Source organism: Paenibacillus pedocola, assembly GCF_031599675.1.
Lineage (GTDB): Bacteria > Bacillota > Bacilli > Paenibacillales > Paenibacillaceae > Paenibacillus_AQ > Paenibacillus_AQ pedocola.
Map to the genome: position 1 here is coordinate 3,113,322 of NZ_CP134223.1, position 115,343 is coordinate 3,228,664.

Consider the following 115,343-nt stretch of genomic DNA (forward strand, 5'->3'; position numbering starts at 1 on the left):
GCAAACGCTGCGATTGCGGATTCCAGCTCCGCCAGTCCATGAAGATGATTGCCCAGCATGGCTCCGGGGCGCTGTTCTATCTGGCCAACCATGAAGGAAGAGGGATCGGCCTGTTCAGCAAAGCTATGGCCTATATTCTTCAAGAAGAAGGCTATGATACTGTGGAAGCTAATCTGGAGCTGGGTTTTGCCGATGATTCCAGAGACTATACGGATGCGATCAGCGTACTTCAGCATCTGCGCAGCAAACCTGTAACTCTGATCACCAACAATCCTAAGAAGATGGAAGCTCTGAAGGCTGCAGGGATGAACACCGGCAAGCGAATTCCGCTCTGGGGTGATGTCTCTGTCTTCAATGAAAAGTACCTGCGGACTAAAGTAACACGCTCCGGCCATCTGGAAGCTGTGAAGTCCCCGGAATTCTTTGAAGGCCGCGTCGCCAAATAAAGAGGGTAGTGCTTTTCCATTCCGTACATTATAATGGAGAACTGAACCATACTATTAGCTTAGCGAGGTACTCTATGAACGCAATTGAAGTGCAGGACTTGCGCAAAACCTTCAAAGTCCAAAAAAACCGCGAGGGCCTCAAAGGGGCCTTCGCTGATTTGTTTAAACGGCAATATTCTGAAGTTACAGCTGTGAAGGATATTTCTTTTACTATTCCCCAAGGGGAAATCTGCGGCTATATCGGCGAGAATGGAGCAGGCAAATCAACGACGATCAAAATGCTCTCGGGAATTTTGGTTCCTTCCTCAGGCAGTGTGTCTGTGGGCGGCTTTGTTCCTTATGAGGAACGCGAGAAATTCGTGCAGAATATCGGTGTTGTGTTTGGCCAGCGCAGCCAGCTCTGGTGGGATATCGGTGTTATTGAATCTTTTCAGCTGCTGCGTAAAGTGTACCGGGTATCCGAGCAGGATTTCAAAAAAAGGCTGGACGAGCTGGTCGAGCGGCTGGAGCTGCAGGAGCTGCTTAACCGTCCGGTCCGCAAGCTAAGTCTTGGCCAGCGGATGCGCTGTGAGCTTGTGGCTGCGCTCCTGCATAATCCGTCGATTATATTCCTGGACGAGCCGACCATTGGACTTGATATCGTCGTGAAGTCAGAGATCCGCGATTTTCTTAAAGACATGAACCGTGAGCATGGCACTACCATTCTGCTGACAACCCATGATCTGCAGGATATCGAAGCCCTGTGTTCACGGGTAATTATGCTGGATGACGGACGAATTATCTATGATGGCGGGCTTGAGGAGCTGAAGCAGCGCTGGGGAACCGGACGCGAGGTGCAGTTCCAGTTTGGGACAGCGACTAAGCTTGCGCAGCTGGTGCAGTGGACGGACGGGATGCCCGTGTCCTGGTCGGCTGAGAATGAGCTGGGAGCCAAGGTATGGATTCCGCTGGAGCTGAACGTATCCGATGTGCTGGCCCGGGTTGTCGGTCAAGCCGACATAACCGACATCAAAATTATCGAAACGAATACGGATGAGATTGTACGCAGCATTTATCAGTCCGGATCTGCCGAGAAGCCGGAAGAGATGATCGCGGGCCTGCAGGATGAGAAAGAGGCCACTCATGTCTAAAGCTTTAAAGACTGCTGTCTCCACCTCAGGTGGAGGCTCTTCGTCAGGCCATTCCCCGGAAAACGGGCGACGGCTGCTGCTTGGTGCTTACTTTGATTTTATCCGCATCCGCTTTCTGACTATGCTGGCTTACCGGATCAATTATTATTCTGGTATTCTGATTTATACCCTGAATATCGGGGTGAATTATTTCACCTGGAAGGCCATATATGGCGGCGGTGAATCTTTAGGCGGCTTTACAGGGGCACAAATGACAACTTATGTTGCTGTCTCCTGGATGGCGAGGGCCTTTTATTTCAACAATCTGGACCGTGAGATTTCTACGGATATCCGTGACGGCAGCATCGCGATCCAGTTCATCCGCCCCTATAATTACGTGCTGGTCAAAATGATGCAGGGACTCGGTGAAGGGCTGTTCCGGTTCATGATGCTGATGATTCCGGGGATGATTATAGCGGTACTACTGTTTCCTGTGCAGTTGCCTACGGAGCTTTCGGCCTGGATCGGTTTCCTGGTCATGCTCTTCTTCAGCTTCCTGATCAGCTCACAGATTAATGTAATCACAGGCCTGACTGCTTTTTTTGTCGAGAACAATGAAGGCGTAATGCGGATGAAGCGGGTAATCGTGGACCTGTTCTCCGGTCTGATTGTGCCGATCACCTTGTTTCCGGGCTGGCTGTCTTCTGTGCTTCACGTGTTGCCTTTTCAAGCCATTACTTACCTGCCGGGCTCCGTATTTACGGGCCGGGTACAAGGGGTAGGCATCTGGAATGTGCTCGGTGTCCAGGTCTTCTGGTTCCTGGCGCTGATCATTCCTATTGTCTGGCTATACCATGCGGCGCGTAAGCGGCTGTTCGTGCAGGGAGGTTGATGATATGTATTACTTGGGATTATTATTTGAATATTTGAAAAATTATATGAAAACCCGGTTAACCTACCGTGCCGATTTTTGGGTGGAGGTCATATCGGATCTGCTGTTTCAGGCGACCAACTTTATCTTTATTCTGGTTATCTTCATGCATACGGACAGTCTCGGCGGCTGGAATCAGAATGAAGTAGTGTTTGTCTACGGCTTCTTTATGGTGCCCTTTGGTGTCTTCAGCTGCTTTGTGAATATGTGGGGCTTCAGTGAGCGATACATTGTTAAAGGCGAGATGGACCGTGTCCTGACGCGGCCGGCGCATAATCTGTTTCAGATTTTCCTGGAAAATGTCGATCCGCCGTCTCTGGTCGGTTCGTTCATCGGACTGATTATTATGGCGATCAGCGGCGCAAATCTCGGCCTGCCTTTTGAATGGTGGACAATTCCGGCATTGCTTGTCCTGACGTTAAGTGCGGTTGCTATATACACCGGGATCTATACGACCCTTACTTCCTTGTCGTTCTATTCCGATGCGCCGACCGGCATTTTGCCGCTCATGTATAATATTCAGACTTATGGCCGTTATCCGGTGACGATCTACAACCGGGCGATTCAGGTATTGCTCACCTGGATTGTTCCGTTTGCTTTTGTCGGAATCTATCCGGCAGCACTGTTCCTGCACAGGGATGAGATGAGAAGCATGGCTTTACTAACGCCGGTAGTCGGCGCAGTGTTCCTGGGTATTGGACTTCTAAGCTGGAATTACGGAGTCAAACGGTATAAGGGAGCAGGCTCTTAACAAAGATAAGTTAGTTATTTGAGGCAGGCGGATGAGACATCTCCGTTTGCTTTTTTTTTTGCCTTGGGAAATCCCTAAGAAAATACTATAAATATGCGATAAAAATCCTAACCTCTCTTTGTCTGAAATCTCATAATAAGGATAGTAACAGGACGATCAAGCAATAGAAGGACGGGATATGATGAACAGCTACATCATAGGTGTCGATTTAGGCGGAACGAATATCAAGGCCGGGTTGTTCGATGCCGGATTCACCGCCGTAGAGGAATTATCTATTTTAACTGAGGCAGCGGAAGGGCCGGCACATGTACTCGAGCGGATCAGACTTGCTGTGAAGCAGCTGACGGAAGGGAACGGGATTGATCTTCAGCAGATTGAATGTATGGGGATGGGAATACCGGGCCTTTTGGACCCGGAAGAAGGGCTGTCTATCTTCTCCCCGAACTTTCCGGGGTGGGAGCAAATACATATTGTGAATGAAATGAAGCAGCATTACGATTTCCCTGTTTATATTGATAATGATGTGCGGGTCAACCTGTATGGAGAGTGGCTGCATGGTGCCGGTAAAAACTGCAGAAATCTGGTGCTGCTGACACTAGGTACAGGTCTGGGATCGGGAATTGTGCATGACGGTAAGGTGCTGTACGGGACGACCTATAGTGCAGGAGAAATCGGGCATATGAATATGTACAGAGACGGCAGGCCCTGCCGCTGCGGCAGCTCCGGCTGTCTCGGGCGGTATGTTTCTGCTGTAGGCATGGTCAATACCTTCATAGAAAAGCTGGCAGCAGGCAAATCCAGTGTCATTCAGTCCTGGACAAACGGCGACGACGGACAGATTACCGCGCTGATGATCTCAGAGGCTTATGACCATGGAGATGAACTGGCGCTAGAATTGATGCATGAGACAGGGAGACTGCTTGGTTTCGGGCTGGCGAATGTGATTAATCTGCTGAACCCTGAGCGGATCATAATCGGCGGGGGAATGGCGGCGGCAGGAGACAGGCTGCTGGGCGTTGTGCGCGAAACCGTGAACGGCCATGCCTTGAAGCTGTCCAGCGGCAGATGCAGCATCGTACAGGCCGAGCTGGGCAGCCGTGCGGGTACTTTGGGCGCTGCAGCATATGCCCATCAGAAATTTAAGGGATAAAGCTCTGCTGCTTTTTTGAAAGATCAGCTTAGCATGATATGCTGTAGTTATCGATTAAGCAGGAGGGTAATGATGAAACGAGACATTCAGCATGTGCCTTATGGTTATGAACCACCGGCCAAGGAACGTAAGGGAAGCTTAATTTTCTATGATTCATTTGAGCGTATCACGGATCAGGAGCTGGAAATAGCTGCGAGGACTGCGGTAGATCGCAAATTCACTAAGCTGGTGCTTTATCCGCTGCATGAGGAAACGGTGAGACGTATGACGAAAGAGCCCGTACAGGCTTACTACAAGCGGGAAGACCGTCTTCATGAGTGGAAAAGAGAGCAGGGACTCCCATTCGTCACCGTGGAGAGTCTGGAAGGAAAGCGGAAGAAATACACGCCGCTGGATTCGGCGCTTCGTCATATCAGCGATGTATATCCAGCGCCGTATTTTCTGTATCTGACTCCGGAAATGGCCAATTTGTTTGCATCCTATTCTTCTTTTGAAGAGTGGATTGTCAAGCTGCGGCTGCTCCTGTCAGAAGAACCTGCCCAGATTCACCCCCGCCTGGCAAAATTCCGCCACCGCTGGGATGTCGCCGGGGCAGACCGGGAGGAATAACACAGTAGAATAAGTAGGCGTGCTTCAACTATGGGGGAGGCAGGTTTGGATGAATGAAGTTTTTAGATTTGATATCAGTCTGCAGCCTGATGCAGCAATAACACTGGTGAGGAACGGTCTATCGGAACAATCGGAGCTGCTGCATCAGGAGCTGCATGATCTTGGAGACGGCCTGATGATTGGAACACTGGTGTATGAACGTTATTTCCTGCGCTCCGGCAATCAGGCTGCGCTAGTGATGATTGTGGATAATTTTCGGGGTGTTAGTAATGTCCGTCTCATTTCGGCGGGAAGCTCAAACAGTAAGGTCTTTAAATTCGATTGGGGAGCAGGCAAAAGCTTCGCCTCTTCTGTAGAGAAGATCCTGACTCCCTACATTTTGAAATGAACTCTATAGACTTTCACATGGCAGCATCGGCACGGTAATTATTTGCCCGATGCTGCCTGTTTGCGTCTGTAACTGTACATTTTCCATTGATAATGGATAAAGCAGCCGATGCAAAAGCCAAGGATGGCAACAGTTGCGGCAGCGGCTACCAGTGCAGTGAAAACATACCCAAGTGCCGTCCAGCCCGCTAAAAAGCTTACCAGTCCGACTGTAAGGCAAAAAACAGCAATGCTCTGATTGAACTGCTGCTGATCCCAGTCTTCCTGCAGGTAAGAGGAAGGCTCTTTCCTCAAGAAATTAGCAGCTAGCTTTATGACCGGATTATATCCAAACAGCAGACCGGACAGTCCGGCGGCCAGCGGGAGCGCAAGAAGCAAATCGATGCCTGTGATCCAGGCCAGCAGTACAGAGATGACGATAAAAGCCTGATTGATTTTGACTAGAGGTCTGGGAATCCCTTTGGTTGTACGGATTTCTCCCACTATAATACACACCTTTCGGATTGGAATAATAATATTATACTTTATCGGACATAAGATTAACAATTGGAATGTTACTTTCTATTCTTAAGAATGATTAAGACCGGGACAGAAATTAAATTTGAAACAATTAAATCTTGACATATAGTTAAAATTTATGGTTTTATTATATAGACCGATTGTTATAAAAGAAAAGGAAGTGTTGAGCTTGTCGAACAAGCACAATGCACGTGAGGCGATTGTGGACACCGCTTCAAGATTGTTTTTCACACAAGGTTATCACGCGACCGGCTTGAATCAGATCATTAAGGATAGTGAATCGCCGAAGGGATCGCTTTATTATTATTTTCCCCGGGGCAAAGAAGAACTGGCCTTAACCTGCATCAGCCGGACAAGTGAAATTGTTGCCCAGCTGCTCCGGTACTACGCAGAAAAACAACTGGGTACATCCGTAATGATACAGGATTTCATTCTGGAGGTAGCCAGGAAGGCTGAGGAGACTTCTTTTGAAGGGTTAGTTCCGTTCAGCTTCTGGGTTGCTGTTGAAACCTCCTGTGTCAGTGATGAGCTGCGCTCGGCTTGTCAATCGGTGTTCAACGACTGGCAGGATGTTATTATGCAGAGTCTGCTTCAGGAAGGCGTTGAGAGCACAACTGCTGCCAATAAGGCTTCAGTCGTCATCTCGCTGTACGAAGGTGCACTTCTCCAGGCGCTGACGCACAAGAGCACCCAGCCGCTGCTTGCTGCGGCACAGAGTATACCCGCCATACTGGGTTAACAAACAGAAAGCTAGAGAGAAAAAATTATCGATTATCAGGAGGATACAAGAGTGGAAGCAACCATGCAAGGCAAGCAACAACCCCAAGCAAAACAGTTCAAAACAATCCCGATTCTTGTTTCTTTACTGCTCGCCGGATTCATCGGGATGTTCAGTGAAACGGCACTGAATGTGGCACTTACCGATTTGATGACCGTACTGAACATTACTCCTACGACAGCGCAGTGGCTGACAACCGCTTATCTGCTAACACTGGGCATCCTCGTGCCTATTTCCGGATTGCTGCTCCAATGGTTCACGACCAGACAGCTATTTGTAGCTGCGTTAAGCTTCTCGATTGCAGGAACCTTTATTGCGGCCATGTCGCCGAGCTTCGAATTTTTGCTGCTGGCCCGTATTGTTCAGGCCATGGGAACAGCACTGCTCCTGCCGCTGATGTTCAATACGATTCTGGTTATTATTCCTCCTGAGAAAAGAGGAGCGGCAATGGGCCTCATCGGGCTGGTCATTATGGTCGCGCCTGCTGTAGGACCGACAATTGCCGGCCTGCTGATCTCAAATTTAAGCTGGCACTGGATTTTCTGGCTGTCGCTGCCTTTCCTGGTCATTGCACTGATCTGCGGAATCCTGTTCATGCAGAATGTATCTGAGGTCACCAAGCCGAAGATCGATGTTCTTTCCATTGTGCTATCATCGTTTGGCTTCGGCGGCATCGTGTACGGATTCAGCAGCGCGGGTGAAGAGAGCGGCTGGAGCAGTCCCAAAGTGATCATTGCGATTGCTATAGGCGTTGTAGCCCTTGTTCTATTCGCCATCCGCCAGCTGACGATGAAGCAGCCGATGATTAATCTGCGTGCCTTCAAGTTCCCTATGTTTACAGTAGGGGTGCTGATGATCTTCATCTGCATGATGGTTATTCTGTCTTCGATGCTGATTCTTCCAATGTATCTCCAGCAGGGTCAAGGCTATAGTGCATTCAAAGCGGGTCTGCTGCTCTTGCCCGGCGGGATTATCAACGGCTTGATGTCACCGCTGATGGGACGTTTGTTTGATAAATACGGTCCGAAATGGCTTGTTATTCCGGGTCTCGTGGTTGTGGCAGTATCACTCTGGTTCTTCTCCAGCATCACTGCTACGTCTACAGTCATTTTTGTTATCGTTCTGCACAGCGCCCTGATGATCGGAATTTCGATGATTATGATGCCTGCCCAGACGAACGGGATCAACCAGTTGCCACTGGAGTATTATCCTGACGGCACAGCGATCATGAACACGCTGCAGCAGGTAGCTGGTGCTATCGGCACTGCGCTGGCTGTAAGCATCATGACCTCTGGCACGAAGAATTATATGAAGACAGTAACTGACGCTGCAGATCCGTCGAATGTGCTGGCGGCATTTACCCATGGGGTGCAGAACGCGTTTATTTTCGGAATGATAATGGCTGTTATCGGTCTGATTGTTGCATTCTTCCTCAAACGGGTTATTATTCAACATAAATCACAAGCACCTATGCATTAATCCTTCTGTTAAGCAATCCTGGCTGTCCACTGCCGGAAAGGCATATCCGCACTTCGGGTATGCCTTTTTGTGCTGGACTTCCTAAGGGGGATAATGTAACTTATACAGCGTAAATATTTCCGGATACTAAGGCGAAGGAGGTTAAGGATGTCGCAGCGGGCTGAACAAGAAAATAACGATGATATGAAGAAGCGGTCTAGAGTGGCAAGAATGAGTTTAGTAATCCTTCTGCTTGCAGGGATGGGTGCATTGCATGCAGAGAACTACGGCTCAGCACAGGCAGCTGTAACAGGTCAGGATACACTCGGAATACCGGCGAAAAACAGCGTGGTCAAGAAAAATAATCTGCCGGTGGGATTTGTTTATCTTGATGAAGTTATTCCGGAAGCGCAGTATCAGATCTGCTACTACGGCAAAAATAATTTTACCGGAGCACCAGTCAACGGGTACAAGGCGCCACTGGCAATCTTCACCCGTACGGCGGCAACTGCCTTGAAGAAGGTCAGTACCGATTTGGCCGGCAAGGGTTATATTCTGAGAATCTATGATGCCTACCGTCCGCAGAAAGCGGTAACCCGGTTTGTGGCTTGGTCCCAGGATTCTTCGGATACCAAGAACAAACAGCTCTATTACCCGCAGCTCGATAAACGCAATCTGTTTAAGCTGGGCTTTATTGCCAAGAAATCCGGGCACTCCAGAGGCAGCACCATCGACTTAACACTGGCTGACAAGAAAACAGGAGCCCTGGTGGATATGGGCAGCCCGTATGATTTCTTCGGAGAGATCTCTTATTATAATACGGTGCTTGTGAGCAAGACCCAGCATCAGAACCGTAAGATCCTGAAAGATGCAATGGTCAAACAGGGCTTCAAGCCTTATACCAAAGAGTGGTGGCATTTTACGCTGAAGAGTGAGCCATACCCATCACTCTATTTTAATTTTGATGTAGAATAACAAATGTACTGAAATGATGTTAGGCAGATCTTTTTTACGAAAAACTGGTTATATTCTTGAGAAAATCGGTTATTGTTTAATGTAAGACTATTCCCTTCAGACTCTGTGTATACTAATTCTAATACAGGAGAGGTGGAATCGATTTGAAGAACAGAATCGCAGCCGTTATCCTTAGTATTCTGTTAGTGGCAGCCGGAACAGGGACTTTTACAGCACAAGAGGTTAAAGCCGCGCCGAACATGAGTGTTATTGTGAACGGACAAGCTCTTTCGCTCGCAGATTCGACGGTATACAAGAGCGGAGCTGCCGTGATGGTGCCCCTTCGTGAGGTTGCCGAGGCTCTGAAGTACAAGATTTCCTATCAAGGGAGTACCGGAAAAGTTCAATTAAGCAGGGTCAACGAAATCATTGAGTTCCAGGTTGGCGGTCATGAGATTGTAATGGGAGAAAAGGACAAGAAGAAGGTTTCTTTCAAAGGTGCAATTGAAACCAGAGATAAACGGCTTTATGTCCCGCTATCTTTTCTGAACTCGATTGGCTTAATCGCCGGATATAGCACGGATACGAATCAATTAGAGATATATACGCCTGAGGTGGCGGCTGGAGCGGTATCAATGTTGCTGGCAACAGGCCAATATCAGGAGCTGCAGACCCGGTATTTTAACGATAAATCCGGGCAGATGCCTGATTTACCGCTCATTCAAAAGAATTGGGAACAGATCGCAGTTCCGGCGGGGAAATATTTTGGAGTGAAATCTACAGCCAGTGATTGGGGCGGGGAGACGCTCACTATTCAAAGCATTTTGTCTTTTACAGAAGCCGAAGCTGTACTAACGCTGTCATTGGACAGTGCCGGCAAGATCACCGGTCTGAAGCTGGAACCCGTGGCTGCTGCAGACGAATCTCATAGCTAACAAGTAAGAAGGCGACCGGACTCCTGGATGGGGCGGATCGTCTTCTTTTTATGTATCTGTAATCATATAGGCTATTGACATCACGGGGAAAACAGTATAGATTAAATTTGGATTAAACAGTGTTTAAAACGGCGTTTAGAATTGCTTTCAAAGGGGTGATATTCATTTTATTATGACCAAAGCCACTAACTACGCAGATTCTTCAGAGAAGGATACGAAGCAGACGATTCTTGATGCTACAGTAGAACTGATCCGGGAAAATGGATTCGGCTGCGCCACACTCCGCAACATAGCCGCTAAGGCGGATATCAACCTTGCACTGGTGAATTATTATTTTGGTTCAAAGGATCATCTGCTTGGGGCTGCGGTAAGAGTACTCGTGTCCACTTTTAACGATGCCTTTCAAGTGCTGGAGGATGATCTATTGCCGCCGAGAGAGAGGCTTAAGGAGTTTTTTATCCGGTATATCACTAACCTTGAACGTTATCCGGGACTGGCGAAACAGATGCTTGATCAGCGGCATGTAATTCTCGGCTCCCATGATGAATATGCAAGGTATTGCAAGATGATGAGAATTGAAAAAATTCTTGCTGCGTTGCAGGAAATTACCGGAGAACAAGACAAAGATCAGCAGATGACGATGCTTTTTCAGCTTTATGGTGCGATGGTATTTCCAGTAGTCATGGCATCGAGTTTACCCCAAGATCAGGAAGGTGTACTCCCGGTCTTTCAGCTTCCTGCGATTGGAGATCAGATTGACGGATTGTTTGACCGTTTTTTTACCAAACCAAATCATAATTAGAGAAAAGAGTGGAGAAAAAAATGCCAACGATGACGAATGGGAATCCTGCTGCAGCTGAGCAGCCCTTCTCGCTAAAAGCCATACTGCCGCCATTGCTGGCAATTATAGTCGGGATGATTATGGTTATCCTGGACGGTACAGTTGTCAATGTGGCAGTACCTAAACTGGTTGAATATTTCAATACGGATCTGAAAACCGTCCAGTGGGCAATTACAGGCTACACCTTAGCCTTGGCTGCCGTGATTCCGCTGGCGGGTTACATGACGGACCGGTTCGGTTCCAAACAAGTGTTTGTTGCGACCGTAGCAATGTTCGTGCTGGGTTCGATGCTATGCTCTCTTGCGCAGACATCTACACAGCTGGTTGTTTTCCGCGTCATTCAAGGTCTTGGCGGGGGAATGGTTGCCCCAATCGGGATGGCAATGGTATTCAGGCTGGCCCCTCCGGAACGCAGAGGCTCCATTATGGGGATGCTGGGCATTCCGATGCTGCTAGCTCCTGCACTGGGTCCGGTGCTGTCGGGGTGGCTGGTGGAGTATGTAAGCTGGCATTGGATTTTTCTGATTAATGTGCCGATCGGCATTGTGGGCATCATTCTGGGCATCAAATATTTGCCGACCACGGAGAAGAAAGGCAAAGCACATCTTGATGTTCTCGGTATCATCCTGGCTCCGGTAGCCTTCTCGATGCTGGCTTACGGTGTCAATGAAGGCGGAAGCAACAGCTGGTCAGCTACCGGAACCATTGTTGGACTGTCTGTAGGCGGTGTGGCGCTAGTGCTCTTTGTTATCGTAGAACTGCTCCACAAGCATCCGCTGCTGGAACTGCGTGTATTCCGTTCATCGGACTTCTCCCGCGGAATTCTGCTCTCCTGGGTCACCCAGGCTGCATTATTTGGTTCCATGCTGTTCGTCCCTCTCTATCTGCAGCAAATCCGTAATTACACCCCACTGGAAACCGGTCTGATTCTGCTTCCGCAAGCTTTGGCTTCGGGTATCGGAATGCCGATCGGGGGACGGCTGTTTGACAAAATCGGCGCCCGGCCGCTATTGTTTGTGGGGCTAAGCATCATTTCAACAGCGCTGTTCATGTTATCTGGGATTACCACCGATACGGGACTTCCGCTAATTATGTTCTGGCTGTTTCTGATGGGCCTGGGAATGGGCTTATCGATGATGCCTGTGAACACACATGTACTGAATTCCGCACCCCGTGAATGGGTTGGCCGGGTTACTCCCCTCACAGCTGCTGCACAGCAGGTGGTAGTCTCCTTTGCCGTTGCGGGCATGACCGGTTATTTAACGAGTCAGATTTCGGTTCACACCAAAGAATTGAGCGAAGGCGGCAATCCGCTGACAGCTGCGGTTCTTGGATTTAATGATGTGTTCTTTCTCTCGGCATGTATCGCTGTAGCGGGAGTGGTGATCAGTCTAATCCTGCGCAAGCCTAAGCAGCTTCAGCAGAAGGCTTCTGCGGATGGGCAGAACCCTGACCCGGCCATGATGATGGGACATTAACGCTAAGCTTGGCAAAAAGCCGCTGCAGCCTGTGGTAGTACCACAGTGCTGCAGCGGCTTTTTGCGCTTGGGCTCTTTAGATATCCGCTCTGCGTTTCTTGAGATATCGGGGGAAATGGGAAGCTGGGGACATTTTGCCGAGCAGCTCGGAAGCGACAATGCCCAGCATCACCAGAGCAGCTCCCGCATAACCCTGCATCGACAGCTGTTCTCCGGCGAACCAGTAACCGAAGAAAGCGGCGAATACGGGCTCCAGTGAAAAAATCAGCCCGGTACGTGTCGGCGTGGTGAATTTCTGTGCAACCGGCTGCAGGATGAAACCGCAGGCGCTGCACAGAATGCCGAGTGCCAGAATCGCGATCCAGCCTGGCATGTTGGACGGGAGGCGGGGAGTTTCGAATATGGCAGACAGCACAAATGCATAGCCACTCACGAACCCGAGCTGGAGAATTCCGATGTTCAGCGAATCACAGCTTTTTACCGCCTTGCCGGTGACAAGGATTTGAACGGCATAAAACAGGGCTGACAGAATACAGAGGAAATCACCCGGTTGAATGTGTAATGTAGAATTTAGCGTAAGCAGTCCGATGCCGGCTATGGCCAGTATTGCACCAAATACTTGCGCAGCGGCGACTTTCTTACGGAAGACCAGGACATCGAGCATCGGGACAAAAATAACAGTCAAGGCGACCAGAAAACCTGCGTTGGAAGTCGTCGTTGTCTGCAGGCCAAACGTAATGCAGGTGAATACGCCGAGCAATAAAAACCCGAGCAATGCCCCGTATCTCAATGTTCTGAGATTGATGCTGCGCAGCCGTCTGTGAAACAGAATTGCTGCTAAAATAAAAGCAAGTCCGAAGCGGAGGGCAATCAGGTTGAATTCCCCGAGAGTGCCCAGCCCCATCTTCATAAATATATAAGAGGAACCCCAGAACATTGTTACAACCAGGAGCAGTAGCTCGGCCTTGAGCGGCTTCATCGTTGGTATCATCTTCCTTTTTCTTATCTTGTGTTTATAGTATAATACGGTCAATTACATAAGTTAACTGAATGTTTATCATAGCTTACATGAGAAAAATTCATGTTAAGAAAGGAGAAGGGAAGTTGAGTCTGAATAAGTATGAGGTCTTTCTGAAAGTGGTGGAGCTGGGCAGTTTAACGAAAGCAGCAGAAGTGCTGGGGTTCACGCAATCAGGAATCAGCCATACCATCAGCAGTCTGGAAATGGAGTTTGGATTTTCCCTGCTGCTGAGGAACCGCTCAGGAGTCAAGCTGACGGTCAACGGGGAACAGGTTGTGCCGGCGATGCGTGAGATTCTCAAGTGGAACGAGCAGCTGAAGCAGCAGGTTGCAGATATTCACGGGCTGGAGACGGGGACGATTACCATCGGAACCTTCACGAGTGTATCCGTGCATTGGCTCCCGGGGATGATTAAAGAGTTCCGCCGGGAGTATCCTTATATTGAATTCAAGCTGATGGAGGGCGGATATCTTGAAATTGAGCAGTGGATTGAATCCGGGGTGATTGACTGCGGCTTCATCTCCCTGCCTACACGGGATAAATTTGAAGTGTTCCCCTTGAAAAAGGACCGGATGCTTGCGATCCTCTCCCAGGATCATCCGCTCTCTCAGGCTCCTTATATGCCGCTGGCGCAAATTGCGCATGAGGATTTCATTATCCAGAAGGCGGGTTCGGACTATGATGCCCGGCGGGTACTGGAAAAGGCCGGAATCCATCCGAATATCAAATTTACTGCAGGGGATGACTCGGCGATTATCGCGATGGTTGAGAACGGTTTGGGGATCAGCATTCTTCCGGAAATGGTCATCACCCGCCAGAACCACAACGTAGCCATGCTGGAGCTGGAAGAACGCAGCTTCCGTTCGCTGGGTATAGCTGTGAATTCGCTAAAATATGCTTCACCGGCTGCCCGGCGGTTTCTGGCGCATGTGCAGGCCTGGCTGAAGGATTCTTCAGAATAAGACTCGGCAGTTGAATGTACGGTTGACGGGCGCCAGTCCCCATGAGAAAATGTACGCGATATATTAAGCGTTTACAAATTTGCTTCAGGCAGCTTAACTACAACGGATCTCAAGGAGGAGTAAGATGAAACAGCTTCGTATTGGAATGATCGGCTACAAATTTATGGGCAAGGCCCACAGCAATGCCTACCGCAGTCTTCCGATGTTCTTCCCGCAGGTTTTGAAGCCGGAGATGTCCGTTATCTGCGGCCGGAATGCTGAAGCGGTGGGAGCCGCAGCGGATCAGCTGGGCTGGGCGGAAAGTGTAACCGACTGGCAGGAGCTGATCAACCGTGATGATATCGATCTAATCGATATCAACGCTCCGAGCAATGCGCATAAAGAGATTGCCCTGGCGGCGGCTAAGGCTGGCAAGCATATTTTCTGTGAGAAGCCGCTGGCGCTGAATCTGGCAGATTCCCGCGAAATGCTGGATGCTGCCAATGCTGCAGGAATTAAGCATATGATTGGTTTCAATTACCGGTTTTCTCCTGCAGTGAGGCTGGCGAAGCGGCTGGTGGAGAGCGGCCGGCTCGGGAAGATTTATCATTTTCGCGCCTGGTTTCTTCAGGACTGGATTCTGGACCCTGAGTTTCCGCTCGTCTGGAGGCTGCAGAAGGAGGTCGCCGGCTCCGGTTCCCATGGGGATCTGGGAGCGCATTTAATTGATTTGGCTCATTTTCTGGTAGGGGATGTGCAGGAAGTAATCGGCATGAGTGAGACGTTCATCAAAGAGCGTCCTCTAGCAGCAGAAATGACCGGGCTAAGCGCCCGGGCGGGGAAAGACGCGCCAAGGGGAGCTGTTACGGTTGACGATGCCACTTTATTCCTGGCCCGTTTTGCGAACGGTGCACTCGGCAGCTTTGAAGCTACACGGTTTGCCGCCGGTCACCGTTCGACAAATTCCTTTGAAATCAACGGCAGTCTGGGCAGTGTGAAATTTGATTTTGAGCGGATGAATGAGCTGGAAGTGTATCTGACCTCTGACGCTGAGGATGTGCAGGGCTTTCGCCGTGTCCTGGCCACAGACCCTGCTCATGATTATGCCGAAGCCTGGTGGCCGCCGGGGCATACGATCGGCTTCGAGCATACGTTTATTCACGAAATGCTGGAGCTGTCCTCCGCAATCTCCGAAGGACGCCAGCCGGAACCGAACTTTAACGACGGTGTGAAATGCCAGGCAGTGCTGGAAGCGGTAGAACGCTCGATCACAGAGCGGCGATGGGTCGAAATATCGGAAATGTAATCTTGCTGCAACATTTACCCCGAATTTGCCGTTTGAGAGAGTAGAAATTTCGGGGGAGTGGCTGATGATGTTCAGGATCAAGGTTGCTTACATTTGGATCACCGCGGCAATTTTGCTGCTTGGCGGCTGTTCGGAAGCGCGGGATTCAGGGGATGGGCCCGAAGCAGCCCTGATCTCGGCTAACCCGTATGATGTCCGTCATTTTTTAGCTGATCAAGCTATCACAAATGGAGACATTTATCTGGAGGATAATAAAGTCCATATCAATATAGTCGGGCTAGGCAGAGAGGTGGCAGAACGTTTTGCCGGAAAGTTCACCCCAACCAGCTATGTTCTTCATAATGTAACCTACACTTCAGGTGAGCTGGAGTCGGCATATACTATGCTGTCCGATCCGGAACTCTTCAACCAGCTTAATTTATACGGTTCATGGATTGATGTTAAGCAGAATAAGATTTGGATTTCTGTACCGGATGATTATTTGGCATCTGCCCGAAAAATACTGGAACAGCAAATAGATCCCGGTATGCTATCTTATGAGATTCGTGAACTCGGGGAGCCGCATGTGACCGGCACCATTGTTCAGCTTGAAGCTGATCCGGTGAAGCGGATCCTGATCCTGGAGCCGGGCAAAGAGGACCCGACCTACTGGTTCTCTATAAATCAGCGTTCGGAGCTGTATAATGCTCAGGGCCAAAAGGCCGGGTGGACGGATCTGAAGCCCGGACAGCAGGTCCACCTTTGGAGCACCGGTATGGTTGAAGACTCTCTGCCTGCACAGGCGACGGTGCGACGGCTTGAGCTGATTACGAAATAGTGTCATAGATGAAGAAGAGCACCGCTCACATGCCGTGAAGGGTGCTCTTTTGCTGTAATTAACGCCTGGCTCCGGATGGTGTAAGCCCTTTATATTGTTTGTAGAGCTTTGTGAAATAATTAGGATTGTCACAACCCACCTTGCCGGCAATTTCAGTCACCGAATCATTTGTCTCCAGCAGCAGCCGCTCGGCTTCATTTACCCGGCACAAGTTCACATAGTCTATAAAGGTGCGGCCGGTCAGTTTTTTGAATGTTTTACAGAAGTGGTAGGGATTCAGATTCACAAACTTGGCAGCAAACTCAATGCTGATTTTCTCATCGATATGGCTTTCCAGATATTCCAGCAGCGGTTTGAAGCGTTCCCTGCTCTGGGAATACCGTTCGTTCTGGTGCCTATCACTCATCTGCTGCGGCGGGAAGGTGCGGGCCAGCAGGGTGAAGAATAAATGCAGCTGATTCTTTACTACAAGCTGAAAAGCCGGGCCTTGCTGCATCACTTCAGAAATAATGGATTCGAGCAGATGGAAGTATGCGGAACACCCGGAATGGTGATCTGCCGGCTTTACCGGGAACTGATACCGGTTATTTAAATAAGGAGCCACAAACTGCTCATGCTGTGAGTCCTGATTCCGGTCTTTAAACAGGGAGGCATGAAATACGATTGAGACGTAAGCGATATCTCCTTGTATCAGGCTATATCCGACGTGCAGCCCACCGGAAGGGACGATGATTACGTCTCCCGGTGCCGCGTAATAGGGCTTGCTGTCCACATGAAAGATAGCGCTTCCCTGCTGCATCACGATAATCTCGAAATGTTCATGCCAGTGCATGAACAGGATATTCTGTTCTGCTTTGGCCCCTTTGCATTCATTGAAAAAAAGCCGGAAGGGGTAAGTTTTCTCTTCAAGCTCGGGATATTCCATGAGCTCCTCCGGATAGGTCACTGCATCATCAACTCCCACAAGATTCTGCTATATTAGCACAAGATAAGAAGAGATTTCACTTAAGATCGGCTTTATACTTGGTTTATTGAACTTAATATAAACCAATATTGGAGTGGTGCACAAGATGGAAGAACATTTGAGAATCGGTACCCTGGTCGGCGGCGGAGATGCCGTAAGCGTCATTCCGCAAATCGTTAAACACGGCTTCGAATCCTTCAGCCTGACCTTCTGGCAGACTACGGGAGCTACCAATCTGGCGGAAACAGCTGCACGGGTGCGCGAACTGGCTGCTGAGCATCATTTTGTGATCTCTGCAGTTGGTGTATTCGGCAATCCGTTAACAGGTACCGGTGACAACGCCGACACCTTGGCCAGCTGGGAACGGCTGATCGATCACGCCCATCTCTTCGGCACTGATATCGTAAACGGTTTCACGGGACGTCTGACCGACTGCTCCATTGATGAATCCTTACCTAAGTTCGCGGAAGTATTCGGAGAGCTATCCAGAAGAGCCGCCGATAAAGGAGTCAAAATCGCCTTTGAAAACTGCTCGATGGGCGGGAACTGGCAGACCGGGGATTGGAATATCGCACACAATCCTACAGCCTGGGAAAAGATGTTCAATGCTGTCCCTGCGGACAATCTGGGGCTGGAGTGGGAACCGTGCCACCAGATGGTAGCGCTTATAGATCCTATTCCGCAGCTGCGGAAATGGACGGACAAAATATTCCATGTACATGGCAAGGATGCTACGATTGCCTGGGATATCGTCAAAGAGTACGGTATCCATGGTCCAAAAGAGTATGTATGGCATCGTACGCCAGGTTTCGGAGATACCAATTGGACAGATGTTATCAGCATTCTTCGTCAAGCCGGATACAAAGGCACAATCGACATTGAAGGTTGGCACGATCCGGTCTACCGTGATGAGCTTGAAATGACCGGCCAGGTCCATGCACTGAATTATTTAAAAACTTGCCGGGGCGGAAGCTTTGTGCCCAATCCGCGCTAAACCAGATGGGGGAGAATAAAGTATGACAGCAGAATACCGCATAGCTCTAGCCGGCTGCGGAGGGATGGCGAATGAGTGGCTTGGCTATGTCTTGAAGCGGCAGGATGCCGAGATTGTTGCACTGGTGGATATCCGCGTGGAATCGGCTGAAAATATGGCAGTTAAGCATGGGCTTACTGTTCCGGTTTTTACCGATATCAAACAAGCTATAGAACAGACCGGTGCGAATCTGGTATTTGATGTGACAGTTCCATCAAGCCATTTCAACATTGCCCGTACGTCACTTGAGCTGGGCTGCAATGTGTTCAGTGAAAAGCCGCTGGCTGAAACGCTGGAGCAGTGTACTGAGATCGTTGCAATTGCTGAACGTACCGGGCGCTCCCATACCGTAATGCAGAACCGCCGGTATGATCCTCGTATCCGCGCCCTGCGGGAACAGATTAAAACCGGGACGATCGGCCGGGTAGGCTATGTCGGGGCGAGCTTTTTCCTGGCACCGCATTTCGGAGGATTTCGCGATGTGATGGACAGTCCGCTGCTCCTGGATATGGCGATTCATACCTTCGACCAGGCCCGGTTCATCAGCGGAGCAGACCCGGTTACTGTGTACTGCCAGGAATTTAATCCACCGGGGTCGTGGTATGCCGGTAATGCGGCAGCTGTCTGCATTTTTGAAATGTCAGACGGTTCGGTATTCAGTTATCAGGGCTCATGGTGTGCCGAAGGTGCGCCTACCTCGTGGGAATCTTCCTGGCGGGTTCAGGGTGAGAAGGGCGCCATCATCTGGGATGGTCTAGGCATGCCATATGCCGAAGTATTGGACACAAATGAGCACGCAGGCAAGTTCATGAACGATTATGTACGGGTGGAAGGAGCAGCGGCTGATATGGAGGAGACGTTCCATCATGGCTGCCTCCGGGAAATGTTCCTGTCTCTAAGTGAACAGCGCCCCGCCGAAACGGATTGCCGGGATAATATCTACAGTATGGCTATGGTGTTTGGAGCTCTGGAAAGTGCCCGGACCGGCCGCAAGCTGGATATTGCCGAAATGATGAACCGTTCCGTACAACCGTTGAAGCAGGAGACTTAGCTCCGTGAATCTTATGAACCAAAAAAATCAGCCCCAATCCGCCACATTCTGCGGGTTGGGGCTGATTCTTTACGTATACATAATACTAGAAACCTTTATATTGCGGTTCCTCTTGTTCAAGCTGTGTAACGCGGCCTTCGACCTGTTGAACAATCTGCTGTGTCTGTTCAGCAGCGTTAGTAAACAGGGTTTTGGCTTCTTCATTTTGGGTTTCCATGGCGAACTGCTCCAGACTTGCTTGTGCGCTTTTTAAAGAAGACAGGCATGTCTTCACTTGTGAGGCAACAGTCATCTCTTATATCCTCCTAATCGTTGAGTAAATGATCGTTATCTAGTATCTGACTACATGCTTACAGTCATTCAGGTAACAGTTACCATTAATGGTTTAGGTTTCTTCAGCAGCGTGCTGCAAGAAATTATTGCTAGTCTAAGCCAGCCTTTTTTGACAAATAATGTTGGTACGTAATGTCCGCATGCATTAAAAATCAAATGGAGGGTTCAACATGCCGGAATGGCTTGAAGTGATCATAAGAACATTATTTGCTGTAGTTATGTTATTCTTATTGACAAAACTGCTTGGTAAAAGACAGGTTTCGCAGTTATCCTTTTTCGAGTATATAACAGGTATCACTCTGGGAAGCATCGCAGCTTACGTTTCATTGGATACCGATAAAACCTGGCATTTGGGCGTGATCGCGCTGGCTGTCTGGGTCGCATGCTCATTTAGTATTGAGTGGCTGCAGATCAAGAGTAAGAAAGCCAGGGACTTCATCGATTTCAAATCGACGGTGCTAATCAAGGACGGCAAAATTCTTGAAGAGAATATGAAAAAGGAAAAGTTGTCGACGGATGAGCTGCTAGAGGAGCTCCGGAAGAAGGATGTCTTCAAAGTGGCTGATGTCGAATTTGCCATAATGGAGTCGGATGGAGCGATTAATGTGCTGCTTACGCGTGAGAATCAACCGCTGACTCCGAAGCATCTGGGGATCAAGGTAGCACCGGAGCAGGAGACGCAGGCGGTTATCATGGACGGGAAAATCCTGGACGAGCCGCTCGATACCCTGAATCTATCCCGAGGATGGCTGAATGGTGAGCTTGAAAAGCAGGGGCTTACCGTAGAGAATGTCTTTCTCGGTCAGGTTGATTCATATGGGGAGCTGACGGTAGATTTATACGCCGATAGTGTGCAGCTTCAGCCGCCGCAGGATAAACCGCAGCTCTATGCGCTATTAAAAAAATGTGAAGCTGATCTTGAGTTGTTCAGTCTTTCCACCAAAAACCAGGACGCCAAGCAGTTGTACGAGGATTGCTCGGGCAAGCTCCAGAAGCTGCTGCAATCCTTAAAGCCTTTTATCCAGAATTGAGTGTGTACAAGCAGGCCAACAAAAGCCGAATGGTTTTTGTTGGCCTTACATTGTTCAGCAGAGCGGATGTGTTCTTAATGCTGTTGATTAGAGTAATGGCAAAACAATTCACATAAGTGTAATAAAAAGGAATAAATAATGCTGTACATTTTGAAATAAATAATTATAGTTGAAATTAGGCTGACTGCTGCAAAAGAGCAGTTCTGAGATTTTTTGACAGCCTTATCCTATGAACAGCGGAGGGATGCGATGCGGGAAATGCGGTTTTCAGATTCATGGCAGTGAAGCGGCAGATGAAATCGGTGATACAGTAACTTGCTCCGTAATAATACATTATACTGGAGGTTAATGTTAACGTGAAAATTAAAAAGCGTTTTGCTTACACCGCAATGATTGCGCTTTCGGCTGTGCTTGCTCTTGGCGGTCTGCAATTTGGGATTCCTACTGTACAGGCGGCCAGTCTGTTTAGTGATGATTTTGAGTCAGGCAGTGCCGGCAGCTGGAACAGTACAACCGGTACGTGGTCAGTGGTACAGGATGGCAGCTCCAAAGTGTTCTATCAGTCAAGCAGCAGCGAAGGCCGTACCTCCGCAGGCAGCAGTACGTGGAGTGATTATAGCGTCCAGGCTGATGTTAAAGTGGATAATTTCAACGGAAGCAACCGGACTTATCTCTGCGGCCGTTATACCGACGGCAATAACTATTATGCCGCTTCCATCTCTAACAGCAACGGAGGAACACTGGAAATCCGCAAAAAAGCAGCTGGATCCAGCAGCACACTCGCCACGAAGACAGACTTTCCGATCACCGCAGGAACCGTATATACGATAAAGCTTGAATTAAGCGGTAGTACGATCAACATGTACGTGAATAATGTGCTGCAGTTAAATGCACACGATAACATTTTGACCTCCGGCGGGATTGGTTTTGTTGCTTACAAGACTGCCGCAAAGTTTGATAATGTTGTGGTTTCCAGCGCCGGCACAGCTACTCCGGCACCGACGGCAACTGCTACAGCAACGGCTGCACCAACACCAGCAGCAACCGCAACGCCAACGGCAAGTCCGACTTCGGCACCAACGGCAACTGCTACTGCATCGCCTACTGCAACACCTACTGCTACAACGGCTCCTGTTACCGGAGCGCTTTACGTCTCGCCGAATGGCTCGGCTTCTAATAGCGGAGCGCTGGGAAGCCCAACCACTCTTGCCTCGGCTATCACCAAAATTGCCCCTGGAGGTACGATCTATATGCGCGGCGGGACATATACCTTCAGCGGTCCAGTCACAATTGAACGCGACAATAGCGGCAGCTCTGGACTACGCAAAAATATAGTAGCATACGGAAGTGAAAAACCGGTGCTGGATTTCTACTCCGAAACCTTTGCCTCATCAGAACGTGGACTCCAAATCTTTGGCCACTACTGGAATATTAACGGGCTTGAAGTGAAGGGCGCCGGGGATAACGGGATTTTCATCGGCGGCAACTATAATATTATCCAAAATGTCGAAACCCATCATAACCGGGATTCGGGGCTGCAAATCAGCCGTTACGCCTCTTCGGCAGCCAGTATGAGTGAATGGCCGAGCTACAACCAGATAATTGGAGTATACTCACATGACAACTTTGACCCGGACAACGGGGAGGATGCTGACGGTTTTGCAGCCAAGCTGACCATCGGACCGGGTAATGTGTTCGACAAATGCATCTCCGCCTGGAATACAGATGACGGCTGGGATTTATATACGAAATCGGATACCGGACCTATTGGGGTTGTAACAATAAAGAACAGCATTGCCTATAAGAATGGTCAAACATCAGATGGCACCAGCACCGCTAACAGTGATGGTAACGGCTTCAAGCTCGGCGGTGAAAGTATTCCAGTCAACCATATTGTTCAGAATAGTGTTGCCTTCCAGAATAAGAAGCACGGCTTCACCTACAATAGCAATCCCGGTTCGATCCAGATGACTAACAATACCTCCTGGAGCAACGGTGCCAGCAATTTCGCCTTTGATACAGGAACACATGTATTCACGAATAATCTGAGCTATTCTGGAGCCTCCAGCGACAAAACAAGCGGAACCGATGTTTCCGGCACCAATGTATGGTGGAAAAGCGGAGCCAGCACGAACGCCAAGGGACTTGTGGCCAGCAGCGCCGACTTTGTCAGCCTGACACCTTCGGTTGTGCGGAATGCGGACGGTTCGTTCTCCCTCGGCAACTTCCTGAAGCTGGCTGCCGGCAGCGACCTTATCGGATCGGGCACACCGAGCGGGACTAACATTGGAGCTTCGAATCAATAAACATTATAGATGGAGGGGACCGGCTGGAGAGCTGGTCCTCTTTGCTGTCTGTAAGCTGCGGTTCGGTGTATATTTCCAGTATATCTTGGCAAACTAAGTCAGATTCTCCAGCATTCCTGAAGGAGGTAAGACGGATGACTAAGAGCATACTTGACGGTATACAGGAGCAGCTTGCGGGCTGCAGCGATGCGGTATACCAATCTATCGATGTTTATGGTCATTCCTGCATGCTGATTTATATTCCTTCCATCGTGGACACGCTCAGTCTGCAGGAATTCGTCTCCACACCACTGAAATCGGAGGCGAATTCGGAGCCGGATTGGCCGCGTTTTCTGGAGCGTCTGGATCATGGCTCTGCCTTTGCTATTCCCTATATTAAAGTGTATGACACAGATAGAGCAGTTGAGCTTGCAGTCAGCGGCAATGCGGTGCTTTATATCGAAGGATTACCTTATCTATATTATTTTGAGATTACCCATTATCAGAAAAGAGCGGTATCGGAATCGCAGAATGAACTGGTTGTTATCGGGCCGCAGGAAGCTTTCATCGAAGATGTTGCCACGAATCTCTCGCTATTGCGCCATAAAATCAAACATGCGGATTTGAAGACAAAGCACTTCTCCATCGGAAAATATACGAAGACGGATGTATATCTGGTATACATTGAAGGACTTTACAAGCCGGAGATTCTGGCTGAAATAGAAGGCGTATTGCAAGGCCTCAGTATAGACGGTGCGCTAGGGATCAGTTATCTTACAGAACACATGAAGCAGGGTCATTTCTCACCGTTTCCCGTATTCCAATATACGGAACGTCCCGACTCCGTTGCCGCTTCCCTCATGGAAGGCCGCGTGGGGATACTTCAGGACGGAACTCCGTCCGCTTTGCTTACGCCGGTAACCTTTTTCTCGCTGCTGCAGTCTTCGGAGGACTATTATCAGAACTTTTATGCCGGCAGCTGGATCCGCATGGTCCGGTTCTTTTTTTCGCTGATTTCGATGCTGCTTCCGGCATTTTATGTGGCAATAACTACTTTTCATCCGCAGATTATTCCTTCGGACCTGCTGCTTACGATCGCCTCTGCCAGGGAGAATATCCCTTTTACCGCCTTGACGGAGGCGCTCATTATGGAGCTTACCTTTGAAGCGCTTAGAGAAGCCGGTACCCGTATTCCCAAACCTGTAGGGCAGACGGTCTCCATCATTGGCGGGATTGTCATTGGACAGGCAGCAGTTCAGGCGGGTATAGTTTCTGCACCTATGGTCATTGTCGTCTCCATCACCGGGATCGCCTCGTATATCATTCCGCATTTGGAGCTGGGTTTGACCTTCCGGCTGCTGCGCTTTGTCCTGCTTGTGCTTGGAGGCACAATGGGGCTGCTTGGAGTGATTGTCGCTGTTTTCGTTATCTATGGGCATCTGGCGCATCTTCGATCCTTTGGTACTCCATATCTGCAGCCTGTTGCGCCGCTTATATTAGAGGATTGGAAAGACACTTTACTGCGTGTCCCGAACCCGTTCATGACTAAGCGGAGCACCTCGTTTACCGATCAAAAGAATGACAGGAGGCAGAAAAAGCAATGAAACCGCTCAAGCTTGGGGTCGTTCTCCTGCTGCTCCTCAATCTGTCCGGCTGCTGGTCCAAGATCGAATTGGATCAATTAACGTTTATTTTCGGCATGTATATTGATGTCGGGAAGGAACCCGGAACTGTGGAGGTTTCCATCAATGCCCCGCTGCCCAATCGTCTGATGTCCAGCTCACAAGCCGGAAGCTCGCAGGGGAAAAACTACTCGCTGGTAACAAAAACCGCTTCAACCATTACAGATGCCATCATCCTGATTCAGAAAGATTTATCCAGACGCCTGGTCATTTCACATATTAAAGTCATAGTTATCGGAAAGGAATATGCCGCACGGGGTGTTTATGAATTGTTGGAATGGACCAAACGGCAGCCTGAACTCCCAATAGGAACCTATGTTATGGCCGCTCCCGGCAAAGCGAAGGAAATTGCCGGATTATCTGCGATCTTTGAACAATTGCCTGACCAGGTATTGAGGAATTTTTCAGAGCTTAATCTGACCTATGCCACAACAATCAGGAATTGTCTGCAGGCCGAAGCTAACAACATGGGTTATGCGATGAATTATCTGTCCTTTGGAGAGAACCCGGACGAGATGGCGCAGGGGAAACCGGTACAATGGGCAGGAGTGCAGGGCGTCATGTTGTTCAATAAAATGAAAATGAAGGATACACTGAGCGGTGCGGACAGCAGGGCGCTTTCGTGGGCAGCCGGAGATTTGGCCGGTCATATAGCGCTACCTATGTATACGGTAAAGTGGGAGGAACACGGTAAAGGGAGGGCCAGTGCGCTTTTCTATAACAATTCAGTGTCTCATTCCGTAAAGATGACAGGGGAAGGCCCTGTCTTTTACATCAAATTGAAGGGTAAAGCGAGCATCACATTATTTAGGGATAATGGCGCCGAGAATGCTATTGATTACAGTGGAACTATTAAAGGAAAACTGGAGGAAAGGGTCACAGCAGATGTAAGCAGGGCCATACATAAAACTCAGGAGGCGGGAGCGGATGTCCTGCAGCTTGGGATGCTGCTCGAATGGAATCATCCTAAAGAGTGGCGAAAGCTAAAGGATAAATGGGACGACTATTATGCCAAGGAAGCAGAGATTAGGGTAACTGCGGATTTCAGTATCGATGATTTTGGGGCGAGTAAATAGCGAAATTATGAAAGGAGACACTATGCGCACAACGAACTGGCAAATGTTCCGCTTCAGCCTGGTTTACTTCAACTCCCAGACATCGATTTTTATCATCCCTGTTATCGTTAGCAGCTCCGGTTATCAAGGTTGGATCTCGATTGTGCTGGGAAGCGTTGTGTCTATGATCTTGTTATTCGTAACCATTCAGGTTGGGAAGCTAAGCGCAAACCGGGCCTGGGTTGACTTCGGCAAGGAGGTTATGGGCAAATGGATGCATGGTGCAATTGTATTTATACTGCTCTGCTGGTGTGTGTACTATGCCTCCTTAGATATTGAGAATTTTGTTCTGTTCTTCGGATCCAATTATATGAGGGGAACTCCGCAGCTATTTATTCAGCTGGTACTAGGTGGGGTTATCATTTTTACGGCTTCGCGGGGACTCTCCACGCTGGTGTATATGTCGGACGGGATTTTTCTGCTGCTTATTGCGACTACTTTTTTTACATTTTATTTGTTTTTGCCAAACGCGGAGTTTGAGATGCTTCCGGCTTTCATCCACTATCATGAACCGTGTCTTATCTTCCACGAAACGGTCACAGCGACTTCCTGGTTTGCGGAGTGGGTTGTGTTTTTGTTTATGGCTCCGGAATTGAAGATTAACAACAAGCTGCTTAAAAAACTCCTGATCTCGGAAGTAGTGCTTACCTTTTTCGTGCTGGTCGGGTGGGTGATGACGCTGCTCAACTTCGGCCCGCATTTAGGAAAAGATCTGCAATATCCTTATCTGGAGATGGTCCGCAGCTCTTCACATGATGATATATTAGGCAATCTGGATCCGCTCCTGATCGGCATCTGGTCTGCCTCTATGTTCATGCACAGCTCATTTTTAATTTATGTCGCGTATAAATGCTCCTTGTACCTCACGAAGCAAAAAGTAAAGAAATATATCATCCCGTTTCTGGTATTCTGTTCCGTATTCATTGCCTATCTGTATTCACGCAGTATAACCCGGTATTACAGAGATTTCACCTCCTATATAACAATCCTTCTCTGGTTATGTGTCGAGTGTATCCCGGTGTATTACTATATTGCAGCCTTCATCCGATCCAAAATAAGTAAGCCCGCAGGCTGAGGCTGCGACTTATTTATTATAAAATGGATGCGCTTTCTGGTATGATTAAGCTTTGGAACTTACCTTATAAGCGATAGGATGGTGTTATTCTTTATGAATCTACAAGAGGCCAGCGTGCTAATCAGCTCGATCCGGATGAATCTCTCAAAAGTTATTGTCGGAAAAGAGACAGGGGTGGATCTGCTGCTGACAGCACTGCTCGCAAACGGCCATGTGCTGCTGGAGGATGTGCCCGGTACCGGGAAAACACTGCTGGCCAAAACACTGGCCCGCTCACTTGACTGTGCGTTCAAGCGTATACAGTTTACTCCGGACTTACTGCCCTCAGATTTAAGCGGGATCAATTACTATAATCAGAAGAGCGGAGAGTTCGAGTTCCGGCCGGGTCCTGTATTTGCCAGCATTCTGCTGGCGGATGAGATCAACCGGGCGACGCCGCGGACCCAGTCGAGCCTGCTGGAATGTATGGAGGAACGGCAAATTACGATAGACGGTGTAACCCATGAGCTGGAAGCACCGTTTCTTGTTATTGCTACACAGAACCCGGTGGACAGTCAAGGAACGTTCCCGCTGCCGGAAGCGCAGCTGGACCGTTTCTTAATGCGGATAACGACAGGTTATCCTTCCTTTGAAGAAGGAGTACATATCCTGAAGCGGTTCCGCCAGAGTAACCCGCTGGAAGATACGGCTGCGGTTGCTACCGCCCAGCAGATTCAAGCTGCGCAGCGGCTGACGGCGGCCGTGAATGTCAGTGATGACCTATTGGGCTATATGATCCGGATTGTCGAAGCTACCCGGAAGGCGGCTGTTGTCAAGCTTGGAGCCAGTCCGCGGGCAGGCTTTGCGCTGCTGCGTGCTTCTCAAGGATATGCGTTAATTCAAGGCAGGGATTATGTCATCCCGGATGATATCAAGGCCGTTGCTGTACCGGTCCTTGCCCATCGCCTGCTATTGCAGCGCGGCCCGGGCTCCAAGGAAGGCCTGGCTGCCGACGCATTGCTGCAGATTCTGCGCGAAGTGGAGGTTCCGGCCGAGCCGTCTCCGGCGGCAAGAGGCGGAAGGGTGGAGTAAGCCATGTCGCTTCCCTGGTTTATTCTCAGTACTCTTCTGCTGCTGCTGTTCATCTCAGTTATTTATCAGCGAAGTGCGCTTAAAAGTGTGAGCTACACCCGTTATTTCTCTGCGGCTGCAGCCTATGAAGGGGAGCAGGTGGAGATGGTCGAAGAGATCACCAACCGCAAGCTGCTGCCGCTGCCCTGGCTGCGTCTTGAATCCAGCATCGCCCGGGGCCTGGAATTCGGCAGGCAGGAGAATCTTGGTGTCAGCAGCGGTGAAATCTATCAGAATCATATCAGTTTGTTTTATCTGCGGTCCTACCGCCACATCAAACGCCGTCATCTGGTCCGCTGTGAAAAGAGGGGCATGTTCCGGCTCGAATCCGTTACAATGACGACCGGTGATCATTTTGGACTTAGCCGGAGGACCAAGACATTCCCGCTGCAGCTGGAATTGCTGGTGTACCCCGGTCTGGTAGACATTCATGAGCTTCCGCTGCCGGTTCACAGCTGGCTGGGCGAGCTGCCGGTGAAACGCTGGATTGTCGAAGATCCTTTTCTGACCGCGGGTACGCGTGAATACAGCCCGGGGGATTCACTTAACGCCATGAACTGGAAAGCTACGGCACGGACCGGCAGGATGCAGGTGCACCAAAAGGATCATACGGCCGACTCGCGGCTGGTCATCTGTCTGAATGTGGAGATCAGCGATTCAATGTGGAGAAACGTAACGGATGCTGCGCGGATCGAGCTGGGTATCCGTTATGCAGCTACGGCAGCTGATTACGCAGTAGGCCATGGTCTGGAGACGGGTCTCCTGTGCAACGGAAAGCTTGATGGTGGAGGGGAACGTGATCATGTGACATCCGGGCCGCTCGGAAACCTGGAAGAGGTACTCGGACTGCTGGCCCGTCTGCAGCTGGACCGGACAATACCGATGTCCCGGCTCCTGGAGCTTGAAGCGGAGAGATATCCTGAGGGCAATGATTATCTGATCATTACCTGTCACCGGGGGAAGGAACTGCAGCAGGCTGCTGAGGAACTGGGACTGCTGGGCAACGGCGTAGCCTGGCTGGATATTCCGGGAGAGGAGGGGGAACGCGCATGAGCAGCGGATCTGGGGACCACATGAAGGTTTCGGTTAGATTATGGTTAAGCTGTGTGTTGGAATGGCTGCTGTTTCTCCCTCTTTGGGTGCTGCTTGAAGTGTACTTACTGCCGGAGCAGGGAGTATTAATCCCATGGACTTTTACGCTGCCAGTCCTGTCATTAGCTGGTGTACTGCTGCGGCAGGTATGTAGCCGCAGATGGAAGCAGCTGCTGGCGGCGCTGCCAATCGGAGCCGCAGCGGGTTTATTATACGGAGGAATGAATATAAGCGTCCTTCCGCTGATTGCCGTTAGTGCCCTATTTGCCTATCTCGGAATGAATGCAGCTTCGCGCAATCACAGGCAGAAGACTTATGTTGCCGGAATCACGGTATATTTTACTTCGGCAATCATTTATGCCAGGGTACCTGAGCTTCTGCCTAATCTAAAGCTGTTGACCTGGAGCGGCAGCCTGTCTCTTATCCTCGCACTGCTTGATTCCAATATCAGTTTTCTGCGTTACAGCTCACTTGCAGCTGATACTGCAAGTTTGCCGTCAGGCATGCGGCGGCATAACCGCTTGTTTGTACTGATGTTTGTTATAGCGGCTGGACTTCTGGCTGCAGGTGCAGGTAAAGCACTCGGATTGCTAATATGGGATACAGCCCGTCAGATCATCGGCTGGTTGTCCCGTCTGCTGTCCGGTTCTGAGGAAGCCACGCCTATCGAGACAGTACCCCCGGCAGCGCCTCCGGAGCTTCCGCAGTCTGATGTTCACGAGCCCGGTCTCCTGTCGATGATTTTCGAAATCATCTTCTATGGCCTTGGAGCAGCTGTCCTGCTTGTACTGCTGTATCTGGCCTTGCGCTGGCTGTACCGAAATACGGGAGGTATATTCCGCAGAGCGATCGATGCCCTCCTGTCCATGCTGCGCAGAGAGACCCCTCAGGAGCATGCTGCTTTTCAGGATGAAGAGGAGAATATCTTCGCCTGGGAGAAGACGGTCCAGGGCGTCCGGGAATACTGGCTGAACCGGCTGAAGCCGGGTGGCCGCAGGGACCGCTGGGAGTCAATGAACGGCAGCCGTGAGCGCATTCGCTGGCTATACCGTCATTGGCTAGGCGCGAAACAAGCCGAGGGCTATGAGGTTAAAGGCTTCCTGACACCGTCGGAGACCGGAGAAGACGTAACGGAGTGGGCTGAGAAAAGGAAGCACATGCGTAAAAGTGGCGGGGGCAGCGAAGTCTCCCCGGACGAACTGCTTCAACTATATAATCAAGCCAGGTATGGTAACGATGAAGCTTCAGGTAAGGACCTGGAGCAGCTCAAGAAGCAGCTGAAGCTATGAATTCTGCAGACAGGTGAGAGGAGCAGAGACATGGGGCAATATTTAAGCGGTGAAATGGCCAAGGCGGCAAAGGTGAATATTGAGACGTTGAGATATTATGAGAAGCACGGACTGCTTCCCGAACCGCAGCGTTCAGAATCGGGTTACCGTCTGTATAACGAAGAGACCCTGCAGAGACTTTTGTTTGTCCAGAATGCCAAACGATGCGGATTTACACTGAAGGAAATCAAGAAGGCGCTGGTTAAATCTGCGGCTGGAAGCATCGGAATAGCTGATTTTGTGGCAGTCATTGAACGGAAAATGATTGCGATAGATGTAGAGATTGCGAAGCGGGAACAGACCAAGGCAATGCTTGGTCAGCTGAAAGGTGAACTTCAGGCTAAAGACAAACATCCGGGTGTCCGGGAGGTTCTGGGAATTCTTCAGATGGATTCGTAATCCATGAATTTTTAGCTTGGGGGCATGCTTGACTCCGTACTTAACTACAGGGTTTATGATGCAGGTATCAAACCTTGCAGGAGGAGATACCGACATGCCAACCCCAATTCATCAGCTTGAAGCAATCAAAACGTTTCTGCGTCAAAGCGGCAGCCCAATAGGAAAAACAGCAGAGCTAATCCGCAGCGAAATGGCGGAGGCGGCAAGACAGCTTCCAAGACGACCGGATATAAAGGCAGAACCTGTTAATATAGGGGAACTATATGGCGAGTGGGTCAGTATAGAAGGTATAACGGTTGCTGCAGAGAGTGCATTCCTCTACTTCCACGGAGGAGGGTTTATTGCAGGCACTTGCGAAATGTACCGCGATCTTGCAGCCCGGCTATCGGCAGCATGCGGTAGTAAAGTATTGACCGTTGAATACCGGCTGGCACCGGAGCACCGGTATCCCGCAGCTAACGAAGATTGCCTGTACGCCTTTTCCTGGCTGCGAGGGCAGGGTTTTTTGCCGGAGAATATCATTCTTGGCGGGGATTCGGTTGGCGCTACACTTGCGCTGATGACTATGATTTCGCTTAGAGATGCAGGTGAAACGCTGCCTGCTGCAGCCATTCTGCTCTCTCCGCACAGCGATCTTGTTCATTTGGACGGTGAGTCCTATACCAGCAGGGCCATGACGGACCCTACAGGTAGCCTTGAAGGGAACCAGAAGATTATAGAAGATTATTTAGGCGGGTATGAGGGAGAGTTACCGGCACTGCTCTCCCCGCTGCGTCTTGATCTGCATGGTCTGCCTCCCATCCTAATTCAGGCGGGAGACCAGGAGGTTCTGCTGAGCGATGCAGAACGTCTGGCCGTACAACTCCGGGCTGCGGGGTCTGAAGTGAAGCTGGAAATATGGGAGCAGATGTGGAGTGTCTTTCAATTCATGGCCGGCCTCCTGGTTGAGGGGGAGCAGGCCATTGTCAGCATCGGAGAATTTGTCAGAACAGCAAGCGCAGCAGCATCAGGGACAGCACGCCGGTAACTACCGTGCCAAGCAGGCTGCGCGTTTTAACCGCAACCCAGAAGGTAGGCAGCGCGGCGATCAGCTCCACATTAGTAGACAGAGCGGCAAACCGCCCTTCGTCGACGAACAGCTCTTGTGCAACCAAAGCAGACATGACGGCGATGGGCATATAATTTAACCAGCGCATTCCCCATTCAGGAATAGTGATCCGGCTTAGCAGCATCAGCGGGAGTACACGCGGAATGAAGGTGACCAGGGCGGCACCGAGAATAATCAGGAATATATCCGGTCTTACTTCCATTTTTCCATCACGGCTCCAATCGTTGAGGCTATAACTGCTGCGGCAATGACGCCAATACTGGGTGACCACAAAATAGACACGCTAACAGCAATGATCATGGCTACAAGGCCTGTAGCTATATCCAGTGCGTATTTGCTTCTGCTAATGAGGGTAAGCACCAGCAGGCCGATGAACATGGCCGGCAGGGCGAAGTCCAATCCCCATTCTTCCGGACTTGAGATCCATTGTCCGAGAACTGCGCCTGCGATGTTGGCAAGGAACCAATTCAAGTAGGCCGTGATGTTGAGGCCGTGCATCCATTTCTCACTGATTGCTTTTTTGGCGGCACTCTTCTGGATGGCGACACCAAACGTCTCATCCGTAAGCAACGTACCAATCAGAAGATTCCTAAGAGGTGTCAGATGTCGGAAGTAGGGCGATATGGCTGCACTAAGCAGCAGGTGCCGGAGATTAACGAGTAGGATCGTAATGATGATACTGGTGGCCGTACTCCCTGCGGCGATCATTCCCGCTGCTATAAACTGGGCAGAACCGGCATACAAAATAATCGATATTAATGATATTTCAGCCAGTGAGAGGCCTGCAGTTTTTTCGACAACCCCGGCAGCAAATCCGATACTTAAGTAGCCTAATAGTGTCGGTATGCAATCTTTAACCCCTAGCCAAAAGCTGTCTTCGCTGATCTGGGCTGCAGGGAAATCAGCCTGTACGGATTCTGTCTTCATGAATCGGACTCCTTTCAGCCTGTCTTTGTTTACCGCGCTGCAGTACATGCAGATTATCTTAATATCTAACAATTTTCGGCGGTTGGCAAGGGGGAAACTTCATACGAGTGTCAGAAAATGATTGGAATAACTCGATACGAAAGATCGATCACGAGGAGGAATGAATTTTTGCAAGTCATAACAGAACGTCTAATCATTACTGCTTTTAATCAAGAAAATTACAAGAAGGTATCTGAAACGTATTCTATTGGAAAACATATCGTCAATTATTTAGATAACCTTAAGGAAGATCCTGAATTGTTGGGCTGGGGAGTGTGGTTTGTATCTTTAATTGAAAATAACCAAGTTATTGGCGACATTGGATTTAAGGGAACGCCTGATAGTCAAGGAACTGTAGAAGTTGGGTTTGGAATCATTCCGGAAATGCATAACAAGGGGATAGCTACAGAGTCAGTTGGAGCAATTATTGAATGGGCATTATCTTCTAGAAAAGTAAAAAAAATTGTGGCAGAGTGTCTTATCGATAACCTTCCTTCTATTAAAGTTCTAGAGAAATTAAAGATGACGAGAACTGGAATAACGAATGGAATGATTAACTGGGAAATACTAAATGATCATAATTGTTAAACTATCGGCAAACATTAGTGTAATAAAACAGCGACAGCCAAGGACTTTGTACTAACATCCTTGATTGTCGCTGTTTCAATTTATTCAGAAAAAACACACCGTGAACGGAACAGAGTTCCATTAGCGTAGCGCTCCTCTTCTGATTTTATTCCAGCACTAAGACACCAAATCCTTCCATAGTGCACTTTCCATGCAATTCTTTACCTGTCAGCAAATCCGTCCGCGGTTCTTTGAGCACAATTTCCGCAGATGCTTCATTATAATTCAAGAGGAACGTCAGGCTGGTGGTATCGCTGCGGCGGATCTGCAGTTCAACCTCGGCGGGCAGCTCAAGCCACTCCGCAGCCGGAGAGCTAATATTCAAGCTGCCGATGATTCTTAGCGCAGCTTCCTCATTGAAGACCGCACCGTAATACCATACCTCGCCCCTGCCGCGTTTGTTCCGGGTAACCGCCGGTTTGCCGGCATAATAATCGGTAGCGTAACGGCCCATAACTTCCACGCTGTCCTGTTCCACCTGCAGGATATCATTAAAGGCATCTGCTCCGGTAAGCGCTTCGCCACCATGAGTCCATCTAATCGATGTAGGTGCACGATTACCTTTGACCATTGTAAATTCTTCGACGGTTATTCCGCAGAGTTCCTTGGCAGCTCCGGGAAATGCACGCATGTAGCATTGACCGCGCGAATCCTTATATCCTGTGCGGCAGCCGAAGATAAGCGTGCCTCCTTGCTGTACATACTCGTCAAGCACCGCTGCCGTGTCGTCCGTCATAATCGCCGGATGAGGATAGACCAGCACCTGATACCGTGCCAGTTCCTTAGCCGTTGTCTTGCTGCGCAAGTAGACAATATCTGTTGGAATATGCTGCCGCTGCAGGGCCTTGAACCATTCTTTATTGCTGGTCCACATAAACGGCCCGTGCCAAATATCGTACTCACCATCCCATTCATTATCATAATCGCGCAGAATAGCTACCGAAGCCTCTGCCCGGGTTCCGATAATCACTTTGCCCGCTGCCGCCAGCTCTTGGCCGATGCCCGCGGCTTCTCTGACTCTGCGGTTAGGCAGGTTATGGTAATCGTTAAGGCCATGCCAGTAAATTTCATTGCCCATTGTGGCTGTCCGCCAGCGGAAGTAGAGTACCATATCGGCACCGTGGGCAATGGACTGGTATGTCCAGAGCCGCATCTGTCCGGGTTTCGGAGAGGGCATATCCATCCGGTTGACCCAGCCGCCGGGACCTGATTGCTGCTCCATAATACAGTAGTTAGAGCTGATCGAGCGGACAACGGACAGGGACAGGCTCCAGCTCCGGTCGCCGAGCGGATTTTTTTCGTTCGGGTCATAATTAATACTGGAGAATTGCGGATAGGAATCATAGCTGAAGAAATCCAGCAGCTCATCCTGCAGTTCATGGCTGTCGAGATGCCCGAACAATCCGTTCGTCGTTACCCACTGATCCGGCGCCTGGGCACGAATAATATCCGCCTGTATTTTGGCGAAAGAGATGGTGTTGTCAGAGATGAAGCGTTTCTCATCCAGCGCCTGGTGGGGATTAGGCTGCTTCGGCACTGGAGTAGGTCGCGGCAAATACACCTGTGACCAGCTGGTATAGCTCTGGTTCCAGAAGACTGCTCCCCAGGCCTCATTTAACTTCTCCAAGGTTACATATTTGCGTTGAAGCCACTCACGGAAGGCGGTGTGATCGCTTTCAGAGTAGAATTCATTGATCTCACAATTTAGCTCATTATCAATCTGCCAGCCGGCCACACCGGGATGGCTGCCGTAATGTGATGCCATCTGCGATACGATCGCAGCACACAGCTCACGGTATTTAGGGCTGCTATAATTATAATGGCGGCGCATGCCATGCTGCAGGGTAACACCTTCATAAGTTACATTCAGAACCTCAGGATACTTCTCGGTGAGCCAGGCAGGGGGAGTTGCCGTAGGCGTACCGAGCACTACTTTGAGCCCATGGCGATGGGCCAAATCGATGGCGCGGTCAAACAGCCCGAATTGATAGCTGCCTTCCTCGGGTTCAAAAATGGACCAGGCAAATTCACCCATCCGGACAATGGTAAAGCCTGTCTCCACCATCCGGCGGTAATCGTCGTCCCACATGTCCTCCGGCCAATGCTCCGGGTAATAGCACACGCCAAGCTCAAACTGTTTATCTGCGACTGGTTTCTTCATCTTAACCTCCAAGTGTAAAAATATGCTTTGTGAACGCTACAAATCTATTGTAATATCAGCTCATAGGAATCTCATATAACATAATATTGCTTTTATATTATTATCTTGCGTGCTGGATATTTAGAATGATTAAGGAGGGGATTGTATGAAGCAGCAATGGGTATTACCAGCCCCCGCCTATGCCCATTATGTCTGTTATCCGGAATTTCTGGGACATTACAGCGATTTCCCGCAGCATGCGGAGCGAAGAAGTGAAGGGATGCTGAACAGCTATAATCTGCATTTGGTTTTTGGCGGTTCCGGCTATGTATTTCAGGAGGGCGAACGGATTCCAATGGGCAAAGGAAGCGGCTTTCTTTATCCTGGAGGAGCCTATCAGCAGTACGGTTCTGATCCGTCGCAGCCTTGGGAGGTGCGCTGGGTTCACTTTAATACGGCCATATCCCTGCCCCTTTTGGAGGAAGCAGACCAGTCACGCGGTTATTTCTTTACATTTGATCTAAACGCTGGCCTTGCGTCCAGATTCGAGGAGATTTACCGGCTTAGCGCTGCCTACGAGACACGCATTGAACCGCGGCTCTCATCAGTACTCTATGAAATTCTGGTTACACTGCTGCAAAACTCTGAACCGCTGCATGGCTCCGTGCCGCTGGAGATCAGACATTCTATCCGCCGCACGGCAGACCTCATACATCAGGAATGTGAGCGTCCCTGGACGCTTGAAAGCATGTCGAGGCTCGCAGGGTACAGCAGCTACCACTTTTTACGGCTGTTCCGCTCCATTATGGGGAAGACGCCGAACCGTTATTTAAGCGATTGCCGTCTGGCAAGAGCCAAGCTGCTACTTGTCTCAACAGAACTGCCTGTCGAACAGATCGCCCTTCAGACCGGCTTTCATCAGTCCAGTTACTTCATAAAGGTGTTCAAACTGGCCGAAGGATTGCCTCCAAGCCAGTACCGGCGGTCATTCAGTTCATAGATTTAGAGTCACTGTGGAACAAATATTAACAAAACCTTTTCTAAAAACAGCGCTAATGGTGCTGTTTTTTCACGTAAATGGGATAAAAAGTTACAAGCAGACTGGAAGAGTTACAAATTGGATACAATTCCCTGTGGGCTAGCAACTATAATAACTCTAGCAAATATTCCTGGGAGGAAATCCATGAGACCGATCAATAAAAAAACTATTGCACTGCTCCTAAGCAGCTTTGCTATAGCCCAGTTGGCAGGAAGTACGGCTGCTCCGGCCGTCCTGGCCGCAGGGACAACCGGGCCGGCAGCTTCAGTTACTGCAGCAGCCAAGGTGAATCCAATTACACTTGCGGCAGGTGTTACAGCAACGCTAGAAGACGTTAACATTTGGACACAGTCCGGAGGTAACATTTTGGCTTACACACTGAAGATTACAAATAATAGCGGTTCTAGTGCAAATCTGCAGCGCTACTTCTCTCGTGTGGTTACACCGGGCGGATCTGTGATACCCGGTAATCCTGTAACCGCAGACGTGACGAAGAAGAAGGTACCTGCAAAGGACAGTATGAGTATTACATATTACGTGAATGTAGGACAAACCACGTCACTGAAAGGCGTTAAGATCGCCATGTATGTGTGGGACACGAAGACTAAGGGCTACTTAAAGCATGCGGGATCTATTGCAGTGCCAGCTAATTATTCCACGACTGTGGAGCTGGGGAAGAGTCTTAATACGAAGATGAATGACATCCCGGTTACAGCAAGTGCAGACACACTTCAGCTGTATAAGTACGCCGGTAAGGTCTATGCCAAGGTGGGGATTAATCTTACCAATAAAGGCAACAAAGTGCTCAGTGATCCGGGTTATTCAGCCTACCTGGTTACAGCGAGCGGGACTTCGTTTGAACTTGCATTAAGCAGTTCCCAAACAGGCTATAAGATTCAGCCGCAGGAGAAAAAAAGCATTTATTATCTGACGGAAATTCCTGCTTATCTGAAAACGGCCAATATGAAGCTGCAATTCACCCAAAAGGATGAGGCGCTGAAGCTAGAGCTCCCGAAAACCTCCTATAAGCTTCCGGCAGCAACCACCCCGGATCTGATTGTAGCCAGCGGGGCCGTTAAAAAGCTTGTCATAAGCAGCAACACCGTTGATACGAAGCTTACCGGCGCCTCAGTGTATGCGGAGGACGCCAAAGCGGTATGGTCGTTCCAGCTGCAATTAAAAAACACCGGGAACAAGGCGGTCACGCTGCCTGTTTATGAGCTGGCGGTCAAATCGGCCAAAGGGACGGCTTTCCCGGTGAATTCCAAGGGGTTAAGTGGACTTATACTGAAGCCGCTGGAAACGAAGGTTGTCCCGCTGACGGTTGAAATTCCGCTTGAGGTGGAGCAGTCCAGCCTGCAGCTGCAAATGATCGAAGCTGTCACCGCAGCAGCCGGAACCGGGTCAGGACCGTCAGAACCGTCTGGAACAGCAGAGACGGCCGAGCCTTCTGCAAAGCTGATTTTTCCGGTAGCTTATTTTACAATTCCGTACACCTTGCGTGCCGATGTGCACAGCGGCCAGGAATATGGGGCTACTAACCAATACGGCTCTTTCTCATACAGTCTGCAATCTCTGCAGCGTTATCCCTGGAAGGATGATGATATTGTCATCGCCAAGCTGAGAATTACAAATACCCAGGCTGTAAACCTCACCATTCCTGAATTGAAGGGGGCTCTGAAGCTGGATACCGATAATCTGGCCTCAACTACCGATCTCCTGATGGACAAAGAGTCGTCGGTGCTTGCTCCCGGTAAGTCTGCTGAGCTTTCGCTGATGACCAAAATCCCTTATACGGACGAGTTCGAGAATGTCAGAATTAATTTATCCGTCAAATCGGATACAGAGAATATTCCGTTTCTCGATCTGAGCACGAACAGCTTCATAAGTGCCATAGACAATCTGAAGCGTGGTGATACCTATACAATTACCGGAAAAGGTAAAAACGCCACTATTCAGGAGAGCAGAACTACAGTTTATCCAGGCAGTAATGCCAACATCGTATACACCGAGCTGCTGATGAGCAGCGGTGAGAAGCGCCAGAGTAAAATGGCCCGGCTGCAAGCCTATTACAAGACAGCGGATGGACAGTTCTATGAAGCCAAAGTGAATCAGACAAATAATGCGGCGACACCCGGAGGCAAACAGCTGATTACGTTCTGGGCCAAGCTGCCCAAAACTGCTGCTACTGCAGATGTCTCCTTGTATTTAGGAACAGGGGTGACGGGCAGCAAGCTTAGCGAAAGCGGGGAAGAACCGACAGGGTTTATTCATGTAGCTTCACTTCTCCTTACCCCGCAGGCCGTTACTCCGGCAGCCAATCTGCAAAAAATTGCTCTATATCCGTACACCTTAACAGTGTTTGCCTCGGAAGGCAGACACTTGGAGGCCAGCGATACCGTAACCATGAATATGAGCTACAACTTGTCACGGGATAACAGTCTTGATTCCGGAGACTCCGAACACAAGCTTATCCTCAGAATGACGGACCCTTACGGACAATCCCAGGATAAAGTGGTAGTTTTCGGTACTGATCTGACCGAGGGGAATAACAATATGTACTCCATGTCCTTCAGCAAAAGCCTGTATAAGCAGATGACTGGCGGGACTTACAGACTAACGTTATACGATGAATTCCAAGGCGAGCGGCAGGAGCTGGGAAGCCAGGTATACACCATCCTCTTTGACATGCTGCCGAAACCGGAAAAAGAGGAGAAATAAACTTTCTACATCCTAAGTGCACAAAGGAGCAGCTTCCATGTTGCGAGTTGAAAATATTAAACATGCGTTCAAAACCGGCAATGATTGGACCACAGTATTGCACGATATTAGCTTCGCGGTGAAAGAAGGAGAGATGGTAGCGCTGCTCGGCAGCTCCGGCTCCGGTAAATCCACCCTGCTCAACCTGATGGCGGGCCTAATGAAGCCGACCGAAGGGCACATTTACATTGCTGACCACGATATTGTGCAGATGGGTGAGAACAAGCTGGCGGAATTCCGCCGGAAGCATATCGGCTTTATCTTTCAAGCCTATGAGCTGATTACCAGTCTTACAGTGCGTGAGAATGTCGAGCTACCGCTCGTATTCCAATCCGTCTCACCGTCTGTCCGCAAGGAAAAAGCGCTGGCACTGCTGGAGCAGGTCGGGATTCCCGATAAGGCGGATTTATTCCCTTCGCAGTTGTCAGGCGGCCAGCAGCAGCGGGTCAGTATCGCCCGTTCGCTGATTACAGAGCCGTCCGTGATCTTCGCAGATGAACCGACAGGGAATCTGGATTCCAAGACGGAGGAAGAGATCATCGCGATTCTGCTGAAACTGAACCAGACGATGAAGACAACCTTCATAGTAGTAACACACGAGCATGAGGTGGCTGAGCAAATGCAGCGAACGTTCTCGCTGCGCGACGGGTACTTAATTCATGATCTGAACTCTGAGGCGGATATAGTACCCGCACCGGGAGGTGCAGGATGAAGATAAGAGATATATCCAGAATGGCCTGGGATCAGGTCAAACGCCGTAAAGTGGTTACCGGTTTGTGTATGACAGGAATATCAATTGGCTGTGCGGCGATTATTGTGGCGCTAAGCATCGGCCAATCCGCCCAGGTCTATGTGACCGATGAAGTGAACCGCAATTTCAAAATGGATGAAATTATTGTATCTCCAGGCGGAGGGATTCCTTCTCAAGGGAACGGAAGCGGGGCACCTGCAGAGAGTAATGATAACCTGAATCCCGGCAAGCTGACTGCCCAAAAGCTGAAGATTATCCAGGGGCTCAATCATGTTGTTGCCGCTGCGCCCTTTGAAGATGCAGGCTATATGCAAATGCTGACCATTGACAATAAAATTGCCGATGTCCAGATCAAAGCCACGGATTTACGGATGCTGACCAAATTCGGCCATAAGTTCAAACAAGGCGGGGTTACGGATCTGCCGGGAATGGTCGTGCTGAACTATGGGGCGACGCTTGGCCTGATTGATAATGAGACCCGCCAGAAGCTGTACGAGCGGCTTGGCGCAGAACCGTTTAACCAGGAACTAATGGATCAGTATAACAGCATGGCAATCCTGCCTACAGAGATGTACCGGCAGCAGATCCAGATGCAGGCTACCGATTATTCCAATCCGGCGGGGAATATCAAACTCAGTTCACCGCTCCAGGTAGGCGGCATTCTGGCTAGCCCGGAAGGGACTGACGATCTGAGGGCTTCCTACGAGAAGATCGTCTATGTCTCCCTTGAAACGGCTGCACAGCTCGCGAAGGAATTGTCTTTCACGGATACCAGTATGACTGCAGAGCCGGAAGAGGACACCTACAAATCAGTAACGGTCAAAGTTGACAGTGTCGACCGTATTAAACAGGTGGAAGAAATGATTCAGAAGCTGAGTCTCTCAGCCAGTGACAATCTGTATCAGCAGGAACAGCTCAAACAAACCTTTGATATGATGAAAATGGCAGCACTGGGCATCGGGGTATTCATTCTGGTTATCGCCTCGATCTCTATTATCGTAGCGATGACGATGTCCACACATCAACGCAGGCGGCAGATCGGGATCATGAAGGTGCTTGGCGCGAACATGGGGCAGATCCGCAATATGTTCATCACAGAAGCTGCCTTGCTGGGGCTGCTTGGAGGAGTTTTAGGTGTTGTCTTCTCCTATCTGATTATTATGGGACTTAACAAACTGGTCGGCACAGCCGGTGACGGGTTAACCTTCTTTATCCCGCTGATGACGATTCCGGTCGGACTGGCGTTTGCCATTATGACCGGTGTGCTGTCCGGAATCTATCCGGCGATCAGTGCCTCCAGAACTGATGCGCTTACAGCCATCAAACGGGATTAGCGTGCCGCGCAACGTATATTAGCAATTCAAGCTGAAAGGAAGCCCGACAATGAAAAGGATGATTAAGCGCAGCCTTAAGTGGATTATTATCGCGGTTATTGTGATAGGTGCAGGTTATATGCTGTACGGGAAAGTATTTAAGGACGGTGAATCGGAAGTGGTCATGGAGCCTCCGCAGGTGATCAGCTTCCCGGTGACCCAAGAGACTGTAACCAGCTCTGTCCAGGTCAAGGGACGATCGCAATACCAGGAAGAAACGCTTGTCTATGCACCGTTCGCCTCCAAAGTAACCGGCTGGAAGGTAGAGAACGGCGGGCAGGTGAAGAAGGGGGATGTGCTGTTCACGCTGGACCAGTCATCCCTGAAGAATGAGATCGCGACGGCAGAAGCGGCCATCCGCAAAGCGGAGCTGGAGTCAGAGCTTAACGCTTTTGTCAGCCAGCAGGAGGACGAAAGTGCAGCGCCTATCGGTACGGAGGCCGAACGTCTGAAGGCCCTTGCTGCAGAAGAGGCAACGCGGCTGAATAATGAGCTGAATCAGGTTAATACGCAAATTCAGGAACAGGAGCTGGCTGATAAGAAGGCTAGGCTGAGAACAGCCGTATACCATGCCCCGGCTACCGGCATCTTCCTGTATGACAGCAGCAGCGAACGGCCGCAGACCGTTACGGACAATCAATACATCGGCAAAATCGTGGATCTGAACAAGCTTGAGTTCATTGCCTCTGTCGGGGAGCAGGATATATTCCGCATTAAGCAGGGGATGAAGGTGAAGGTCAAGATGACTGCGATGAAGGAACTGACGCTGAACGGGGAAGTGACTGAGGTCTCGAAGTTCGCTACCACAACGACCGGGCAAAACACAGCCGGGCAGATACCGCAATTTGAGGTCGTCATCTCCCTGCAGCCGGACGAGCATCTGATAGGGGGCTTAAGCCTTAGCGGGGATATAGAGACTATCCGTAAAGAAAATGCGGTTGTAGTCTCCAGCATGGCAGTTATGCATGAAGGGGAACAAACCTTTGTCATGCTGGATAAAGGAAACGGGCAATATGAGCGTCAGGAAATCAAAATCGGACTGGAGACTACGGAGAAAACTGAAGTTCTTTCCGGTCTTAAGCCAGGAGATACGGTAGTTCTTCAATAACAAACAGGAGTTCCGGCAAACTTAACCGGAACTCCTGTTTTTATTTCTTGATCGTTTGAAGCCAAGCCTTTATATCGTTGTTGAGTGCCGTCAAATTAGGAACAGACAGAGGCTTATCGCTAAGATGATACTTTTCCTTCAATGCAAGGATCCGGTAGACACTATCGTTGATCCTTGACTCGGATATTGTACCTTTCTTGACCGCTTCTAATAGTGCTTTCCGTACCAGCTGCTCGTTGGCGTATTCATGGGCTATGAGCAGTACGTCACTGCCTGCAAGTACCGTATCGACTGCTGCTGCCGGCAGGGTGTAATGCTCGGTAATTGCCCCCATAGTCAGATCGTCGGTGATGACAACCCCGTCAAAGCCCATCTGACCGCGGAGCAATCCGCCGATAATCGTTTTGGAGAGGGAGGCGGGCTTCTCAGGGTCAAGCTTGGGATACAGGATATGGGCGACCATCACCGCATCCGCATTCTCCTGAATGGCTGCCTGGAACGGCAGCCATTCCAGCTTAGCCAGCTGGGCGGCAGTTTTGTTCACGACCGGCAGCTCCAGATGGGAATCAACGGAGGTATCGCCGTGGCCGGGGAAATGCTTAATGACCGGAATGGCACCTTCTTCGGACATCCCTTTCATTTCGGCAATGCCCAGACGGGTAACGATATCAGCATTACTGCCGAAAGACCGCTCTCCGATGACCGGGTTATCGGGATTACTGTTAATATCGAGTACAGGGGCGAAGTCCATGTTGAAGCCCGCTGACAGTACTTCTCTGGCCAGCAGCCTGCCCATCGTTCCGGCTGTATCGGCATTGCCTGATCTTCCGACCTTGGCGTTAGAGGGAATAGCAGTATAGTCTGCAGGCATCCGGCTGACCTTGCCGCCTTCCTGGTCTACACTCATGAACAGGGGGACAGTATTTCCGCTGTTGCTCTTCTTGAGATCATTGATGAGAGTAAGCATGCTCTTCAAGTTATGAATGTTGTCTTTATAAAGGATGATCCCGCCAATTTCATCCTCGGAGATCATTCTCTTGGCGCTCTCCTCCAGCTTCGTGCCGTTAATCCCGACCAGCAGCATCTGGCCGATTTTGGCTTCCAGCGTCATTCCGGCGACCTCTCTAGCGAGCGGATCGTCATTAATGGCGGTGTCCGGAGATGCTGTGGGAGCAGCCGACGGTGAAACCGGGCTGTCTGGCGTTGGCTGTATGCCTGCTGTCTTGTCCGGCGCTGTGCTTGCTCCCGGCATTGCAGTTACCTCAGGAGAAGGCTGAACAACAGCTGTAGTATTACCTTCGCTGCAGCCTGCAATCAGGAGTACCGTAGCAAGGGCGGCGATAACCATTGAATTTCGATAGAATGTGCTGAGCTTGAAGCAGGGAAAGCAATGTCGGTTCATCAAAATTCGGTCGTCCTTTCGTTTGCGGATTCACTGGCACTGATGATAAGATGAAAAGGAACAGAAGGTATTACATATGGTTGAACTTATTTACAACTTATAAGGATGAGGTGACGTGCTAATGAAGGAAGAATTAATGAAGACACTCAATGAACAGATGAATTTTGAGTTTTATTCCGCCCATGTATACCTTGCAATGGCCGCTTATTGTTCCGGTGAAAGCTTAGACGGGTTTGCCAACTTTTTCCTGGTGCAGGCCGAAGAAGAACGTTTTCACGCGATGAAGATTTACAAGTTCCTAAATGACCGCGATTACCGCGTCACGCTTGCTGCATTGCCGGAGCCGAATAATAACTATACTTCCATGCTGGATGCGTTTGAGCATGCTTTTGCCCATGAGCAGCAGAACACCAAGAAGTTCTATCATCTGGCCGATCTGGCACTGGATGAACGTGAGCATGCAACAATCTATTTCCTCAAATGGTTTATTGATGAGCAGGTAGAGGAAGAGGCGCTGTTCAGCAATATTATTGCCAAGCTGAAACGCATTGAGACGGACAGCAACGCGTTCTACATGCTGGATGCGGAGTTTGCCGCCCGTTCATTCACACCGCCTGCTGAATAACCGCCTGCTGGCTAATCATGCAGTCAATCCATTGGAACAGACAGACACGGAGTTTATCCTGCGAGGATACTCTCCGTGTCTTTTATTTTGAACAGGAGTGCTGTTATTGAATTGAGGCCGGCAGTTTGATCCCCAGCAGTTTACCGCCATTACGTACAATTAGGATATTTCCGGTCTTCAGGGTGGACGCAAAATCACGCGAACCGGCATTTACTGTGAACAGAGGCTTGTAGCTGATCAGGTCATAGGCATGGAATAGGCCGTCAGACTGCCCTGTGTAAATGGTTGAGCCGAAGATATCGAACTGAACCGTGGGATTTTCTCCTGGTGAGAGACGCATTACCTGTCCATTGGCTAATTTGAGTGCAGCAAACGTCTGATCGCTATAGTTGAAGTATAACATCCGTTGTTGCAGCACTTTATCCAGCGGGTATTCACTCTCGAGAATAGACTGCTGCCACACCTGCTCAGGTTTACCGTCCGCCGTATAGTTCCAGAAGTCATAACGTGCGAATGTCTCCCCCCGGAGAACATAGAGATTGTTGCCATCCAGGAAAGCGGAGCCATAGGCGCCTCCTGACCGGAATCCGATATCCGGATCAGCCTTTTCGGTCCAGCGGTACAGCCGCTCACCCTTGATTTGCCCGGTTTTTAAGCTGATGACTGAGACATGGATTTTGCGGTTGACCGGATCATCATCCAGCATCGCCAAATTCTTCTCGGAGTACAGAACTCCGTCCTTGATAGCCAAAGGCATGTAATGGCGGTATTGTTCCCACAGCTTTTTACCGGTTTGGGCATCATAAGCAACAAGTGTGGAGAGAGAGATGACACTTTCTGCAGTATAAGCGCGCAATACCACGCCATCTGATTGAGCAAGTGAATCGGTGCCATAGTAACTGGAATTCTCATTAAGCTTCCATTTTAGCTTACCGCTCGCTGCATCGACCGCTGCAAGATAGATTCCCTGTGTAACGTATACGGTTTCGCCAATCCGCTGAATGCTGGAAGCATTAGGCAGTGCGAGATCCGCTGACCACAGCTTTTTACCGTTTTGATTGACGGCATAAAGTGCGCCTTTTTGCGTTAAACCGTAAATATTTCCGCTGCTGTAAGTGAAAAGTGGGGCCAGCGCATTGCCGTATTCCCATAATTTTTTGCCTGTGGCCGCCTTGAGTGCGATTAGCCTGTAGTTATTTTGGAGCGCAAATACGGTTCCATTCTCAGCCAGTGCGGTAACGGCTTGCTTCGCTTGCGGATCCTTTACTGTCGCTGTTGTAAAGCTCCAGAGCGGTTTAATGACCGGTGCGGAAACTTTTGTATAGTAGGGATTTCCTGTGCTTACCTCAGCCGTTTCAGCAGAAGCATTGGGTACAAGCCAGCTCCCGCCAAGCGGCAGCAAAATAGCGGCTGCGGCAGCAGCGGAGACTATTTTGCGGATTCGTGAATGTAACATTGGACATCTCTCCTTATAGAAAATGAATAAATAGACGCTGCGGATTATCATCACACTTTATAGACTCCTATTTTCGAAAAAAGTTACATAATTTTACTAAAATGCAGTAGCCTGCCGGAATACTTCTTGTGAAATGTTGTTCAGAGGCAAACAATGTTGCGTCCGGCAAAACACTTCCGGCCCGCCAACTCTATTTGGCAGGGTTAACTATTACGCCATCCGGCAACACTGTTTCTCTAGACCCACCCGTTTGTCAGCGTGTAGTATAGAACAATACTATTCTTTGGAGGTTCTTTTTGTTGGAAAACTACAGCGACATCAAACAAAGTGAAAAAGGGGCCTGGCTCAGTCTAATTGCATATATCCTTTTATCAGCAATCAAACTGTTCATCGGGAATGTCTCGGGATCCCAGGCACTTTTAGCCGATGGTCTTAATAATAGTACTGATATTATTGCTTCTATAGCTATTCTAATCGGACTTAAGATATCCAGAAGACCCCCTGATTCCAATCACAGCTACGGGCATTTCAGAGCGGAGACAGTGGCCGCACTGATTGCTTCTTTTATCATGATTGCTGTAGGTATTCAAGTTCTGTACCAAGGTGTGAACAAGTTTATTCAGCCGTCGCTGGAAACGCCAGATCTGCTTGCCGCCTGGACAGCCGCGGGCTGTGCAGTGGTGATGATCGCCGTATATCTGTATAACATCAGGCTGGCCCGTTCGCTAAACAGTAATGCTATGCAGGCAGTAGCCCAGGATAACCGCTCGGATGCCATGGTCAGCATGGGTGCATTCATAGGAATTATCGGTTCACAGTTCGGGCTGCCTTGGCTGGACCCGGTAACGGCAGTGATTGTCGGTCTGCTGATCTGTAAGACAGCCATTCAAATCTTCAGCAAGGCTACACATGATCTGACAGACGGCTTCGATGCCGGTGAGCTGGAGCTGATGAAGCAGACGGTGGCTGAAATTGAGGGCGTAGAATCGATTAAAGATATTAAAGCGAGAGTTCATGGCAACAATGTGCTGGTAGATACTACTGTGCTTGTGGATTCCAGGCTGAATGTTGTGCAGAGCCATGATATCACGGAAGAAATTGAGGATCAGCTGAAGGGCCGCCATCAGGTAGCTGATGTGTTGGTACATATTGAGCCGGTATGAAGCCGGTTCTGATACAGAAGCAAGCCTGAGCAATCAGGCTTTTTTTGTGTTTGCTTTTGAGCGGGAATCCACAATCATCCAATTCTTGCTTGACAGTTGTATGAACCATCGGTATATAATAACAATATGATATTAACAAAAGGATAATAATAAAAATATAAACATAAAAATGACCTTAAAAGGAGCAGTAAGATGAATAAACGAGCCTTAACCGATGCTCAGGGATTAACCGAAGAGCAGTTTCTCCAGACCTATGATGCCGGTGAGTATGAGCGTCCGTCCGTGACCGTGGACATGCTGATTTTTACTGTAATGGAACGGGAACAGGATAACTACCGTAAGCTGTCTGATAAATCGCTGCAGCTTTTGCTAATTCAGCGGGGACAGCATCCCTACCTGGGGCAATGGGCGCTGCCCGGAGGATTCGTGTCGGTCCATGAGAGCATTGAGGAGGCTGCACGCAGGGAGCTGTTCACAGAGACGAATATAGACAACATCTACATGGAGCAGCTGTATACCTGGGGAGAAGTGGAGCGTGATCCGCGGATGCGTGTCATCAGCTGCTCCTATATGGCTTTGGTTGACCGTACAACGCTTAATGTTCAGGCTGGGGATGATGCAGCTGATGCAGCCTGGTTCGAGGTATCACATCAGCTAATTGAGAGCAGCCGCAGGGAGCTGGAGCAGGGCTTTGAACTGGTGAAGCTGATCCGTATTACCTTGCAGAATGAGAGGACAACACTTTCAGGTGTAGTCAAACATGTGGAGACGGTTCAGGGCCATGTCCGAAAAACGCATAGCCAGATTATCGAAAGCGAAGGCTTAGCCTTTGATCACCTGCTGATGGTTCAATACGCAATTGAACGGCTGCGGGGAAAGGTGGAGTATACGGATATTATTTTTAATCTGATGCCTCCGCTGTTTACCTTATCTGAGCTCCAGCGGGTCTATGAGATCATTCTCGGCAAAGAGCTGCTGGCAGCGGCGTTCCGCCGGAAGATTGCCGATCGTGTAACGGAGACTGAGGAATATACGAAGGATGCCGGACACCGGCCATCCAAGCTGTACAGGTACAATATGAACAGGGAATAATGGTTAAGGGAGTAAAGGGGAGTAGAGAAATGGAGAAATTCACGTATTTTTACCGGAGCCATTCACCGTTTTCACAGTGGTATCCGTGCTGTTTTACGGTCGATGATATCCGCTTTAACTGTGCTGAGCAGTATATGATGTACGGGAAGGCGCTATTGTTCGGGGACGAGGAGATAAGCCGGAAGATTCTGCTGGCCCGGACACCGAGGGAGCAGAAGGAGCTCGGCAAGAGGGTACGGGGGTTCGTGCATACCGAATGGGAACGCCACTGCAAAACCATCGTCTATGAAGGAAATAAAGAAAAGTTTATTCAGAACCAGGAGCTGCTGCAGTTGCTGTTAGATACCAGAGGTACAACTCTTGTGGAAGCAAGTCCAACAGACCGGATCTGGGGTGTCGGATTAACCGAGGATGATCCGGCCATCCGCAGCAGAAGCACTTGGCGCGGTACAAACTGGCTGGGTGAGGTTCTGACAAAACTGCGGGATGATCTTATTGACGGATCGTAACCGGCATCATGATTAGAATGGAGTGAGAACTTATGAACGCTAAAAGCAATCCAAGAGATAAAAGAGCCGCAATTGCTCAAGAGACTTTGGATATAATTACAAATGGCAGCTATATGAACAGCTCTGGACAGGTGGTAGATATTGCAGAATTCGTCCGGTCGGCAATTGCCGGTTCCCAGCTGTACTCACCGGAGCAGCTGACAACGCTTAACGGGGACATTATTGAGCGTATCCATCATCAACCGCAGCATAAGACGGTTATTGAGGTCAGCGGTGAAACCACACTGCAGGCAGCGCAGCGGCTTGTAGAACAAGAGGGAATTAAGCACACAGTGTGTCTTAACTTTGCTTCCGCCAAGAACCCCGGCGGCGGCTTCCTTGGTGGAAGCCAAGCACAGGAGGAGAGCTTAGCCAGAGCTTCTGCCCTTTATCCCTGCATCTCACAAATGAAAGAAATGTATGACTATAACCGCAGCCGGAAAACCTGCCTGTATTCGCATTACATGATTCATTCACCAGGCGTTCCTGTGTTCAGAGACAGGCAGGACGTCCTGCTCGCCAAACCCTTTGCGGTTTCGATGATTACAGCACCTGCTGTGAACGCTGGGGTGGTTAAGGAGCGGGAACTCCATGAGTTACCGCGGATTGCCGAAGTGATGCTGGAACGGATCCGCTATATCCTGACAGTTGCTGCAGTGCATGGCCATTCTGCCGTTGTGCTGGGAGCTTACGGCTGTGGTGTATTCCGCAATGACCCTCTTGAGGTTGCCGGGTACTTCCGTCAGGTGCTGATGGAAGAGGGCTACCAGAACCTTTTTGACACAATCGTATTTGCTGTTCTGGACCTGTCGCCGCACCAAGGGGTAATCAGTGCCTTCCGGCGGACATTGCTATAATACGTTGAGCAACTTAACGGCTTAATAATAGGCTAATTAATGATCAGTTTAAAGACCGCCAGTATAAATAAAGCTCCCAGGACGATCCAGCCCAGCGGGTGCCGCGGGTTCAAGGTCCAGCCGAGACCTGATGATTTAGGGACAAGGATTGGGGTTTTTGATGGATTTTTACGAAACATATTTTATGCTCCTGTCATTGGGTGATATAGGTTAGAAATACGATGCTATTCTGAGTATTCACCAATTTCAATTAAACTGCAATAACTCTCAGACGCAAGAGATGATCTTGCGGTTTTTTTTTACGTTATAGCTAATTAAGCTGGTGCAGTTATTTGCTGAATATTGTCGTGTGATGTTGTTAACAGAACTTTCCTCCGCAAATGTGGAAAATAAAGTATATGTATTTTTGCATAAATTTTTGGAAAAGGGCAAGGTGAGTTATGATCGATTGGAAGGAATCCTATAACATCGGTGTAGAAAAGATCGATTGCCAGCACAGACAGCTGCTGCTGAAGCTGAATGAATTTTTTGATGCATGTACTAACCAGAAGGGCAAAGAGAAGATCGAAGAAACACTGAGGTTCCTTAAGGAATATACGATTGAGCATTTTGGCAGCGAAGAGCAGCTGATGGCAGATATCGACTTTCCTGAACTTGCCGAGCACCAGAAGACACATGCTGAATTTGTACAGACCGTTCTGGAACTTGAAGAGAGTGTGAAGACCAAGGGAGTATCCGTACTGTCGACGATTAAGCTGAACCGTACGCTGACAGACTGGCTCCTGAGCCACATCAGCAAATGCGATCAACTGATCGGGGATTGCATCGCCAGCAAAAATAAAGCGGTATAACTACATAATGTGAAGCGAAGATGCTGTAAGGTATCTTCTTTTTTTAACCCCATTTTTAGGGCGGACCTAGCTCTGTTGATGTTAAGCAGAGGCAGAATTTATACCTCGCAAATACTTTGTGCTATGATTTGAAGTAGAACGTATAGAAAAGCTTTAAGCTAAAGGAGTTGGATGATGAGAAATCTGCGCATGCTCATTTCAGGCACTGTAATGCTGCTGGTATTGGGACTTGTAAACTTCTACATTGGCTATCATCTCTGGGTTCTGCTGGAGAACCTGCTGCCGGGTATTTCAGAAGGTGTATACTGGACGGTATTCATGGTCATTGCGTTTGCTTATATGATCGGTATGGTGCCGTGGCCGAAGGCTGTAAAGCCAGCCGCCAGACTATTTAAGGTGGTTGGCTCTTACTATTTGGCCTGTATGGAGTTCGCCGTTATTATGCTGCCGCTGACCGATCTGCTTTACTGGGTGCTGGGTCTGGCGGGCTTTGAACGGACCGCGTTCACTGCTGAGGCGGGGGTCACACTTACGCTGCTGCTCGCGGTGTTCCTGCTGTGGGGTTCGCGGAATGCCTGGAGCACGATCGTGCGAACGCATCCTATCCGGATTGATAAATCCATCGGGACGAGCAGCCCGTTAACTGTTGCTGTTGCGTCGGATCTGCATTTGGGCAATATCGTCGGTAACCGTCATCTGCGCAAAATGGTAGCCGAAATCAACGGGATGAAGCCGGATATCATTCTTTTGGCCGGGGATGTACTAGATGACAGTATCGAGCCGTTTATCCGCAACGGAATGATTGAACATCTGAAGCAGCTCAAGGCCCGGCACGGTGTGTTTGCCGTTCTTGGCAACCATGAGTATTACGGAGGTTCTATCGGTCAATATACCGAGCTCATGGCCCGCAACGGCATCCGCGTGCTGCAGGACGAAGTGGTGGAAACTGCGGGTGTATATATTGTAGGCCGCAAAGACAAAACAGCGGAGTCCATGGAAGGCGGCAGATTAAGTGTATCTGCACTGCTGGAAGGTCTTGAACTTTCCCGCCCGATTATAATGATGGACCATCAGCCGACAGGATTCGATATCGCCGCCAAAGCCGGAGTTGATGTTCTGTTGTCCGGTCACACCCACCGCGGGCAGATTGCACCGAATCACTGGATTACAAAACGGCTGTTTGAACTGGACTGGGGTTATCTGCTCAAGGATAAATTGCATGTGGTCGTCTCCTCGGGGTACGGAACCTGGGGACCTCCAATCCGTCTCGCCAGCCGCTCCGAGCTGATCAAGCTGGAGGTGCTGCTGGAAGGCAGCAAGAGCTACAGTGAAGAACCGCTGTCTGCCAAGACGGTATTGGTCTGAAGTCAGCACAACCCCCTGCACTCCTTAGTTGAGAGCGGGGGGTTAACCCTGTTGAAGGAGTGGGAATTCTGAAATATATCGAGTTTGGCATCGGAAACCGCTGGTTTGTCCGGACCGAGACAGAATTGGCGGATGGAACTGAATTTGAGGTGAAAGGAATCGCCGGTCCGGTAAACCTGCATTCCTTATACATAAGATGTTGGGTAGGAAAAACAGTCTGGATATTTGACGTCAGATCGGGCTTTAAAAAAATCCGCAAAAACCGGAAAACATTCAAACTGATATTTGGTGTCAGCAGTTACTTGGATGAATAATCTTTGACAGCGGGTGAATAAGCGGGTACATTAAAGTAGTTAAGGTATTAACTAATTGGAGCTGAACCGGAATGATGGACGATTTACAGAAGCTTGTGCTGGAGCAGCCGTTGCCTACCGAGGCTTTTTTCACCCTGGTGGAGACGACGGCGAATGTTGTAGCTGTCTCGGAAAGATATTGGCAGGCACATGGACTGAATGGAGCGAGAATCCGGATTCTGGTGGAGATCGCCAAACATGGCGGCAGTATTCTGCCTTCGATTCTTGCAGAGAAAATCGGTGTAACCAAAGCTAATATAAGCTTGCTGCTCTCACCGCTAGAGAAGGAAGGTTACATCGTAAGAGCTGACCACGCCGAAGACGGCCGCAAGACGGTGATTTCTATCACCGGTGAGGGTCAATCCTTGCTGCTGGAGCATCTGCCCCACAACCGGCAGGCGGTAGCAGAGCGGATGAACAGACTGGACGAACAGGAGCTTGTTCAGCTGATGTCGCTGCTGCATAAGCTGAACCGCCCCTTATAGATAGGAGGGAGCGCACTAAGGGAACTGATGTTTTATGTTCATTTAGTTAATAACTTAACTAATATTGACTGAACTTAAAAAACATTTAGGGAAAAGTGGCGGAGGAGAATTTTGGAACTGTAGGAGCGGTAGCATCCGCCTTTGTCTTCGGATTTCTGCCGTGAAGGACGGTTAAAATCAAGAAATCTGAAGACAATAGCGGCCGTAAGTCCAAACATTCTCAGTAGCCACGACTAATCCCCTAAAAAAATACAAGTTAGAAGGGAATCCTCTTATGCAAATAATGATTACTGGAGCGACGGGACAGCTGGGAGGTTTGATTTTAGAGAATCTGCTGCAGAAGATGCCTGCCGGGCAGATCATCGCTGGTGTGCGTAATCCTGGTAAAACTTCAGAACTGCATCAACTTGGCCTTGAGACACGGATCGTGGATTACGATGCCCCGGAAACGCTGGATAAAGCTTTTGCTGGTGTTACTAAGCTGCTGTTAATCTCTAGTTCGAATTCCGATGATCAGGTCCGGCTTGCCCAGCATCTAAGGGTAATTGATGCAGCGCAGAGAGCTGGCGTTGATCATATTCTCTATACCAGCTTTGCTTTTTCCCAGAAAGGAAATTCTGATAATGTCCATTCCCTTACGGAGCAGGCGGTTCAGGATAGCGGGCTAAGGTATACTTTTTTGCGTAACGCCCTTTATATTGATTTCGTAAATGTGCTTGATTTGAAGGAAGCGATCCGCAGCGGCGTGCTAACAACACTTCCGGGGAATTGGCGGTTTAATGCGGTTTCACGCAGTGATCTGGCCCTGGCGACGGCGGCTATTCTTACACAAAGCGGACAAGAAAATCAAAGCTATGAGTTAACCGCTTCACAGACCTGGACCTTTGATGATCTTGCTGGAGCTCTGGCCGGTTTGGCGGGTAAACCTGTAATCCACCGCGAGGATCCCGAAATGCAGCATTGGTTCTATAACTTCCTGTCAACAATAGACACTGTTTCGACCACTACTGATCTGGAGAGATGGATGGGGCGGAAAGTTACCCCGCTTAAAGAGAGTATATTGCCTTTTATCGGACCACAGCAGACGCAGACGTTTTAGGATTAATTTGGACTTTTATGCGAAAAACAACGGAATGCAGTTACTTTATCAACACTATTTTGCCAAACGGTCTTTTCTTCACCAGTATCTTTACACTCAGTTGTCATCCGGAAGCAATGTTGCTACGATAGAGGACAGCTATATTGGATTATGGGAGTGAGATTCTGATGAAAAAAATTTTGGTTGCCGATGATGATGTCCATATTCGTACGCTGCTGCGGCATGTGTTGACGAGAGAGGGCTATCTTACGATTGAAGCAGGGGACGGGCGGGAAGCCGTAGCACTGATGAAGGAGAGCACGGTAGATCTGGCGGTTGTGGATGTAATGATGCCGCAAATGGACGGGCTGGAGCTGTGCCAATACATTAGGGAAACCTACGACATTCCGGTTATTCTGTTAACTGCGCGTCAGCAGCTCAGTGATAAGGAACAGGGTTATTTGAGCGGGACGGATGATTATGTGACCAAACCCTTTGAGCCGGAAGAGCTGCTGTTCCGCATCAAAGCTTTGTTCCGGCGTTATTCTGTAGCATCGGATGATAAAATCCGCCTCAACTCCCTCGTAATTGACCGTAAAAATTATGAGATCAGCGACGGAAATGATGTATTGCTGCTGCCGGTCAAAGAGTTCGAGCTTCTGGCACAGCTGGCACAGTATCCGGGACGCCTGTTTTCGCGCAGCGAACTGATTGAGCTGGTCTGGGGAGCAGATTATGAAGGGGATGAGCGGACGGTGGACGTGCACATTAAGCGTCTGCGTCAACGGTTCGCCGGATATCAGAATGATTTTATGATCCGGACCGTGCGCGGGATCGGCTATAAAGTGGAAATGGTGAACACATGAAATCATTGTATGTTAGAATGTGCCTGCTGTTTTGCTCCATGATCGTCATGAGCAGCTTTCTCGGCTTTCTTGTATCCAATCTGTATTATCAGGCCAAAATCAAGCCGCAAAACGATGCCAAGCTGACGAAAATGGCTATCGGCCTCCAGGGGTTCATCCAGGATCATCCCGATGGAGCGGGGGAATATCTGCTGAGCACAGCCTCACTCGGCTATAAGCTGTATCTGTCCGACGGTCAAGGTGATGAACGTTTCTACGGTCTGCCTTTCCGTAAAAATGATCTTCCGGAGGAGAAGCTACAGCAGGTACTAGCCGGCAGTATCTACCATGGGGTGGCGGAATTTCCGAGCAAGGCGTTTATTACCGGTTTTTTTGATAACCAGCTAAGCAATACGATCGGTGTTCCGGTGCAGATGAGCGGACATACGTACGCCCTGTTTATGCGTCCGGATGCAGAGGTGCAGTTCGGTGAGCTGCGGATCTTTTTTGCTGTGCTGCTCGGTGTCAGTGTCCTGTTCAGCTTATGGTTTGTTGTAGTTGCCGTACTGCATGTGGTCAAACCGATCACCCGGCTTACAGCGGCTACGCAGCGCATATCGAGCGGAAGATATGATATCCGGCTGAACACGAGGCGCCGCGATGAAATCGGACAGCTGGCCTCTCACTTTATGATTATGAGCCGGGAGCTGGAGCGGACCAACCGGGCACGGCAGGAGTTTGTCGCCAATGTCTCCCATGAGATCGAATCGCCGCTGACCTCCATTCAGGGCTTCGCCCATGCTCTTAAGGATCATGAGCTGCCGGAGGGCCAGCGGCTGGAATATCTCTCGATTATCGATCAGGAGAGCCGCCGGCTGTCGATGCTCAGCAAGCAGCTGCTGACGTTGTCTACCCTGGATTATGATGAGAATGCGCTGCATAAGCAAAAGGTGGACCTGCGGGCACAGCTGCGCCAGGTGGTGCAAATTATGGAATGGCGGCTGACAGAGAAAGAATTGGCTGTACGGCTGCATGTGGAGGATATTACACTGCATGCCGATTCAAATCTGCTCTATCAGGTGTGGATGAATCTCGTATCCAATGCGGTCAAATATACCCCGCCAGGCGGTACGATTACCCTGTCAGCGGCAGCTACGAATGGAATCTGCACGGTCAAGGTAGCTGACACCGGAGAAGGTATTTCCGCCGCAGAGCTGCCGATGATTTTTGACCGGTTCTATAAAGTCGACCGCGCACGTACCCGTGACAGCAACAGCAGCGGACTAGGCCTTTCGATTGCCCAAAAGATTGTACAGGCACATAATGGGACGATTGAAGTCTCCAGTACGACAGGTGAAGGCACGACCTTTACTGTTACGCTGCCGTATTTGTAATTGTTTATTCATACTCCGTTCATTTTCGCCCTCTACACTGTATCCATACAGAGATGAGGGAGTGGTAATATGTTTTTGGCTTTAAGGGAGATGAGGCACTCCAAGGCAAGATACAGCCTCATTATGGTGATCATGCTGCTGGTTTCCTTTTTGGTACTGTTCGTAACCGGCCTGGCCCGAGGACTGGCCTATGCCAATATTTCCGCAGTAGAGAATATGCCGGCGAACTATTTCGCTGTTCAAGCTGATGCCGATCATGCGTTTAGACGTTCCCAGTTAAGTGATAAAGAGCTTGCAGCAGCACAGTCTGTTGTCGGCGCAGCTAACGCCACCACATTAGCGGTACAGACAACCACGATAACAGCAGATGATGCTGATGTTAAAGCTGATATCACCATTTTTGCAGTGGATATGACAGGAATGCTTGCTCCTAAAGTGGTGCAGGGCGATTCCATTGCTAATGCTTCACAAGGAAGTGCGATCGTTGATTCTAAGCTGGAGCAGTCCGGTGTGACTATCGGCAGCTCGATCCGTGATCAGGCTTCCGGGATGAGGTGGAAAGTGACCGGTTTTGTGAACGATAGCTCATACAGTCACACGCCTGTCGTCTATATTACGCAAGCGGATTGGCAGACTATGAAGGGCGGATCTGTACAGGATAGTGCAGGGCAGCAGGCGGCTCCTTACAATGTAATAGCACTGAAGGCTTCTTCCGCTCAGGCTGCTGAAATCACTGGTAAATTAGATCATGTAGAAACCATTACGCAAAAGCAGGCGATTGCCAGCATCCCCGGCTATTCTGCGGAGCAAAATTCCCTGCTCATGATGATTGTGTTCCTGTTCGTCATAGCAGCATTTGTACTCGCAGTCTTCTTCTATGTGATCACGATCCAGAAGACGAGCCAGTTCGGCATCCTGAAAGCTATGGGTACCAAGATGTCTTATCTGGCCTGGAGTGTCGTTGGTCAAGTGATGATTCTGTCCGTGGGGAGTCTGGCGATCAGCCTGCTGCTGACCTTCGGGATGACAATGAGCCTGCCGGATACAATGCCGTTTCAGCTTGAAGGCTCGACGATGATTCTGACCAGCGTGCTGTTTATTGGGATGTCACTGCTTGGATCCCTGATTTCTGTAGCGAGAGTAGCGAAGGTAGATGCCTTAGAGGCGATTGGGAGGGCTGGAGCATGAGTGCTATGTTGATGATGAAGCAGGTAACCAAAACCTATGGGGATGGCGGCCAGACGATGTCTGTACTCAATAAACTTGATCTTACTGTGAATGAAGGTGAGTTCGTAGCTGTGCTGGGACCTTCCGGATCAGGCAAAAGTACCTTTCTCTCTGCGGCTGGGGCACTGCTGACACCGACCAGCGGCGAGATTTATATCGATGGCGAGCCGCTTAGCAACAAGGACAAAAGTGAGTTGACCGAGCTGCGACTGCAAAAAATCGGGTTTATGTTCCAGAGCGCACAGCTGCTGCCTTATCTGAAGGTGGAGGAACAGCTGCTCTATGTCGCCAAGCTGGCGAAGCTGGGGATGAAGGAGGCCAAAGTTCGGGCTACTTACTTAATGAAGCGGCTCGAAATATGGGAACGGCGCAATCACTATCCCGAACAGCTGTCCGGGGGAGAGAAGCAGCGTGTAGCGATTGCCAGAGCCTGGATGAACAAGCCGGCCATTCTGTTCGCGGACGAGCCGACAGCGAGTCTGGATTTCCAGCGCGGCAAAGAGGTCGTGCGGATGATCGCCGATGAAGTCAAAAGCGAAGGCAAAGCCGCGGTTATGGTCACCCATGATGAACGGATGCTGGAATGGTGCGACCGTGTACTGCATTTGGAAGACGGGATTTTGGTAGAACACAAATAATTCTGCTATATAGTAAGCCTGATCCCTGAAAAGTGAGGGATCAGGCTTTTTGGGCTGTAAGGCTTGATTTTATACTTCAACAGGAATTACTTATGTAAGGTCACAGCCGCTCAGACTAATTAGAGCGTCTCAACCAATTTCTGAATCTTTGAGTGGGAAATTAAATATACAGGACCCATTATTTCTATTTTGCCGTCCTTTACACGTATAGCGCTCTCCTGTTCTGCCGCATAAACATCAATCTCTTCAGACAAGGGGAACAGGTAGCCTTGAACAAACGTGGCGTAGTCGCGTTTAGAATGAGATTCATAGGCAAAATGATCAAAGCCAATACCATCATAAATAGTACTTGTTTCAACTTCATAGCCAGTGTTTATCAAGCTTAACCATTTTGTAGCCATGTTTAACGCACCGGCGCTTGCACCTATTATTACGGCATTGCTGTTCTTAATCACATCCGACAATTCATATTCCGCCAAAAATTCGTTCTGCAAAACAGGATATCCGCCGCATAAAAAAATGACAGAAGCGTTTTGAATGAACCGCTGGGCATCTTCCTTCTGCATGCGGTAATCAATGAAATGATATTCATTAAAAATAATGTTAGCCTGATTCAACCATGTCCATTCAGAAATATCATCAAAGTTAATTTGCTCATCTGTATAACCAGACGGGTCAGCGCTAATCATAACAAGCGATTTTCTGTCTTGTATATCCTCATGCAACCACTTAACCAGCTTCTCTGGAAAAAATTCATTAAACCAACTGAGATAGTAGTGAGTACTCAAACTTAATTACCTCCATATGTATAATTTACATTCATCCATTCTTAACAATAAAACGTATTATTTACTTCTTATAAATCCAGCTTATATTACCATAACATGGTATTTAAGTGTGTGAAAGGGGACAAATAAAGTTTGGAAAATTGTGGGTTAAAAATCGGGACATGTCTTAGTATAATAGGTTACAAGCGGAGAAAATTTATTTTCTAAGGAGATGCTTTTATGAGTTACAACCCCGAAATTCCAAGAAGCCGCTATGATAACTATGGTGACCGTGAATGGACACGTCTTGAAAAGGATGGGCATGGCGAACTTTTATATCAGGTACATCTTGATATTTTGAAGCGCTATATTAATCTAACCGATAAAGTTTTAGAGATTGGTGCGGGTTCAGGAAGATATACAAAGGATATTGTTGCAATGTGTGCTGAATTGACCGTTACAGATATATCTAGTCATCAAATGGAGTTCAATAAGTCCAAAATGCGCGAGCTATCACTGATTGACAGAATAAAGGCATACCATGTTTTAGATGTTCTTGATATGAGTATTTTTGAAGATTCTTCTTTCGATTGCGTTGTCTGTATCGGTGGTGTAATCAATTATCTTTTGGACAAAGAGAAAGATGGAATACAAGAAATGCTAAGAGTATTAAAACCTGATGGCGTATTGATTGTTGGGTCCATGAGCTTCATTGGCGCTTCGCTTTATTATCTTGATGGTATAAGGTATGAAAAAGACCAGTTCGGGCTTGAAGCGACAAGGTGGATCTTTGATACAGGTGTTCAAGACGAAGAGCATTATCCAGTTGAAAGCAAGCATTACGTCCATATGATGAGAAGCACCGAAATGGATGCTTTATTTGCTCAGTTTCCTGTAAGAGTTCGAGAGAGAAGCTCCGCTGGTTTATTTACGCAAGCAGGAGATTCTGCCTTGGAAAATGCCCGCAACGATAAAGAATTTTGGAAGCTAATTGTTGAAAAAGAGATTGCGTTTACCAAATTACAGGGCACTCTTGATTGTGGAATGAATATCATCTATGTTGTGCAAAAATTGTAATTCCCGCCACTATTGACGATACATAAGCGCGCTAAAAGGTGATATTTCCCATTACTTTTTAGCGCGTTTTTCTGTAGAGCGGAGAGTGACGGGGGCGGGGTTTAATCCTGTTCGCTATTAGTATAGGTGTATTTGAGAGCTTATCATTTGGTTGTATGTTTACTTTATTATCCCGCCTGTTAGCTTCATGAAGCATCGGCAGTCTAACACTTTATTGTTCACTCTGAAAATTTATTTTCTTTTGACAAAAGCAGCTTCTCCATAAATACACGGTTGGCCATCGCAACGGTATTCTCCTTGCGGCGGATGATCAGGAAATCTCTGTCTGGAAGCTTCTGCCGGACCCGCAGTTCTGCTATTTCTCCGCTGGCCAGTTCTTTGCGTACAATCCAGCGTGAGATCAGCGTAATTCCGAGACCGGCGGCAACGGCTTCTTTGATTCCCTGGCTGCTGTTAAATACGTAAGCACGTTTAGCTGAAAGGCTGCCTTCCTGCAGGAAATGATCGCTGTAAGCACGGGTCCCGGAGCCGGGCTCACGCAGCACCCAGATCTGATTCTGCAGCAGGTCATAATCAGTGGTGAGCGCTCCGGCGAGCGGATGTCCAGAAGCGGCAACGAGGATCATCTCATCCTTCATATAAGGAATAATATCCAGTTCAGCATCACCGGTTTCGCCTTCGATGAAGCCCATATCCAGCACATTAGCTTTTACGGCTGCAATAATCTCCTCCGTATTGCCGATTGTGACCTGAAGATTCACTTGCGGATATTGCTTGGCGAATTCAGCCAGCCTCCCCGGCAAGATATACTCCCCGATTGTAAAGCTGGCTCCCAGATGGAGGCTGCCAGTAACCTCATCCTGCAGCAGCTGTATCTCACGCCCGGCTTCCTCATAATGAGCCAGGATTTGTTTGGCATGTTTGTAGAGTATCGCACCAGCCTCTGTCAGCCGTACTTCCTTCGGGGAACGGTGCAGCAGCTTGCTGCCCAGCTCATTCTCCAGGTTGCGGATATGCAGGCTTACTCCCGGCTGGGAGAGATTGAGCAGTTCACCGGCCCGTGAGAAATGACGCTGTTCTGCGACCGTTACGAATACCCGCATTGCATCAGTAATCATTATAATCCCTCATTTATAATTAATTTATCTGCTGAATTCGGACCATATTCTTCATAATAGCATAGGTGATCCGATTAATCATAAGAAATACTAATGATTAATATAGCAAACCGGTATTTCACTTCTCTGATGCCTGACCGTATAGTGATAACAGAAGAGCCGGGGATAGAGCGGTAAGCAGGGAGTGGCAGTTATGCATATTCAATTATTTCAGCACATTAATAAATTCCAACAGCTCAACAATAACAAGCTTGAACGGAAGCTGGCCAGAGTCCGCGGATTCAGTGAAGGTCTGCTGCTTACCCTGTTGCTGGCGGTTGCCGCCAAATATATAGCCCAGCTTCCTTTTCTCAGCATTATGGGCCAGCTTGTACTGGCAATCCTGCTGGGAATTGTGCTCCGTGCAGTAGCTGGTGCGCCCAGCAGAGCGGTGGCAGGTATACAATTCTCCAGCAAAAAACTGCTCAGAGCCGGTATTATTCTGCTTGGCTTACGGCTGAATATATACGCCATCGTAGAGGCAGGTCCCAAAGTGCTTCTGATTGCCATAATCCATATTGTCTTTACACTTCTTGCTGTTTACGGGTTATGCAGATGGATGAAAATAGACCGGAGACTTGGCATTCTGACTGCGTGTGGAACTGCAATTTGCGGAGCGGCTGCTGTAGCGGCTATTTCCCCCCAGATCAAGGCAAGTGACAATGAAACGGCAGTGAGCGCTGCAACAGTGGCGATTCTGGGTACGATTTTCACACTGATCTATGTCGCGGCGTATCCGTGGCTTGGACTCAGCGAAGCGGGCTATGGCATATTTGCCGGGGCAACACTCCATGAAGTAGCGCATGTCATCGCCGCTTCCGCTCCAGTCGGGCAGCAGGCTGCAGATCTGGCGGTCATCGTCAAGCTGACCCGGGTAGCGCTGCTTGCACCGGTGGCGCTGGGGTTTGGAGTCTGGGAGGCCCGCAGAGAACGCAAACAAGCCGGTCAGCGTGGCGTGAGAACAGGAAGCGTGACAGGTGAGAAAGGGGCACACACGAAGCTGCCCGTTCCCTGGTTTATCGGCGGGTTTCTGCTGATGAGCGGAGTAAATACCCTTGGCTGGATTCCTGAGAAGGTTACAGCAGATTTGCTCGTACTGGCCTATCTGCTGCTGGCAATGGCGATGGCCGGACTCGGGCTTGGGATTGATCTCAAGACATTCGGCAGGATGGGACGGAAGCCGTTTATCGCCGGTCTCACCGGTTCGCTGCTGCTCTCAATGCTGGGATTTCTGCTCATACATGTTCTGGGGGTTGCTTAATGCTGAATGTTATCTGGTACTGCTGCGGTAAGCAGACGGAGAGACACCAGCGGTTTTCTTGAACACCTTGGAGAAGTGGGTCAATTCCATGCCTACCTGCTCAGCAATGCCGCCGATGCTGAACTTTGAACCTGAAAGCAGCCGTTTGGCCAGCTCCATCCGCTTGAGCTGAACATACTGCATCGGGGGCATACCCATGAATTTCTTGAAGTAGGGTATAAAGTAATTTGGGTGAAGATGCACAAGTTCAGCCAGCACCTCGACCTCCATCGGCTGACTCAGATGCTCATCTATGTATCCTAAGACATTGGCGAGTTTACCCTGGTCACCGGTATGCGCCAGATCATCGAGGAAATTGGCATAACCGCCGCCTTCCAGGCAGAGGGCAAGCAATTGAAGCAGACTCGCCTGTCTCCGCAGGGTTGAGAGAAAACTGTCATCCTCGAATAAAGCGATCAGCTCATTAAAAATAGCACGCACAGCATCCGGATCAGCAACCTCGCTGATATAAAGCTTGCCTGCACTGTGAAACAAAGGCCATTCTCCGATCTGAGCATCGAAATGACAGTAATAGCGGATATATGGATTGCGAGGAGAGGTCATGGTCGTTTGGGTTGTTCCCGCCGGCATAATCATCAAATGGCCGGCATGCGGATGATAGGTCTCCCCATTAATGATCACTTTGCCTTCTCCGCTGTCAATGAAATACAGCCGGTTGAAGGAGGGCGTCTCCTTGCTGCGGTCCCAACCGGGATATTTGCTGCTGAGCTGGGCATGGGTGACTCTAACCGTCAGATTCTGCAGCAGCCGTCCGGTCAGATTGCCGGGATGATTCATTTCCTGCTTCCTCCCCTTAATGGTTAAATTATTTTGCTGAAAAAATTTCTAGTCTAAAGGCAGAAGCAGCGGAGGGGAAGTTTGGAACTGTAGGAGCGATAGCGTCCGCCTTTAGGTTTGGATTTCTACTGCGAGAAGCGGTTAAATTCAAGAAATCCAAATCTAACAGCGGCCGGAAGTCCAAACATTCCCCGCAGCTGCGTACTGCGCCAGTTAGTTAACCTTTTTGTAAGCGTGTATTATTTTACCATTATATCGCTTTCATTTGTTCAATACATCTTAATTATATACAAAAACACCTTAATTCCGCTCATGGTCATCATCCGGGATTAGGGTTATTCTCATTTCATAAACATTTACAGGAGTGATCCGAATAATGAAGAAGGTCCGATTTGGAATTATCGGCGTTGGCAACATGGGCCGGGCCCATGCTCATAACCTGCTGAAAGAGGTGAAAGGAGCCGAATTGACAGCTGTCTGTGATATTAGTCCGGAGCGTCTGGATTGGGCTGCTGAGCAGCTGCCTGAGCATGTACAGCGGTTTAGCAGCAGTGAGGAGCTGTTCGAATCAGGGTGTATTGATGCGGTCTTAATCTCAACACCGCATTATGATCATCCGCCGCTGGCTATTCAGGCTTTTAAGCATGGTATACATGTGCTGATCGAAAAACCGGCGGGCGTATATACGAAGGCCGTGCAGGAAATGAACGATGCTGCCGCACAGAGTGACCGCATATTCGGCATTATGTACAACCAGCGGACGAATCCGCTCTATCAAAAACTGAGAGAGCTGATCGCTTCCGGTGAGCTTGGCGAGATCCGCCGTACCAACTGGATTATTACCAACTGGTACCGTTCGCAGAGCTATTATAACTCCGGCGGCTGGCGGGCAACTTGGGCCGGTGAAGGCGGCGGGGTACTGCTGAATCAGGACCCGCATCAGCTGGATCTCTGGCAGTGGACGACCGGGATGATGCCGAAGCGTGTACGGGCCTTTTGCCATTTCGGCAAATACCGCAACATTGAAGTCGAGGATGATGTAACCGCCTATGTCGAGTACGAGAATGGGGCAACCGGCCTGTTCATCACCACAACGGGGGAAGCGCCGGGAACGAATCGTTTTGAAATTACCGGTGACAACGGAAAAATCGTCGTTGAAGATGAAAAGCTGACCTTCTGGCGGCTGCGTACACCGGAGCCGGAGTTCAATGCCGCCTATACCGGAGGATTCGGACAACCGGAATGCTGGAAATGCGAAATACCGGTAGATAAAGGTAGCGGTGAACAGCATGTTGGCATTTTACGCAACTTCACCAATGCGATTCTCACAGGTGAGTCACTTATAGCACCAGGGGAAGAGGGGATACACGGCCTGACGCTTTCCAATGCCATGTATCTGTCGGCCTGGACGGACAACTGGGTAGATCTGCCGATTGATGCGGACTTATTCTATGAGCAGCTTATGGAGAAAGTACAGAACTCCACCTTCCGTAAAGAGGCTGCCGGCCCCCGCACCCTGGATGTATCAGGATCCCATTAGCAGCATTCAAGCTGATTTTAAAACCTATTAAGGAGTGACTTCGCTGCATGAAACAGACAACGATCGCTGCACAAATGTACACATTGCGAGAATTTACCCAAACCCCGGAAGGTTTACGGGCGGCTTTTCTGAAACTGAAAGATATCGGATATCAAGCGGTGCAGATTTCCGGGATTGGCAAGATTGATCCGCAGCTGGTCAAGCAGTATGCCGATGAGGCAGGGCTTACGATCTGTGCGACCCATGTGTCCTGGGACCGGCTGGTGAATGATCTGGAGGCTCTTGCTGCTGAACATAAGCTGTGGAATTGCAAATACATTGGTCTCGGCTCACTACCGGGCGAATATCAGGACAGTCAGGAGAGCTACCGCACATTCGCGCGGCTGGCTTCAGAAATCGCCCGTACCCTGCAAAAAGAGCATGGCTTGCAATTCATCTATCATAATCATGATTTTGAATTTGAGCGCGTAGACGGAGTTACTGGCATCGATGTGCTGGTGGAGGAAAGTGACGCTGATGCGCTCGGCTTTGAGCTGGATTTGTACTGGGTTCAGGCCGGCGGGGGAAGTCCGGTAGACTGGGTCCGCAAGGTACAGGACAGGATGCAGGTGGTGCATCTGAAGGATATGGCTGTTGTAGACCGAAAACAGGTGTTTGCCGAGATAGGCGAAGGGAACATGAACTATGAAGACATTATTAAAGCCTGCCGTGAGACCGGTGTGGAGTGGTACGTTGTGGAACAGGATGTCTGCCGCCGTGATCCGTTTGAGAGCCTGGCAATCAGCCTGAACTATTTGCAGAAGCTTTTATAGTCTGAGGAGGATAAGCATGAACCGGAAAAATGGGATGATGTACGCACCTACACATGAAGCTCGTCCGGTGGTAGGGCCGGGAGAATTCACTTTTGCAGCGATTGCATTGGATCACGGCCACATCTACGGGATGTGCAACGGGCTTGTGGAAGCTGGCGCAGTGCTGAAATGGGTCTACGATCCAGATGAGGCCAAGGTCAAAGCCTTCACCGCCGTCTATCCGGGGGTCAGAGCCGCCCGCAACGCCGAAGAGATTCTTGAGGATCCTGAAGTCCGGCTGGTTGCAGCTGCAGCTGTTCCCTCTGAACGGGCAGGTCTGGGACTTAGAGTCATGGCGCACGGGAAGGATTATTTTACGGACAAGACACCGTTTACTTCGCTTGCCCAGCTAGCGGATGTGCGGATTCAGGCGGCAGAGACCAAGCGCAAATACATGACTTATTTCAGCGAACGGCTGCATGTAGAAAGCGCTGTTTACGCCGGACATATGGTAGAGCAGGGCGCGATCGGCCGTGTCATTCAAGTGATTGGCATGGGCCCGCACCGCTTGAATGCGGCAAGCCGGCCGGAGTGGTTCTTCAAGCGTGAGAACTACGGCGGTATTCTCTGCGACATCGGCAGCCACCAGATCGAGCAGTTTCTCTTTTACGCGGGCTGCCGCGATGCTAAGGTGCTGCACAGTAAAGTTGCCAATTATAATAATGCTGCTTACCCTGAACTTGAAGATTTCGGCGATGCAACGCTTGTCGGGGACAATGGGGCTACACAGTATTTTCGCGTGGACTGGTTTACGCCGGAGGGACTCGGAACCTGGGGTGACGGCCGGACGATTATTATGGGGACCGAAGGTTATATCGAGCTGCGCAAGTACAGTGATATTGCCCGTTCCGATGCCAGAGATCATGTCTATTGGGTAGACGGTCAGGGCGAGCATTATGAGCATGTCGCAGGCAAGGTGGGCTATCCCTTCTTTGGGGAGCTGATTCTGGATTGTCTGCAGCGAAGCGAGCTTGCAATGACCCAGGAGCATGTCTTCAAAGCTGCAGAGCTGTGCCTGATCGCACAGGCTGAAGCAATGAATCTTACACCAGAAACACTGAAATAGCTTAGCGGAAGCACATTAGAAACGGATGGTGCTAACAATGACTACACTTGGAGCAGCCATTATCGGCTGCGGGGCTATTGCTCCCCTCCATGCGAAGGCGATTGCCTCTATGGAAGGTACACAACTGCTGGCCGCGGCAGATAGCGATGCTGATCAGGCAAAAGCCTTCGGAGAGCAGTACGGCTGCGGGGTTGTGCAGGACTACCGTGAGCTTCTGGGGAGAACAGATATTGACATCGTGCATTTGTGTACGCCCCATTACCTGCATGCGCAGATGGCCATTGATTTCCTGAATGCCGGCAAGCATGTCTTAACTGAAAAACCCTTGGCCATGGATGTACCTTCTGCACGGCGGATGCTGGAAGCCGCGGATCACAGCAAAGGTCAGCTTGGCGTCGTATTCCAGAACCGTTACAATGAGCCTTCCATGCAGATCAGGCAGACAATAGATGGCGGGACGCTTGGGCGTCTGCTCTGTATGAAGGGCATAGTCACTTGGAACCGCAGTGAGCAGTACTATACGGAGAGCGGCTGGAGGGGCAGATGGGCGACAGAAGGCGGCGGCGTACTGATTAATCAGACCATCCATACGCTGGATCTCCTGCAGTGGTTCGGCGGTGAAATATCGTCAGTCAGCGGAAGTGTGAGTAAGGATGTGCTGGACGGGATCATCGAGGTGGAAGACAGCGCCCATGCCTGCATCACTTTTAGTAACCAGGTGCGGGGGCTTTTCTATGGCACTAATGCTTACTCGGTTAATTCACCTGTAGAGCTGGAGCTGGTGTTTGAACATGGAACCCTGCTGCAGCGCCGGGACTGCCTTTATCTGTGGAAAGACGGCCGTGAGGAGCTATTGTGTGAGCCTAGTGCGGCAGCTAACGGTGGTAAATCGTACTGGGGGAGAGGACATCAGCGGTTAATCCATGATTTTTATGACCATATCCGGGAGAGACGAGAGTTCTGGCTGAACGGCCGCGAAGGAATAAAAGCACTGGAAGTCATCGCTGGTATCTACAGTTCCCCGGGAAGCCAGAGAATTATTCCCGCAACCGCCAAGGGGCTTCACTCAAATTGACTTTATAGACATTTAGCCTTATCTTCATATCATGCGCTTTAATCTTATACAATGATAGACAGAGAGAGGGAATTGAGTGATGGAACAGGCGATGTTTGCTGGAGGCTGCTTCTGGTGCATGGTCACTCCGTTTGAGGAGCTGCCGGGTATACACGGGATTGTGTCCGGCTATGCAGGAGGTACAATCGAGAATCCGACCTACGAACAGGTCAAGACTGGAACAACCGGACATTACGAAGTTGTACAGATCACTTTTGATCCGGAAGTATTTCCATATGAGAAGCTGCTGGAGCTGTTCTGGCCGCAGATTGATCCGACTGACGATGGAGGACAATTTCAGGACCGGGGAAGCCAGTACCGTACAGCGGTGTTTTATTATAACGACAATCAGCGTTTAGCGGCCTTAGCTTCCAAAGATCAGGTTGCGGCCAGCGGCCGATTCGAAGGACCGGTCGTGACGGAAATTCTGCCTGCGCCAGTATTCTACCGGGCTGAAGAATATCATCAGGATTACCATAAAAAGAATCCGAAGCATTACAAAGAGGACCGTGAACAGTCCGGCCGTGATACGTTTATTTCGAAGCACTGGTAAAATATAAAATAATCTTGAAAAGCCTTATATCTCTTGACTTCTGGAGAAATAAGGCTTTTTGGTTTTTTTGCAGCAAAGTTGCCTGGAAAGGTGATAATAAAAACGTTTCACCCCAAAAATGAGGACTGAAAACCGAAATTCTGCTCCTACTAAATGGGCTGAAGGAAGACTATAATCAATCCTGAAAACGCATACATTTATGGTGCGTGATTGATTTTAATACATTTAATGGAGGAGAATTGACATGAGAAAAAAATGGCTAATGCCCGTACTCGCGCTTTTGCTGCTGATCTCCTGCTTCCCCCTGTCTGGTTCCAAAGCCGCAGCAGCTGACTACACACAAGGTGTGAGTCTATCGGGTACCACAGCAACCATCTGGTTCAAATCGACCGTCAGTACTACATGGGTAGATGCGCATTACAAGATCAACAACGGGACCCAGCTTAATTACCGTATGACCTACAACAGCAGCACTGCCCGTTATGAGCAGGTGGTGACTGGCGTTGCCAGCGGCACGGTAATCAGTTATTCTTATACCTATAACAACGGAAATCCTGCATATGATACAGGCTGGTTTACTTACACCGCTGCCGGTGCTACACCTACGACACCACCGGGTTCATCCGGTTCGATCTATTCGATTGCCGCTTCTTCTATTCCAACGGCACCAAGCGGCTCACTGTCGCTTAAGGTAATGAACGGAACCGGAGGCGCTTATTCAGACAGCCAGGTCTATTGGGGCGTTCTAGGCATTAATCCGGCCAACGGCAAATGGAGTTATTTGGATCTGAACGGCAATCTCCTACCTATCTCCACTGCACTTAATGACGCTTCCGGGCATCTGACTAAAAACGGTATCAATTACGCCAATATCTATCATACCGTCAGCCAGGCCTCTTGGGTGAATATGCCTAAGATCACCTCCGGGCGGATGTTCCTCAGTGTCGGCACCCCTCTGTACATCAAGACCTATGACGACGGCTTCGCCGGTCCGGACATCAACAATGCATCCGATCCGAACCGTAATATCTATTTTGATTTTGTGGAATTTACTGTAGATGCAACAGGATACCATGGGAATACAACACGAGTAGATGCTTTTGGCTTCCCGATCCAGCACCGTCTGGTGAGCCTGTCCGGCTCCTATGATCAGACAGTGGGTGAACTGGAATCGGAGACCCGTGCGGGAATCTTCACTAAATATCAGAACGAAGTGCCAGCCGCTTTTAAATCGCTGGCTACGGATCAAGCCCCGTACCGCATTATTGCACCGATTCATGGTTCCTTTGCGGCTGGGGGGGCTAATGCCAATTATTTTGCCGGATATTCCAGCTACAACACCCAGGATATTCTGCGCTGTGACGGTGCACTCACCGATGCCGCAACTGCCGCTGCGATCAACCGACATGTCTACACTACCAGCAACTGGAACAATGTAGCGAATTATTATAATGCAGCACCTGCCAACTACTATGCGAAGTTCTGGCATGACCACAGCATCAGCGGCCTGGCTTACGGCTTCCCGTATGATGATGTCAATGGTCAGGCAGCTTATCTGGAGGTCGGTGACCCTAAAGGTCTGATCATCCGTGTTGCCTGGTAACTCAGTTCATGTTTTGAACTAGTAAACTTAACAGATCCGGGAGGCACATAGCCTTTCCGGGTCTGTTGTATTGAGTAAATATAGGGCTGATGGTAGGTTTAGCTTGATTCGTTCTATTAAGTTGCACTAATATGAAGTTCATATACCATTACAACTATGAGGTGAATCCATGCGGTTTCATGAATTTCATAACGGACAAGTGTTTATAACGAAGTCTTTATCCATAACAAAAGAGAATATTACAAGCTTCGCTGCCGAGTTTGATCCGCAATATATGCATTTGGATGAAGAGAAAGCCAAGCAGGGTAGATTTAACGGTATCATTGCCTCCGGAATTCAGACCCTTGCGGTTACATTCAAACTATGGGTGGAAACGGGCAGCTATGGTGACGATGTTATTGCCGGAACGGCGATGAATAACATTAGATTTATTAAGCCGGTGTTCCCGGGAGATGAATTACATACGATAGTTGAAGTCATAGATGTAATAGAGAAGAAGAATGAGAACGGGATCGTGACGGTTCGGCTCTCGACCTTCAATCAATCCGATGAAAAAGTATTTGAAGGGGAATTATCGGTTCTGGTAAGAAAGTAAAGCAGACTCTTTAAGCTCAATAAAACAGCAGCAGCTCAGGACCTGTTTATGGTCCGTGACTGCTGCTGTTTCATTTCAGGGATTAACTTACATCTGATGAAGATCAACCTGCCGCCGGTCTTCTGGTAATCTTCTCCAATACCTCTACGGAGCGTCCGTATTTGCACATTGCATCACAATCACAGCGCAAATCCGAGAAGAGAACATAAGAAAGGTTGCGTATCTTGTCCTGCTGCAGAGAAGGACGCAGTAACTGAGCCTGGACTTCCTTTTCACGGCTGTCAGGAGTAATCAGAAAGAGATGGCATTCGGGATGATTTAAAGATAAGGCCAGGTCGTGCAGCCTAAGAATCCCCGAATAGATAGAGGTGCTTTTCTCGACTTCAAAGGCGGAAATTATGCAGTCTTTTGCATCCAGCCAGAGAACATCTATAAATGAAATTGTATCGCTGGCAGCTTTAGGCACATTCAGCAGCGGCAGCGCAGGGAGTGACAATTCCCCGAGCGTCTTGTTGTTCCATTGTCTCTTATGATCATTTTGCGCTATCCAGACTTTATATCCTAGCGAGCGGCCAAGTTTCGCCAGATGATATTGCATTTCGCTATGTTCTGATTCCTCTCGGTAATCGCTCAAAACCTCCTGATGGCGTTTAAGGCTGCTTTTTTCCCGTTTAGCTGCATCGGTTTCAAGGACCCTTTCGGCATTCCCGCTGACAATCAGTCGTCCCGAACCTATTTCGAACATGAAGCCGCCTATGGCACCCAAATCCTTTGATAACAGTGACCGCTGGCATTCGTTCATATCTATCAGTCCTGCACGCATATCAAGATATTCACTCCATGATCCGAGTTTGATCTTCTGGCCAAGCAGATCATTATATCCCCGAACAATCGCAGTATTGAACGGAGGGAAGAGGGTTGGATGCAGGAAATACAGAATATTGGCAACTGCCGGTCCAAGGCCTTTAATTTGCAAGCTGTCCAGCCTATGAATTTCCCCAAGCAGTTGTTTTTCTTGGCTGGTATGCAGTACAGCTTTGAGAAAACGTCCAAATGCAAGCTGATTCGCCTCATTCTCATAAATATCAGGGATGCGAAGTTTAGGTTTCCAATAAAAGGCATGGGCAGCTCCGTCAAAAACCTGCTTTTGTTCACAGATAGCCGACATGATAAATTCCAGTGTGGAGCCTTTATAATCATTGCCGAAGGTCCGCTGCTCAATATGGTCAATTACATCTGTTAGTCCGTTCCTGATTGTGCGGAAAGCCTTCAAGCGATCATTATTATTGAGGAACCAGGTGTTGTACACCGATTCCGGGTCATCTTTAAATTCCTTGATCCGATCTGCAATAAACAGCTCATTCATCTTGTTTTTCCCCCAGACAGCATAATTAAGTCAATTGTACTTGAGGGCAATGCTAGCCGCAGTGCGTTTTGTTCCGTACGGATTAACAGCAAAAAGCAGAGCTTTTCCTGTAACCGGAGAGGCCCTGCTTTTTATATAAGATTCTTATAGAGTTATTAGTGGTTCATGCCTGCCATTCCGTTAATAATCTCCGGGTTGACCATACCAAAAATCATTGCGATATGTGCGACTACCAGGAAACCGCTGATCAACATAAAGTGCAGCTTCAGCTTGCTCTCCTCCGAACGTTTACGGGCGATCAGACCCAGGTCGAGCAGGGCTAACGGCAGCAGGAAAAGCACCCCGCTCAAGTAAAAGCCTACCGCGACAACATCGACCCAGGTGTGCCATTCGCCGTTCACCGTGAGTGGTACAAATGCAGTCGGGAACAGGTAAAGAAACACTCCGGTAAAATAAAGACCGGCCAGGATACTGCATACCCGGTTGAATGCTCTCAGCGGTCCGTTTAGTTTTTTGGTGAACAAAATAATAAACTCAGTGACTGTAATCGTCTCTGCAAAAATAACGGGAATCGCCATAAATAAAATCAGATTCCATGGCTGGTTGTCCGCAAGCAGGGACATATAGTGTGTCATATTCATGTTACATCCTCCAATAGCAAAATAGCTTACAATCAGATCTTAGTAGATAACTATGTGGAAAGTATGTAGAAACGGGGGTATGATTGAACAAGCTGTGAAGTGAAGCAGGATGGAGTTCAAAGTTATGAATTTTGAGGGGAGCTAGGGGAAATGAACGGAAGGCTGAAGAGTATTTTATTTGATTTGGACGGTACCTTAACCGACCCTAAAGAGGGAATTACCAGATGTGTCGAATATGCACTGAACAAGTTTGGTATTGCGGTAGATCATCTGGATCTGCTGCTCCCGTATATCGGGCCGCCGCTGTATGATTCGTTTGTACAAATTCAGGGATTGTCCGAGGAACAGGCGGCTCAGGCGGTAGTTTATTACCGTGAACGTTACAGCACCATAGGGATGTTCGAAAATAGTGTCATTCCTGGTATTCCACAGCTGCTGGAAGCACTTCAGGGAATGGGATATACGTTATACGTTGCTACTTCGAAACCAACAGTATTCGCCGAAGAAATTCTCCGGCATTACAGGCTGGACGGTTATTTTAAGCTTGTCGCAGGCAGCAATCTCGATGGTACACGCTCCAAGAAGCGTGAGGTGATCCAGTATGTACTGGACCAGAACGCCATCCCTCCCGAAGAGGCTCTGATGATCGGCGACCGGGAGCATGATATTATCGGGGCAAAAGGCTGCGGCGTAGCCTCTGTCGGTGTATTATTCGGCTATGGTTCGGAGGAGGAATTGTCCAGTAGCGGCGCGGATTACATTGCTTCCACCGTAGAGGAGATTAACGAGATCATTTCACGTATTGGTGCATTGGCTGGCGGATGACATGAAGATGCTTAGAATCTGTGTTGTTATGCTGTTACTTACGCTTTTTACTGTCGCCTGCTCTAAGTCTATGAGTTCTAATGAAGCTGCCAAAAAAGGTTATGTTGTCTATGGTCAAAGGGATATATTAAACTACGATTTATTCGAAGGATTCCTGGATAAAGTAACCAGTAATGAAAATGCAGCGGTTAAATTTGCAATTTATACCATAGAAGGGGACCCCATATTCCACTACCTTGAATATAACAATAAAAAGGCTACTATTACGTATACCTACGACAGCAGACAAGATGAGAATGGGGAAAAGGAAAAGGTAAGCACTTCCTGTAAAACTATAAACCTAGTAGATGGAGTTTACGCTTTAGCAGATTGTGACGACGTTGAAACTGGTAAGCGATTTTATGCCACACAAAAATCTGAATGAAGCCTATTTTTTACATTTGCCCTTGACTTTTTGGATGGCGGTTCAGTATTATGTAACCAGCAACACCATATCCAAGGCATTGACCAAAGACATGATATCCTTCAAGGACTGACCAGAGAGAGAAGTGATTGGTGAGAGCTTCTTACAGAGACCGGCCGGATGTTACCCCTTTGCAGCCGTGGCACTGAACCCTCCCTGCTGTTAGGGCGGCTGTAAATGCCACCGTCTTATCCCCGATACCGGATACCATGAGGATTATGCGACTTTACTTCCGTCTAACAGCAGGGGGTTGTAACAGCGCAGGTCAAATTAGGGTGGAACCACGAGCTGAACGCACTCGTCCCTTTACGGGAGAGATGCGTTTTTTTGCGTTCAATTACACTTGAAGAGATGGAGGCCACAATCATGGAGATCAATGTAACACTGCCGGATGGAAACGTTAAGAGGTATTCGCATAACATCGATATTAGTGCAATAGCTGAATCGATAAGTCCCAGTCTGAAGAAAAATGCGGTTGCAGGTAAAATAAACGGCAAACTAGAGGACCTTCATTATCCGGTTGCACAGGACAGCCGGCTTGAAATTGTGCTTCTGGATAGCAAAGAGGGCCAGGATATTCACAGACACAGTACAGCCCATCTGATGGCTCAGGCTATTAAACGCATATATGGCGGAAAGAATGTTAAGCTTGGCATCGGCCCGGTGATTGAGGACGGGTTCTACTACGATGTGGATATCGAGCAACCATTGTCGAGCGAGGATTTGGCAGCTATAGAACTGGAGATGCACCGGATCATTCATGAGAATCTGCCGATTGTCCGCCGGGAAGTGCGCCGGGAAGAGGCGGTTGCCCTATTCGAAGACCTTGAGGAGCCGCTTAAGCTGGAGCTGATTCGCGATCTGCCCGATGATGCTGTTATCAGTATTTATGACCAGGGTGAATTCTCGGATCTGTGCCGGGGACCGCATCTGGCTTCAACTGGCCAAATTAAAGTTTTTAAGCTCATGAGCGTAGCCGGAGCCTACTGGCGCGGGGATTCGAATAACAAGATGCTTCAGCGGATTTATGGCGTCTCGTTCCTGAAAAAAGCGCAGCTCGAAGAGCATTTGCATATGCTCGAAGAAGCGAAGAAACGCGATCACCGCAAGCTGGGTAAAGAGCTGGAGCTGTTCATGTTTTCCGAAGAATCCCCGGGAATGCCGTTCTACCTGCCAAAAGGGATGATCATCCGCACAGAGCTGGAGGATTTCAGCCGCGGACTCCAGCGGGAACGGGCCTACAGCGAAGTCCGCACACCGCTGATGATGAACAACCGGCTGTGGGAGCAGTCCGGACACTACGATCATTACAAGGACGATATGTATTTCACACATGTGGATGAGGCAAAGTTTGCGCTGAAGCCGATGAACTGTCCCGGACATATGCTGATCTTCAAAAACAGCCGCCACTCCTACCGGGAGCTGCCGATCCGCCTTGCCGAATTCGGGCAGGTGCACCGCAATGAATCTTCCGGCTCTTTGAACGGGATGATGCGGGTCCGCACTTTCTGTCAGGATGATGCCCATTTATTCGTCCTGCCGGAGCAGATTGAAGCTGAAATCGGTCAGGTGCTGGATTTAATCGACCATATCTACAACGTATTCGGTTTTGAATACAAGGTCGAGTTATCCACTCGTCCGGAGGATTATATGGGAGAAGAGACTCTCTGGGATCAGGCGGAAGCGGCACTGGAAATGGTGCTTCAGAACCGTGGCATCCCTTACCGGATTAATCCGGGAGACGGCGCCTTCTACGGGCCGAAGATTGATTTTCATATTCTGGATGCGTTAAAGAGAAGCTGGCAGTGCGGAACGGTACAGCTGGATTTCCAGATGCCGGAGAAATTTGACCTGACTTACATCGGTGAAGACGGCCAGAAACACCGGCCAGTCGTTATTCACCGGGCGGTGTACGGTTCGATCGACCGGTTCATCGGAATTCTCACAGAGCATTTCAGCGGGGCTTTTCCGGTATGGTTGTCTCCGGTGCAAGCCAAGCTGCTGCCCGTTTCCGGGAATCATGCAGACTATGCCTTTCAAGTGAAGCAGGCACTGGCGTCCGCAGGAATCAGGGCTGAGGTGGATGACCGCAACGAGAAGCTTGGTCTGAAGATCCGTGAAGCCCAGCTTGAAAAGGTTCCTTATATGCTCGTCCTCGGTGAAAATGAGCAGAAATCCGCTACAGTTTCCGTGAGAAAACGTGCTTCGGGGGATGCCGGAGCAATGAGTATCGAAGAGATTGTACGGCTAATCTCTGCTGAGATTGCGGATAGAAGTTAAACGTTTCTTCATTAAAGGGTATCCAGCTGAACAGCTCCGTTTTTACATAAACGGGGCTGTTTTTTTATAGAAATATGGCAGACAGAGAGGGCGGGGTATCTTATAATCTATTAGGAAGTACACTTAAACAGCAGCTGGAGCTAATAATTACAGCGCGGTTAATCAGTATATATGAAGATGAACTAAAGAATGATTGTTAACATTCTTAAAGCTCACGTTCTATAAGGAGGCAGCTTCGTGATCTCGGACAACATCAGACAGCTCAACGGCACTTTTATTAAAATGGTTCCTATGGAAGCAGTACATAAGGCAGAGTTGACCGCCATACTGAACAATCCGCGAATTTGGGAGTTCACCTGGAGGAAAATATCCTCCGCCGGAGAAGTAGAGCAGCTGATTGAGACGGCACTTACAGACAAAGAGAAGGGGCATGACCTGCCTTTTGTGATGATCGATCTGTCGACAGGCAGAATCGCCGGCACCTCACGGATAATGCATATCGACCGGACTCACCGGAATGCGGAAATCGGCTGTACTTGGATCTCTCCAGACTACTGGAGAACGCCTGTTAATACGGAGGCTAAAGCGCTGCTGCTGCAGTACTGCTTCGAGCACCTGGAGCTGATCCGGGTCAACTTCACGATCGTCGGAGACAACCTGAGATCCCAGAGAGCCATCGAGCGGATTGGTGCGGTGAAAGAAGGCGTCCTGCGCAAACACCGGATCACTTCGGGAGGGGCTATGCTGGATAATGTGCTGTACAGCATCATTGATGAAGACTGGCCCGCGGTTAAGGCGAATTTGCATTTTCTGCTGCATGAGAAATACAACAACCAGTAATTTAGGCTGCATTTTATAATAGAAGCAAGAGCCGTAGATCGGCTCTTTTTTATTGTGACTGTATGTAATCAATCTATTATTACAAATAGCCAGAATTCTATTTGATTGATATAATAGAAACATATATTCCCCGATAACTTTAACTTATCAGTATCACCTAGCCCATATTTCACCCTGCATGGGGCAAATATGGGTTTATGTTATTTACTTGGGATTCCTGAGATGAAGCTAGACTACGAAGTGATGGCGAGGTAGGCATTAGACATGAACTGGACGGATTTTGGTGAACGGAATAAACGGCTCAATCCCCTATGGAGCCTTGGTGCAGGCATGAATCTCGGTGAACTGCAGCCCTATAAGGAGATGATTGCGCTCAGCGTGCTGCTGCAGGTCTACTACCTGGAGCTGGAATCAAACGAGCAGCGGTCTAAAGAAGATATTATCGCTCTTGCATGGAGTTCATTGGAACGCTTCAATATTACCAGACTAGGTACGACTGAATCCGTGGAACGGCTGGTCGACGGGCTGCTGTGGAGCGGTAGCGGTGGTGATTTTGAAGCGGTATATTATGATGATCACACTAGGCAGATGACGGTGCAGAAATACAAGTATTTCACGGTAGATGAGGATGCAACCCGCAGCAGCTGGGAAGAGAATGGTACTACCATTTACAGGCTCTCCGAATACGCGATGGAGCTGATCTTCATGAGCCATGAGATCATCGATGAATTTCAGATCAGCATTAAGCTGCTGGAAATACAGATGCATATTAAGCATGGACGTGTAACCCGGGCGATGCAGGATGTGAATGAACTCATTTCGCGTGTACGGAAGATGACCCAGCAGCAGCAGGAATACCGCAGCGCTTTACGCCGCAATCCGAAGCATATCTTCAGCGAATACGGCGTGATGCGGCATCAGCGGCTGGAGGAGATTCACCAGCAGTTTGACGAGGAACGTAAGCACTTCGATAATATTCACCGCTCCCTGGCCCGGCTGGCTAATGACGAGAAGGATGTCATCGACTTTAACGAGCTGCGTCTGCTGTCAGAACGGGTGGAGCTGTCGCGTAAAGTGCATGATGAGCTGGCTGAGGTCGTCCTGAGTATTTTTGAAGCCGAGACGAACTTAAGACTGAATTTCCCGGAGCTGTTCTGGGGAGCTGCAGGCTTTAATTTCCGGACGAATGTCTGGGAGGAATGGGTTAAGAGTGAGGGCCTTCCCGGAGGGGACAGCCTGGAACTTCTGGTCAGCGGACTGTTTGCACCGAATCAGGACTTCATCTATCCTCTCGCCTGGGCTTGGGAGGAGCAGGATGTCGGCTTTTTGCCGGAAGATTTGTTTGATGAGCCGGAGGATGAGGGAGAAGAACCGGAGGCTCCTTATGTTCCGAAGTCGATCCCATGGCCTGAGGTCGCGGAGCTGTGGCTTCCTGTATTTACGAAGCTGGCTGAAGCGGGGCGGTTTACGTTTGCAGCAGACGCCTTTCCAGAGGATGTAAAGCTAAAATGGGCCCGGACGCCGGATGCCGTTGACCTCTGGGTGCAATTTTTTCACACGGAGATTAGGGTTCAGGAACCTGCCGCAGATAGCCCGGGCGGGACGGACGAGTGCCAGCGGTTAATCCAGCTGCTGCTCGCAGAACATCCTGAGCTGGAGATACTGCGTGGTCAAACACTACGAACAACAATTGCCGGAGAACAGCGGAATGAAACCATCAGATGGCCGGGGCTGGAAATGAGCCCTTATACCATTACTATAGTACAGAGATGAGAGGTTAGAGCATGAGCTATTCATTGGAACAATTACAGATGGCCTCGCGGCTGTTTTTTGATCTGCTTCGCCGGAAAGTAATTTCACTTGATGATCCCGCCGCAGCAGAATGCCTGCAAGATACCGGGGCGTACGATGCCCTGCAGTACCTGGCTAAGGAGGGAGGCTGCCGGATCATGAATTCCGGACACCGCCTGCATCTGCTGGTGAATCCGCTCGGCTCGGGATTTGCCACCAACTTCACCCAGCTGCGGAACAAATACTCCAGGGTTGAGCGTAAAACCCATCTACATATAATTAACGTTATTATTCTGGTATTTCTGGCAGAAATGGATCAGGATGAGCAGCATTTCAAGCCCGGGCAGGACAGCATGTCCTATATACAGATTGCTGACCAGGTATCTTCCTTGTTTCAGTCGTGGAATGACATGGATGAAGAAGGGACATTCAGCAAACAGTGGCGTCTGGATATACAGGCGATGTACAAGGTATGGACCAGTCTTTATATGCAGACCAAGAGCCAGGAGGACGGAGACTCTTTATCCAGAGGGTACGGCTCGCGGATCGGTCTGATCCATGAAGGGATGAAGCTGCTGGAGGATGAGCATCTGGTGTTCATTTCCGAGAATGAGAAGCGGATTTTCCCGCGCGAAGAATTATATGAACGAATGCGGTACCTGTATCACGATGTTGACCGTTATAAGGAACTGAAAGCTTTGATCGGCCGGACCTTGACGGAGAAAGAAGGGGAAGCCCATGCCACGCATTGAGCGTATCCGTATCGCCGGACTGAAGTATGAGAAGATGCTGAAGAAGTATGATGATATGGTCCTTGACCTCTGCAACGAGGAAGGACCGGCCAACACCCTGATCACCCTGATGAACGGCGGCGGAAAGGGCGTACTGCTGCAGTCTATTTTTCAATTGCTGATTCCCAAAGCCGCTTGGGGTAAAGATAACGAGAACCAGGTAGAGGCTTTCTTTCATAACCATAAAAAGCAGCTTAAGCCATATACCTTCCATGTCGCTATCGAGTGGAGGCTGGATAACGAAGAACGCAATGAATATATGACGACTGCTATTGCCATGACTGCCCACAGTTCCGTAGATCAGCTGGAGATCAAAGTAGACTATTTGCTCTACACCCTTATGGATTATGACGAGCATGCGGAGCTCACCCTTTCGACCCTGCCGCTCTATAATCAGTCAGAAGACGGACCGGCGAGTTTTGAAGCGATTCAGCAGTTTGTGCGCGAGCACCGCGGGGAGATTGTCCCGTTCGGCAGCAGCAATTCGGAACTCAAGAAATATTACAACTATCTGCAGGAACGGGACATTCATATCGGTGAGTGGCGTAATATGAAGAAAATTAACGGTGAAGAGGGGGGAATCAAGGGCTATTTTCAAAAAAATGATGCCTTCACGAACCAGAATCTGTTCGAGAAGCTGATTATTCCCGAGATCGGCTCCAGCCTAAACGAAGGCCTTCGCGAGGAAGACGGTTCGCTGCAGCGGATGTTCCTCGACGCGGCGACGGTCGCCCAGCGGCTGCCGATGCTGGAACAGCGGGAGAAGGCTTTTGCCGAATTCACTTCGCTGGCTGCGCCGCTCTATGAGCTGGTGAAGCAAGGAACGGAGGCCGAGCGGAGTTATCAGGAGTCTGAGCTGCAGGGGCGGCAGATTTTTACGGTCATCCATGATGAGCTTAAGATTGCCGAGGACAAGCGGCGTGAGCAAGCAGATGAACTGGTCCGCCTGCATCAGGAAGCCCGCCAGCTGCGGTTTGAGGCGGACAATCTGAACTATCTTCGCAGCAAAGATGAACATGACCGGAAGCAGGATGAGTTCAAGGGAATCAGTGACAATCAGGCAAGAGCACGCGCGCGGCTGGATGAATCGAAGGAGAAGGAAAAGCATCTGGAAGTGGCGTACTACTTAGCCAAACGCAAGGTTCATCTCCGTCAGATCGAGCAGTGGCAGAAGGAAATAGAAGCGATCGAAGGGTCGCTTGAGATGAAGGAACGGCAAGAGGTAATTAAGAGCGCCAAGGAAGAGCTGCGTATCCAGTGGGATAAGGTATCCCTGCTGTGGCAGAAGCAAATTTCCATCTTTGCTGCCCGCCAGCACGCCTTGTCGACAGAAGAGGCGGGACTGCAGAAAGAAAGAGAAAGCTTCCTGCTGGAGCTGGGCGGTCTGGATAACCGGATTAATGAGCTTACTAGCGCTATCCGGCAATTTACAGAGGAAACGGGCATCTTCACCTCGCGTCATGGACAAGAAGCTGCATCCGCTCCAGGCGCAGCACTTCAGCGGACGTTAATAGCTATAAACGGGATTGAAGGCAGTATCGGCGGACTCCAGGAACAACGCAAGCTTGCCGAGGCCCAGCGGTTCAGCCTGCACAAAGCTCATGCAGAGCTTAGCGTACAACTGAGTGCCCAGAATCAGCAAAGTGATGAGCTGAACAATCAGCTTGAAGTGCAGATGAACAAAGAATCACAGCTATGGTCACAACTGGTCGTGCTCCTTGAGCTATATGAAGAGCATCAGGTAATGGGCGTGGCAGCATTGTTTGAGGCCAAAGCAGTGATCCAGGAACGGTTTATCCGCAGACTGGATGATGCGGAGCAGCAGACGAAACGGCTTAGAAGAGCGTATTACCATCAGCAGATGGATGTTGAGCTGCAACAGGAAGCGTATTGGCTGCCAAATGCAGACGTTCTTACCGTGAAAGATACGTTGGATGCGCTAAAGATTACCTCCATGCTCGGCAGTTCTTTTCTCAATGACCTGTCTTATTTGAACCGCGAGGAAGAACTGGAACGCCATCCGCTGCTCCCGTACGGACTTATTGTTACGCAGCGTGAGGCGGATAAAATCCCGCCAGACGCAATGAAGGAAATCATCCTCAAATCTGCTGTGCCTGTCTTTATCCGTGAAGAAATGGCAGGGTCGGCAGTCGAGCCCTTCCGGCTGTTATCCAATCAGGGACCGCAGATGGTTCTGCAACCTGAGCGTTTCCAAGACTGGAAGCGCGGTATCGCTTCCCGGCTGAAGGAGCAGGAGGAAGAGCTGCAGGACGCAGAAAATTATCTCTCCAAGCTGAGATCTGCCCGCCAGGAGTTCGAGCGGCTGTACCAAGGCGAGCATACGATGAATCTCAGAGTTAAGCTGAGCACACTTGCACAACTCAGCGATGAGCTTGGCCGGAAGCTACACAGCCTGAACCATGAGATCAGCAGCAATGAAGAGGCTCTGGCAGGCATTCAGAAAGAACTGGTTCAGAATGAGCTGGAGCGGACCGGACTTGAACAAAGGGTGCTGGCGCTGCGCCAGTGGGAAGAACGGACGAAGAAGCAGGAGCAGGACTACAGGGACAAGCAGAGCGCTGTGGAACGCAAACAGGTTCTCAGCAAAGAGATTGCCGCCAAAGAGCAGGGGATTGTCCAGCTGAAAGCGGAAATGGACAGCACCGCACAACAGCGCGTGAATTGGATTGGAGATACCCGCTACTCCTTGTTCCCGAGGCTGCAAAGATGGTTCCCGGAGATTATTTTCCCGGGTGAACTTCTTCCTTCAGAGGGTTCCGGTTTGGAAGAGGAGGCGCTTGATCCTGAAGCTCAAAATTTACTCCAGCAGCTGCTCAGCACTGTGGAAAGTCTGCAGCAATCCTTAACGCAGAATGAGCTGGAAATCCGTACACGGGCGGGAAATATCAAACGGGCCGGTGAACAGCTTGCTGAGCTGGAATCCGCCGTCAATCAGGTAGATAATCAATGGAAGCATATAACGGAGCCTTCCGATTCTCCGGAAACCATTATGACAGCGAGAGCACGCCAAAAGAATGAGACGGCTAATCTGGATGAAGATTACCAGAACATTCGCGAATCCTTCATCCGCTGCCAGACGATTCTGGAGAACCTGCAGAAGGATCTGCGCAAAACCGAAAAAACAATTAAAGAAAAACACGAACGCCCGGTGGAAATCTGGCATGAATCCCTCGATGCTAAAGAAGCAGAGGTTAATACGCGCAACCGCGAAAACGAACATCTGCTGAACAGCTGCAAGCAGGCCTTATCTTCAATGGATCAGTGGATTCAAACGCTGGGTAATCAGAGCAAGATAATGGACACGCATGTTGAAGGCCGCACGCAGCTGCGGGAAGTGCCGGAAGAAATACAGCTGCGCGTGAGAGAAGATTGTGAGCCGCTGGTAGTCGATTGGCTGCTGCACAGCAAGAAAAGCCGCGGAGAGCGGACCGAAATCTCCCGCAAAGTGAAAGAAGAGAAATCTTCTTTAAGCAGTAAGCTAGCCAAATGCGGATGGAACAACGAACTGGAGACCAAGATTCAGGAGCGCCTTAATACCGTTCACTGGGATGATTTCTTTATTGCCCGCCAAGTGCTGGATTCTATGCTGCAGAGCTCGCAGGATCAGATTGAGAGCATCCGCAGCGACAAGGAAGGGATGGAGCTGTCCCGGAAGCTATGGGTCGGACGCGCCGCCAAACGGGTCGTGCAAATCGTTGATATTCTGAAGCGTATGGAACGGCGGATGATCATTCACAATGAGAATGGACATGCTTTTCCGCTGGTACGGCTGAATTATAAGAATATCACCGTTCCTAAGACTACTGAGGATATCGAACCGCTGGTCAGCGACTATTTTAACCGCTGCATCAGCAGCTTGCTGGAGAAATATCCGAAGATTGAGCAGGTTCCGGCAGCTGCAGTCAAGGATCTGATAAATGACGGGAAAATCGTGTATGCCGCGATGCAGAACCGCTTCCCGGTGCTTCAGGTGTATAAGCCGGTTACCGAGAACTACTTCCTCTATGCGGCCCCGGAAGAATTCCACTACTCTGACTGGGAGGTTATTAACCGCGGAGCACTGGATGAAGCTGTCGGCAGCGGCGGTCAGCGCCAATCCGTGCAGCTTCTGGTAGCGATGATGATCATGACGCATAAACGGGTTAACCGAGAGAACAAAGGCTGGACGGTTTTCTTATATGACAATCCGTTCGGCGAGATGGTCTCTAACAACGTGCTTGATCCGGTATTTGAGATCTCCAAAGCTTTGAGGTTCCAGTGGCTGATTGTCACGCCGCCGGAGCTGGTTAAGAATGATGTCAGTGTTCGTTTCGGCGTATACTGGCAGCTGTATTTTGGCGGCGATAAGGGAGAAATGCTGGAGTCCACACTCGTGAAAGGCGGAAGAAAGCTGATCCCGGCTTCGCTGTTCTAAATTTAACATATACAAAATATCAAATAGAACCAGTCTACCAGGCTCATACCTGGCAGGCGGGTTCTATTTTTTATGGATGTGATTTTAGATCATTCGGGAGACTATTAACTCATACTAGTGTTCTTCATCGCATAGAATCTATTATCTAGCTAATCAAGTAATAACATCGGGCAGGGGGATTCAGATGAATCAGAAGATTATCAAAATAGTATTTATCACCATGCTGCTGAGTATGCTGCTGCCGGTGCTGAGCTGGGCAAAACCAGCTGTACCGGAGCCTACGGAATCGTTCTACGTCAATGATTTTGCCAATGTAATTGACATTAAGGCCGAGAACTATATGGTCAATTACGGAGTAAAGCTGCACCAGGAGACCGGAGCACAGGTGGTGCTGGTTACGGTTGATTCCACGGGAGGGGCTTCAATGGAAGAGTATGCGACCATGCTGTTCAACAGCTGGGGCATTGGTGCGGTGGATAAGAACAACGGAGTCCTGCTACTGCTCTCGGTCAAAGATAATAAATATTGGGCACTGCGGGGCGACGGGCTAGAGAGCACCTTAACGGATAGCGCCTTGTCACAGATTCTCTCGGAGTCACTAGAGCCTGACTTTGCGGACAAAAATTACGCTGCCGGCGCGCGGAAAACCTATGGTGCACTTATTGAACATCTGGGCGGGGTTTGGAAAGAGCCGCTCGGGAGCGGGAATTATGTGGCCGACAACGCCAGAGTACTTCCGCAGGTAACCAGGCTGTATCTCAACCAGTCCAGTAACCTTTATAAAACCACGACCGGAAGCGGCATTTACATCGTAACGGTGAAGAATTCCGGGGGGCTCAGCCTGCAGGATTACACATACGCGAAATTTGCATCCATAGGTGCCGGTTCCAGGGATGTGCTTCTGGTGCTGGATATCGAAGGCGACAACTATCATGTGCTGCAGGGAAGAAATGTAGACATGACGCTGACGAATGAGCTTATTAGAGGTATTCTGGACAAGCTGCTGGAACCGCAATTTGCCAGCAAAAAATACGCTGCAGGTGTCACAGCAACGGCAAATGAATTTTACAGCTTTTTTCTCGCCAGAGCAGATCACAGTCCGGAAATAGCTACAACAGCCTCCGTTACAGCTGTTACAGCGTCGTCAGATAATCCCTTAAACAACGGAACTGATAAACCGGCGGTGTCGGCAGCTGCTATATCGGTAACGAAGCCGGCCTCATTAAGTAAGGGGCTGACGATTATCGCATTATTCCTAATCCTTATCGTATTGATCGCCACAGCGGTGTCACGCCGCAACCAATATAACTAGAGCATCAGAACCCTCTTTTCTAAGAGGGTTTACTTTATTTTACAAGTTATGGATCACAGAGTTAAAAAACTGAAACCTTTACTTCCGAGATATCGTCTATCATGGGAAGATATGATTCTATCATGATTTCCATTATATGCATTCCCAGGGAGGAAGAAAGAAGTGAGTACTTCATCATTACCCCAGCGTTCAAACGTACGAAAGAACAAAAAACCTGTCCGCAAACGCAAGAAAAAAAGCTTTCTGCGCAGACTCACAAGAGTCTTCATGTTCTTTATACTGTTGATGATTGCAGCCGGAGGCTGGCTCTATTTTGCACCCTCTGCGCATAATCTCCGTTATTTGATCGCAGACACATTGATTACGACACAACACCGCTATATGGCGAAATATATTATTGGTGAAGATGAGCTGAAGAATCGGGTGGCCGAGTACAATCAACGTTTTGTACATATGGGCGACGAGAAGGATACCCATACGATTGCAACCCCTGCACCTGAAGTTGAAGCAGAAAAGCCGTTGGTCGAGATTGAGAAGGTGTCAGGGACTAGTTATACAGGTTATGTAATGACGGTCAACGATCCTACGAAGGTCCGGTTAGGTGTTCCGGGCAAAATCGGCTCCGGCGAGAAAGTATCCAGTATGGTGAAGCGTACCGGGGCTATTGCCGGAGTGAATGGCGGAGGTTTTGCCGACCCGAACTGGAAGGGTAACGGATTTAAACCGATCGGGCTGGTCGTTTCGCAGGGGAAGTTATTCTATAATAGCCTTGGCGGAAAGAAATCGACACAGATTGTAGGCCTGGATAAGCAGGGCAAAATGATCGCAGGTAACTATTCGCTGGAAGAGCTGAGTAAGCTTGGCGTGCAGGAAGCCGTATCTTTTCAGCCGCGGATTATCGTCAATGGCAAGGGCTTGATCAAGAATGCAGCCGAAGGCTGGGGAATTGCCCCAAGAACAGCTATGGGCCAGCGTGAGGATGGGGCGCTGCTGTTTGTTGTCATCGACGGCCGACAGCCCGGCTATAGCATTGGTGCGAACCTCTATGATGTCCAACAGATAATGCTGAAGCATGGTGCGGTAATTGCCGCAAATTTGGACGGCGGATCATCGACGGTACTGGTCAAGGATAATGAAATTGTTAATAAACCTTCTTCGAAATATGGCGAACGCTATCTGCCTACTGCATTTCTCGTTTTTGAGCATCCGGAGCAGGCACAGATTGCGAATATTTGGGAAGGGCTTGATCCTTCGCAGATCGATGCTGCCAAGAAGCGGACACAGTAACAATAGATTTTAAGAGAGCAGTAGACGTAGTACAGCAAGTAAGGATATGCTAATAAAATAACTAGATACACACAGGGCCACAGCCTTTGATTAGAGGGGGAACAGGATTGACATTGCAGCAGCTCCGCTACGCCATTGAGATTGCCAACAGCGGCTCTATGAACGAAGCGGCCAAACGGCTTTTTGTGTCACAGCCCAGTCTCTCCAATGCCATCAAGGAACTGGAGAGCGAGCTGGGAATCACGATTTTTGAACGGACCAACCGGGGAATCAGCATTTCAGCGGAAGGTATGGAGTTCTTGGGCTATGCAAGGCAAATTATTGAGCAGACCGAGTTCATGGAGAACCGGTATACCGGCAAGAAACGCAGCCCGGTGTATTTTTCCGTGTCCACCCAGCATTATGCTTTTGTCGTCGATGCTTTTGTGCGCCTGATGAAGGAACGCAATGTGTCGGAATATAATTTCAGCCTGCGGGAGACACAAACCTACGAAGTTATTGAGGATGTACGGACACTCCGCAGTGATCTCGGGATTCTGTATATTAACGAAAGCAACTATAAAGTAATGAATAAGCTGTTCAGCGACGGGAACCTCAAATTCACCCCGCTGTTCAACACGAATCCACATGTTTACGTTAGAGCCGGACATCCGCTGGCCGCTAAGGAAACCCTTATCCTGGATGACATACTCCCGTTTCCGTATATTACCTTTGAACAGGGAGATAACAATTCTTTGCACTATTCAGAGGAAATGCTTAGCTTTACCCAGATTGAGAAGAATATAAAGGTAACCGACCGGGCAACACTTACGAACCTGCTGCTAGGCACCGATTCATATACAATAGGTACAGGTATCATGGCTTCTGAATTGAACGGCAACGGGCTGGTGACCATTCCTTATGACAGTAATGAAGTGTTTACCGTCGGCTGGATTACTCATAAGGACCGCAAACCGAGTGAAATCATGTCGAGCTATATCGAACTATTAAATGATCTGGTCGCTAGCAATTACTTCGACTTGAATCAATTCTTATTATAACAGCAGGAGGGACGTATGATCAGTCCAATAACCGGTTCCGCCAGAAATGCTCCGCCCTTTCGTTATGACATCGTCGGCAGCTTCCTGCGCAGTGACGAAATCAAGGCAGCCCGCAGCAGGTATGAACAGGGCGAGATTACAACTGTACAGCTTCAGGAAATAGAGGACAGGGAAATTGCTGAGCTGCTAAAGCATGAAAAGGCTTTGGGCCTCAAGGCAGTTACCGATGGGGAATTCCGCCGTTCGTGGTGGCATCTTGATTTCTTCCTGGGGATAAAAGGGACTCAAAAAATCATCCTCAATCAGGGCAGCGGCTCCAAGGAAAGTACTCAGCGGGCCGAGAGCTTTAAGATCACCGGCAAAATCGCGTTTGAAGATCATCCGATGATTGCCCATTTTATGCAGCTGCAGCAGATGGCAGGAGAGACGCTGGCCAAAATGACGATTCCGGCCCCGTCCTTATTCCATTTCGTGCAGGATTATAACGGTAATGAAATATATCCCGATCAGCAGCTGCTGTATCAGGACATTATTACGGTATATAAGGCTGCAATTCAAGCCTTCTATGATGCAGGGTGCCGTTACCTGCAGCTGGATGATACCACCTGGGGTACACTTTCCAGCGGCAGACACCGGGCCCATCTCCGCAGCAGGGGAGTCGATCCGGAGCAGCTTGCTAAGGATTATGTGCGTCTCATTAACGAGAGTATTGCCGTCAGACCAGAGGATATGACGATCGCGCTGCATGTGTGCCGCGGCAACTTCCGGTCTACCTGGTTTGCAGCGGGCGGTTATGAGCCGGTTGCCGAAGTGCTGTTCGGCGAGACGCAGGTCGATGCTTTTTTCCTTGAATATGACAATGAACGTTCCGGAGACTTCGCTCCGCTGCGGTATATCCGTGACCAGTTTGTAGTGCTTGGCCTGGTTACCACCAAACATGGGGGGCTGGAGAGCAAGGAGCAGCTAAAGCTGAGGATTGCCGAAGCTGCCCAATATGTGAATATCGAGAAGCTGTGCCTCAGCCCGCAATGCGGTTTTGCTTCGACGGAGGAAGGGAACATCCTGACGGAGGAAGAGCAGTGGGATAAGATCCGGCTGGTCGTTGAGACGGCGAATGAAGTTTGGGTTTAGAGAGAATAAACTATTAGTTTAGATTCAGTGTCAGTCGCTACTGCGAGGAATGTTTGGACTTCCGGCCGCTGTTGTCTTCCGATTTCTTGATTTATACTGCTGCTGCGGTTGAAATCCGAAGACAAAGGCGGACGCTGGCGCTCCTACAGTTCCAAAATTCCTCTCCGTCACTCCTTTTCTTCATCTTAGGCTTTAAAGCTTATTCTATGAAGTACGTGTTGCAAGGCAGATTTCAAGCAGTCTTATGACTTCGCCATCTATTAGTTCTTCACTGACCTTTTTGAAGCCCAAGGATGCATACAGCCTATCAGCAATATGGTTATTGGGACGGTGTCCAATCATTATTCTTGTGCAGCAAAACTGCTGCATGAATTCAATCAGCATCTTCAATGCTGCCTTGCCGTAACCTTTACCCTGATGTATCTCATCAATCATTAGGGCTGGAATCCAGTAGTTGCCATCATTATCCGGCTTCGTACAATATACGATAAATCCGACCAATTCATCCTTCCAATAAATCGCACGCAGTTCAAACTCATCCGCATATTTAGATTCTGCAATCCAATAGACCACCGGTGCCGGAAAAACACTTAGCTGCTCCGGGTTAACTTTAAGCTGTGTACATGCGTACCAATTGTCAACAGTAATGGGACTTATAGCAATTGTCATTATTAATTCCTCCGAATCTCATTCGTAGAGGAATTAATCCTCTACGGTTAACTTTGTAAACCTCTTATCACCAACATAGTTCGGCTATTCTTCATACCACATCACTCCTTTCAATAGTTAGCAAAGCTTTTGTTTGCACCCGCTACTGTGAAGCCTCAGACGCTGCGTTTTCATCGCATCCTCTATCTGTTACATAATTCTCAATGCTCCATATCCCCAGCTTGGTTTCCCGTGCTTTCTTCTCTATAGCCTTGAATTCATTTTCGAACTCAATATCCGGCGGAAAAACAGCAACTCTGGCAAACCCCTTTTCCAGCAACAGCTCATTGATCATCTTGTCTCCTACATAGGCATAAGCCAGCAGACGGCCATATTGATCGCGTTCCGACTTGTCAAATTCCAGGTGTACCTTTTGGTTTTGGAGAAGCTCATTAGCGTATTCACGAGCTTTCTGACCGTATGGCTCAGGGTGCTGCCCAATTTCCGGTGTATCAATCAGAAGGAGCCGCACCTTATCCGTTTCGCCATCCTCCATTTTGATTCTGAACGTATCTCCGTCGATTACAGAGGTGACCTCGGCATCGATATGCAATATGGCTTTGTAGATAAAGGTGCCTATAACATCGTAATCATCGTTAGAATCTAGTTTGGCATAGACTTCCTCTAACGCTGAGGTCTTGGGCACTATAATAACAAATAAAGCGAAAGTAACCACTATAGCAAGAAGCGAGTACATGGTTACACGCTTGCGGGTTCTCTTGGCCGGATTGTCCCAACGGAGGATGAATGACGGATTTATAAGTCCGATGATCCATATGAAGACGAAGATAACAGAAAGAAGTAAAAAGAATAAAGCGGTATATTCCCGTAGATGCATCAGCTTAGTAACTCCTTTTATACATTTTGAAGTTAGTCTAGCAGAAAAAAAAGAATTACTGAATATAAAAGCTAATTTGATAAATTCTCTTCCTTACGGAGCGCTAGCGTCCGCCTGTAAGCTTTCCGCAGAAAAGCTCACTTCGGAAGCATAGGCTAGGTTTGGATTTCTACCGCACTAAACAATAAACTTTATTTACATAAAGTCCCAAATCATATATTGTTTTAGCAGGAGGGATGACATGGATAATATTGTTGAACGACAGCCTGTACATAATTATACAAAAAGAAGGTTTAGGAACTTCCTGCTTATTCTTGGCTTATTTCTGGTGGCACTTGCTGTATTGAATCCGACTAGAGAGGACTTTTCCGAATTTGCTGCGGATGACTTGCATGACAAGCTGGGGGACTGGTTGCCGGGCGGGGCTACAGATATGCTGGCCAGACCACTGCTGAACTCGATTGCGGAAAGGGATAATTATATCTTGTTCTCTGTTTACAGTATCCCGGACATCAAAGACGGTAAAACATTTATTTCAGATATCCAGGCGGAGAAGAAGTATCTGGGACTATTCAAAAGATTCTTCTTCGAACTTTAACTTGAAAAGCCCGGAAATCCATGTTTAAATAATCTTAATTGATTTTAATTGTATATGAAAAGCGATGAAGAGAAGAGTACTTAAGATAACGTTGTTCCCAGAGAGCTCCAGGGTGGTGAGATGGAGCAGCAATGTGCTTAACGAATAAAGTCTCTGAGCTGCATACGGAATTGGGCTAGGCAATATAGCTCAAGGATGGTATGACGGGATCTCCCGTTACAGAGATAGGGTATAAGCGTAATGGCCGTACCTGAAGAGGCGGGCCTGGCAACATGTTCGTGAACAGAGGTGGTACCACGACGCTATTCATAGCTCTCGTCCTCAAGATAACAATCTTGAGGGCGGGAGCTTTTTTGTTTTTCCAATACTAAAGACAGAGGAGCGTTAACATGCATTGGGCACAAAAATACGCAAACGATTTAATCCAAAACCATCCTGAGCGCCAGACCTTTGTATGCGCATCAGGGATCAGCCCTTCGGGTTCGGTGCATATCGGGAACTTTCGGGAGATCGTCACAACATACTTCGTCACGCAGGCATTGAAGAAATCCGGCAAAGAGGTGCGGTTTATTTTCTCCTGGGATGATTTCGACCGGTTCCGCAAGGTTCCGGCTCAGCTGGATCTTTCTTATGAACAATATATCGGATTGCCTTATACCAAGGTTCCTTGTCCCTGCGGAAGTCATACCTCTTATGCGGAGCATTATGAACAGGAATTTGAACAGGCTTTGGCAGCCTTCGGGATCGTTCCCGAGTTCATTTATCAGAGCCGCGAGTATCAATCGCTCCGGTATAATCCGGCTATTCTGCACGCGCTGCGCAATAGAGCAGAAATTTACGATATTCTGATGATGTTCAAAACCGGAAAAGCAACGGAGGAGGCACGGGCAGCCTTTTATCCGGTACAGGTGTACTGTGAGCGCTGCGGTAAAGATACAACCAGTGTCCATGCTTTTGACGAAGATTCAAAAAACATTATCTATAGCTGCAAATGCGGCTGTTATAATACGCTGTACGTTCCAGAAGCGGCGAATATCAAATTACACTGGAAAATCGACTGGCCGATGCGCTGGGGAATGGAGCAGGTCGTGTTCGAGCCGGGAGGCCGGGACCACTCCTCTGAAACGGGCAGCTATAATGTCGCCAAGGTGATCTCGGAGAGAATCTTCGGGAATCAGCCACCGTATTACGTACCTTATGAATTCATCAGCATCAAAGGCAGTCATGCCAAAATGTCCAGCTCTTCCGGCCATAATTACACGCCTGCCGACCTGCTCGAGGTGTATGGGCCGGAGCCGATCATGTTCCTGTTTGCCAAATATCATCCGAATACCGCTTTTAGTATTGGGCTTGATGAGGATGTTCTGCGCAATTACACAGAATTCGAAAGATACCGCAAAGCATATGATGCCGGAACGCTGACTGACGATGATTTACGCGCAGCCATGGAACGTTCACTTATGCAGGTTACCGAACCTCATGCACCAAGCTTTAGTCAGGTATCCAGTCTGCTGCCGCTGATTAATTTTGACAGCAGAGTCCTGCAGGAGCTGCTTCGGCAAGGCGGTGAGGATTACTCGGATGAGATCATTCAGGCAACGGCAGCACGGGCCGGACATTGGATCAGACAGTTTGTTCCGCAGAGGTTAGTTGCGGTGAACGAAAGCCCGGACACAGCTTTGTATAATACGCTTGAAGCTGTTGAGCAAGAGTGGATTAACGCTTTTTGCGGCTTGTTGAGAGAAGAAGAATTAGAGGAAGAGGTGTTCATGAGACGAGTTTACGCCATTTGTCACCATGATGACAAAAAGATGATGAGAAGCAATCAGAAACGGCTGTTTGCCCTGATATATCAGCTTGTTCTGCATCAGTCAGAAGGACCGAGGATTCCTGCTCTGATCCAGGCTGTAGGAACGGAACATCTGCTCAGTCTGCTGGACTTTACGGGATCGTCCCGGGAGAGGTATAATAGAACGGACTGTTTATAATTAATGTTGGAAAGTGAGCGGAACACTATGGGTCGTAAATGGAATAATATTAAAGAAAAGAAAGCATCCAAGGATGCCAATACTAGTAAGATCTATGCCAAGTTTGGTGTTGAGATTTATGTAGCAGCCAAGAAAGGTGAGCCGGATCCGGAGTCGAACCGTGCACTTAAGGTCGTTCTGGAGCGTGCCAAAACGTATAATGTACCTAAAGCTATCATCGACCGTGCGCTGGAGAAAGCCAAAGGCAGCGGCGACGAAAATTATGTTGAGCTGCGTTATGAAGGCTTCGGTCCAAGCGGTTCGATGATCATCATCGATGCATTGACCAATAATGTGAACCGTACAGCACCGCTTGTGCGTTCCGCATTCAGCAAAAACGGCGGAAACATGGGAGTCAGCGGTTCAGTAACGTATATGTTTGACACCACGGCTGTTATCGGACTTGAAGGCAAATCTGCCGAAGAAGTTATGGAACTGCTGATCGAAGCGGACGTAGATGTGCGCGATGTGCTGGAAGAGGATGAGGCGGTTATCGTTTATGCCGAGCCTGACCAGTTCCATGCGGTTCAGGAAGTCTTGCGCGGAGCCGGTATTACCGACTTCACCGTAGCAGAACTGACAATGCTGCCGCAGAACTATGTAACCCTTCCGGAAGATGCCGAAGCCCAATTCGAGAAGCTGATCGATGCTCTGGAAGAACTCGATGATGTACAGCAGGTATATCACAACGTCGATTCCGAAGAATAGAGAGAATAATTCTGGCTGCGGATTGCCACAATAAGCTGAACCATTAAGTTTACACTTAAGGAGGCAGCACAGTGACAAATGACTATAAACCGGACAAGAACCTGATCAACACCGTCGAGGAGCTGGATCAAACGCCGGTTACCAACCAGCAGGCCCAGCAAATGGAGCAGAAGAAGCTCGATGTCCGCAAGGAAGCTCTAATGGATGATAAGACGACTTATAAGAAGAATGAACAGAACACTTATAAGTGACACTTCCGCTATAGAGGGAGTAAGAGAGCGGCAGGAGATGATCCTGCTGCTTTTTTATTGAGGCTGGAAAATACATAGCAGGAGGATTTAAGTAAGCATGGACCATATAAGTACAGATATGATCATTGTTCTGGTGGTTTGCGGTTTTTTGGCCGGATTCATAGATTCTGTAGTAGGGGGCGGAGGGCTGATCTCAATTCCGGCCTTGCTGTCCGCAGGCATTCCCCTTCATCTGCTGCTTGGCAGCAACAAATTGGCCGGTACGTTGTGTTCGTTTACCAGCACCGCTTCGTTTGTCCGTTCGGGGAAAATCAACTTTCAGCTGCTTAAGCTGCTCATTCCCTTTTCAATAATTGGGGCAGTGGCAGGCTCATTTACCGTTAGGCAAGTACCCTCGGAGTTTCTGAAGCCGCTCGTCATTATTATGCTCGTTGTGATTACGATCTACACGCTATTCAAAAAATCATGGGGTGATGTGTCCACCTTCTCCGGCAGCAGCAAAAAAACACGCTTGACCGGTGTTGTTGTGGCGCTCGTTATCGGGTTTTATGACGGATTTTTTGGTCCGGGTACCGGATCGTTTCTGATCTTTGCTTTTCTGATGCTGGGCTTTGAGTTTGTAACTGCTGCAGGCAATGCCAAGGTTCTGAACTTTGCCAGTAATATCTCCAGTCTGCTCACGTTTATCGCGCTAGGTTCTGTCAGCTTTTATTATGGTTTGCTGCTGGGTGTTCCAATGGTAGCTGGTGCGGTTATTGGGTCGAAGGTAGCGATCCGCAAGGGAGCCGGCTACATCAGGCCGCTGTTCATAACAGTGACTGTAATCTTGATCGGCAAGCAAATTTGGGATACGATTCACTAAAGACACACTCTAGCTGAGGTGATGGATAGAATGAAGATCACGCTAATACATAAAGAAGCGGCCTGGCTGCTAAGACACCAGGTCATGTGGCCGGAGCGTGAGCTGGACTACGTGAAGCTGGAGGATGACGATGCCGGGTTACATTACGGACTGTTCGAAGGTGAACAGCTGATATCTGTAGTCTCACTGTTTATATGCGGTGACGAAGCTCAATTCCGCAAATTTGCCACCCTGGAATCACAGCAAGGCAAAGGGTACGGGAGCAGACTGCTGCAGCATGTGCTGAACGAAGCGGCAAGCTCTGGGGTGAAGCGGATTTATTGTAACGCCAGAAGCCATAAAGCAGCCTTTTATCATAGGTTCGGATTGACTATTACAGACCGGACTTTCACTAAAGGCGGAAAAGACTATATTATTATGGAACGTTTCTTCGGTGCATCCGGAGAGGTAGAGAGAAACGGAGTGAAACAGATAAATGACTAATAAGTTATATTACGAATCTGCATATATCAGGGAATGGGAGACCGAGGTCAGCCGGATCGTGGAGAAGGAGGACGGGCTCTACCTGATTTTGAAGGATACAGCTTTCTATCCGCATGGCGGTGGGCAACCCTGCGATACAGGATTTATTAATGATATTCCTGTGCTGGATGTCATTTTGGAGGATGAAGAAGTACTCCATAAGGTTGAGAGCCTGCCTGCGGGGGATGGGGTAAGCTGCCGGATCGACTGGGAGAAGAGATTGGATCACATGCAGCAGCACAGCGGCCAGCATCTGTTATCAGCCATGTTCCTTGAGCTATGTCAGGCGATGACCTTGAGCTTCCACCTGGGGAACGATTATGCGACAATCGATATCGAACTTCCGGAGCTGTCTGCGGAACGGATGCTTGAGGTAGAGGCAGATGTTAACCGGCAAATCTATCTGAACCGCAGCATCACCAGTTATATAGTCAATGAGGAAGAATTAGCCCGCCTGCCGCTGGTGAAACAGCCCAAAGTAACGGAGAACATCCGGATCGTGAAGATCGAAGGGATTGAGTATAACGCCTGCGGGGGAACTCATGTCTCCTCTACAGGCGCCATCGGCATGATTAAGCTGCTTAGATCTGAGAAACAGAAGGGTAATATTCGTGTTACCTTTAAGTGCGGAGGGCGTGCACTGGAGGAATTCAATAGCAATGCCCGCATCCTTAACGCCTTGTCCGTGAAATTCAATACCGGCAAGGATGAAATTATGGACCGGATTGAGAAGTGGGAGCAGGAGCAGAAGCTGCTTCAAGCGGAGCTCACGGCCCTTAAAGAGCAGTACGACGGCTATGTCGCGGCTGAGCTGTTATCAGCGCAGGAGCCAGGGAGCGTGATCGTCGCGCAGGTTTTTGAGCAGAGGTCACTTAAAGATCTGCAGAGTCTGGCGGTTAAGCTGACGGCGCTCACGGACTTGCCGGTGCTTCTGTTGTCAGCTGCTGAGAATAAAGTGGTGTTTGCCCATAGCGGAAGTGCCAGGCTGTCCTGCGGAGCCTTTTTCAAAGCCAACTTAGGCGAGTTCCAGGGAAAAGGCGGAGGCAGTGACAAGATGGCTCAAGCAGGCTTTCCTACCTGGGAGCAGGCCTTGGCATTCTATGAATTTGCAAAACGGCAATAGCACCTGAGCAACATTGTTCTCGGTACACTTGTCCGGATCACTACAAAAGAACCTGAGTCCTCCAATACGAGGATTCAGGTTCTTTTCTAACTAAACAATATAAGATATATGTTGATACAAACTAATAGGCCGGAAACAATAGAATAGTATCGGGCAATTATGCATTCCAATACAAGATTTGGACACCCTATCTGTAAACTTTAATGAGGTGTATTCAATGATTATGATAAGAATCATTATAGCTGTCTTTCTTACTTTGACATTGAGCTTGTCATCCCTTATGCAATCAAACACCGAAGCTAGTTATCGCATTCCTCAGGCAGACTCAAAAGAGCTGAAATTGCAGGATATGCTTATGAATTTTTTAACTCCATATATCAATGATGCTATTTGGGGTTATTATCAATCTTTATTGCTGGAACCACCGCTAGTATATCCGTATTTCGTTGAAGTAGTCGATTCCAAGAGGATGAATGGGTTTCGTGGTTTCATGTTATCCATAACGCTCGATGTGACGCCTGTTGTCGGACCACATATTTCAGTCGGTGAAGACAGGTTAACGTTTGAAATCTCAGCAGGACCTGAAGTAAAACTGATTAACTATGTTCACTTAAAGAGTTATAAACTCCCTCCTAATTGGCAGCACATTATAAAGAATCCTCTGAAATAACTAGACTATCGTAAAAGATATTGAATTTAAGCAATTGGATATTATAGCTTTCTTGCTTTGACTACGAAAGTTACTGGCAGCATTTTTGCTTTTTTTGCAAAATCACTGTTATCGTCCCGCGAATGCATAATGTCATCATCTGATTCCTCAATTAATTGCTCAAGGACAAATCCCGCTTTTGCGAGCGCGTTCAAATAGGTCGATAGTTTACGGTCCGATAAGGTTAACGTACCTTCATCAAGGGATGCCGTATACCAGGATTCATCGAAATAGGATTTTTTAAAAGCAAGCATGTTATTCTCTGCAACAACACATTTGTGAATAGGATGAGACCAGCTGAAAATAAAGACGCCGTCCTTTTTCAGGTAAGAAGCAATCCGGCTAAAAGTACCCTCAAGGTCGGTGGTCCAGCCGATGGCATAAACCGAATAAACGAAGTCAAAATAATTCTCCGGAATCTCACATTCATCTTCCATGGGAGAACAGATCAATTGGGCTGAAAGACCGGAGGACGTCAAAAGTTGTGATGTCTTTTCGATTTGTTTTGCTGATATATCGGTACCCCATAGTTCAGATGCTTTGCGTTCCCCCAGATAAAGCAAGGACTGCCCGCTTCCACAGCCTATTTCCAGCACCTTTTTTCCTGAGACATCGCCAAAAAGCTGGCACTTCTCTTCGGAAACATATGCTCCATACAAAGGAAGCGCGGTTGCTCCTAGGATTTCATTACCTTTTGTATCCCAAAAGATGCTATTTGTTTTATGTATAGAATGTTTGTCCATCTCGACTGTGACAGCGCTACCAACTGCGCCAGCACCTATAACATTTGTTCGATACACCGATTCCTTGACCATACCGATACCATCTCCCATTAGAATAATATGAGCTTAAGCGAAGATCCCAACAATACGAACGCCCGCTCTGCTGCTGCCAAGATAATGTACCATTTATCCGCGAACATATCTACCTAAAATATTCCATATTGCATCTGAGTTAAGATTCTGAAAGAAATGGGTTAGGTAGATAAAATTCAATTAACGGACTGGGAAGTCCCGATATATGGTAAAATTGTACCGAGAATAAGTTCGTAAGCCACTGAGACCAGAAGAATACAAGCATGCTGAATAGATACCCACCCTGTTCTCCAGTCGCTGAAAGTGTAAATAAAGAAAAGGAGAGTGGCGAAAGATGAACAATGAAGAAAGGTTTTCGGACCGGGTTGATTCCTATTTGAAGTACCGCCCGAGCTATCCGAAAGAGGCTGTTGATTATTTGTACGACTTCATAGGTTTGCGATCGAATAGTAGAATAGCTGACATCGGTTCAGGTACAGGGATCTTTGCAAAGCTGCTTCTGGAACGCGGAAGCTATGTGACCGGGGTTGAGCCGAATGAGGCCATGCGGGTAGCCGCCGAGCAAATGCTCGCAGACAAGCCGAACTTTCAGTCTAGTTCAAGGTCAGCAGAATCCACAGGATTACCGGATCAGTCAGTTGATTTTATTGTCAGCGCACAGGCGTTTCACTGGTTTGATCGCTTAGCAGCACAAACCGAGTTTCGCAGAATTCTAAAACCTGGTGGTAGAGTAATACTACTCTGGAATTCCCGGCTTACAAACGGTACCCCGTTTCGTGATGAGTACGATCAACTGCTACATACATACGGAACTGACTACAAGAAGGTTAATCATAAAAATATTTCTCCTGATATACTTCATTCTTTTTTCAAGGAAGGTACGATGCATGAAGTTCGATTCAGAATGAGTCAGGAGTTCGATTTCGAGGGCTTAAAAGGCCGGCTGCTATCCTCTTCCTACAGTCCTGTCCCCGGGCACCCGAATTACGATCCGATGATGAAGGAGCTGGAAAATCTTTTTGACCGGAATAATCAGGATGGTATTGTTCCATTCGATTATGAAACTGAGATTTATTGGGGAGAAGTATAATTATTCCATTACGCGTTATTCTTACCTTTTTGATCCTGGAGGGATTGATGAGCGTACCTATTATTTCAAAGAGCGGGAACAAATCTTCGATCGGCTTAAGGTCTTCTTCACTGCTCCACCGGATTGGAGCTTGATGAAAAAACCGTCGTTAAGCATGAACCAATTTCACTTCATGACTCCTGATCAATAGAGACGTTCCAGAAGGAAATATTCGAAAAGACCTTGACTTAGAGTGGACTGTAAGACGTACACTTCTACTAAGGGGATTCAGAAAGTAAAAAGTTGATGAAAGCGATAACATGGCGACAAAATTGAATGAACAATTTAAAACTCCGGGAGGCAATCATATGAATTACCGCAAGCTTGGAAATACCGGTTTATCTGTCAGTGAAGTCAGCTTTGGCACTTGGGCCATTGGCGGTGACTGGGGGACAAGCCGGGACGAGGACGGACTAAAAGGGCTGTCACTCGCTATTGAACAAGGCGTGAATTTTTTCGACACTGCAGATGTTTACGGTTCAGGACATGCTGAGGAGCTGCTAGCCAAGGCCACCAAAGGTAAAGAAGATCAAATACATATTGCCACGAAGTTTTGCCGTGCCGGCGATATTCATGATCCCGAAACTTATTCGGCACGGAGGGTTAGCGAGTATGCTGAACAAAGCCTGCGCCGTCTGCAGCGTGAAGCGATTGATCTGTATCAGATCCATTGTCCGCCGATTGAGATTTTGCGGGATGGAAGTGTATTTGCTGTGCTGGATCAATTAAAGACTGAAGGTAAAATCCGCCACTACGGCGTCAGTGTTGAAACGATAGAAGAGGGGCTGCTATGTCTGGAGTACCCGGGTGTAGAATCACTCCAGGTTATTTTTAACCTGTTCCGCCAACAGCCTGCGCTTGAACTGCTGCCGCGGGCAGAAGCTCAGGGAACCGGGATTCTGGTTCGTCTGCCGCTTGCCAGCGGGCTGCTTACCGGGAAGTTTGGGAAGAACAGCACCTTCCAGCCGAATGATCACCGCAGCTTCAATGCAAATGGTGAGCATTTCAATGTCGGGGAGACTTTTGCCGGTCTGCCGTTCCTCAAGGGCGTGGAGCTGGCCTCCCAATTGGAGTGGATCAGTGAAGGGCGGGGCAATATGGCAAGAGCGTCGATGCGCTGGATTCTTGATCATTCTGCTGTCAGCTGCATCATACCAGGCTTTAAGAATGAAGCTCAGGTTACTGATAATCTGGCGGCGGGGGAAGTGCCATCCTTCACAGCTGAAGAAATGCAGCGGCTCAGCCAGTTTTACAGCAGTGATGTAGCTCCACACATCCGAGGGGGTGTATAGGCGCAAGTTATGACAAGAAATACAACCATTGGTCTGCTTGCTCATGTCGATGCGGGAAAAACAACCTTTGCAGAGCAATTGCTCTACCATACAGAGGCGATCCGCAGCCGGGGGCGGGTGGACCATAAAGATACTTTTTTAGATACGCATGATATTGAAAAAGCGCGCGGAATCACGGTATTTGCTGATCAGGCTGAATTTAGCATAGGAAATTCGCGTTACTTTTTACTGGACACGCCGGGTCATGTCGATTTCTCGCCGGAGATGGAGCGCGCACTGCAAATTCTGGACTATGCCGTGGTCATTGTAAGCGCCGTTGAGGGAGTAGAAGGCCACACAGAAACGGTATGGCAGCTGCTTCGGCGGCATGACATACCGACTTTCTTTTTTATCAACAAAACTGACCGTACGGGTGCCGATCCGCAGCGGGTACTAGCCGAAATCCGCCAGCAGCTAAGCAGAGATGCAGTTATGCTACCTGACCTGGAAGCTGCCGGAGCAGGAGAAGAACTACAGGCATTTATGGCTGAACGTGATGAACAGCTGTTCGAGGCTTATCTCGACGGAATCCTAAGCGATTCTGGATGGCGGGAAGCGCTCATTACAATGGTGCGGCACGGCAAGATCTTCCCGTGTATGGCGGGCTCTGCACTGCTAGATATAGGTATTGATAGCTTTCTCAAGAATCTCGAAGTATTAACAAATACCGGATATGATCACTGTCTGCCTTTTGCAGGGCGCGTCTATAAGATCCGCCATGATGAAAAAGGTACGCGGATCACCTATATTAAAGCGCTGCAAGGCGTGCTTAAAGTAAGAGAGGAACTGGCTTACGGGCCAGCCGGAGAACGGATCACAGAGCGGATTACCGGAATTCGCAGGATTGCCGGGGCGAAGACCGCTGCCGCTGATTGGGGGGCTGCCGGTGAGCTGTTTGCAGTTACGGGGCTGACAGCCGCTATGCCGGGCGAAGGTGTGGGTGCGTTGCAGGATCACCTGGGCAGTGAGCTGATTCCGACTTTGAAAGCGAAAGTGAATTTTGCGCCGCCGGTCCACCTTAAGGAGGTTCTTCTTGCCTTCCAGCAGCTGGGTGCGGAAGACCCGTCACTCAATGTCAGCTGGGACGAAGCACTGCAGGAGCTGCATATTCATGTGATGGGACAAATCCAGCTGGAGATTCTGGACCAGATCCTGCGTGAACGGTTCCGTATACCGGTGACCTTCGGCGATCCGGAAATTCTGTATATGGAGACGATCAACAATACGGTTTACGGCTGCGGCCATTTTGAGCCACTCGGTCACTATGCAGAGGTGATTCTTAAGCTTGAACCCGGTGAACGCGGCAGCGGAATCTCTGTGTATAATGAGTGTCATCCTGATGATCTGTCTGTCGGCTACCAGCATCAGATTGTACAGTACCTCCAGGACAACGGCCATCATGGCCTGCTTACCGGATCACCGCTGACCGATCTTCGCATTACCCTGCTAAACGGAAGAGCCCATAATAAGCATACTTCCGGCGGGGATTTCCGGGAAGCAGCATTCCGCGCATTACGCCAAGGGCTAGAGCAGGCGGAGAATATTCTTCTGGAGCCGGTGTATGACCTCAAGATCAGGATAAATACCGATCATGTGGGCAAAGTAATGGCAGATATCCAGCAGGCAAGCGGGAGTTTTGCGGCACCTGAAATAACAGAGCAGACTGCTGTTATTACCGGTATAGTACCGGTTGCGACATTTATGAACTATTCGGTCAGACTAGCCTCAATGACACAGGGCAAAGGTTCCTTGTCACTGAGGGTTGCCGGGTATCAGAGCTGCCATCAGGCAGAGCATGTTATAGAGTACAAACAATATGATAAAAATGCCGATCCGGCGTATAGCTCAATTTCGATTTTTTGCGCCAAAGGGCAAGCCTATTCGGTTCCCTGGGATGAAGCAGAGCGGCATATGCATGTGAAGCTGCAGCGGTAATTCCTGCAGCATGGAATGCAATCAGGACATATGTCCTTTCCTTAGCGCCGGATATTGCTTTACTCTTAATTAGAGCAAAGCCAAGATTCTGAGGGGGATTTCCATGACTGCAATAATAGATAAGATCGCTTGGATTCACATTGTGGAGGGTAAAGTATTAGGTGCACGTTCGCACGGTAAGGATACGTATTATTTTCCCGGCGGTAAGCGTGAAGCGGGCGAAACCGACAACGAGACTTTAATCCGCGAAATTGAAGAGGAATTAACGGTCCGCATTCAGCCGGATACGATTCAGATGTTCGGCCAATTTTCCGCAGCAGCACACGGTAAAGAGGCAGGGATACAGGTCCAAATGACCTGTCTGACTGCGGATTATAGCGGGACATTAGCTCCGGCAGCGGAAATCGCTGAACTGGCATGGCTCAGTTATAAAGACAGGGAGCATGTTTCTGCTGTCAGCCAGCTTATTTTTGACCGTTTACATGAAATGCAGCTACTCCTCTAATTTGATCGAATTCTATATGGCCCGTTTCAGCCTGTTAAGGCTTGAAGCGGGCTTTCTTTTACTTATGAGGCAGATCAGTAAATTACAATTTAGGACATATGTCCTTCACGGATCACGCAGGATGTCATTTAATTAAAGCAGAAAACACATAGAGGAGAGAGAAGCATATGAAAGGAATTATTTTTGCCTTCATTGCAGGAGCGTGTATTACACTGCAAGGGGTCGCGAACACGCGAATCAGCCAGGATATCGGCACTTGGCAGGCGACGACAATAACACAGTTTACCGGTTTTATTATGTCGCTGATGATTTTGCTCTTTGTGCGGGATGGTAAAAAAAATGGCTTAAAAAAAGTTAAACCCTTATATCTGACCGGAGGCGGACTGGCCGCATTTATTATTTTCAGCGAAGTTACCGCCATTCAAAACATCGGAGTCACCTTGAGTATATCTGCGCTGCTGATTGCCCAGCTGTTTCTTACCTTTCTAGTCGACATTAACGGATGGTTCGGTGTGGCCAAGCAAAAAATGCGGCTGCCGCAGTTCCTCGGCATCGGGATGATGATTGCCGGTGTCATTATTCTTAAATTCTGAGACGCAGCGGGAGGTGAAGCTCTGCGATGAAAGAAATTCATGACCGCCAGCAGATAGATTCCTATCTAAAGGATCATCAGCTGGAAGCGATTTTTGCCGGGCCGTTAAGTGAGCATTTATCGCTCTACAGTTTTGATCAGGGCGAGTGTATCTGTTCCAAAGGAGACCCATCAGGAACGCTCTATATATTGGTTAAGGGCAAGATGAAAATTTATACGACAACAGCCGAGGGCAGAACCTTGATTATCTGTTTTAAGACACCGCTTGAGGTGATTGGGGATGTTGAATATATTCAGGAGACTGAGATGCTCAACACCGTTGAAGCTGTATCTCCGGTGCAAACACTCGGAATTTCATACGTCATGCTGAAGAAATATGGGAAGGATAACCCCGCGCTGCTGCAGTTTTTACTGGAGATTATCACGCAGAAGTTCTACCGTAAATCGGATTTTCTGAGCCTCAATCTGATGCATCCGGTAGAGGTGCGGCTGGCCAGTTACTTGCTGTCGATCAGCTTTGATGAATCAGATCCTTCATTTACCGGTCAGCTTAAGACAATCAATCTGGTGGATACAGCCGACTTCGTAGGCACCAGCTATAGACATTTGAACCGTGTTCTGCAGAAATTTTGCCGGGATGGACTAACCGAACGCAGCAAAGGGGTCATTCTAGTAAAAGACCGGAAAGGGCTCAGCGACATGGCCCGCCGTAATATTTATGAATAATAAATCTGTGAAATAAGGAGTTTTGCTAAATGATACTTGGACTACTATTGGCTTTAATTGCGGGATCGCTGGTAAGCCTTCAGAATATTTTTAACAGTAAAGTTAATGAACATACGGGATCATGGACCACTACCACACTAGTCCTGGGCATGGGCTTCATCGCTTCCCTGATAATGGGACTGATTACGCAAGGAACTGGCATGTTCACACTACAGCACATGCAGGGCTGGTATTGGTTCAGCGGAGTTATCGGTGTAGGAGTAGTAATCTGCCTCGTGCAGGCTACCAAGCTGCTGGGAGCTACTTATGCAATTTCAATTGTACTGACATCCCAGCTGGGTTTCGCGCTGTTATGGGATTCACTAGGGTGGCTGGGTCTGACCAAGGTTCCGTTCTCTCTCAATCAGCTGCTGGGTGTTCTGGTCATCGTTGGCGGCATTCTGGTATTCAAATTAGGCGGAGGACGTGAGGCTGAGCCTGAGGATAAAGTAAACCCCGGCCAGCGGCGGCAGGCCCTGCATTTGGATTAATGAATCTTAACCTAAAAAAGCCAGAGCCTCCTGAATCTCAGGAAGCTCTGGCTTATATTTTTGTGTCATACAGCTCAGCCGGCTACACTTGTCCCAAGGAAGCTGCTTTGCTGCCGTGAAGCAGGCTTTTCCATTTCGCATATACCGCCCAGGCCTCGCCGTTGTCGAGCAGATGCTTGCAGGTGTACACGCCTTCTTCAATCGAATTCACCTTACCGGCGAGATGGAGTCTGGCTCCGCCATTTAGCAGGGTCTGGTTGTAAAAGGCCATGTGCCCGCCGCCCTGGAGAACCTCTTCCGCAGTTTGCAGCTGGCGCAGGGCCGTCCATTCCAGTTCAGGAACTTCCGTTTCCAGTCCAAGGGACTCCGGATCGATGATATCCAGCTGGGCCTGGCCGCCAGTGATGGTGTATACCCGGTTTGGACGGTCAATGTAGAGATCCTCGGAGCCTTCAACCCCCTGGACAATCAGTCCTCTTTGATACCCGAGCTTAATGATCAGTCTGGAGAGGCGGTCAAATACGGTATTATGATAAATCCCGAATACGATATAAGGGGAGCAGGAATAGTCAATCAGCTTCTCTGCGGTATTCAGGATGGTTCTCATTCCAATATCCTCTCTTAGCGGGCGAAGGGCACCGAGCGGGGGACACCAGTCTTCAGCTTTGGCGAACAGTACGCCGCTGGCGGCTGCCGCTTCAATGGCATCCGCCGGTGTCAGCCTGGAAATATCTATGCCGGATGCCTGAATCATATCCTGCAAGGTAACGCCCCATTTGGGCGGAAGTGAAGCTGTACCATGCAGGGTAACCGGCACACCTGCAGCGGATAGCACAAACGCGGTTGGAAAAGTTGCGATGAAGGAGTGCTTCCGCCCGTCATAAGGTCCTGCGCAATCAAGACCCTGCAGCACCGGTTCACGGCGGGCAAGCTTGCGGCAGACGGCTACAAAGGCTTCCAGCTCTTCAATACTCTCCAGCTTGATCCGCTCAGCGATCAAAAAGGCTCCGATCTGCACAGGAGAGGCCGTCTGCCCCAGGATCGCTTTTGCTGCAATGAGCGCTTCATCGTAGCTCAAATCACGCGCACCGCGTTTGCCTCTGGCAACTTCTTTTAGAATATTAATCATATCGGATTCTCCTTAAGTTTGATCCTGCAGCAGCTGATAGACTTTGACGATGGAAGTGGCTACATCCACCATACGTTTACGTTCGTTCATCGCCTGCTTACGCAAAAGGTCGTAGGCTTCGGATTCACTGATGTTTTTGGCTTTGGACAGGATGCCCTTGGCCATATCGATCCATTTGCGTTCCTCAATCCGCGCAAGCAGCTGTTCCTTCTCTTTCAGCCACTGATGGCGCTCGAAGCACTGTCTGGAGCTGAAATGAAGAATCCAATGGATCTCCTGGGCCAGCATCGAAGGGGAGAGAATACCATCCACCATAATATCATCTCCACAGGCAGATACAGATAAGTTTGCGGTAGATGAGGTGCACCACCATAGAACCGGGGCGATTTTGTGCCGGATAAGCTTTTCTCTCCAGAGATTAATCTCGGTAATCGGCATATTCAGAATGAAGGCGTCTATATCCCGGATCATTCCAACAGCCTGCTCCTGGTCAGTGGCTACCCCGACCACATACCCGCAGGATTTAAGAATGCCGTCCGGACTCTGTGCTGAGCGCGCCTCTATGTCGTTCTCTGTTTTGCCGTTATGAATCAAGAGCAGGGAATGCATAGCGTGACGCTCCTTTTAGATCGTAATGATCGAGGCATAATTGCTGAAGTGCACCGCCAATTGATTAGATGTTATATTATATAACACAAAATTAGCTGTTTTGTCGATGGATTTAATTATTTAAAATTTATATGTCATAATTATTGACGTTTAGCGAGGTGCTGTAGTATAGTCGATTTAACAAATTCATTATTACGGCGAGTACAACGATGTATTCGGTCGAAGCGGCAATGGCGCCTGCTCTCACAATATCGCAACGGGAAAACTATTTTTCCGGGCGGGGTGAAGCGGGCTATTTCTGTTGTCTACATGGAGAGGGGAGAGAGAGACATATGTCTACTTTACGCAAAAAACTGGTCATGGTCGGCAATGGAATGGCGGGGGTAAGAGCGATCGAGCATTTATTGAAATTAGCTCCGGAGGCTTATGAAATTACAATATTCGGTGCAGAACCGCATCCCAATTATAACCGGATTATGCTGTCCTCTGTCCTTGCAGGCGGAGCTTCTATGAACGATATCATCATCAATGATCTGGAATGGTACCACAGTAACGGTATCCGGCTTTATACAGGACATACCGTAACATCCATCGATACCCGCCAGAAGACAGTGTACACAGATAAAGGGATTGAAGCCAGTTATGATGAGCTGATCCTAGCCACCGGGTCCAATCCGTTCATGCTGCCGCTGCCCGGAGCTGAGAAGGAGGGTGTGATCGCATTCCGCGACATTAAGGACACCCAAATTATGCAGGAAACAGCGAAGACCCACCGGAAAGCGCTGGTGATCGGCGGCGGTCTGCTGGGACTGGAGGCGGCCAGAGGGCTTTTGCATCTAGGAATGGAGGTATCTGTTGTCCATATCCATGAATATATTATGGAACGCCAATTGGATGAAGCAGCATCCGTGATGCTCCGCAAGGAGCTGGAAGAGCAGGGGATGAAGTTCCTCCTGAAGAAGCAGTCAGAAGCCATCCTCGGCAAAAAAAGAGTCAAGGGCCTACTGTTTGCCGACGGAGAAATTGCAGAAGCGGACCTGATTGTAATGGCCGTGGGCATTAAGCCGAATGTAGAACTGGCCCGCAAAAGCGGGATTGAGATCAACCGCGGCATTATCGTAAATGATTATATGGAAACAAATACTCCCGGCGTGTATTCCGTAGGGGAATGTGCAGAGCACCGGGGGATCGCATACGGGCTGGTTGCTCCATTATATGAACAAGGAGCTGTTCTCGCCAAAAGACTGGCGGGAGTACAGACCGAAGGCTACGCGGGTTCCATCACTTCAACCAAGCTGAAGGTTTCCGGGGTGGATGTATTCTCAGCAGGCCAGTTTACCGAACAGCCCGGTTCCAGGGCACTCCGCTACCAGGATGAGATTGAAGGAGTCTATAAGAAGCTGGTGATTAAGGATGACAAGCTGGTAGGCGCAGTGTTGTTCGGAGACACGGGAGACGGGGCGCAGCTGTTCTCGATGATTAAGAATAATGAGAACATAAAAGGGATGGAAAAAGAGCTTCTGCTCGGCGTGTCTTCAGATGCGCTGGCTTCACCAAAAGGGAACCGCCTGGAAGCGATGGCTGATGATGAGATTATCTGCGGCTGTAACGGCGTCTCTAAAGGCGCAATAGCCGAAGCGATACAATCCGGCGGATGTACCAGTGTAGGAGCGATCAAAGCCTGCACGAAGGCTTCGGCTTCCTGCGGCGGCTGTAAGCCGCTGGTGGAAGGACTGCTTCAAATATATGCCGGTGATAATGCTGTAACGGTGAAGGAAGGCATTTGCGGCTGCACCACGCTTGGACGTGATGAGATTGTTGCCGAAATCAAACGCATGGAGCTGAAGACGGTTAAGGAAGTCATGAATGTGCTGGACTGGAGCAATGATGAAGGCTGTGCGAAATGCCGTCCATCCCTGAATTACTATCTGGGTATGCTGTGGCCGGAAGAATATATTGATGAAAAGGAATCCAGATTCACGAATGAACGGTATCATGCCAACATTCAAAAAGACGGAACCTATTCCGTAGTGCCGCGGATTTACGGCGGGGTAACCACACCGGCCGATCTGATCAAAATCGCTGAGGTTGCCGCCAAATTCGATGTTCCCATGGTGAAGTTCACCGGCGGACAGAGATTGGATCTGCTCGGCGTCAAGAAAGAGGATCTGCCGAAGATGTGGGAGGAGCTGGATATGCCTTCCGGGCACGCCTACGGTAAGACGCTCCGGACTGTTAAGACCTGTGTCGGCTCCACCTTCTGCCGGTTCGGAACCCAGGATGCGATCGGTATGGGAATCCGGCTGGAGAAAGCCTTCGAACGGCTGAACACTCCGGCCAAGGTGAAACTGGCAGTGTCCGGCTGTCCACGCAACTGTGCAGAAGCGACAATCAAGGACTTCGGTGTTGTTGCGATCGATGGAGGCTGGGAGCTGCATATCGGCGGCAACGGCGGTGTGCATGTCCGGGCCACGGATCTGCTCTGCGTAGTGAAAACAGATGACGAAGTGCTGGAATGGGCCAGTGCATTCCTTCAATATTACCGTGAGAATGCCGGATGGAATGAGCGGACCGCCCAGTGGGTTGAGCGTGTAGGTCTGGACAGCATCAAGCAGGCGCTTGATGACAGGGAAGAGCGGCTTGCCCTGAAGGAGCGGATTGAAGCAACTCTGCGATTGACAAGCGATCCATGGAAGCAAATTGTCAATGAGCCGGAGCTGCGTAAAAATTTCGAGCCGATTTCACAACCTGAGACGGTATAAGGAGGCCCTACCCATGACAATGACCAAAATGCTCGTAGGCAATGTAAATGAAATTGATATTAAAGGGTCCCGGAAGCTGCTTGTGGGGAATACTGAAATCGCCCTGTTTCGTCTAACAACAGGAGAAGTCCTGGCTGTTGAGAACAAATGCCCCCACAAAGGAGGGGCTTTGTCCGAAGGCATGGTCTGCGGATCAAGAGTGCATTGTCCGCTCCACGACTGGCGTGTTGATCTGCACAGCGGCAATGTTCTTGCCCCAGATACAGGCCATGTGACAACATATGAGGTGGAAATTGACCCTGAGAGCGGCCATATCTACCTGACACTATAGTTCCTAAGCACATTATAAGGCGGGGATAATATGGTTTATTATAGAGAAAACGTGATCATCAAGCTGGCCTCGCTGGAGAAAAGCTTATGAAACAGGGCAGCATATCTATCGTCGGAGCAGGCCCGGGCGATCCCGAGCTGATCACGGTCAAGGCCATGCGCCGCATTCAGGCGGCAGATGTTATTCTGTATGACCGCCTCGTGAATGAAGAACTGCTGGATTATGCATCAGGTGACGCGATCCGCATCTATTGCGGGAAAGCACCTGGACAGCATTCGATGCCTCAGGAATCCACAGAGCGGTTGATGATTAAGCACGCTGAAGCAGGCAGCCATGTGGTCCGTTTAAAGGGAGGGGATCCGTTCGTTTTTGGCAGAGGCGGAGAAGAAGCGCTTGCCGCCGCCGCTGCTGGAATACCGTATGAGATCATTCCCGGGATCACTTCGGCCATCGGCTCAGCCGCTTCCGCCGGTATTCCGCTGACCCACCGTGGACTGGCCGCCTCATTCGCCATCGTGACCGGCAGCCGCTGTCAGGACGCTGCTGCTCCTGTCCGCTGGGATGCATTGGCCCATAGTGTGGATACTTTGGCAATCTATATGGGCGTCAGCCGGTTAAGTGATATTTGCGGACAGCTGATGAAGCACGGCAAAGATCCGCAGACTCCTGTTGCCTTGATCGAGAACGGAACAACTTCAGGTGAGCGGACGGTCACCGGAACTCTCAGCAATATCGGTAAGCTGGCGGCAATGATGAAGATTCATAATCCGGCAATGATTATCGTCGGAGAAGTAGTTAATGTAAGAGAGCAGCTGCTAAGTCTGGAGCATGCGGCTCGTTCACAGATCGGTTGAGCCGGGAATGTCAAAAAGATAGTGAGTGCGGTCACACGGGTGAAAGGTGCAGCCGGGTTATATTTGCGGTATACTCTAGTCACAGACTGCACCGCTCCAAGGAGGTAACTATCTATGCACATTCAACTCGATACGCTGACTGCAGACCGGCTTCACAAGAGTCTTGCCGGCCAGCCGGGATCCTTCAAGCTGTTCTATGATACGGAAGACTGCGGCTGTAACGGCGTGCTGGTCATTCAGATTATTTCTGAGCCAAACGCAACAGATATCGTATTTCAGCAAGAACCGTTCACGTTTCTCTGTGACCGCCAGCAGGAATCATTGTTCGATGAGGTTATGCGGCTGGAAGCGGAAGAGAATTATCCCTCTTACAAGCTGATCAGTGATTCTACGCTGTTCGGCAGCAATATCAGGGTAAAGGACACACGTCAACAAACGGTTAATTAGAACAGTGTAACATCACTCAGCAAATCCCGTTTGCCGGAATTATCGGCAGACGGGATTTTTGTATAGTTAGGAGGTTCAATATGAATTAACCAGGAGGCTATGAAACCACTTCACCAAGAGGCCGTACTGATGGATATATAATTCACTAATGCGAGGTGTTGTAGTTGGGTATTGAGAGGCAAATTGTAAATACTTCAAAAGGAAGACTGCAATATAACATCAGTGGTAACGGAAGTCCGTCGATTGTATTGATTAACGGCGGCTCGGGACCTATTGAAGGATGGATGAGAATTCTGCCGGAACTTGTGAATTTGTCATCTGTATTTTGCTATAACCGCTTTGGTGTTGCAGGAAGTGACAAACCTCATGAACCCCAAGACGGGCTGACCATTATTGAAACCTTGCGGGAAATATTAAAGATAATTGGTCTTGAACCTCCATATTTATTGGTGGGACATTCCTTGGGCGGATTATATGCAAATTTGTATGCCCGGCGTTACCCGAATGAAATAGCAGGGGTTGTATTTCTGGAATCCAGTCATCCGAAAGACATTGAGCTGGAGGCGTATCAAGGAAAGGTAATCAAGAAGATCAATAAGATGTTGTCGGTATTCGATTCCTTATCACCATCTAAGAAATTTAACGAAGTCAATTTTGTAAAGGAAACAGTACAACAAATCCTTACTTCCAATGCGTTTCCGGACATACCGGTATATGTAATAAGCGGGGAGAAAAATAGTAAAATGATGCCGGAGATCGTCCGCACTAAACGACTGGAGCATCAAATTGAGCTACTCACTTTATCCGCAAACAGCAAACACATCCCAGCTAAAAATAGCGGACATTTCCCACAGTTCTCAGAACCCCAAATCGTTATTAACGCAATTAAGGAATGTTGGGAGCAAGTGAAAGGATCCATTTAATAAACGAACATTATGAGTGGATTTTATATTATAAAAAGTAAGTGGCCCTGATCAAACAAACAACAAACAGCAAGTCTCCGAAAAGGGACCTGCTGTTTGCTGTATTATCTAATGTTTAATAAGCAGTCCAGCCGCCATCAGCAGTAATGACCGAAGCGTTCACAAAGCTGGCTTCATCGGAAGCGAGAAACAGTGCTACCCTTGCGATTTCATCCGGCTTGCCGTTACGCGGGTTAAGCGCCAATCCGGCCTGGATGCGTCCCATACCGAATTCGTTAATATGGGTCATCGTTGAGCTGATATTCGTCTCTACTCCGCCGGGGGCAATCGCGTTGCAGCGAATTCCTTCCTTGGCGTACATAAACCCGGTGTTCTTGGTGAAACCAACAACGGCATGCTTAGTGGCAGTATAGGCAGCGCCGGCCCGGGCACCGAATAAACCGCCAGCAGAGGCGATGTTGATGATTACCCCTTTTTTCTTATCGAGGAATAGGGGGAGCACTTTGCGGGTTGCGCGCATGACAGAGGTTGTATTGATGGCAAAAATCCGCTCCCACTGGTCATCCTTAATGTCACCTGCAGGCTCAAAGTTATCCATAATACCGGCATTGTTCACCAGTATATCTACTGTTCCATACGTTGTGACAGCAGTATCGATTAGATTCTGAATATCATCCTCTACAGCCACATTAGTCTTGACCATAATCGCTTTACCGCCGCCGGCTTTGATCTCTTCCACTGTAACGTTAGCGGCCTCAGGATTAATGTCGGAAACAACGACCTTTGCGCCCTCGCTGGCATATAGAATAGCGATCGCTTTGCCCATCCCTGAAGCAGCTCCGGTAACTACAGCAACCTTGTCTTGAAGTCTCATGTTCATTCCTCCTATCATTCTAGTACATTTACCCAAGCGTCCCTGGTGAAGTTTTTCTTCAAAATTCATTCATAGTATAATTAATTTTAAATTAAATATTCAATATGCAAACTTGAACGTTACTGTCTGTTAAGCAACACTATTATTGGCAAGTGTACGGTATCAGCAAATTGTTAGGAGGTTCCCATGACAACTACATCTCCCGCGTTAGACCGAAGAATAAGCAAATCTCAAGCGGCACTGAAGGATGCCATGATCCACCTGCTGCATGAAAAAGAATTCAAAGACATTTCTGTCACGGACATCGTGCAACAGGCGAACCTGAACCGCGGCACCTTCTATAGGCATTATCAATATAAAGAGGAGCTGTTCGAAGCTATACTGGAGGATGTTACGGCGGATCTGATAAGCTCCTACCGTGAGCCTTATTTGAGTAGTGAAACCTTTGATGTCGGCAAGCTGACCTCTTCAGGGGTGAAAATTTTTGATCATGTGGCTAGATATGCTTACTTCTATACGCTAATAGCTAATACGGGTGCACTAGCAGGCTTTCAGCACCACATTTGTCATGTCCTCAAAATACTGGCGCTGCAGGATATGCTGCACACGCCAACAGTCACGGGCAAGCTCAATCATGAGCTGCAGGCCAGTTATCAGGCTTATGCTATTCTGGGGATGATCATCGAATGGATCAATAACGGGTTCAAGTACAGTTCTGCATATATGGCGGAGCAGCTGGTAGCCATCATTCATTTCAATTCGGCAGATGTCATATTTACACCGCATATCTCTGAATTTAAGTTTTGATCCTGTAATAGATAATGTGCATAGAGAAGGGGAACACAGATGAAGTTTATAGGACTGGATATTGGTACGACATCAATCACCGGACTGATCTATGATCTGGAGCAGAAGACTGTAGTCTGCTCCGTCACCGAGGACACCGGTAACGGCACACCGGAGCATAGAGAAGAGTGGGAACGGCTTCAGGATCCCGAATCTATCATTCAGAGAACCTGTCAGATTCTTGAACAACTCTATCCTATGGCGGAGGAAATAAGCGGAATTGGCCTAACCGGACAGATGCACGGAATTGTCTATACCGATAACAGGGGGCAACATGTCAGTCCATTATACACATGGCAGGACGGCAGAGCAGGTCTGCCATGTGCTGACGGCTCTTCTTATGCACACAAGCTGAGTGAGATTACAGGCTATACCGTTGCTCCGGGTTACGGGCTTGCTACACATTACTATAATATCCAGAATGGGCTCGTTCCGGCTGCAGCGGTCAGCTTCTGTACGATTGCTGATTATGCCGCACTTCGGCTGACAGGAAGCAGCTCGCCGTTAATCGATCCAACCCAAGCTGCAGGTATCGGGTGCTACAGTTTTGAAACGGGAGGGTTTGACTATGCAGCAATTGAGCGGGCTGGTATACATACGGGGTTGTTGCCTCAGGTGGTGCCTTCCGGTACGGTGGTAGGTACCACGCAAGCCGGGATCCCGGTGTACTGTTCGCTTGGGGATAATCAGGCCAGCTTTATCGGCAGTGTTCCGGTTCCTGATGAATCGGTATTGCTTAATATAGGAACAGGAAGTCAGCTTTCCGTTCTGCTGCCTGATGCTGAGTACCAGTTAGCGGGGATGGAGATACGGCCTTTTCCAGGCGGAGGCAGGCTTGTAGTCGGTGCGGCGCTCAGCGGAGGGAAATCCTATGTACTGCTGGAACATTTTTTCCGGGAGCTAATTACGGCCTACACGGGTGAGGCACCGGGAAAACTGTACAGCTTCATGGAGCAGCTTCTAAGCGATGGAGAAACCGCCGGAACAGAACTGACGGTGAATACGCAGTTTCTCGGCACACGTACGGACCCCGAAGTGCGCGGCAGCATCGGGCAGATTTCGCTGGATAATTTCACTCCTGCCCGTCTGGCTCATGGATTCCTGCAGGGAATGATTGATGAGCTGTACGCATTCTATACGACACTGACTAGTTTAACGGGTAACGTCTACAAGTATGCGATAGGGTCCGGCAATGCACTGCGTGCCAATGCAGTGTTATGCGCAAAAGCCCAGTCCACTTTTAAACTGCCGCTGGCTCTTAGTCATTCACCGGAAGAAGCTGCGGTTGGAGCGGCACTCTATGCTGCTGTAGGGGCTGGCGGGATAGAAAGCTTCACCGAAGCGGGTCAATATATCGGACTGGAGCTTCCGGCAGACCCCGAACCCATCGTACCCGAAGCAGACAGACAGCGGCTGATGAAGCTTTATGGATTAACGCTTTATAAAGATGATGATGTACTCTCTAGCAGTGAGCAGCTTAGTACGTTGGGTGTTAAATATAATCCTAATGGTCTTCAGGAGAGTACAATCCATTCTTCGCCATACCGGATTAAGGTAACCGCAGGAGCTTCGATTGGCCCGCTGCGGCTTGGGATGTCCCGGAGCGAGATTGAAACAGCCGGCGCCGATCTTCCTGTATTCTATAAAGTTGGCTACGACACTGCGGGACTGGCGAATTTTATTGAAATTGCCAATCCTGAGGAGGAAGCGTTCTGCACGTTTGGAGAGACCGATCTGTTCCGTACCCCGGCATCAGAGCTGATTGAAATTCTGGATCAGATTTCCCCGTATCAGCGTGATCATGCCGAGACAGGCTGTACCTATATTTTTCCCCATATCGGATTTACGCTCTGGCG

Annotated in this window: 109 protein-coding genes, 1 pseudogene and 1 other annotated feature (2 of these 111 cut by a window edge); of the genes and pseudogenes, 90 read left to right on the top strand and 20 right to left on the bottom strand. The window is 49.0% G+C overall.

The genetic code is table 11. The annotated features are described in order from the left end of the window. The 7 genes from QU597_RS13480 to QU597_RS13510 all read left to right on the top strand — a co-directional run. Positions 1-446: the 3' portion of a GTP cyclohydrolase II gene (locus tag QU597_RS13480; RefSeq protein ID WP_310833081.1), read on the top strand. Its footprint begins 337 nt before the window's first position; 446 of the gene's 783 nt are visible here — the last part of the coding sequence; its start codon lies beyond the left edge, outside the window; its stop codon occupies positions 444-446. Between the two features lie 74 nt (positions 447-520). Continuing rightward, a complete protein-coding gene (locus QU597_RS13485; RefSeq protein ID WP_310833082.1) occupies positions 521-1,576 on the top strand; it encodes an ABC transporter ATP-binding protein in 1,056 nt (351 codons plus the stop codon). A gap of 76 nt (positions 1,577-1,652) precedes the next feature. Beyond that, positions 1,653-2,447, top strand: a complete 795-nt coding sequence (locus tag QU597_RS13490) for an ABC transporter permease (protein WP_236333083.1) — start codon at positions 1,653-1,655, stop codon at positions 2,445-2,447. 4 nt (positions 2,448-2,451) lie between these two features. Beyond that, positions 2,452-3,237, top strand: a complete 786-nt coding sequence (locus QU597_RS13495) for an ABC transporter permease (protein ID WP_310833083.1) — start codon at positions 2,452-2,454, stop codon at positions 3,235-3,237. Between the two features lie 178 nt (positions 3,238-3,415). Beyond that, the gene (locus QU597_RS13500; RefSeq protein ID WP_310833084.1) at positions 3,416-4,387 is read left to right on the top strand and encodes an ROK family protein; all 972 of its coding nucleotides are present in this window, start codon (positions 3,416-3,418) and stop codon (positions 4,385-4,387) included. Between the two features lie 72 nt (positions 4,388-4,459). Next, positions 4,460-4,996, top strand: a complete 537-nt coding sequence (locus tag QU597_RS13505) for a hypothetical protein (protein ID WP_310833311.1) — start codon at positions 4,460-4,462, stop codon at positions 4,994-4,996. A 49-nt stretch (positions 4,997-5,045) separates the two neighbouring features. Continuing rightward, entirely contained in the window at positions 5,046-5,384 is a 339-nt protein-coding gene (locus tag QU597_RS13510) for a DUF6054 family protein (protein ID WP_310833085.1), read from the top strand. A gap of 38 nt (positions 5,385-5,422) precedes the next feature. Here the strand turns inward: QU597_RS13510 and QU597_RS13515 are convergent, their stop codons facing one another. Next, on the bottom strand, positions 5,423-5,866 hold the full coding sequence (locus QU597_RS13515) for a DUF4395 domain-containing protein (RefSeq protein ID WP_310833086.1): 444 nt from the start codon (positions 5,864-5,866) through the stop codon (positions 5,423-5,425). 154 nt (positions 5,867-6,020) lie between these two features. On the opposite strand from QU597_RS13515, the gene QU597_RS13520 reads away from it, so the two are divergent. The 6 genes from QU597_RS13520 to QU597_RS13545 all read left to right on the top strand — a co-directional run bounded on the left by QU597_RS13520 (position 6,021) and on the right by QU597_RS13545 (position 12,346). Next, positions 6,021-6,641, top strand: coding sequence for a TetR/AcrR family transcriptional regulator (locus QU597_RS13520; protein ID WP_441295343.1), 621 nt, complete (start codon positions 6,021-6,023; stop codon positions 6,639-6,641). A 63-nt stretch (positions 6,642-6,704) separates the two neighbouring features. Next, positions 6,705-8,159 (top strand): DHA2 family efflux MFS transporter permease subunit, encoded by a 1,455-nt coding sequence (locus tag QU597_RS13525; RefSeq protein WP_310833312.1) that lies wholly within the window; start codon positions 6,705-6,707, stop codon positions 8,157-8,159. Between the two features lie 147 nt (positions 8,160-8,306). Beyond that, the gene (locus QU597_RS13530) at positions 8,307-9,113 is read left to right on the top strand and encodes a M15 family metallopeptidase (RefSeq protein WP_310833088.1); all 807 of its coding nucleotides are present in this window, start codon (positions 8,307-8,309) and stop codon (positions 9,111-9,113) included. Between the two features lie 143 nt (positions 9,114-9,256). Continuing rightward, entirely contained in the window at positions 9,257-10,027 is a 771-nt protein-coding gene (locus QU597_RS13535; protein WP_310833089.1) for a stalk domain-containing protein, read from the top strand. 172 nt (positions 10,028-10,199) lie between these two features. Further along, positions 10,200-10,829, top strand: coding sequence for a TetR/AcrR family transcriptional regulator (locus tag QU597_RS13540; RefSeq protein WP_310833090.1), 630 nt, complete (start codon positions 10,200-10,202; stop codon positions 10,827-10,829). A 20-nt stretch (positions 10,830-10,849) separates the two neighbouring features. Next, entirely contained in the window at positions 10,850-12,346 is a 1,497-nt protein-coding gene (locus QU597_RS13545; protein ID WP_310833091.1) for an MDR family MFS transporter, read from the top strand. Between the two features lie 76 nt (positions 12,347-12,422). On the opposite strand, the gene QU597_RS13550 is transcribed toward QU597_RS13545, so the two are convergent. After that, positions 12,423-13,325, bottom strand: coding sequence for a DMT family transporter (locus QU597_RS13550; RefSeq protein ID WP_310833092.1), 903 nt, complete (start codon positions 13,323-13,325; stop codon positions 12,423-12,425). A gap of 125 nt (positions 13,326-13,450) precedes the next feature. Here QU597_RS13550 and QU597_RS13555 point away from each other — a divergent pair, with 125 nt between their 5' ends. The 3 genes from QU597_RS13555 (at position 13,451) to QU597_RS13565 (ending at position 16,431) form a co-directional block, all read left to right on the top strand. Continuing rightward, positions 13,451-14,329, top strand: a complete 879-nt coding sequence (locus QU597_RS13555; RefSeq protein WP_310833093.1) for a LysR family transcriptional regulator — start codon at positions 13,451-13,453, stop codon at positions 14,327-14,329. A 124-nt stretch (positions 14,330-14,453) separates the two neighbouring features. Beyond that, the gene (locus tag QU597_RS13560; protein ID WP_310833094.1) at positions 14,454-15,614 is read left to right on the top strand and encodes a Gfo/Idh/MocA family protein; all 1,161 of its coding nucleotides are present in this window, start codon (positions 14,454-14,456) and stop codon (positions 15,612-15,614) included. 64 nt (positions 15,615-15,678) lie between these two features. Then, positions 15,679-16,431, top strand: a complete 753-nt coding sequence (locus tag QU597_RS13565) for a hypothetical protein (protein ID WP_310833095.1) — start codon at positions 15,679-15,681, stop codon at positions 16,429-16,431. A 58-nt stretch (positions 16,432-16,489) separates the two neighbouring features. On the opposite strand, the gene QU597_RS13570 is transcribed toward QU597_RS13565, so the two are convergent. Continuing rightward, positions 16,490-17,395 carry a helix-turn-helix domain-containing protein gene (locus QU597_RS13570; RefSeq protein WP_310833096.1) on the bottom strand — a complete coding sequence of 302 codons (906 nt, stop codon included), beginning with the start codon at positions 17,393-17,395 and terminating at the stop codon, positions 16,490-16,492. Between the two features lie 106 nt (positions 17,396-17,501). On the opposite strand from QU597_RS13570, the gene QU597_RS13575 reads away from it, so the two are divergent. Further along, a complete protein-coding gene (locus QU597_RS13575; RefSeq protein ID WP_310833097.1) occupies positions 17,502-18,389 on the top strand; it encodes a sugar phosphate isomerase/epimerase family protein in 888 nt (295 codons plus the stop codon). Between the two features lie 22 nt (positions 18,390-18,411). After that, the gene (locus QU597_RS13580) at positions 18,412-19,479 is read left to right on the top strand and encodes a Gfo/Idh/MocA family protein (protein ID WP_310833098.1); all 1,068 of its coding nucleotides are present in this window, start codon (positions 18,412-18,414) and stop codon (positions 19,477-19,479) included. 85 nt (positions 19,480-19,564) lie between these two features. On the opposite strand, the gene QU597_RS13585 is transcribed toward QU597_RS13580, so the two are convergent. Further along, positions 19,565-19,771 (bottom strand): DUF1657 domain-containing protein, encoded by a 207-nt coding sequence (locus QU597_RS13585; protein WP_054940448.1) that lies wholly within the window; start codon positions 19,769-19,771, stop codon positions 19,565-19,567. Positions 19,772-19,982: 211 nt separating this feature from the next. Here QU597_RS13585 and QU597_RS13590 point away from each other — a divergent pair, with 211 nt between their 5' ends. The 10 genes and pseudogenes from QU597_RS13590 (at position 19,983) to QU597_RS13635 (ending at position 31,956) form a co-directional block, all read left to right on the top strand. Then, positions 19,983-20,843, top strand: a complete 861-nt coding sequence (locus tag QU597_RS13590; protein ID WP_310833099.1) for a DUF421 domain-containing protein — start codon at positions 19,983-19,985, stop codon at positions 20,841-20,843. A 1,139-nt stretch (positions 20,844-21,982) separates the two neighbouring features. Continuing rightward, positions 21,983-23,149, top strand: a pseudogene (locus QU597_RS13595) (right-handed parallel beta-helix repeat-containing protein); the annotation flags it as partial. 134 nt (positions 23,150-23,283) lie between these two features. After that, positions 23,284-24,732, top strand: coding sequence for a spore germination protein (locus tag QU597_RS13600; protein WP_310833100.1), 1,449 nt, complete (start codon positions 23,284-23,286; stop codon positions 24,730-24,732). Continuing rightward, a complete protein-coding gene (locus tag QU597_RS13605) occupies positions 24,729-25,886 on the top strand; it encodes a Ger(x)C family spore germination protein (RefSeq protein ID WP_310833101.1) in 1,158 nt (385 codons plus the stop codon). The genes QU597_RS13600 and QU597_RS13605 overlap by 4 nt, the downstream gene beginning before the upstream one ends. A 22-nt stretch (positions 25,887-25,908) precedes the next feature. Further along, positions 25,909-27,000, top strand: a complete 1,092-nt coding sequence (locus QU597_RS13610) for a GerAB/ArcD/ProY family transporter (RefSeq protein WP_310833103.1) — start codon at positions 25,909-25,911, stop codon at positions 26,998-27,000. Between the two features lie 93 nt (positions 27,001-27,093). Beyond that, on the top strand, positions 27,094-28,071 hold the full coding sequence (locus tag QU597_RS13615) for an AAA family ATPase (RefSeq protein ID WP_310833104.1): 978 nt from the start codon (positions 27,094-27,096) through the stop codon (positions 28,069-28,071). A 3-nt stretch (positions 28,072-28,074) separates the two neighbouring features. After that, positions 28,075-29,163, top strand: coding sequence for a DUF58 domain-containing protein (locus QU597_RS13620; RefSeq protein ID WP_310833105.1), 1,089 nt, complete (start codon positions 28,075-28,077; stop codon positions 29,161-29,163). Then, a complete protein-coding gene (locus QU597_RS13625) occupies positions 29,160-30,491 on the top strand; it encodes a hypothetical protein (RefSeq protein WP_310833106.1) in 1,332 nt (443 codons plus the stop codon). The genes QU597_RS13620 and QU597_RS13625 overlap by 4 nt, the downstream gene beginning before the upstream one ends. A 30-nt stretch (positions 30,492-30,521) precedes the next feature. Continuing rightward, the gene (locus QU597_RS13630) at positions 30,522-30,929 is read left to right on the top strand and encodes a MerR family transcriptional regulator (RefSeq protein ID WP_310833107.1); all 408 of its coding nucleotides are present in this window, start codon (positions 30,522-30,524) and stop codon (positions 30,927-30,929) included. A gap of 94 nt (positions 30,930-31,023) precedes the next feature. After that, the gene (locus QU597_RS13635) at positions 31,024-31,956 is read left to right on the top strand and encodes an alpha/beta hydrolase (RefSeq protein WP_310833108.1); all 933 of its coding nucleotides are present in this window, start codon (positions 31,024-31,026) and stop codon (positions 31,954-31,956) included. On the opposite strand, the gene QU597_RS13640 is transcribed toward QU597_RS13635, so the two are convergent. After that, the gene (locus QU597_RS13640; RefSeq protein WP_310833109.1) at positions 31,913-32,239 is read right to left on the bottom strand and encodes an AzlD domain-containing protein; all 327 of its coding nucleotides are present in this window, start codon (positions 32,237-32,239) and stop codon (positions 31,913-31,915) included. The genes QU597_RS13635 and QU597_RS13640 overlap by 44 nt on opposite strands. Next, complete coding sequence (locus QU597_RS13645) at positions 32,230-32,964, bottom strand: AzlC family ABC transporter permease (protein ID WP_310833110.1); 735 nt, start codon at positions 32,962-32,964, stop codon at positions 32,230-32,232. The genes QU597_RS13640 and QU597_RS13645 overlap by 10 nt, the downstream gene beginning before the upstream one ends. A gap of 168 nt (positions 32,965-33,132) precedes the next feature. Between QU597_RS13645 and QU597_RS13650 the strand changes: the two genes are divergently transcribed. Then, on the top strand, positions 33,133-33,591 hold the full coding sequence (locus tag QU597_RS13650) for a GNAT family N-acetyltransferase (RefSeq protein ID WP_310833111.1): 459 nt from the start codon (positions 33,133-33,135) through the stop codon (positions 33,589-33,591). Between the two features lie 145 nt (positions 33,592-33,736). On the opposite strand, the gene QU597_RS13655 is transcribed toward QU597_RS13650, so the two are convergent. Continuing rightward, positions 33,737-35,791, bottom strand: coding sequence for a beta-galactosidase (locus QU597_RS13655; RefSeq protein WP_310833112.1), 2,055 nt, complete (start codon positions 35,789-35,791; stop codon positions 33,737-33,739). Positions 35,792-35,936: 145 nt separating this feature from the next. Here QU597_RS13655 and QU597_RS13660 point away from each other — a divergent pair, with 145 nt between their 5' ends. From QU597_RS13660 to QU597_RS13680, 5 genes are all read left to right on the top strand, one after another. Then, positions 35,937-36,770 (top strand): helix-turn-helix transcriptional regulator, encoded by an 834-nt coding sequence (locus tag QU597_RS13660; RefSeq protein WP_310833113.1) that lies wholly within the window; start codon positions 35,937-35,939, stop codon positions 36,768-36,770. 183 nt (positions 36,771-36,953) lie between these two features. Continuing rightward, complete coding sequence (locus QU597_RS13665; RefSeq protein WP_310833114.1) at positions 36,954-39,530, top strand: hypothetical protein; 2,577 nt, start codon at positions 36,954-36,956, stop codon at positions 39,528-39,530. A gap of 37 nt (positions 39,531-39,567) precedes the next feature. Then, complete coding sequence (locus QU597_RS13670) at positions 39,568-40,281, top strand: ABC transporter ATP-binding protein (protein ID WP_310833115.1); 714 nt, start codon at positions 39,568-39,570, stop codon at positions 40,279-40,281. Further along, positions 40,278-41,654 (top strand): ABC transporter permease, encoded by a 1,377-nt coding sequence (locus tag QU597_RS13675; RefSeq protein ID WP_310833116.1) that lies wholly within the window; start codon positions 40,278-40,280, stop codon positions 41,652-41,654. Before QU597_RS13670 ends, QU597_RS13675 begins: the two co-directional genes overlap by 4 nt. Before the next feature lie 49 nt (positions 41,655-41,703). Next, a complete protein-coding gene (locus QU597_RS13680) occupies positions 41,704-42,801 on the top strand; it encodes an efflux RND transporter periplasmic adaptor subunit (RefSeq protein ID WP_310833117.1) in 1,098 nt (365 codons plus the stop codon). Between the two features lie 40 nt (positions 42,802-42,841). Here QU597_RS13680 and nagZ read toward each other — a convergent pair whose 3' ends face one another. Continuing rightward, positions 42,842-44,203, bottom strand: a complete 1,362-nt coding sequence (nagZ, locus tag QU597_RS13685) for a beta-N-acetylhexosaminidase (protein WP_310833313.1) — start codon at positions 44,201-44,203, stop codon at positions 42,842-42,844. Between the two features lie 121 nt (positions 44,204-44,324). Between nagZ and QU597_RS13690 the strand changes: the two genes are divergently transcribed. Next, entirely contained in the window at positions 44,325-44,828 is a 504-nt protein-coding gene (locus QU597_RS13690) for a ferritin (RefSeq protein ID WP_054940465.1), read from the top strand. A 103-nt stretch (positions 44,829-44,931) separates the two neighbouring features. On the opposite strand, the gene QU597_RS13695 is transcribed toward QU597_RS13690, so the two are convergent. Continuing rightward, the gene (locus QU597_RS13695; protein WP_310833118.1) at positions 44,932-46,284 is read right to left on the bottom strand and encodes an outer membrane protein assembly factor BamB family protein; all 1,353 of its coding nucleotides are present in this window, start codon (positions 46,282-46,284) and stop codon (positions 44,932-44,934) included. A gap of 299 nt (positions 46,285-46,583) precedes the next feature. On the opposite strand from QU597_RS13695, the gene QU597_RS13700 reads away from it, so the two are divergent. The 13 genes from QU597_RS13700 (at position 46,584) to QU597_RS13760 (ending at position 58,180) form a co-directional block, all read left to right on the top strand. Continuing rightward, positions 46,584-47,447, top strand: coding sequence for a cation diffusion facilitator family transporter (locus tag QU597_RS13700; RefSeq protein ID WP_310833119.1), 864 nt, complete (start codon positions 46,584-46,586; stop codon positions 47,445-47,447). 192 nt (positions 47,448-47,639) lie between these two features. Then, complete coding sequence (locus QU597_RS13705; RefSeq protein ID WP_310833120.1) at positions 47,640-48,539, top strand: NrtR DNA-binding winged helix domain-containing protein; 900 nt, start codon at positions 47,640-47,642, stop codon at positions 48,537-48,539. Positions 48,540-48,568: 29 nt separating this feature from the next. Beyond that, on the top strand, positions 48,569-49,048 hold the full coding sequence (ybiA, locus tag QU597_RS13710; protein ID WP_310833121.1) for a riboflavin biosynthesis intermediates N-glycosidase: 480 nt from the start codon (positions 48,569-48,571) through the stop codon (positions 49,046-49,048). A gap of 32 nt (positions 49,049-49,080) precedes the next feature. After that, on the top strand, positions 49,081-49,944 hold the full coding sequence (locus tag QU597_RS13715) for a TIGR02452 family protein (RefSeq protein WP_310833122.1): 864 nt from the start codon (positions 49,081-49,083) through the stop codon (positions 49,942-49,944). Positions 49,945-50,384: 440 nt separating this feature from the next. Continuing rightward, positions 50,385-50,795, top strand: coding sequence for a bacteriohemerythrin (locus tag QU597_RS13720; RefSeq protein WP_310833123.1), 411 nt, complete (start codon positions 50,385-50,387; stop codon positions 50,793-50,795). Between the two features lie 171 nt (positions 50,796-50,966). Beyond that, on the top strand, positions 50,967-52,160 hold the full coding sequence (locus QU597_RS13725) for a metallophosphoesterase (protein ID WP_310833124.1): 1,194 nt from the start codon (positions 50,967-50,969) through the stop codon (positions 52,158-52,160). 68 nt (positions 52,161-52,228) lie between these two features. Further along, positions 52,229-52,474: a DUF3977 family protein gene (locus tag QU597_RS13730; RefSeq protein ID WP_310833314.1), complete on the top strand. Its 246-nt coding sequence runs from the start codon at positions 52,229-52,231 to the stop codon at positions 52,472-52,474. Between the two features lie 71 nt (positions 52,475-52,545). Continuing rightward, on the top strand, positions 52,546-52,998 hold the full coding sequence (locus tag QU597_RS13735) for a MarR family winged helix-turn-helix transcriptional regulator (RefSeq protein ID WP_310833125.1): 453 nt from the start codon (positions 52,546-52,548) through the stop codon (positions 52,996-52,998). 274 nt (positions 52,999-53,272) lie between these two features. Next, positions 53,273-54,097 carry an NAD(P)H-binding protein gene (locus QU597_RS13740; RefSeq protein WP_310833126.1) on the top strand — a complete coding sequence of 275 codons (825 nt, stop codon included), beginning with the start codon at positions 53,273-53,275 and terminating at the stop codon, positions 54,095-54,097. Between the two features lie 167 nt (positions 54,098-54,264). Beyond that, complete coding sequence (locus QU597_RS13745; protein ID WP_310833127.1) at positions 54,265-54,942, top strand: response regulator transcription factor; 678 nt, start codon at positions 54,265-54,267, stop codon at positions 54,940-54,942. Continuing rightward, positions 54,939-56,315 carry a sensor histidine kinase gene (locus QU597_RS13750; RefSeq protein WP_310833128.1) on the top strand — a complete coding sequence of 459 codons (1,377 nt, stop codon included), beginning with the start codon at positions 54,939-54,941 and terminating at the stop codon, positions 56,313-56,315. The genes QU597_RS13745 and QU597_RS13750 overlap by 4 nt, the downstream gene beginning before the upstream one ends. 69 nt (positions 56,316-56,384) lie before the next feature. Beyond that, positions 56,385-57,503 (top strand): ABC transporter permease, encoded by a 1,119-nt coding sequence (locus tag QU597_RS13755; protein ID WP_310833129.1) that lies wholly within the window; start codon positions 56,385-56,387, stop codon positions 57,501-57,503. Continuing rightward, on the top strand, positions 57,500-58,180 hold the full coding sequence (locus QU597_RS13760; RefSeq protein WP_310833130.1) for an ABC transporter ATP-binding protein: 681 nt from the start codon (positions 57,500-57,502) through the stop codon (positions 58,178-58,180). The genes QU597_RS13755 and QU597_RS13760 overlap by 4 nt, the downstream gene beginning before the upstream one ends. 119 nt (positions 58,181-58,299) lie before the next feature. On the opposite strand, the gene QU597_RS13765 is transcribed toward QU597_RS13760, so the two are convergent. Next, a complete protein-coding gene (locus QU597_RS13765) occupies positions 58,300-58,968 on the bottom strand; it encodes a Type 1 glutamine amidotransferase-like domain-containing protein (protein ID WP_310833131.1) in 669 nt (222 codons plus the stop codon). Between the two features lie 219 nt (positions 58,969-59,187). On the opposite strand from QU597_RS13765, the gene QU597_RS13770 reads away from it, so the two are divergent. Next, the gene (locus QU597_RS13770; protein ID WP_310833132.1) at positions 59,188-60,024 is read left to right on the top strand and encodes a class I SAM-dependent methyltransferase; all 837 of its coding nucleotides are present in this window, start codon (positions 59,188-59,190) and stop codon (positions 60,022-60,024) included. A gap of 218 nt (positions 60,025-60,242) precedes the next feature. Here the strand turns inward: QU597_RS13770 and QU597_RS13775 are convergent, their stop codons facing one another. Further along, the gene (locus QU597_RS13775) at positions 60,243-61,142 is read right to left on the bottom strand and encodes a LysR family transcriptional regulator (RefSeq protein WP_310833133.1); all 900 of its coding nucleotides are present in this window, start codon (positions 61,140-61,142) and stop codon (positions 60,243-60,245) included. A 193-nt stretch (positions 61,143-61,335) separates the two neighbouring features. On the opposite strand from QU597_RS13775, the gene QU597_RS13780 reads away from it, so the two are divergent. Beyond that, the gene (locus tag QU597_RS13780) at positions 61,336-62,442 is read left to right on the top strand and encodes a YeiH family protein (protein WP_310833134.1); all 1,107 of its coding nucleotides are present in this window, start codon (positions 61,336-61,338) and stop codon (positions 62,440-62,442) included. A gap of 9 nt (positions 62,443-62,451) precedes the next feature. Here the strand turns inward: QU597_RS13780 and QU597_RS13785 are convergent, their stop codons facing one another. Next, on the bottom strand, positions 62,452-63,279 hold the full coding sequence (locus QU597_RS13785; RefSeq protein ID WP_310833135.1) for a helix-turn-helix domain-containing protein: 828 nt from the start codon (positions 63,277-63,279) through the stop codon (positions 62,452-62,454). Positions 63,280-63,655: 376 nt separating this feature from the next. On the opposite strand from QU597_RS13785, the gene QU597_RS13790 reads away from it, so the two are divergent. From QU597_RS13790 to QU597_RS13820, 7 genes are all read left to right on the top strand, one after another. Further along, entirely contained in the window at positions 63,656-64,819 is a 1,164-nt protein-coding gene (locus tag QU597_RS13790; protein ID WP_310833136.1) for a Gfo/Idh/MocA family protein, read from the top strand. A 47-nt stretch (positions 64,820-64,866) separates the two neighbouring features. Next, positions 64,867-65,631: a sugar phosphate isomerase/epimerase family protein gene (locus QU597_RS13795; RefSeq protein ID WP_310833137.1), complete on the top strand. Its 765-nt coding sequence runs from the start codon at positions 64,867-64,869 to the stop codon at positions 65,629-65,631. Between the two features lie 16 nt (positions 65,632-65,647). Further along, entirely contained in the window at positions 65,648-66,736 is a 1,089-nt protein-coding gene (locus QU597_RS13800) for a Gfo/Idh/MocA family protein (RefSeq protein WP_310833138.1), read from the top strand. 37 nt (positions 66,737-66,773) lie between these two features. Further along, a complete protein-coding gene (locus QU597_RS13805; protein WP_310833139.1) occupies positions 66,774-67,811 on the top strand; it encodes a Gfo/Idh/MocA family protein in 1,038 nt (345 codons plus the stop codon). A 79-nt stretch (positions 67,812-67,890) separates the two neighbouring features. Then, positions 67,891-68,403, top strand: coding sequence for a peptide-methionine (S)-S-oxide reductase MsrA (gene msrA / locus QU597_RS13810; RefSeq protein ID WP_310833140.1), 513 nt, complete (start codon positions 67,891-67,893; stop codon positions 68,401-68,403). 244 nt (positions 68,404-68,647) lie between these two features. Continuing rightward, a complete protein-coding gene (locus tag QU597_RS13815) occupies positions 68,648-70,006 on the top strand; it encodes a glycoside hydrolase family 64 protein (RefSeq protein WP_310833141.1) in 1,359 nt (452 codons plus the stop codon). Between the two features lie 169 nt (positions 70,007-70,175). Beyond that, the gene (locus QU597_RS13820; protein ID WP_310833142.1) at positions 70,176-70,601 is read left to right on the top strand and encodes a MaoC family dehydratase; all 426 of its coding nucleotides are present in this window, start codon (positions 70,176-70,178) and stop codon (positions 70,599-70,601) included. Between the two features lie 103 nt (positions 70,602-70,704). Here QU597_RS13820 and QU597_RS13825 read toward each other — a convergent pair whose 3' ends face one another. Together QU597_RS13825 and QU597_RS13830 are read right to left on the bottom strand one after the other, a co-directional pair. Next, on the bottom strand, positions 70,705-71,967 hold the full coding sequence (locus tag QU597_RS13825; RefSeq protein ID WP_310833143.1) for a type II restriction enzyme NmeDI-related protein: 1,263 nt from the start codon (positions 71,965-71,967) through the stop codon (positions 70,705-70,707). Positions 71,968-72,122: 155 nt separating this feature from the next. Then, on the bottom strand, positions 72,123-72,608 hold the full coding sequence (locus QU597_RS13830) for a DUF6803 family protein (RefSeq protein WP_310833144.1): 486 nt from the start codon (positions 72,606-72,608) through the stop codon (positions 72,123-72,125). Between the two features lie 150 nt (positions 72,609-72,758). Here QU597_RS13830 and QU597_RS13835 point away from each other — a divergent pair, with 150 nt between their 5' ends. The 11 genes from QU597_RS13835 to QU597_RS13885 all read left to right on the top strand — a co-directional run bounded on the left by QU597_RS13835 (position 72,759) and on the right by QU597_RS13885 (position 88,803). Further along, positions 72,759-73,433 (top strand): HAD family hydrolase, encoded by a 675-nt coding sequence (locus tag QU597_RS13835; RefSeq protein WP_310833145.1) that lies wholly within the window; start codon positions 72,759-72,761, stop codon positions 73,431-73,433. 1 nt (position 73,434) lies between these two features. Next, on the top strand, positions 73,435-73,857 hold the full coding sequence (locus tag QU597_RS13840; protein WP_310833146.1) for a DUF4362 domain-containing protein: 423 nt from the start codon (positions 73,435-73,437) through the stop codon (positions 73,855-73,857). Between the two features lie 405 nt (positions 73,858-74,262). After that, on the top strand, positions 74,263-76,176 hold the full coding sequence (gene thrS / locus QU597_RS13845) for a threonine--tRNA ligase (protein WP_310833147.1): 1,914 nt from the start codon (positions 74,263-74,265) through the stop codon (positions 76,174-76,176). 237 nt (positions 76,177-76,413) lie between these two features. Continuing rightward, on the top strand, positions 76,414-77,016 hold the full coding sequence (locus QU597_RS13850) for a GNAT family N-acetyltransferase (RefSeq protein WP_310833148.1): 603 nt from the start codon (positions 76,414-76,416) through the stop codon (positions 77,014-77,016). A 264-nt stretch (positions 77,017-77,280) separates the two neighbouring features. Beyond that, on the top strand, positions 77,281-78,789 hold the full coding sequence (locus QU597_RS13855; protein WP_310833149.1) for a hypothetical protein: 1,509 nt from the start codon (positions 77,281-77,283) through the stop codon (positions 78,787-78,789). An 11-nt stretch (positions 78,790-78,800) separates the two neighbouring features. Continuing rightward, positions 78,801-79,559: a DUF6063 family protein gene (locus QU597_RS13860; RefSeq protein WP_310833150.1), complete on the top strand. Its 759-nt coding sequence runs from the start codon at positions 78,801-78,803 to the stop codon at positions 79,557-79,559. Continuing rightward, a complete protein-coding gene (locus QU597_RS13865; protein WP_310833151.1) occupies positions 79,546-84,033 on the top strand; it encodes a coiled-coil domain-containing protein in 4,488 nt (1,495 codons plus the stop codon). Before QU597_RS13860 ends, QU597_RS13865 begins: the two co-directional genes overlap by 14 nt. A 184-nt stretch (positions 84,034-84,217) precedes the next feature. After that, positions 84,218-85,345 (top strand): TPM domain-containing protein, encoded by a 1,128-nt coding sequence (locus QU597_RS13870; protein WP_310833152.1) that lies wholly within the window; start codon positions 84,218-84,220, stop codon positions 85,343-85,345. Between the two features lie 162 nt (positions 85,346-85,507). Continuing rightward, positions 85,508-86,632, top strand: coding sequence for a phosphodiester glycosidase family protein (locus tag QU597_RS13875; RefSeq protein WP_310833153.1), 1,125 nt, complete (start codon positions 85,508-85,510; stop codon positions 86,630-86,632). 107 nt (positions 86,633-86,739) lie between these two features. Next, the gene (locus QU597_RS13880; RefSeq protein WP_310833154.1) at positions 86,740-87,672 is read left to right on the top strand and encodes a LysR family transcriptional regulator; all 933 of its coding nucleotides are present in this window, start codon (positions 86,740-86,742) and stop codon (positions 87,670-87,672) included. Positions 87,673-87,687: 15 nt separating this feature from the next. Then, a complete protein-coding gene (locus QU597_RS13885) occupies positions 87,688-88,803 on the top strand; it encodes a 5-methyltetrahydropteroyltriglutamate--homocysteine S-methyltransferase (RefSeq protein WP_310833155.1) in 1,116 nt (371 codons plus the stop codon). Positions 88,804-89,007: 204 nt separating this feature from the next. Here QU597_RS13885 and QU597_RS13890 read toward each other — a convergent pair whose 3' ends face one another. Both QU597_RS13890 and QU597_RS13895 read right to left on the bottom strand, forming a co-directional pair. Further along, the gene (locus tag QU597_RS13890) at positions 89,008-89,472 is read right to left on the bottom strand and encodes a GNAT family N-acetyltransferase (protein WP_310833156.1); all 465 of its coding nucleotides are present in this window, start codon (positions 89,470-89,472) and stop codon (positions 89,008-89,010) included. A 142-nt stretch (positions 89,473-89,614) separates the two neighbouring features. Continuing rightward, entirely contained in the window at positions 89,615-90,349 is a 735-nt protein-coding gene (locus QU597_RS13895) for a thermonuclease family protein (RefSeq protein WP_310833157.1), read from the bottom strand. A gap of 241 nt (positions 90,350-90,590) precedes the next feature. On the opposite strand from QU597_RS13895, the gene QU597_RS13900 reads away from it, so the two are divergent. The 8 genes from QU597_RS13900 to QU597_RS13935 all read left to right on the top strand — a co-directional run bounded on the left by QU597_RS13900 (position 90,591) and on the right by QU597_RS13935 (position 97,110). Further along, positions 90,591-90,947: a hypothetical protein gene (locus tag QU597_RS13900; RefSeq protein WP_310833158.1), complete on the top strand. Its 357-nt coding sequence runs from the start codon at positions 90,591-90,593 to the stop codon at positions 90,945-90,947. A 55-nt stretch (positions 90,948-91,002) separates the two neighbouring features. Then, positions 91,003-91,273, top strand: a binding site (T-box leader). A gap of 63 nt (positions 91,274-91,336) precedes the next feature. Beyond that, positions 91,337-92,935: a lysine--tRNA ligase gene (gene lysS, locus QU597_RS13905; RefSeq protein WP_310833159.1), complete on the top strand. Its 1,599-nt coding sequence runs from the start codon at positions 91,337-91,339 to the stop codon at positions 92,933-92,935. 27 nt (positions 92,936-92,962) lie between these two features. Beyond that, complete coding sequence (locus QU597_RS13910) at positions 92,963-93,682, top strand: YebC/PmpR family DNA-binding transcriptional regulator (RefSeq protein WP_054942064.1); 720 nt, start codon at positions 92,963-92,965, stop codon at positions 93,680-93,682. A gap of 71 nt (positions 93,683-93,753) precedes the next feature. Next, the gene (locus QU597_RS13915; protein ID WP_310833160.1) at positions 93,754-93,933 is read left to right on the top strand and encodes a hypothetical protein; all 180 of its coding nucleotides are present in this window, start codon (positions 93,754-93,756) and stop codon (positions 93,931-93,933) included. Between the two features lie 97 nt (positions 93,934-94,030). Further along, entirely contained in the window at positions 94,031-94,795 is a 765-nt protein-coding gene (locus QU597_RS13920; RefSeq protein ID WP_310833161.1) for a TSUP family transporter, read from the top strand. Positions 94,796-94,825: 30 nt separating this feature from the next. Then, positions 94,826-95,278 (top strand): GNAT family N-acetyltransferase, encoded by a 453-nt coding sequence (locus QU597_RS13925; RefSeq protein ID WP_310833162.1) that lies wholly within the window; start codon positions 94,826-94,828, stop codon positions 95,276-95,278. Beyond that, a complete protein-coding gene (locus QU597_RS13930) occupies positions 95,271-96,440 on the top strand; it encodes an alanyl-tRNA editing protein (protein WP_310833163.1) in 1,170 nt (389 codons plus the stop codon). Before QU597_RS13925 ends, QU597_RS13930 begins: the two co-directional genes overlap by 8 nt. Before the next feature lie 217 nt (positions 96,441-96,657). Further along, on the top strand, positions 96,658-97,110 hold the full coding sequence (locus QU597_RS13935) for a DUF3888 domain-containing protein (RefSeq protein WP_310833164.1): 453 nt from the start codon (positions 96,658-96,660) through the stop codon (positions 97,108-97,110). A gap of 41 nt (positions 97,111-97,151) precedes the next feature. Here the strand turns inward: QU597_RS13935 and QU597_RS13940 are convergent, their stop codons facing one another. Beyond that, the gene (locus tag QU597_RS13940; protein ID WP_310833165.1) at positions 97,152-97,964 is read right to left on the bottom strand and encodes a class I SAM-dependent methyltransferase; all 813 of its coding nucleotides are present in this window, start codon (positions 97,962-97,964) and stop codon (positions 97,152-97,154) included. Positions 97,965-98,298: 334 nt separating this feature from the next. Between QU597_RS13940 and QU597_RS13945 the strand changes: the two genes are divergently transcribed. The 7 genes from QU597_RS13945 (at position 98,299) to QU597_RS13975 (ending at position 104,712) form a co-directional block, all read left to right on the top strand. Then, positions 98,299-99,054, top strand: coding sequence for a class I SAM-dependent methyltransferase (locus tag QU597_RS13945; protein ID WP_310833166.1), 756 nt, complete (start codon positions 98,299-98,301; stop codon positions 99,052-99,054). A 347-nt stretch (positions 99,055-99,401) separates the two neighbouring features. Further along, on the top strand, positions 99,402-100,385 hold the full coding sequence (locus QU597_RS13950; protein WP_310833167.1) for an aldo/keto reductase: 984 nt from the start codon (positions 99,402-99,404) through the stop codon (positions 100,383-100,385). Between the two features lie 9 nt (positions 100,386-100,394). Beyond that, on the top strand, positions 100,395-102,359 hold the full coding sequence (locus tag QU597_RS13955) for a GTP-binding protein (RefSeq protein WP_310833168.1): 1,965 nt from the start codon (positions 100,395-100,397) through the stop codon (positions 102,357-102,359). Between the two features lie 103 nt (positions 102,360-102,462). Next, on the top strand, positions 102,463-102,864 hold the full coding sequence (locus tag QU597_RS13960; protein WP_310833169.1) for an NUDIX hydrolase: 402 nt from the start codon (positions 102,463-102,465) through the stop codon (positions 102,862-102,864). 167 nt (positions 102,865-103,031) lie between these two features. Continuing rightward, positions 103,032-103,457 carry a DMT family transporter gene (locus QU597_RS13965; protein WP_310833170.1) on the top strand — a complete coding sequence of 142 codons (426 nt, stop codon included), beginning with the start codon at positions 103,032-103,034 and terminating at the stop codon, positions 103,455-103,457. Between the two features lie 26 nt (positions 103,458-103,483). After that, the gene (locus QU597_RS13970; RefSeq protein WP_310833171.1) at positions 103,484-104,182 is read left to right on the top strand and encodes a Crp/Fnr family transcriptional regulator; all 699 of its coding nucleotides are present in this window, start codon (positions 103,484-103,486) and stop codon (positions 104,180-104,182) included. 29 nt (positions 104,183-104,211) lie between these two features. After that, positions 104,212-104,712 (top strand): DMT family transporter, encoded by a 501-nt coding sequence (locus QU597_RS13975; RefSeq protein WP_310833172.1) that lies wholly within the window; start codon positions 104,212-104,214, stop codon positions 104,710-104,712. A gap of 82 nt (positions 104,713-104,794) precedes the next feature. Here QU597_RS13975 and QU597_RS13980 read toward each other — a convergent pair whose 3' ends face one another. Together QU597_RS13980 and QU597_RS13985 are read right to left on the bottom strand one after the other, a co-directional pair. Beyond that, on the bottom strand, positions 104,795-105,841 hold the full coding sequence (locus QU597_RS13980; RefSeq protein WP_310833174.1) for an anthranilate phosphoribosyltransferase: 1,047 nt from the start codon (positions 105,839-105,841) through the stop codon (positions 104,795-104,797). Positions 105,842-105,853: 12 nt separating this feature from the next. Further along, on the bottom strand, positions 105,854-106,450 hold the full coding sequence (locus tag QU597_RS13985) for an ANTAR domain-containing response regulator (RefSeq protein ID WP_054940516.1): 597 nt from the start codon (positions 106,448-106,450) through the stop codon (positions 105,854-105,856). A 332-nt stretch (positions 106,451-106,782) separates the two neighbouring features. On the opposite strand from QU597_RS13985, the gene nirB reads away from it, so the two are divergent. From nirB to QU597_RS14010, 5 genes are all read left to right on the top strand, one after another. Then, positions 106,783-109,212 carry a nitrite reductase large subunit NirB gene (gene nirB, locus QU597_RS13990; protein WP_310833175.1) on the top strand — a complete coding sequence of 810 codons (2,430 nt, stop codon included), beginning with the start codon at positions 106,783-106,785 and terminating at the stop codon, positions 109,210-109,212. A 19-nt stretch (positions 109,213-109,231) separates the two neighbouring features. Then, complete coding sequence (gene nirD, locus QU597_RS13995) at positions 109,232-109,543, top strand: nitrite reductase small subunit NirD (RefSeq protein WP_310833315.1); 312 nt, start codon at positions 109,232-109,234, stop codon at positions 109,541-109,543. Between the two features lie 86 nt (positions 109,544-109,629). Next, positions 109,630-110,397 (top strand): uroporphyrinogen-III C-methyltransferase, encoded by a 768-nt coding sequence (cobA, locus tag QU597_RS14000; protein WP_310833176.1) that lies wholly within the window; start codon positions 109,630-109,632, stop codon positions 110,395-110,397. 114 nt (positions 110,398-110,511) lie between these two features. Further along, complete coding sequence (locus QU597_RS14005; protein WP_310833177.1) at positions 110,512-110,844, top strand: iron-sulfur cluster biosynthesis family protein; 333 nt, start codon at positions 110,512-110,514, stop codon at positions 110,842-110,844. 164 nt (positions 110,845-111,008) lie between these two features. After that, complete coding sequence (locus QU597_RS14010; RefSeq protein ID WP_310833178.1) at positions 111,009-111,767, top strand: alpha/beta fold hydrolase; 759 nt, start codon at positions 111,009-111,011, stop codon at positions 111,765-111,767. 115 nt (positions 111,768-111,882) lie between these two features. On the opposite strand, the gene QU597_RS14015 is transcribed toward QU597_RS14010, so the two are convergent. Then, on the bottom strand, positions 111,883-112,641 hold the full coding sequence (locus tag QU597_RS14015) for an SDR family oxidoreductase (RefSeq protein WP_310833179.1): 759 nt from the start codon (positions 112,639-112,641) through the stop codon (positions 111,883-111,885). Positions 112,642-112,827: 186 nt separating this feature from the next. Between QU597_RS14015 and QU597_RS14020 the strand changes: the two genes are divergently transcribed. Next, a complete protein-coding gene (locus QU597_RS14020) occupies positions 112,828-113,448 on the top strand; it encodes a TetR/AcrR family transcriptional regulator (RefSeq protein WP_310833180.1) in 621 nt (206 codons plus the stop codon). A gap of 39 nt (positions 113,449-113,487) precedes the next feature. After that, positions 113,488-115,343 carry the 5' portion of a sedoheptulokinase gene (locus QU597_RS14025; RefSeq protein WP_310833181.1) on the top strand. Its footprint extends 133 nt past the window's final position, so the window shows 1,856 of its 1,989 coding nt (coding positions 1-1,856); the start codon lies at positions 113,488-113,490; the stop codon falls past the right edge of the window.

Coding starts and splice junctions, on each gene's coding strand:
- QU597_RS13485 (WP_310833082.1), top strand. CDS start 521: ATGAACGCAATTGAAGTGCAGGACTTGCGCAAAACCTTCAAAGTCCAA.
- QU597_RS13495 (WP_310833083.1), top strand. CDS start 2,452: ATGTATTACTTGGGATTATTATTTGAATATTTGAAAAATTATATGAAA.
- QU597_RS13500 (WP_310833084.1), top strand. CDS start 3,416: ATGATGAACAGCTACATCATAGGTGTCGATTTAGGCGGAACGAATATC.
- QU597_RS13505 (WP_310833311.1), top strand. CDS start 4,460: ATGAAACGAGACATTCAGCATGTGCCTTATGGTTATGAACCACCGGCC.
- QU597_RS13510 (WP_310833085.1), top strand. CDS start 5,046: ATGAATGAAGTTTTTAGATTTGATATCAGTCTGCAGCCTGATGCAGCA.
- QU597_RS13520 (WP_441295343.1), top strand. CDS start 6,021: ATGGTTTTATTATATAGACCGATTGTTATAAAAGAAAAGGAAGTGTTG.
- QU597_RS13525 (WP_310833312.1), top strand. CDS start 6,705: ATGCAAGGCAAGCAACAACCCCAAGCAAAACAGTTCAAAACAATCCCG.
- QU597_RS13530 (WP_310833088.1), top strand. CDS start 8,307: ATGTCGCAGCGGGCTGAACAAGAAAATAACGATGATATGAAGAAGCGG.
- QU597_RS13540 (WP_310833090.1), top strand. CDS start 10,200: ATGACCAAAGCCACTAACTACGCAGATTCTTCAGAGAAGGATACGAAG.
- QU597_RS13545 (WP_310833091.1), top strand. CDS start 10,850: ATGCCAACGATGACGAATGGGAATCCTGCTGCAGCTGAGCAGCCCTTC.
- QU597_RS13550 (WP_310833092.1), bottom strand. CDS start 13,325: ATGAAGCCGCTCAAGGCCGAGCTACTGCTCCTGGTTGTAACAATGTTC.
- QU597_RS13560 (WP_310833094.1), top strand. CDS start 14,454: ATGAAACAGCTTCGTATTGGAATGATCGGCTACAAATTTATGGGCAAG.
- QU597_RS13565 (WP_310833095.1), top strand. CDS start 15,679: ATGATGTTCAGGATCAAGGTTGCTTACATTTGGATCACCGCGGCAATT.
- QU597_RS13575 (WP_310833097.1), top strand. CDS start 17,502: ATGGAAGAACATTTGAGAATCGGTACCCTGGTCGGCGGCGGAGATGCC.
- QU597_RS13580 (WP_310833098.1), top strand. CDS start 18,412: ATGACAGCAGAATACCGCATAGCTCTAGCCGGCTGCGGAGGGATGGCG.
- QU597_RS13585 (WP_054940448.1), bottom strand. CDS start 19,771: ATGACTGTTGCCTCACAAGTGAAGACATGCCTGTCTTCTTTAAAAAGC.
- QU597_RS13590 (WP_310833099.1), top strand. CDS start 19,983: ATGCCGGAATGGCTTGAAGTGATCATAAGAACATTATTTGCTGTAGTT.
- QU597_RS13600 (WP_310833100.1), top strand. CDS start 23,284: ATGACTAAGAGCATACTTGACGGTATACAGGAGCAGCTTGCGGGCTGC.
- QU597_RS13605 (WP_310833101.1), top strand. CDS start 24,729: ATGAAACCGCTCAAGCTTGGGGTCGTTCTCCTGCTGCTCCTCAATCTG.
- QU597_RS13610 (WP_310833103.1), top strand. CDS start 25,909: ATGCGCACAACGAACTGGCAAATGTTCCGCTTCAGCCTGGTTTACTTC.
- QU597_RS13615 (WP_310833104.1), top strand. CDS start 27,094: ATGAATCTACAAGAGGCCAGCGTGCTAATCAGCTCGATCCGGATGAAT.
- QU597_RS13620 (WP_310833105.1), top strand. CDS start 28,075: ATGTCGCTTCCCTGGTTTATTCTCAGTACTCTTCTGCTGCTGCTGTTC.
- QU597_RS13625 (WP_310833106.1), top strand. CDS start 29,160: ATGAGCAGCGGATCTGGGGACCACATGAAGGTTTCGGTTAGATTATGG.
- QU597_RS13630 (WP_310833107.1), top strand. CDS start 30,522: ATGGGGCAATATTTAAGCGGTGAAATGGCCAAGGCGGCAAAGGTGAAT.
- QU597_RS13635 (WP_310833108.1), top strand. CDS start 31,024: ATGCCAACCCCAATTCATCAGCTTGAAGCAATCAAAACGTTTCTGCGT.
- QU597_RS13640 (WP_310833109.1), bottom strand. CDS start 32,239: ATGGAAGTAAGACCGGATATATTCCTGATTATTCTCGGTGCCGCCCTG.
- QU597_RS13645 (WP_310833110.1), bottom strand. CDS start 32,964: ATGAAGACAGAATCCGTACAGGCTGATTTCCCTGCAGCCCAGATCAGC.
- QU597_RS13655 (WP_310833112.1), bottom strand. CDS start 35,791: ATGAAGAAACCAGTCGCAGATAAACAGTTTGAGCTTGGCGTGTGCTAT.
- QU597_RS13660 (WP_310833113.1), top strand. CDS start 35,937: ATGAAGCAGCAATGGGTATTACCAGCCCCCGCCTATGCCCATTATGTC.
- QU597_RS13665 (WP_310833114.1), top strand. CDS start 36,954: ATGAGACCGATCAATAAAAAAACTATTGCACTGCTCCTAAGCAGCTTT.
- QU597_RS13670 (WP_310833115.1), top strand. CDS start 39,568: ATGTTGCGAGTTGAAAATATTAAACATGCGTTCAAAACCGGCAATGAT.
- QU597_RS13675 (WP_310833116.1), top strand. CDS start 40,278: ATGAAGATAAGAGATATATCCAGAATGGCCTGGGATCAGGTCAAACGC.
- QU597_RS13680 (WP_310833117.1), top strand. CDS start 41,704: ATGAAAAGGATGATTAAGCGCAGCCTTAAGTGGATTATTATCGCGGTT.
- nagZ (WP_310833313.1), bottom strand. CDS start 44,203: ATGAACCGACATTGCTTTCCCTGCTTCAAGCTCAGCACATTCTATCGA.
- QU597_RS13690 (WP_054940465.1), top strand. CDS start 44,325: ATGAAGGAAGAATTAATGAAGACACTCAATGAACAGATGAATTTTGAG.
- QU597_RS13695 (WP_310833118.1), bottom strand. CDS start 46,284: ATGTTACATTCACGAATCCGCAAAATAGTCTCCGCTGCTGCCGCAGCC.
- QU597_RS13705 (WP_310833120.1), top strand. CDS start 47,640: ATGAATAAACGAGCCTTAACCGATGCTCAGGGATTAACCGAAGAGCAG.
- ybiA (WP_310833121.1), top strand. CDS start 48,569: ATGGAGAAATTCACGTATTTTTACCGGAGCCATTCACCGTTTTCACAG.
- QU597_RS13715 (WP_310833122.1), top strand. CDS start 49,081: ATGAACGCTAAAAGCAATCCAAGAGATAAAAGAGCCGCAATTGCTCAA.
- QU597_RS13720 (WP_310833123.1), top strand. CDS start 50,385: ATGATCGATTGGAAGGAATCCTATAACATCGGTGTAGAAAAGATCGAT.
- QU597_RS13725 (WP_310833124.1), top strand. CDS start 50,967: ATGATGAGAAATCTGCGCATGCTCATTTCAGGCACTGTAATGCTGCTG.
- QU597_RS13735 (WP_310833125.1), top strand. CDS start 52,546: ATGATGGACGATTTACAGAAGCTTGTGCTGGAGCAGCCGTTGCCTACC.
- QU597_RS13740 (WP_310833126.1), top strand. CDS start 53,273: ATGCAAATAATGATTACTGGAGCGACGGGACAGCTGGGAGGTTTGATT.
- QU597_RS13745 (WP_310833127.1), top strand. CDS start 54,265: ATGAAAAAAATTTTGGTTGCCGATGATGATGTCCATATTCGTACGCTG.
- QU597_RS13750 (WP_310833128.1), top strand. CDS start 54,939: ATGAAATCATTGTATGTTAGAATGTGCCTGCTGTTTTGCTCCATGATC.
- QU597_RS13755 (WP_310833129.1), top strand. CDS start 56,385: ATGTTTTTGGCTTTAAGGGAGATGAGGCACTCCAAGGCAAGATACAGC.
- QU597_RS13760 (WP_310833130.1), top strand. CDS start 57,500: ATGAGTGCTATGTTGATGATGAAGCAGGTAACCAAAACCTATGGGGAT.
- QU597_RS13770 (WP_310833132.1), top strand. CDS start 59,188: ATGAGTTACAACCCCGAAATTCCAAGAAGCCGCTATGATAACTATGGT.
- QU597_RS13775 (WP_310833133.1), bottom strand. CDS start 61,142: ATGATTACTGATGCAATGCGGGTATTCGTAACGGTCGCAGAACAGCGT.
- QU597_RS13780 (WP_310833134.1), top strand. CDS start 61,336: ATGCATATTCAATTATTTCAGCACATTAATAAATTCCAACAGCTCAAC.
- QU597_RS13785 (WP_310833135.1), bottom strand. CDS start 63,279: ATGAATCATCCCGGCAATCTGACCGGACGGCTGCTGCAGAATCTGACG.
- QU597_RS13790 (WP_310833136.1), top strand. CDS start 63,656: ATGAAGAAGGTCCGATTTGGAATTATCGGCGTTGGCAACATGGGCCGG.
- QU597_RS13795 (WP_310833137.1), top strand. CDS start 64,867: ATGAAACAGACAACGATCGCTGCACAAATGTACACATTGCGAGAATTT.
- QU597_RS13800 (WP_310833138.1), top strand. CDS start 65,648: ATGAACCGGAAAAATGGGATGATGTACGCACCTACACATGAAGCTCGT.
- QU597_RS13805 (WP_310833139.1), top strand. CDS start 66,774: ATGACTACACTTGGAGCAGCCATTATCGGCTGCGGGGCTATTGCTCCC.
- msrA (WP_310833140.1), top strand. CDS start 67,891: ATGGAACAGGCGATGTTTGCTGGAGGCTGCTTCTGGTGCATGGTCACT.
- QU597_RS13815 (WP_310833141.1), top strand. CDS start 68,648: ATGAGAAAAAAATGGCTAATGCCCGTACTCGCGCTTTTGCTGCTGATC.
- QU597_RS13820 (WP_310833142.1), top strand. CDS start 70,176: ATGCGGTTTCATGAATTTCATAACGGACAAGTGTTTATAACGAAGTCT.
- QU597_RS13825 (WP_310833143.1), bottom strand. CDS start 71,967: ATGAATGAGCTGTTTATTGCAGATCGGATCAAGGAATTTAAAGATGAC.
- QU597_RS13830 (WP_310833144.1), bottom strand. CDS start 72,608: ATGAATATGACACACTATATGTCCCTGCTTGCGGACAACCAGCCATGG.
- QU597_RS13835 (WP_310833145.1), top strand. CDS start 72,759: ATGAACGGAAGGCTGAAGAGTATTTTATTTGATTTGGACGGTACCTTA.
- QU597_RS13840 (WP_310833146.1), top strand. CDS start 73,435: ATGAAGATGCTTAGAATCTGTGTTGTTATGCTGTTACTTACGCTTTTT.
- thrS (WP_310833147.1), top strand. CDS start 74,263: ATGGAGATCAATGTAACACTGCCGGATGGAAACGTTAAGAGGTATTCG.
- QU597_RS13855 (WP_310833149.1), top strand. CDS start 77,281: ATGAACTGGACGGATTTTGGTGAACGGAATAAACGGCTCAATCCCCTA.
- QU597_RS13860 (WP_310833150.1), top strand. CDS start 78,801: ATGAGCTATTCATTGGAACAATTACAGATGGCCTCGCGGCTGTTTTTT.
- QU597_RS13865 (WP_310833151.1), top strand. CDS start 79,546: ATGCCACGCATTGAGCGTATCCGTATCGCCGGACTGAAGTATGAGAAG.
- QU597_RS13870 (WP_310833152.1), top strand. CDS start 84,218: ATGAATCAGAAGATTATCAAAATAGTATTTATCACCATGCTGCTGAGT.
- QU597_RS13885 (WP_310833155.1), top strand. CDS start 87,688: ATGATCAGTCCAATAACCGGTTCCGCCAGAAATGCTCCGCCCTTTCGT.
- QU597_RS13890 (WP_310833156.1), bottom strand. CDS start 89,472: ATGACAATTGCTATAAGTCCCATTACTGTTGACAATTGGTACGCATGT.
- QU597_RS13895 (WP_310833157.1), bottom strand. CDS start 90,349: ATGCATCTACGGGAATATACCGCTTTATTCTTTTTACTTCTTTCTGTT.
- QU597_RS13900 (WP_310833158.1), top strand. CDS start 90,591: ATGGATAATATTGTTGAACGACAGCCTGTACATAATTATACAAAAAGA.
- lysS (WP_310833159.1), top strand. CDS start 91,337: ATGCATTGGGCACAAAAATACGCAAACGATTTAATCCAAAACCATCCT.
- QU597_RS13910 (WP_054942064.1), top strand. CDS start 92,963: ATGGGTCGTAAATGGAATAATATTAAAGAAAAGAAAGCATCCAAGGAT.
- QU597_RS13920 (WP_310833161.1), top strand. CDS start 94,031: ATGGACCATATAAGTACAGATATGATCATTGTTCTGGTGGTTTGCGGT.
- QU597_RS13925 (WP_310833162.1), top strand. CDS start 94,826: ATGAAGATCACGCTAATACATAAAGAAGCGGCCTGGCTGCTAAGACAC.
- QU597_RS13930 (WP_310833163.1), top strand. CDS start 95,271: ATGACTAATAAGTTATATTACGAATCTGCATATATCAGGGAATGGGAG.
- QU597_RS13935 (WP_310833164.1), top strand. CDS start 96,658: ATGATTATGATAAGAATCATTATAGCTGTCTTTCTTACTTTGACATTG.
- QU597_RS13940 (WP_310833165.1), bottom strand. CDS start 97,964: ATGGTCAAGGAATCGGTGTATCGAACAAATGTTATAGGTGCTGGCGCA.
- QU597_RS13945 (WP_310833166.1), top strand. CDS start 98,299: ATGAACAATGAAGAAAGGTTTTCGGACCGGGTTGATTCCTATTTGAAG.
- QU597_RS13950 (WP_310833167.1), top strand. CDS start 99,402: ATGAATTACCGCAAGCTTGGAAATACCGGTTTATCTGTCAGTGAAGTC.
- QU597_RS13955 (WP_310833168.1), top strand. CDS start 100,395: ATGACAAGAAATACAACCATTGGTCTGCTTGCTCATGTCGATGCGGGA.
- QU597_RS13960 (WP_310833169.1), top strand. CDS start 102,463: ATGACTGCAATAATAGATAAGATCGCTTGGATTCACATTGTGGAGGGT.
- QU597_RS13965 (WP_310833170.1), top strand. CDS start 103,032: ATGAAAGGAATTATTTTTGCCTTCATTGCAGGAGCGTGTATTACACTG.
- QU597_RS13970 (WP_310833171.1), top strand. CDS start 103,484: ATGAAAGAAATTCATGACCGCCAGCAGATAGATTCCTATCTAAAGGAT.
- QU597_RS13975 (WP_310833172.1), top strand. CDS start 104,212: ATGATACTTGGACTACTATTGGCTTTAATTGCGGGATCGCTGGTAAGC.
- QU597_RS13980 (WP_310833174.1), bottom strand. CDS start 105,841: ATGATTAATATTCTAAAAGAAGTTGCCAGAGGCAAACGCGGTGCGCGT.
- QU597_RS13985 (WP_054940516.1), bottom strand. CDS start 106,450: ATGCATTCCCTGCTCTTGATTCATAACGGCAAAACAGAGAACGACATA.
- nirB (WP_310833175.1), top strand. CDS start 106,783: ATGTCTACTTTACGCAAAAAACTGGTCATGGTCGGCAATGGAATGGCG.
- nirD (WP_310833315.1), top strand. CDS start 109,232: ATGACCAAAATGCTCGTAGGCAATGTAAATGAAATTGATATTAAAGGG.
- cobA (WP_310833176.1), top strand. CDS start 109,630: ATGAAACAGGGCAGCATATCTATCGTCGGAGCAGGCCCGGGCGATCCC.
- QU597_RS14005 (WP_310833177.1), top strand. CDS start 110,512: ATGCACATTCAACTCGATACGCTGACTGCAGACCGGCTTCACAAGAGT.
- QU597_RS14015 (WP_310833179.1), bottom strand. CDS start 112,641: ATGAGACTTCAAGACAAGGTTGCTGTAGTTACCGGAGCTGCTTCAGGG.
- QU597_RS14020 (WP_310833180.1), top strand. CDS start 112,828: ATGACAACTACATCTCCCGCGTTAGACCGAAGAATAAGCAAATCTCAA.